The sequence below is a fragment of the Embleya australiensis genome (genome assembly GCF_051903075.1).
Classification (GTDB): domain Bacteria; phylum Actinomycetota; class Actinomycetes; order Streptomycetales; family Streptomycetaceae; genus Embleya.
Genome location: NZ_CP182422.1, coordinates 1,720,152 through 1,835,494, shown reverse-complemented (window position 1 = coordinate 1,835,494; position 115,343 = coordinate 1,720,152). Strand labels below are relative to the sequence as shown.

Annotated in this window: 86 protein-coding genes and 2 pseudogenes (2 of these 88 cut by a window edge); 62 read left to right on the top strand and 26 right to left on the bottom strand. The window is 72.4% G+C overall.

What is annotated here, in order from left to right; translation table 11 throughout:
• From ACMXN5_RS07550 to ACMXN5_RS07530, 5 genes are all read left to right on the top strand, one after another.
• Positions 1 to 1,116: the 3' portion of an ATP-binding protein gene (locus ACMXN5_RS07550; RefSeq protein ID WP_439674606.1), read on the top strand. It extends 483 nt beyond the left edge of the window; only the last 1,116 of its 1,599 coding nucleotides appear in the window; its start codon lies off the left edge, out of view; its stop codon occupies positions 1,114 to 1,116.
• A gap of 92 nt (positions 1,117 to 1,208) precedes the next feature.
• Entirely contained in the window at positions 1,209 to 1,817 is a 609-nt protein-coding gene (locus ACMXN5_RS07545) for a hypothetical protein (protein WP_439674605.1), read from the top strand.
• Positions 1,818 to 2,371: 554 nt separating this feature from the next.
• Entirely contained in the window at positions 2,372 to 3,271 is a 900-nt protein-coding gene (locus ACMXN5_RS07540; protein ID WP_439674604.1) for a peptidoglycan-binding protein, read from the top strand.
• Complete coding sequence (locus ACMXN5_RS07535; RefSeq protein WP_439674603.1) at positions 3,268 to 4,008, top strand: ABC transporter ATP-binding protein; 741 nt, start codon at positions 3,268 to 3,270, stop codon at positions 4,006 to 4,008. Before ACMXN5_RS07540 ends, ACMXN5_RS07535 begins: the two co-directional genes overlap by 4 nt.
• An 86-nt stretch (positions 4,009 to 4,094) precedes the next feature.
• Positions 4,095 to 5,267 (top strand): ABC transporter permease, encoded by a 1,173-nt coding sequence (locus ACMXN5_RS07530; protein ID WP_439674602.1) that lies wholly within the window; start codon positions 4,095 to 4,097, stop codon positions 5,265 to 5,267.
• Between the two features lie 13 nt (positions 5,268 to 5,280).
• Here the strand turns inward: ACMXN5_RS07530 and ACMXN5_RS07525 are convergent, their stop codons facing one another.
• Positions 5,281 to 6,075 (bottom strand): metal-dependent hydrolase, encoded by a 795-nt coding sequence (locus ACMXN5_RS07525; protein ID WP_439674601.1) that lies wholly within the window; start codon positions 6,073 to 6,075, stop codon positions 5,281 to 5,283.
• A 154-nt stretch (positions 6,076 to 6,229) separates the two neighbouring features.
• Entirely contained in the window at positions 6,230 to 7,249 is a 1,020-nt protein-coding gene (locus ACMXN5_RS07520) for a Scr1 family TA system antitoxin-like transcriptional regulator (protein ID WP_439674600.1), read from the bottom strand.
• Positions 7,250 to 8,235: 986 nt separating this feature from the next.
• On the opposite strand from ACMXN5_RS07520, the gene ACMXN5_RS07515 reads away from it, so the two are divergent.
• Positions 8,236 to 8,517 carry a hypothetical protein gene (locus tag ACMXN5_RS07515; protein ID WP_439674599.1) on the top strand — a complete coding sequence of 94 codons (282 nt, stop codon included), beginning with the start codon at positions 8,236 to 8,238 and terminating at the stop codon, positions 8,515 to 8,517.
• A 31-nt stretch (positions 8,518 to 8,548) separates the two neighbouring features.
• Here ACMXN5_RS07515 and ACMXN5_RS07510 read toward each other — a convergent pair whose 3' ends face one another.
• Positions 8,549 to 9,343: an MBL fold metallo-hydrolase gene (locus ACMXN5_RS07510; RefSeq protein ID WP_439674598.1), complete on the bottom strand. Its 795-nt coding sequence runs from the start codon at positions 9,341 to 9,343 to the stop codon at positions 8,549 to 8,551.
• 2,902 nt (positions 9,344 to 12,245) lie between these two features.
• Here ACMXN5_RS07510 and ACMXN5_RS07505 point away from each other — a divergent pair.
• Both ACMXN5_RS07505 and ACMXN5_RS07500 read left to right on the top strand, forming a co-directional pair.
• Positions 12,246 to 12,835: pseudogene (locus ACMXN5_RS07505) on the top strand (RNA polymerase sigma factor).
• Positions 12,832 to 13,584, top strand: a complete 753-nt coding sequence (locus ACMXN5_RS07500; protein ID WP_439674597.1) for a hypothetical protein — start codon at positions 12,832 to 12,834, stop codon at positions 13,582 to 13,584. The pseudogene ACMXN5_RS07505 and the gene ACMXN5_RS07500 overlap by 4 nt, the downstream one beginning before the upstream one ends.
• Positions 13,585 to 13,668: 84 nt before the next feature.
• Here the strand turns inward: ACMXN5_RS07500 and ACMXN5_RS07495 are convergent, their stop codons facing one another.
• Positions 13,669 to 13,917: a hypothetical protein gene (locus ACMXN5_RS07495; protein WP_439674596.1), complete on the bottom strand. Its 249-nt coding sequence runs from the start codon at positions 13,915 to 13,917 to the stop codon at positions 13,669 to 13,671.
• Between the two features lie 279 nt (positions 13,918 to 14,196).
• Between ACMXN5_RS07495 and ACMXN5_RS07490 the strand changes: the two genes are divergently transcribed.
• The gene (locus ACMXN5_RS07490; RefSeq protein WP_439674595.1) at positions 14,197 to 14,859 is read left to right on the top strand and encodes an antibiotic biosynthesis monooxygenase; all 663 of its coding nucleotides are present in this window, start codon (positions 14,197 to 14,199) and stop codon (positions 14,857 to 14,859) included.
• 22 nt (positions 14,860 to 14,881) lie between these two features.
• Here ACMXN5_RS07490 and ACMXN5_RS07485 read toward each other — a convergent pair whose 3' ends face one another.
• Genes ACMXN5_RS07485 through ACMXN5_RS07475 form a run of 3 tightly spaced genes read right to left on the bottom strand, consistent with a single transcriptional unit; the run spans position 14,882 to position 17,915 of the window.
• Positions 14,882 to 15,565, bottom strand: coding sequence for a response regulator (locus ACMXN5_RS07485; protein ID WP_439674594.1), 684 nt, complete (start codon positions 15,563 to 15,565; stop codon positions 14,882 to 14,884).
• Positions 15,562 to 16,806 (bottom strand): sensor histidine kinase, encoded by a 1,245-nt coding sequence (locus ACMXN5_RS07480; protein WP_439674593.1) that lies wholly within the window; start codon positions 16,804 to 16,806, stop codon positions 15,562 to 15,564. Before ACMXN5_RS07480 ends, ACMXN5_RS07485 begins: the two co-directional genes overlap by 4 nt.
• A complete protein-coding gene (locus ACMXN5_RS07475; protein WP_439674592.1) occupies positions 16,806 to 17,915 on the bottom strand; it encodes a hypothetical protein in 1,110 nt (369 codons plus the stop codon). Before ACMXN5_RS07475 ends, ACMXN5_RS07480 begins: the two co-directional genes overlap by 1 nt.
• 1,085 nt (positions 17,916 to 19,000) lie before the next feature.
• On the opposite strand from ACMXN5_RS07475, the gene steA reads away from it, so the two are divergent.
• From steA to ACMXN5_RS07450, 5 genes are all read left to right on the top strand, one after another.
• Positions 19,001 to 20,176, top strand: coding sequence for a putative cytokinetic ring protein SteA (gene steA / locus ACMXN5_RS07470; protein WP_439674591.1), 1,176 nt, complete (start codon positions 19,001 to 19,003; stop codon positions 20,174 to 20,176).
• Positions 20,173 to 21,321 (top strand): copper transporter, encoded by a 1,149-nt coding sequence (locus ACMXN5_RS07465; RefSeq protein WP_439674590.1) that lies wholly within the window; start codon positions 20,173 to 20,175, stop codon positions 21,319 to 21,321. Before steA ends, ACMXN5_RS07465 begins: the two co-directional genes overlap by 4 nt.
• Positions 21,318 to 23,228 carry a hypothetical protein gene (locus tag ACMXN5_RS07460; protein WP_439674589.1) on the top strand — a complete coding sequence of 637 codons (1,911 nt, stop codon included), beginning with the start codon at positions 21,318 to 21,320 and terminating at the stop codon, positions 23,226 to 23,228. The genes ACMXN5_RS07465 and ACMXN5_RS07460 overlap by 4 nt, the downstream gene beginning before the upstream one ends.
• A gap of 79 nt (positions 23,229 to 23,307) precedes the next feature.
• Positions 23,308 to 24,960: a murein biosynthesis integral membrane protein MurJ gene (gene murJ, locus ACMXN5_RS07455; protein WP_439674588.1), complete on the top strand. Its 1,653-nt coding sequence runs from the start codon at positions 23,308 to 23,310 to the stop codon at positions 24,958 to 24,960.
• Positions 24,944 to 26,077: a glycosyltransferase family 4 protein gene (locus tag ACMXN5_RS07450; RefSeq protein WP_395785606.1), complete on the top strand. Its 1,134-nt coding sequence runs from the start codon at positions 24,944 to 24,946 to the stop codon at positions 26,075 to 26,077. Before murJ ends, ACMXN5_RS07450 begins: the two co-directional genes overlap by 17 nt.
• Before the next feature lie 383 nt (positions 26,078 to 26,460).
• Here the strand turns inward: ACMXN5_RS07450 and ACMXN5_RS07445 are convergent, their stop codons facing one another.
• A complete protein-coding gene (locus tag ACMXN5_RS07445) occupies positions 26,461 to 28,284 on the bottom strand; it encodes a glycoside hydrolase family 15 protein (protein ID WP_439674587.1) in 1,824 nt (607 codons plus the stop codon).
• Positions 28,285 to 29,037: 753 nt separating this feature from the next.
• On the opposite strand from ACMXN5_RS07445, the gene ACMXN5_RS07440 reads away from it, so the two are divergent.
• The 19 genes from ACMXN5_RS07440 to ACMXN5_RS07350 all read left to right on the top strand — a co-directional run bounded on the left by ACMXN5_RS07440 (position 29,038) and on the right by ACMXN5_RS07350 (position 60,244).
• Positions 29,038 to 30,714: a CTP synthase gene (locus ACMXN5_RS07440; RefSeq protein WP_439677967.1), complete on the top strand. Its 1,677-nt coding sequence runs from the start codon at positions 29,038 to 29,040 to the stop codon at positions 30,712 to 30,714.
• 252 nt (positions 30,715 to 30,966) lie between these two features.
• Complete coding sequence (locus ACMXN5_RS07435) at positions 30,967 to 31,608, top strand: NUDIX domain-containing protein (RefSeq protein ID WP_439674586.1); 642 nt, start codon at positions 30,967 to 30,969, stop codon at positions 31,606 to 31,608.
• Positions 31,609 to 31,782: 174 nt separating this feature from the next.
• Positions 31,783 to 33,903, top strand: coding sequence for a tetratricopeptide repeat protein (locus ACMXN5_RS07430; RefSeq protein WP_439674585.1), 2,121 nt, complete (start codon positions 31,783 to 31,785; stop codon positions 33,901 to 33,903).
• A gap of 200 nt (positions 33,904 to 34,103) precedes the next feature.
• Positions 34,104 to 35,222, top strand: a complete 1,119-nt coding sequence (gene ald / locus ACMXN5_RS07425; RefSeq protein ID WP_439674584.1) for an alanine dehydrogenase — start codon at positions 34,104 to 34,106, stop codon at positions 35,220 to 35,222.
• A 475-nt stretch (positions 35,223 to 35,697) separates the two neighbouring features.
• Positions 35,698 to 36,579, top strand: a complete 882-nt coding sequence (locus ACMXN5_RS07420; RefSeq protein WP_439674583.1) for a tyrosine-type recombinase/integrase — start codon at positions 35,698 to 35,700, stop codon at positions 36,577 to 36,579.
• 381 nt (positions 36,580 to 36,960) lie between these two features.
• Entirely contained in the window at positions 36,961 to 37,935 is a 975-nt protein-coding gene (locus tag ACMXN5_RS07415) for a ParA family protein (protein ID WP_020555592.1), read from the top strand.
• On the top strand, positions 37,920 to 38,480 hold the full coding sequence (locus ACMXN5_RS07410) for a hypothetical protein (protein WP_439674582.1): 561 nt from the start codon (positions 37,920 to 37,922) through the stop codon (positions 38,478 to 38,480). The genes ACMXN5_RS07415 and ACMXN5_RS07410 overlap by 16 nt, the downstream gene beginning before the upstream one ends.
• A gap of 140 nt (positions 38,481 to 38,620) precedes the next feature.
• Entirely contained in the window at positions 38,621 to 39,661 is a 1,041-nt protein-coding gene (locus ACMXN5_RS07405; protein WP_439674581.1) for a segregation and condensation protein A, read from the top strand.
• A 227-nt stretch (positions 39,662 to 39,888) separates the two neighbouring features.
• Positions 39,889 to 40,512, top strand: coding sequence for an SMC-Scp complex subunit ScpB (scpB, locus tag ACMXN5_RS07400; protein WP_439677966.1), 624 nt, complete (start codon positions 39,889 to 39,891; stop codon positions 40,510 to 40,512).
• Positions 40,512 to 41,498, top strand: a complete 987-nt coding sequence (locus tag ACMXN5_RS07395; RefSeq protein ID WP_380008482.1) for a pseudouridine synthase — start codon at positions 40,512 to 40,514, stop codon at positions 41,496 to 41,498. Before scpB ends, ACMXN5_RS07395 begins: the two co-directional genes overlap by 1 nt.
• Positions 41,499 to 41,898: 400 nt before the next feature.
• Positions 41,899 to 44,235, top strand: coding sequence for a VWA domain-containing protein (locus tag ACMXN5_RS07390; RefSeq protein WP_439674580.1), 2,337 nt, complete (start codon positions 41,899 to 41,901; stop codon positions 44,233 to 44,235).
• A gap of 61 nt (positions 44,236 to 44,296) precedes the next feature.
• Positions 44,297 to 48,391 (top strand): tubulin-like doman-containing protein, encoded by a 4,095-nt coding sequence (locus ACMXN5_RS07385; RefSeq protein ID WP_439674579.1) that lies wholly within the window; start codon positions 44,297 to 44,299, stop codon positions 48,389 to 48,391.
• A complete protein-coding gene (locus ACMXN5_RS07380; protein ID WP_439674578.1) occupies positions 48,388 to 50,967 on the top strand; it encodes a hypothetical protein in 2,580 nt (859 codons plus the stop codon). Before ACMXN5_RS07385 ends, ACMXN5_RS07380 begins: the two co-directional genes overlap by 4 nt.
• Entirely contained in the window at positions 50,964 to 52,043 is a 1,080-nt protein-coding gene (locus ACMXN5_RS07375; RefSeq protein ID WP_439674577.1) for a protein kinase domain-containing protein, read from the top strand. The genes ACMXN5_RS07380 and ACMXN5_RS07375 overlap by 4 nt, the downstream gene beginning before the upstream one ends.
• Before the next feature lie 67 nt (positions 52,044 to 52,110).
• The gene (locus ACMXN5_RS07370) at positions 52,111 to 54,291 is read left to right on the top strand and encodes a TRAFAC clade GTPase domain-containing protein (protein WP_439674576.1); all 2,181 of its coding nucleotides are present in this window, start codon (positions 52,111 to 52,113) and stop codon (positions 54,289 to 54,291) included.
• Position 54,292: 1 nt separating this feature from the next.
• On the top strand, positions 54,293 to 56,365 hold the full coding sequence (locus ACMXN5_RS07365; RefSeq protein WP_439674575.1) for a hypothetical protein: 2,073 nt from the start codon (positions 54,293 to 54,295) through the stop codon (positions 56,363 to 56,365).
• 2 nt (positions 56,366 to 56,367) lie between these two features.
• On the top strand, positions 56,368 to 58,509 hold the full coding sequence (locus tag ACMXN5_RS07360; RefSeq protein WP_439674574.1) for a hypothetical protein: 2,142 nt from the start codon (positions 56,368 to 56,370) through the stop codon (positions 58,507 to 58,509).
• 171 nt (positions 58,510 to 58,680) lie between these two features.
• Positions 58,681 to 59,091: a YciI family protein gene (locus ACMXN5_RS07355; RefSeq protein ID WP_439674573.1), complete on the top strand. Its 411-nt coding sequence runs from the start codon at positions 58,681 to 58,683 to the stop codon at positions 59,089 to 59,091.
• 13 nt (positions 59,092 to 59,104) lie between these two features.
• The gene (locus ACMXN5_RS07350; protein ID WP_439677965.1) at positions 59,105 to 60,244 is read left to right on the top strand and encodes an RNA polymerase sigma factor; all 1,140 of its coding nucleotides are present in this window, start codon (positions 59,105 to 59,107) and stop codon (positions 60,242 to 60,244) included.
• A 492-nt stretch (positions 60,245 to 60,736) separates the two neighbouring features.
• Here ACMXN5_RS07350 and ACMXN5_RS07345 read toward each other — a convergent pair whose 3' ends face one another.
• A complete protein-coding gene (locus ACMXN5_RS07345; RefSeq protein WP_439674572.1) occupies positions 60,737 to 61,822 on the bottom strand; it encodes a prephenate dehydrogenase in 1,086 nt (361 codons plus the stop codon).
• 178 nt (positions 61,823 to 62,000) lie between these two features.
• Between ACMXN5_RS07345 and cmk the strand changes: the two genes are divergently transcribed.
• The 3 genes from cmk to der all read left to right on the top strand — a co-directional run bounded on the left by cmk (position 62,001) and on the right by der (position 64,909).
• Positions 62,001 to 62,687: a (d)CMP kinase gene (gene cmk, locus ACMXN5_RS07340; RefSeq protein WP_395785638.1), complete on the top strand. Its 687-nt coding sequence runs from the start codon at positions 62,001 to 62,003 to the stop codon at positions 62,685 to 62,687.
• Positions 62,684 to 63,379 (top strand): lysophospholipid acyltransferase family protein, encoded by a 696-nt coding sequence (locus ACMXN5_RS07335; RefSeq protein ID WP_439674571.1) that lies wholly within the window; start codon positions 62,684 to 62,686, stop codon positions 63,377 to 63,379. Before cmk ends, ACMXN5_RS07335 begins: the two co-directional genes overlap by 4 nt.
• Before the next feature lie 63 nt (positions 63,380 to 63,442).
• The gene (gene der, locus ACMXN5_RS07330; protein ID WP_439674570.1) at positions 63,443 to 64,909 is read left to right on the top strand and encodes a ribosome biogenesis GTPase Der; all 1,467 of its coding nucleotides are present in this window, start codon (positions 63,443 to 63,445) and stop codon (positions 64,907 to 64,909) included.
• Positions 64,910 to 65,040: 131 nt separating this feature from the next.
• Here der and ACMXN5_RS07325 read toward each other — a convergent pair whose 3' ends face one another.
• From ACMXN5_RS07325 to ACMXN5_RS07315, 3 genes are all read right to left on the bottom strand, one after another.
• Complete coding sequence (locus ACMXN5_RS07325; RefSeq protein WP_439674569.1) at positions 65,041 to 65,403, bottom strand: hypothetical protein; 363 nt, start codon at positions 65,401 to 65,403, stop codon at positions 65,041 to 65,043.
• Positions 65,404 to 65,919: 516 nt separating this feature from the next.
• Complete coding sequence (gene bioA / locus ACMXN5_RS07320; RefSeq protein WP_439674568.1) at positions 65,920 to 67,221, bottom strand: adenosylmethionine--8-amino-7-oxononanoate transaminase; 1,302 nt, start codon at positions 67,219 to 67,221, stop codon at positions 65,920 to 65,922.
• Between the two features lie 93 nt (positions 67,222 to 67,314).
• A complete protein-coding gene (locus ACMXN5_RS07315; RefSeq protein ID WP_380008441.1) occupies positions 67,315 to 68,094 on the bottom strand; it encodes a hypothetical protein in 780 nt (259 codons plus the stop codon).
• A gap of 621 nt (positions 68,095 to 68,715) precedes the next feature.
• On the opposite strand from ACMXN5_RS07315, the gene ACMXN5_RS07310 reads away from it, so the two are divergent.
• Both ACMXN5_RS07310 and ACMXN5_RS07305 read left to right on the top strand, forming a co-directional pair.
• Positions 68,716 to 70,179 (top strand): quaternary amine ABC transporter ATP-binding protein, encoded by a 1,464-nt coding sequence (locus ACMXN5_RS07310; protein ID WP_439674567.1) that lies wholly within the window; start codon positions 68,716 to 68,718, stop codon positions 70,177 to 70,179.
• Complete coding sequence (locus ACMXN5_RS07305; protein WP_439674566.1) at positions 70,172 to 72,076, top strand: ABC transporter permease/substrate binding protein; 1,905 nt, start codon at positions 70,172 to 70,174, stop codon at positions 72,074 to 72,076. The genes ACMXN5_RS07310 and ACMXN5_RS07305 overlap by 8 nt, the downstream gene beginning before the upstream one ends.
• A 106-nt stretch (positions 72,077 to 72,182) precedes the next feature.
• Here the strand turns inward: ACMXN5_RS07305 and ACMXN5_RS07300 are convergent, their stop codons facing one another.
• Together ACMXN5_RS07300 and ACMXN5_RS07295 are read right to left on the bottom strand one after the other, a co-directional pair.
• Positions 72,183 to 73,319: a hypothetical protein gene (locus ACMXN5_RS07300; RefSeq protein WP_439674565.1), complete on the bottom strand. Its 1,137-nt coding sequence runs from the start codon at positions 73,317 to 73,319 to the stop codon at positions 72,183 to 72,185.
• A gap of 22 nt (positions 73,320 to 73,341) precedes the next feature.
• Complete coding sequence (locus tag ACMXN5_RS07295) at positions 73,342 to 73,578, bottom strand: LapA family protein (protein WP_380008432.1); 237 nt, start codon at positions 73,576 to 73,578, stop codon at positions 73,342 to 73,344.
• A 171-nt stretch (positions 73,579 to 73,749) separates the two neighbouring features.
• Between ACMXN5_RS07295 and ACMXN5_RS07290 the strand changes: the two genes are divergently transcribed.
• Positions 73,750 to 75,381 (top strand): MDR family MFS transporter, encoded by a 1,632-nt coding sequence (locus ACMXN5_RS07290; RefSeq protein ID WP_439674564.1) that lies wholly within the window; start codon positions 73,750 to 73,752, stop codon positions 75,379 to 75,381.
• A 67-nt stretch (positions 75,382 to 75,448) separates the two neighbouring features.
• Here ACMXN5_RS07290 and ACMXN5_RS07285 read toward each other — a convergent pair whose 3' ends face one another.
• Both ACMXN5_RS07285 and ACMXN5_RS07280 read right to left on the bottom strand, forming a co-directional pair.
• Positions 75,449 to 76,306: a 3-hydroxybutyryl-CoA dehydrogenase gene (locus ACMXN5_RS07285; protein ID WP_380008426.1), complete on the bottom strand. Its 858-nt coding sequence runs from the start codon at positions 76,304 to 76,306 to the stop codon at positions 75,449 to 75,451.
• 131 nt (positions 76,307 to 76,437) lie between these two features.
• Positions 76,438 to 77,253 (bottom strand): SDR family NAD(P)-dependent oxidoreductase, encoded by an 816-nt coding sequence (locus tag ACMXN5_RS07280; protein ID WP_439674563.1) that lies wholly within the window; start codon positions 77,251 to 77,253, stop codon positions 76,438 to 76,440.
• Between the two features lie 143 nt (positions 77,254 to 77,396).
• On the opposite strand from ACMXN5_RS07280, the gene ACMXN5_RS07275 reads away from it, so the two are divergent.
• From ACMXN5_RS07275 to ACMXN5_RS07255, 5 genes are all read left to right on the top strand, one after another.
• Entirely contained in the window at positions 77,397 to 77,891 is a 495-nt protein-coding gene (locus tag ACMXN5_RS07275) for a pyridoxamine 5'-phosphate oxidase family protein (protein ID WP_395785660.1), read from the top strand.
• Positions 77,892 to 78,022: 131 nt separating this feature from the next.
• Positions 78,023 to 80,236, top strand: a complete 2,214-nt coding sequence (locus tag ACMXN5_RS07270; protein ID WP_439674562.1) for an acyl-CoA dehydrogenase — start codon at positions 78,023 to 78,025, stop codon at positions 80,234 to 80,236.
• Between the two features lie 107 nt (positions 80,237 to 80,343).
• Positions 80,344 to 81,534 (top strand): acyl-CoA dehydrogenase family protein, encoded by a 1,191-nt coding sequence (locus tag ACMXN5_RS07265; protein WP_380040234.1) that lies wholly within the window; start codon positions 80,344 to 80,346, stop codon positions 81,532 to 81,534.
• A 33-nt stretch (positions 81,535 to 81,567) separates the two neighbouring features.
• The gene (locus tag ACMXN5_RS07260) at positions 81,568 to 82,698 is read left to right on the top strand and encodes an acyl-CoA dehydrogenase family protein (RefSeq protein ID WP_439674561.1); all 1,131 of its coding nucleotides are present in this window, start codon (positions 81,568 to 81,570) and stop codon (positions 82,696 to 82,698) included.
• Positions 82,699 to 82,780: 82 nt separating this feature from the next.
• The gene (locus ACMXN5_RS07255; RefSeq protein ID WP_439674560.1) at positions 82,781 to 83,581 is read left to right on the top strand and encodes a crotonase/enoyl-CoA hydratase family protein; all 801 of its coding nucleotides are present in this window, start codon (positions 82,781 to 82,783) and stop codon (positions 83,579 to 83,581) included.
• 92 nt (positions 83,582 to 83,673) lie between these two features.
• Here the strand turns inward: ACMXN5_RS07255 and ACMXN5_RS07250 are convergent, their stop codons facing one another.
• A complete protein-coding gene (locus ACMXN5_RS07250; RefSeq protein ID WP_439674559.1) occupies positions 83,674 to 83,895 on the bottom strand; it encodes a hypothetical protein in 222 nt (73 codons plus the stop codon).
• 76 nt (positions 83,896 to 83,971) lie between these two features.
• Positions 83,972 to 84,526, bottom strand: coding sequence for a protein kinase domain-containing protein (locus tag ACMXN5_RS07245; RefSeq protein ID WP_439674558.1), 555 nt, complete (start codon positions 84,524 to 84,526; stop codon positions 83,972 to 83,974).
• A 611-nt stretch (positions 84,527 to 85,137) separates the two neighbouring features.
• Here ACMXN5_RS07245 and ACMXN5_RS07240 point away from each other — a divergent pair.
• On the top strand, positions 85,138 to 86,760 hold the full coding sequence (locus tag ACMXN5_RS07240) for an acyl-CoA synthetase (RefSeq protein ID WP_439674557.1): 1,623 nt from the start codon (positions 85,138 to 85,140) through the stop codon (positions 86,758 to 86,760).
• A gap of 36 nt (positions 86,761 to 86,796) precedes the next feature.
• Here ACMXN5_RS07240 and ACMXN5_RS07235 read toward each other — a convergent pair whose 3' ends face one another.
• Positions 86,797 to 88,110 (bottom strand): DUF445 domain-containing protein, encoded by a 1,314-nt coding sequence (locus ACMXN5_RS07235; protein WP_439674556.1) that lies wholly within the window; start codon positions 88,108 to 88,110, stop codon positions 86,797 to 86,799.
• A 143-nt stretch (positions 88,111 to 88,253) separates the two neighbouring features.
• Between ACMXN5_RS07235 and ACMXN5_RS07230 the strand changes: the two genes are divergently transcribed.
• A complete protein-coding gene (locus ACMXN5_RS07230; RefSeq protein WP_439674555.1) occupies positions 88,254 to 88,625 on the top strand; it encodes a type II toxin-antitoxin system RelE/ParE family toxin in 372 nt (123 codons plus the stop codon).
• Positions 88,622 to 88,951: a helix-turn-helix domain-containing protein gene (locus tag ACMXN5_RS07225; protein WP_439674554.1), complete on the top strand. Its 330-nt coding sequence runs from the start codon at positions 88,622 to 88,624 to the stop codon at positions 88,949 to 88,951. The genes ACMXN5_RS07230 and ACMXN5_RS07225 overlap by 4 nt, the downstream gene beginning before the upstream one ends.
• Before the next feature lie 34 nt (positions 88,952 to 88,985).
• Here the strand turns inward: ACMXN5_RS07225 and ACMXN5_RS07220 are convergent, their stop codons facing one another.
• Entirely contained in the window at positions 88,986 to 89,735 is a 750-nt protein-coding gene (locus tag ACMXN5_RS07220) for a TetR/AcrR family transcriptional regulator (RefSeq protein WP_439674553.1), read from the bottom strand.
• Between the two features lie 135 nt (positions 89,736 to 89,870).
• Here ACMXN5_RS07220 and ACMXN5_RS07215 point away from each other — a divergent pair, with 135 nt between their 5' ends.
• Together ACMXN5_RS07215 and ACMXN5_RS07210 are read left to right on the top strand one after the other, a co-directional pair.
• On the top strand, positions 89,871 to 90,728 hold the full coding sequence (locus ACMXN5_RS07215) for an NAD(P)H-binding protein (RefSeq protein ID WP_439674552.1): 858 nt from the start codon (positions 89,871 to 89,873) through the stop codon (positions 90,726 to 90,728).
• A 165-nt stretch (positions 90,729 to 90,893) separates the two neighbouring features.
• Entirely contained in the window at positions 90,894 to 91,571 is a 678-nt protein-coding gene (locus ACMXN5_RS07210; RefSeq protein WP_395785675.1) for a hypothetical protein, read from the top strand.
• Between the two features lie 44 nt (positions 91,572 to 91,615).
• On the opposite strand, the gene ACMXN5_RS07205 is transcribed toward ACMXN5_RS07210, so the two are convergent.
• A complete protein-coding gene (locus ACMXN5_RS07205; RefSeq protein WP_439674551.1) occupies positions 91,616 to 92,062 on the bottom strand; it encodes an ArsR family transcriptional regulator in 447 nt (148 codons plus the stop codon).
• Positions 92,063 to 92,123: 61 nt separating this feature from the next.
• Between ACMXN5_RS07205 and ACMXN5_RS07200 the strand changes: the two genes are divergently transcribed.
• The 7 genes from ACMXN5_RS07200 (at position 92,124) to ACMXN5_RS07170 (ending at position 101,762) form a co-directional block, all read left to right on the top strand.
• The gene (locus ACMXN5_RS07200) at positions 92,124 to 93,383 is read left to right on the top strand and encodes an MFS transporter (RefSeq protein WP_439674550.1); all 1,260 of its coding nucleotides are present in this window, start codon (positions 92,124 to 92,126) and stop codon (positions 93,381 to 93,383) included.
• A gap of 281 nt (positions 93,384 to 93,664) precedes the next feature.
• Entirely contained in the window at positions 93,665 to 95,044 is a 1,380-nt protein-coding gene (locus tag ACMXN5_RS07195; protein ID WP_439674549.1) for a hypothetical protein, read from the top strand.
• A gap of 20 nt (positions 95,045 to 95,064) precedes the next feature.
• Positions 95,065 to 95,649, top strand: a complete 585-nt coding sequence (locus ACMXN5_RS07190; protein WP_439674548.1) for an SUKH-4 family immunity protein — start codon at positions 95,065 to 95,067, stop codon at positions 95,647 to 95,649.
• Positions 95,650 to 95,689: 40 nt separating this feature from the next.
• Positions 95,690 to 96,529 (top strand): nucleic acid/nucleotide deaminase domain-containing protein, encoded by an 840-nt coding sequence (locus tag ACMXN5_RS07185; protein WP_439674547.1) that lies wholly within the window; start codon positions 95,690 to 95,692, stop codon positions 96,527 to 96,529.
• A 76-nt stretch (positions 96,530 to 96,605) separates the two neighbouring features.
• Positions 96,606 to 98,864: a hypothetical protein gene (locus ACMXN5_RS07180; RefSeq protein ID WP_439674546.1), complete on the top strand. Its 2,259-nt coding sequence runs from the start codon at positions 96,606 to 96,608 to the stop codon at positions 98,862 to 98,864.
• 131 nt (positions 98,865 to 98,995) lie between these two features.
• A complete protein-coding gene (locus tag ACMXN5_RS07175; RefSeq protein WP_439674545.1) occupies positions 98,996 to 99,682 on the top strand; it encodes a hypothetical protein in 687 nt (228 codons plus the stop codon).
• Positions 99,683 to 99,869: 187 nt separating this feature from the next.
• Entirely contained in the window at positions 99,870 to 101,762 is a 1,893-nt protein-coding gene (locus ACMXN5_RS07170; protein WP_439674544.1) for a propionyl-CoA synthetase, read from the top strand.
• A 21-nt stretch (positions 101,763 to 101,783) separates the two neighbouring features.
• Here the strand turns inward: ACMXN5_RS07170 and ACMXN5_RS07165 are convergent, their stop codons facing one another.
• Entirely contained in the window at positions 101,784 to 102,785 is a 1,002-nt protein-coding gene (locus ACMXN5_RS07165) for a glutamate ABC transporter substrate-binding protein (RefSeq protein WP_439674543.1), read from the bottom strand.
• A 132-nt stretch (positions 102,786 to 102,917) separates the two neighbouring features.
• Here ACMXN5_RS07165 and ACMXN5_RS07160 point away from each other — a divergent pair, with 132 nt between their 5' ends.
• Entirely contained in the window at positions 102,918 to 103,400 is a 483-nt protein-coding gene (locus ACMXN5_RS07160) for a hypothetical protein (RefSeq protein WP_439674542.1), read from the top strand.
• Between the two features lie 81 nt (positions 103,401 to 103,481).
• Positions 103,482 to 104,147 (top strand): TIGR04222 domain-containing membrane protein, encoded by a 666-nt coding sequence (locus tag ACMXN5_RS07155; protein ID WP_439674541.1) that lies wholly within the window; start codon positions 103,482 to 103,484, stop codon positions 104,145 to 104,147.
• A gap of 123 nt (positions 104,148 to 104,270) precedes the next feature.
• Here the strand turns inward: ACMXN5_RS07155 and ACMXN5_RS07150 are convergent, their stop codons facing one another.
• Positions 104,271 to 106,748: a protein kinase domain-containing protein gene (locus ACMXN5_RS07150; protein ID WP_439674540.1), complete on the bottom strand. Its 2,478-nt coding sequence runs from the start codon at positions 106,746 to 106,748 to the stop codon at positions 104,271 to 104,273.
• A gap of 284 nt (positions 106,749 to 107,032) precedes the next feature.
• Here ACMXN5_RS07150 and pucL point away from each other — a divergent pair, with 284 nt between their 5' ends.
• A complete protein-coding gene (gene pucL, locus ACMXN5_RS07145) occupies positions 107,033 to 107,923 on the top strand; it encodes a factor-independent urate hydroxylase (protein WP_439674539.1) in 891 nt (296 codons plus the stop codon).
• A 63-nt stretch (positions 107,924 to 107,986) separates the two neighbouring features.
• Here pucL and ACMXN5_RS07140 read toward each other — a convergent pair.
• Both ACMXN5_RS07140 and ACMXN5_RS07135 read right to left on the bottom strand, forming a co-directional pair.
• Positions 107,987 to 108,540: pseudogene (locus ACMXN5_RS07140) on the bottom strand (ABC transporter ATP-binding protein); the annotation flags it as partial.
• A 20-nt stretch (positions 108,541 to 108,560) separates the two neighbouring features.
• Positions 108,561 to 109,196 carry a TetR/AcrR family transcriptional regulator gene (locus tag ACMXN5_RS07135; protein WP_439674538.1) on the bottom strand — a complete coding sequence of 212 codons (636 nt, stop codon included), beginning with the start codon at positions 109,194 to 109,196 and terminating at the stop codon, positions 108,561 to 108,563.
• A gap of 106 nt (positions 109,197 to 109,302) precedes the next feature.
• On the opposite strand from ACMXN5_RS07135, the gene ACMXN5_RS07130 reads away from it, so the two are divergent.
• A complete protein-coding gene (locus tag ACMXN5_RS07130) occupies positions 109,303 to 110,829 on the top strand; it encodes an MFS transporter (protein WP_439674537.1) in 1,527 nt (508 codons plus the stop codon).
• 389 nt (positions 110,830 to 111,218) lie between these two features.
• Complete coding sequence (locus ACMXN5_RS07125) at positions 111,219 to 113,534, top strand: protein kinase domain-containing protein (protein ID WP_439674536.1); 2,316 nt, start codon at positions 111,219 to 111,221, stop codon at positions 113,532 to 113,534.
• Between the two features lie 132 nt (positions 113,535 to 113,666).
• Here the strand turns inward: ACMXN5_RS07125 and ACMXN5_RS07120 are convergent, their stop codons facing one another.
• A complete protein-coding gene (locus tag ACMXN5_RS07120) occupies positions 113,667 to 114,956 on the bottom strand; it encodes a citrate synthase (protein WP_439674535.1) in 1,290 nt (429 codons plus the stop codon).
• A gap of 305 nt (positions 114,957 to 115,261) precedes the next feature.
• On the opposite strand from ACMXN5_RS07120, the gene ACMXN5_RS07115 reads away from it, so the two are divergent.
• Positions 115,262 to 115,343 carry the start of a protein kinase domain-containing protein gene (locus ACMXN5_RS07115; RefSeq protein ID WP_439674534.1) on the top strand. It continues 1,889 nt past the right edge of the window, so 82 of the gene's 1,971 nt are visible here — the first part of the coding sequence; its start codon is at positions 115,262 to 115,264; its stop codon lies off the right edge, out of view.

The window sequence follows — 115,343 nt, the reverse complement described above, 5'->3', positions numbered from 1 at the left end:
CGGGTACGGGCCGACCGGGACGGTACCCGGCTCATCGTCGCGGCCACGTCGATGGATTCGGTCGAGGCGACTTATCGGCGCATGTTGCGGATCGACCTGGTAGTCACGCTCGGAGCCCTTGCGCTGCTCGGCGTCGCCGCGTGGGCGACGGTACGCGCCGGGCTACGCCCGCTGACCCGGATGGAGGTGGTCGCCGGGCAGATCGCCGGGGGCGACTTCGCCCGACGGGTGCCCGACGCGGACGCGCGTACCGAGCCGGGGCGGCTCGCGCTGGCCATGAACACCATGCTGGATCGTGTGGACAGCGAGATCGCCGCCCGTCGTGAATCCGAACAGCGCCTGCGCCGATTTCTCTCCGACGTCTCGCACGAGTTGCGGACTCCGCTGACCAGCATTCGCGGGTTCGCCGAGTTGGAACGGCGGCAGCGAGGGGATACCGGACATCCCGGCGACGGCCTCGCCCGGATCGAGGCGGAGGCGGCCCGCCTGGGGAGGTTTGTCGACGATCTGCTGAACCTCGCCCGGCTCGACGAACACCCGAGGCTGGATCTCGGTCCCGTCGATCTGCTCGATCTGGCCGCGCAGTTGTTGCCGGAGGTGCGGGTGAGCGCTCCCGACCGTCCGCTCACGCTCGCCGCGTTGGACGAGGACAGCCGGATCCTGGTGCCGGCCGTCGTCGCCGGCGACGAGTCGCGGCTGCGTCGGGCGATCGGAAACCTGCTGGCCAACGCGGTGCGGCACACCCCGGACGGCACGCACATCCGGATCCGGGTGGGCGTCGCGACTCCCCCCGCGCAGGTGGCGGCGGTGTCCGGCGCGGGGTGCGAACTCGCCCCGGACGAGGCCGTCGCGGTCGTCGAAGTCGCCGATACGGGGCCGGGAGTTCCGGCCGAGCACGCCCCCCACGTCTTCGATCGGCTGTATCGCGGCCGGTCCGGGCCTGGTGGTGGCAGTGGCGCCGGCCTTGGCCTGGCCATCGTCGCCGCCGTGGCCGCCGCCCACGGTGGGCGGGTCGAACTGGCTGCCCCGGGGCCGGCGGCGGGTGCGGTGTTCCGTCTTCTGCTCCCCCTCGCGGAGCGGCCGGCCGAGCCTGCGTCGACTGCCGGCTTGCTTTGAGTCGGGGCCGAGGTCCTCCCGAGGCGCGACGTCCAGGATCTCCTGCGTGCCCGGCGACAGCCGCCGGCGGCACCGAACGAGGAGCACCGACGATGCGATCCCTGACGCCCGCACCGGCCGCCCATCCGGTATCGGACCCGACACCGCCGGCGGGGCGGCGCCCACCGCGCGCTCGGCGCTTTCGGGCCGTCGCGGCGGCTGCGGTGGTCGTGGTGCTCCTGCCGGCCACGGCGGCGTGCGGAGGGGGCTCGGAGGGCCGGAAGGTCGCCAGTGCCGACGGCGGAACGAAGCGCTCCGCCGATGTGCCCGGGGCCGGGAACGGGCGGGACGACACGGCCCGCGCCCGGGACTTCGCCAAGTGCATGCGCGACAACGGCGTCCCGGTCCAGGACCCGGATCCGAACACGGGCAAGCTCGACCTCGGCCCCCTGCGCGGCGGCGCGGACGCGCCGACCGTGCGCAAGGCCATGCAGGCGTGCCGGGACCGGGCCCCGCAGTCCGTCACCAACGGCTCGAAGCCGACCGAGAAGCAGTTGGAGGCGATGCGGCAACTGGCCCGGTGCATGCGTGATGCCGGGATCGCGTTCAACGACCCGGGGCCGGACGGGTTCGACAAGAGCTCGTTCCCGACCGGTGCGCCCGGGTTCGCGGCCGCGATGCAGAAGTGCCAGGCCGACGCACCTGCCGGCGGTGCGAAGTGAACCGCCGCCTCCGGGGAGGCATGGTGGCGGCCGCGATCGTGGCCGGGGTCGGCGCGGCGGGTGCGGTGGCAACCGGCGTCATCGGCGCGGCGCCGGCGGATCGCCGCCCTTCCGCCGCCGAGCGGCCCGCGACGGCGACCGTCGACCGGGTGACCCTGGTCCGGTCCCAGACGGTGCCGGGCACGCTGGGCTATGGGGCCGCCACGCCGGTCGAACACCCTTCGGTGAGCGGGCAGTCGGCGGGTGGGCAGACGGGCGGTGGCTCGACGGGCGGTGGGCAGACGGCCGGCGGACAAACAGTCGGGGGGCAGACGGGCGGCAAACAAGCGGCGGGCGGGCAGACGGGGGGCGGGCAGACCGTTGGCGGCCGGACGGTTGGGGGACAAACGACTGGAGGGCAGACGACTGGAGGGCAGACGACTGGAGGGCAGACAGCCGGAGGGCAGGCGACGGGAGGGCAGACGGCCGGCGAGTCGACAGGTGGTGGGCAGACGGCCGGCGGAGAGGCAGGCGGTGGGCAGGCGGGTGGCGGGCGGAGGGTTGATCGGCAGATCGTGGATGGGCAGACGGGCGGTGGACGGCTGACCTGGTTGCCCGCTCCCGGGGCCGTTGTGGAGCGCGGCAAGCCCGTGTACGCGGTCGACGAACAGCCCGTGCCGATGCTGTACGGCTCGACGCCGTTGTATCGGGATTTGTCTGCGGGCATGGATGGTCAGGACGTTCGAGTCGTCGAGGACAACCTCGCCGCTCTCGGCTACACCGGCTTCACCGTCGACGACCACTACACCTCCGGGACGGCCGACGCCGTGCGCAAGTGGCAGCGGGATCTCGGTACCCGCGACACCGGCGTCCTCGGGCCCGGCCGGGCGGTCGTCGCCCCCGGTGCCCGTCGCGTCGCCACGGTCGCCGCGGTTCCCGGTCGCGCCGCGACGGGTCCCGTGTTGACCTGGACCGGCACCGAGCGCACCGTCGCCGTGGACCTGAACGTCCAGTACGAGGACCTCGTGCAAACCGGTACCAAGGCCACGGTCAAACTGCCCGACGGCACCACCGTGGAGGCCCAGGTCACCGACATCGGTACCGCGGCCTCGGCCCCGCCCGGAGCCGGCGGTGCGGGCAATGGCCGCCCCGCCGACGGGGCTTCGGCCCGGCCCCAGGACGCCACCCTCGCCGTTGCCCTCGCCGTCCCGGAGCAGGACAGGCTGGGTCGTTTCCAGGCCGCGCCGGTGGAGGTCACCCTGGTTGCCGAAACCCGGTCCAACGTGCTTGCCGTTCCCATCAATGCGCTGGTGGCCCTGCGTGAGGGTGGCTACGCGATCGAGGTCGTCGGCACCGGACCCCCCGGAAGCCCCGGCGACTATCGTCCGGTGACGCTGGGCATGTTCGTCAACGGTCGCGTCGAAGTGTCCGGTCCCGACATCGCCCAAGGCTTGGCCGTGGTGGTGCCGCGATGACCGCGCCCGTTCCGCTCGTCGAACTCGTCGCCGCCCGTAAGGACTACGGCTCTGTCACCGCCCTGGACGCCACGCACCTCACCGTCGTGCCCGGGGAACTGGTGGCGGTGGTCGGCCCTTCGGGGTCCGGCAAGTCCACGCTCCTGACCATCATGGGTACGCTGAGCCGGCCGAGCCGCGGCCGGGTGCGCATCGCCGGACACGACTTGGACAGCCTCACCGACCGCCGACTGTCGGCCCTCCGCGCCACCACCATCGGCTTCGTCTTCCAGCAATTCCACCTGCCTCCGGGCCCGGTTCTGGACGCCGTCGCCGATGGCCTCCTGTATCGGGGCCTGGCTCGCCGACGCCGCGGTGAACTCGCCGAAAAGGCGCTGAAACGGGTCGGATTGGCCGACCGGGTCGGGCACCACACCCACCAGCTGTCCGGGGGACAGAAGCAGCGGGTGGCCATCGCCCGCGCCGTACTCGGCGATCCTCCCCTGCTGCTCGCGGACGAACCGACCGGCGCCCTGGACTCCCATTCCGGCCGGGTCGTCATGGAACTGCTCCGCGAACTCCACCGCGACGGGACGACCGTGGTGATCATCACCCACAACCAGGACATCGCCGCCGCCGTGCCCCGCCGGATCGCGCTTCGGGACGGCCGAATCGTGCACGACGGGGTGGCGGATGCGGTGGACATTGTGGATGCGGTGGATGCGGTGGATGCGGTGGATGCGGAGAGCCTGCGATGAGCCGAACACGCCTTGCTCGCGTTGCCGGTGCCCAACCGGCAGTGCGGTCGCAGCCGCGACCGCAGTCGCAGCCTCGGCCGACTCGCATGAAAGCCGCGGATGTCCTGCGCGTCGGGGGCGCCGGGCTGCGCAACCGTCCGACCCGAGTCCTGCTGTCGGCGCTCGGCATCGCGCTCGGCGTCGCGGCGCTGATCGCCGTGGTCGGTGTGTCGGCGTCGGGGCGCGAGAACCTCGACCGCCGCCTCGACGCCCTCGGCACCAACCTGCTCACCGCCGCGCCCGGCAAAACCGCCACCGGCGCCGCCGCCGGCCTGCCCCCCGACGCCGTCGCCATGGTCGCGCGCATCGGCCCGGTGGAGGCGGTCTCCGCCATCGGCAAGACCGACGCCAAGGTCTACCGCAACGACCGCATTCCGCCGCAGGAATCCGGCGGCATCGGCGTATACGCCGCTCGCCTCGACCTGCCCGCGACCGTCGGCACATCCCTCGCCCATGGGACCTGGCTCAACCCGGCGAACGAGGGCTACCCCGCGGTCGTGCTGGGGCCGGTCGCCGCCGCGCGACTCGGCGTCCGTGCCCCCGGGCCTGACGTGCAAGTGTGGCTCGGCCGACGGTGGTTCACCGTCATCGGCATCCTCGCCCCGACGCCGCTGGCCGGCGAACTCGACACCGCCGCGCTCGTCGGCTGGCCCGAGGCCCGGCGCGACCTCGGCTTCGACGGCGACCCGACCACCGTCTACACCCGCGCCGACAACGCGTCGATCGCCGATGTCGCCGCCGTTCTGGGTGCCACCGCCAACCCGGCCGACCCGAACGAGGTGGAGGTGTCCCGCCCCTCCGACGCCCTGGCCGCCCGCGAGGCGGCCGACGACGCACTCAACGGCCTTTTGGTCGGGCTGGGTTCGGTCGCGCTGCTCGTCGGCGGTGTCGGTGTGGCTAACACGATGGTGATCTCCGTCCTCGAACGCCGCGCCGAGATCGGCCTGCGCCGCGCGCTCGGTGCCACCCGCGGCCACATCGGCACGCAATTCCTCGCCGAGGCCCTGCTGTTGTCCATCCTCGGCGGCGCCGGCGGTATCCTCTTGGGTTCCGCGGCGACGGTCGGATACAGCACGTACCGGCACTGGCCAGCCGTGGTACCGCCCTGGGCCATGGTCGGCGGCCTCGCCGCGACCCTGGTTGTCGGCGTCTGTGCCGGGCTCTATCCGGCGCTGCGGGCGGCCCACTTGGCGCCCACCGAAGCGCTGGCGGCGGCATGACGTCGGCGCGTCGTCAGCCCAGGTAGCCGAGGGCGCTCACCGCGCCGAGGCCGCCGGCGCCCATGAACAGGGGCATCAGGACCTTGACTTCGACCTTGGCGCCGGCGCGGAAGCGCATGGACTTGGGAGGGCCGAGGGGATACCAGCGTTTGCGGCCGATCGGTATCGGCCACAGGATCGGGCACCCGGACACGGTGAGCGCGTCGCCGACGCAGTGGGTGAGGGCGCCGAGGGCGATGGGGAGGCCGACCCACCAGTACTCCTGGCCTGGTTCGGTGAAGAACCAACTGGCGCCGTTGCCGGGGCGGTTGAGGATCTCGACGAGCATCCAGGTGCTGGTGCCGCCGAGCAGCCAGACCAGGATGTCGCTGTGCAGGCGGGCGGCGCGCCACAGGAGTCCTTCGATGGCCAGGACCATGTGCACGAACAGCACGCCCAGGACGCCCCACCGGCCGCCGTAGGCGCAGATGGCCGAGGCGGCGAGTCCGACGAGTCCGGCCCAGACCCAGGTGTGGGTGAGGGTGCGGTGGCCGCCGTTGCGGCGGGGGTCGCCCTTCATGCGGGTGGCCTTGTACGTGGCGCTCGCGAGGGCGTCGACCACGCCGCAGAGGACCATGGATATCGGCCCGAAGGAGCGGGAGACGGTGGCGGCCTTGTGGTCCAGGTCCGGCCCGAGCGCGGCGCCGGCGCAGATCAGGCCACCGACCACGAGGACGGGCCAGGGCATCGGTTGGCCGTAGGCGTCGGCGGCGGCTCCGACGGCCATCCAGGCGCAGGCTCCGGACAGCGAATGGGCCGGTCCCATCATGCGGTTGGTGCTCCTTTGGTGCCCGGGCGAACCCCGAGCCCGCACAGTGGGGGCAGCTTAGCGGTGGCGATCATGGCGCGTTGCGTGGGCGCACCGAGGAACGCCTGTGGCCCACCTCACGGTTGGAGGTGGGTGGGTGCGGCTCCCGCGAGGGTCAGTTCTGACGTTTTACTGAGTCGAGGAATGCCTTCCACGGGTGGGCACCGAAGAGGAAGGCGCCCCGGGAGGGGTCTTTCGAGTCGCGTATGGCCATTGTTTGGCCGTGCGCCTGGGCAACCTCGACGCACTCGCCTCCTTGGGCGTTGCTGTAGCTGGATTTGAACCAGCCGCTTGTCAGAGCGTTGTGTATGACGGTCATCGGGGTCAAAGCTCCTTGATTGCTCTCTGAATCAGGCCCAGGGACTCTTGCGGCCCCGGAGCAAGCGCGCGGAGATCGGTGAAGGCGTCGACGTAGCGTTCGACGTCGCCCGCGCGTCGACTGACCCATCCGTTGGCCAGGTTTTCCAGGTATCGAGCCGAGGGTGGCCCACTCGGGAAACTGCAGGATGACGAAGGGACCATCCATTGCGGGGTGTGCACCGACGCGGAAAGGCAGAACCTGAACCCGAACGTGGGGGTGTGATGCGGCTACTTCCGCGATGTGCGTGAGTTGATCGCGCATCACGGTGCGGTCACCTACCACCCGACGCAGAACGGCCTCGTTGATGATTGCCGTGAGCTTGAGCGGCGGTTCGCGGCGACGCAGAACCTCCTGCCTGGTCATTCGGGCAGCGACACGTCGATCGAACTCGTTGGCGTCGAGGCCTGGGTTGGCCCCTTGGTAGATGACCCGGACGTAGGCGTCGGTTTGTAGCAACCCGGGCACGTATTCGGACATGTAGACGGACAGCGCGCTCGCAGTGGCCTCAAGTCCCAGGTATGCCTTGAACCCCGGTCGGATGACGGGTCGGTACTCCGCTGACTGCCACCAGTCGCGTTTGGTCTTGGTCACCGCCGCGTACCCGGTCAGGAGAGCGCGTGTTTCCGGATCGACCGCGTAGATCTCACACAGAGCCATGACATCCGCAGGTTCGACGACCGCGTTCTCGCCGGCTTCCAGCCGCGTCATCTTGGACGGGCTCCACAGCAGCCTCTTGACGACTTGGGATGATTTCAGTCCGGCTTCCAACCGCAACCGGCGTAGCTCTCCTCCGAGTTGAAGGCGGCACAGGGCCGGTGACGCAGACTCGCTGTCCCCAGTCATCCGCTTCCTCTCCGTGTGTATCCAGTGTCTCGATGAACGTTCTGCGTGAGCAAGAAACCTTCTGCGGGCCAGCGAGCGGGCTCATTTCGACGCGAATCATCGCTTTTGGCGGCGAGAGATGCCGTAGAAATTTCGTCGCGGAATTCTGATCGGTGAGGTCCATGCATCCGGTTTCTGCTGTCATGCTAGTCGCAGTTGATCACGCAGTGCGCTCGATGTGGGGCAATGCGTGACAGGTGACGCGTGCCGCTTCGCGGCCGGTCACCCCGGCCACCTCACGCGATCGATGCCGAGGATCCATCATGTCTCCCAGTCCGAAGATTTCCGGAGCGCGCGGACAACCGCCGAAAGACCCGTTCGGGTGCCTCTATCCGGCCGACTACGGCCCCGACTCCCACCACGAACCTCCAGGGAGTTGCATCACGTTGGCCGTCTACCGGGTTGAGTCGCGAGGCGTGCGCGTCCTCGTCTCGCGCACACGTCACACGCTGTGTGACGCGGATCCATGGTGGCGGCAGCGCGAACCGCCGTGCGGATGCCCGCTCGTGGACTGCCCGTTGAAGGGGCGCAGCGCCTGAGACTCCTCCTCGCGCCCAGGTGGTCCCGCCGGACCTGCCTCGCGAGGAGCGCCCCGCGATCGGTGACCTCCGTGTCGGTCGCGGTGGGGGAAGGGGCGCCGGGCCGCATCCATGGCCCGTGGCCCGGCGTCCGTCCCGCCCACGAACTGCCCCGGTGTCGACGCTCGTTCACGCGTTCCCTCGACACCGGGGCGCCTATGCCCTGACGGCTCCGCGCAATGGTCGGCGGGGCCCTGCCGGGATCGGAGCCCGTTTGCGGGTTCGGCGATGTCGGCGCGTCGATGCCCAATTGCCTCCGCCGCTCGGTCGGCGGAGCCATGCCCGAAAAGGAATCCAGCCATGACCGGAGACCCCACCATCCGCTTCATCACGCCCGCAGATGGGCCCGTCGAACATGCGGCCCCGCCGCAAGGGGCCGTGGCCGTCCCCTCGTTCGAGGTCGGCTCCCGTGTACGTCGCCCGGAGACCCGCTGGCGCGACAGCGGTGAGGTCATCGGCGTGCGAGTTGCCGAGGAGGGACCGATCCTGACCGTCCGCCGCTGGTCGGACCGCGCTCTCTACGACGCCCCCGTGTCCGAACTCATCGCCGACCCGGTCGTGTTCCCGACTCGGCCCTTCTGACCGGATCGCGCGAACCCTCGGCCTTGCGAATTCAGACCGCCACGAAGCGACGGGGCCCGCCCGCGCGGACGACCCGGCCGAATCGCAGGTCCGGGAAGTGGGCGCCGATCACCAGGTCTTCGGTGTCCGCAACCTCGTCGGCGATGCGGTTGCGCACGACCGTAGCCGCCACCGGATCGACATCGAAGACCACCTGCCAGTCCGGCTCGCCCAGTTGCACCACCGAGTGCACGACATCCCCCAACAACAAGGCGCGTTCCCCGCCGGAGGAGACGACATAGACGGTCGAGCCGGGGGTGTGGCCGGGGACGTACCGGGCGTCCAGGCCCGGCGCGACCGTGAAGTCACCGTCGAACGGCTCCAGTCGGGGTTCGATCGGCGTCAGCTTGTCGATCGCGCCGGCGTTCGCGGTCGGGCCCGTCACGAAGTGTTCCCAGTCGGCGCGATGCAGCCGGTAGGTCGCGTTCGGGAAGACGATCCGCCCGTCGTGGCTCGCCCACCCGACGTGGTCGAAGTGCAGATGGGTGAAGACCACGTCGGTCACATCGGCGGGGGTGATGCCGTGTGCGGCCAGGGAGCCGAGCAGGTTTCCGCCCGCGTACTTCCCGTCATCCATATCCCCCACGCCCGCGTCCACGAGCACGATCCGATCGCCGGTCCGGACGCAGAATCCGCCGAGCGGCAGCTCCAGCGTCCCGCCCGGGCCCAGGTGCTCGGCATGGCACGCCCACGCGTCGGCGACACCGGGCCGACTCAGGATCTCCGCCGCCACCTCCACGCCGACCCCGTCCCGCACGGGGATCACCTCGATGTCCCCGACCTTCACGCGCACCCCCACATAGCCGTCATGGTGAGGCCCAACGAACCGGCTGAGGTGGTTATTCCACCGATGGCCGAACATCCGACGGGCTGCGCCCCCATGCTCCCTGACGCCGACGGCCCGGATCTCACTACCGCCGCACGCCCGGCCTCCCCGGACCAACGCCCGGCCCACACTCCGAGGCGGCCGACGCCGATGCTGGTGCTGGCGCCGCTGACGGTGCCTGGGGTCGACGAGGGCTCCGGGTGATGGGGGCGTGAGGCTGACACCGGGCGAGCGGGTGAGGGCTCGGGCCGAGTCCGTCGGGGCCTTGCCGAGTGGGCTGGGCCTTCCCGGCGCGCGTTGCGCCTTGGGTTGCGGGTGGCTGGTGCGGGGCTGGTCTGAGTCGATAATGGGCCGCCGCCGGCGTGCGGGGCTCCGGGACCCAAAGCTCCCGACGAGACGGGCGCGTTGCTCACCGAAAACCGGCTGGCAGCGGCGGGTAGGGAGGGCCGTGACGTCGGGCGCTCCGGGCAGCCTTCCCGAGAGGGCCGGGCGTTCCCGGCGCGCGTTGCGCTTGTGGTGGCGGGTGGCCGGTGCGGGGCCGGTCAGAGTCGGCGGTGGGCCGCCGCCAGCGTGCGGGGCTCCGAGACTTCGAGGTCCCGACGAGATGGGCGCGTTGCTCATCGAGAACCGGCCTGCAGCGGCGGGCAGGGTGGGTGGTCGGGTCGAGTCCTCCGGGGAGCCTTTCCGGGTGGGTCGGGCGTTCCCGGCGCGCGTTGCGTCTTCGGTTGCGGGTGGCCGGTGCGGGGCCGGTCAGAGTCGGCGGTGGGCCGCCGCCGGCGTGCGGGGCTCCGAGGCTCGAAGTTCCCTACGAGACACGCGTGTTGGTTGGCGAAAAACCGGCCGGCAGCGGCGGGCAGGGTGCGTGGTCGGGTCGGGTTCCCCGGGTGACCTTCCCGAGGGGGCCGGGCGTTCCCGGCGCGCGCTGCGCCTTCGGCTGCGGGTGGCCGGTGCGGGGCCGGTCAGAGTCGGCGGTGGGCCGCCGCCGGCGTGCGGGGCTCCGAGACCTGGGGTTCCCGACGAGGCGGGTGTGTTGGTCGGCGAAAAACCGGCCGGCAGCGGCGGGGCGGGTGGTCGGGTCGGATGCTCCGGGGGCTTTCCAGGGTGGGTTGGGATGTTTCGGGGCGTGTGGAGGGGTTGGCGTTCGAAACCGGATCGCGGGCGATGGTTGTGGGCTTCGATCTTCGGTGACCTGCGGGTTTGTGGTGTCGGGGTGGAAAGTCGGGCGTCGAGTGCCGGTTTCGTGCGCTCCCACCCCTCAATGCCGCCGTGACGACCAAAATTGCCCGATCGCGGCCGACTTCGGATGCTGCGACCTCGCAGAGGCCATCGAGGAGACCGAAAGTGCCCGGCAGGCTCCCAAACCGGATCGCGAGGCACCTCAAATCCTCCCACTTCGCGCTGACCTGGGGTTTTCTCCCACACCGAAGCCACGGCACCCCACGCCGTCCGGTTTCGTGAACTCTCGCCCCCGCACGCCCACCACACCTCGAAATGCCCTGCCCGACCAACCCGGGAGGCCCTCAGCAGGCTCGACCCAACCGCCCTCTCGCCACTGCCGGCCGGTTCTCGCCGAGCAAGGCGCCCGTCTCGTCGAGAACGCCCGGCCCTCTCGGGAACGTTGCCCGGGAAGATCGACCTGAGTGCCCTCCCGGCCCGCCGCTGCAGGCCGGTTTTTCGGTGAGCAAGGCGCCCGTCTCGTCGGGACCTCGAAGTCTTGGAGCCCCGCACGCTGGCGGCGGCCCACCGCCGACTCTGACCGGCCCCGCACCGGCCACCCGCGACCAACAGCGCGACGCCCGCCGAAAACACCCGCGCTCTCGGGAAGGCTGCCCGGGAAGCCGACCCGACCGCCCTGCCTGCCCGCCGCTGCCGACCGGTTCTCGGTAAGCAACGCGCGTGTTTCGTAGTGAACTTCGAGCTTCGGAGCCCCGCACGCCGGCGGCGGCCCACCGCCGACTCTGACCGGCCCCGCACCGGCCACCCGCCACCACAAGCGCAACGCGCGCCGCAAACGCCCGACCCACCCGGAAAGGCTCCCCGGAGGACTCGACCCGACCACCCACCCTGCCCGCCGCTGCCGGCCGGTTTTCGGTGAGCAACATGCCGGTCTCGTCGGGAGCTTCGGGTCTTGGAGTCCCGCACGCTGGCGGCGGCCCATCATCGACTCTGACTGGTCCCGCACCGGCCACCCGCCACCACAAGCGCAACGCGCGCCGGGAACACCCGCGCTCTCGGGAAGGCTGCCCGGGAAGCCGACCCGACCGCCCTGCCTGCCCGCCGCTGCTGGCCGGTTCTCGGTGAGCAACATGCCCGTCTCGTCGGGACTTGGAAGTCTTGGAGCCCCGCACGCCGGCGGCGGCCCATCATCGACTCTGACCGGTCCCGCACCGGCCACCCGCAACCCAAGGCGCAACGCGCGCCGGGAACGCCCGGCCCTCTCGGGAAGGCTGCCCGGAGCACCCGACCCCACGACCTCACGGCCCCACGGCCCTCCCCGCCCGCCGCTGCCGGCCGGTTCTTCGCGACCAGCACACCCGCCGCACCGGACCCCCCCATCTCCGAGCCCCGTACGCTGACGCCGGCCCGTCCCGTGTGCCGGGCGGGGGCCGCGTCGGTTGGCCGTGGCCACTGGGGCAGCGTGTGCCGGGAGTGTTCGGCCCGCTCGGGGGGTGCCTCGGGGGAATCGGCGCGGGGCGATTTCTCGTTGCCGGTCCGGTTTTCGGCAAGTGACGCAGCCGTCTCGTCGGGAGCCTTCGGCCTCGGGGTCGGGTGGGTTGGGCTGTAACGCCTTCTGCGGGGGTGACCACAAGTGGGGGACAGGCAACGGCATCGATGCGGGGAGCCCATCTTGGATGGACCGGATGTGGAAGCAGTCAGGGGGATCGCCGGGGACCCGGCGCTCCTGGAGGCGTTCTATCGCAGACACGTCGACGCGGTGGGGCGGTTCGTGGCGCGGCGCGTCGACGATCCGCAGTCGGCCGCCGATCTGACCGTCGAAGTGTTCATCGCCGCGATGGGTTCGGCGGCGGCCTTTCGGGGTGGACCGGGTGGCGAACTCGCCTGGTTGTACGGGGTCGCCCGCAACGTGGTGGCGAACGAGCGGCGGCGTTCGGCGCGTGAGGCGGACGCGTCGCGGCGGATGGGGGGCGGCGGGTGTTGGACGAGGACGACATTCAGCGGCTGGAGGAGCGGCTCGACGCGGCGGCGGAGGTTCGGCGTGCCTATCGGGCACTCGGGCGGTTGTCCGAGGAGGACCGCGCGGTGCTCGAACTGGTCAGCGTGGACGGGATGTCCGTCGCCGAGGCAGCCGCGGCGCTCGGCATACGGCCGGTCGCCGCTCGGGTGCGGTTGCACCGGGCGCGGCGGCGACTCGCGAAGGAAGTGGGCTCGCCGGTGGCGGAGCCACGGCAGGGGACCCGGACGGGACACGTACAGGCGGAGGCGAAGGCGTGATCGGTTTCGAGGAACGTGCGTTGGAGGAGCTGAAGTCGCTGGCCGCGAAGGGGGGTGTGCCGGCGACGGATCCGTCGCCGCCCGGGAAGCCCGTGACCTCGCGAGGCCGCCGGATCGGGTACGGGCTGGCCGCCTCGGTGGTGCTCGCGGCGGGCATCGGGGTCGGCGTGCCGATGCTCAGTGGTGGTTCGGCCGAGGCGCAGCCGTTCGAGGTGGAGAAGCGGCCGGACGGCGGGATCCTGTTCAAGGTCGACGAGTTCCGCAATCCGAAGGGGCTGGAGCAGCGGCTGCGGGATCTGGGGGTGCGGGTGGTGGTCGACTACGTGCCGTACGGCAAGACGTGTGCTCCGGGGCGCTTTACCGAAAGCGCCGCCTCGAACGACGACTTGAACGCGATCTACCACTGGCTTCCCTGGCCGACCGACCACCGGCTGACGGACGAGGAGACCGACTTCTACACCAAGGGGTGGACCGAGATCCGACCGGAACTGATGCCCCCGGGAGCCACGTTGGTGCTGACGGCGACCCTCACCAAGGTGCGCGCCGAGGACCTCCCCGATCCGGGGTATCGCGACGGCCGCCGTGTCCACAACACGAGCGGCACCGGCAGCAATACGGCGTACCGACTCGCGGGCGGGCCGGTTGCCGCCTGCGCGCTGATCGACGACCCGACGCAGCGGGGTCCGGTGTCCGACAACGGCCCGACGCTCCCGCCGGGTGAGTCCGTTCCGGTACGCCCCGCCCCGTAACGGGAGGCGACTTCGCTTCGGCCGCGCCGGGTCGTGTCGCGATCCGGCGCGGCGTGCGTCGTTCGGCGTCGGGTGTACCTCGGGTCACGCGTCCATTTCGTCGATGTACACCTTGGTGCCGTCCGCGAAGATGCGGTACTCGCGTGCGTTCGGTTCCTCTTCGTCGAGGTACACCCTGGTTCCGTCCGCGTAGTGCTTGTAGACGCGCCCGTTCTCGCCGCCGACCGCGGGCAGGCCCAGTGCGTACAGTTCCTCGACGGCCTTGCGGACGCCCTCTGCCATCGCCGCGTCGAAGCGTTCCGGACCCATCTGGTCCCGCAAGGATTTCGTCATCGAGTCCTCCGTACGCCTGGCGTCCCGGTCGCGTCGGCGCGACGGTCGCTTCCCCAAGATTGCCAGGCCGGCCCCGAGGGTGACAGCCCCGGAGCGCGTCACAGGACGGGGTGGGGAGGGGAGTTGGTGGTCCTCGAGTGGTGTTGACCTCAGGTGTGGTTGAAGTTGCAGGGTGGGAGGTGGTTCGGGTTCGGGCTCGGGGGTTCGGGGGTTCGGGATTCCGGCCCGGGTTTCCGGCTCGGGACTTTTGGTTTGTGTCGTCGGTTCGAAGGAGTATTCATGACCACGTCGTCGCGCCACCGCCGCTGCTCTCTGCCCGAGTTCGGGCGGGTGGATGTCGGGACGATTCTTGTCAGTCCGTGGATCGTGGGTACGCCGGAGCGACAGCGGGCCGCCGCGGAGGCGACGCTCGTCGAGTGGGAGGGGGTGCCCTGGCCGGACGGGTTTCTCACGCTGAGTTGTCTGCTGAGTGTCGATGGCGGGCGGGTTCTCAACTACGCGCAGTGGACGAACGACGACGATCACCGCGCGTTCATGCGGACCACTCGGCCGGGGATGGTGCGGAACATCGACGAGGTGGTGCCCGGGATCGAACGTCCGGGCGTGATCCGCTATCGCCTCACCGGGAGTGCGGCGCGGGGCGAACTCCCGGGTGCGCCCGCGTTGGTGGTGGTCGAGGAGATCGAGGCGGACGCCGCGCCGGCGGCGCGGCGGTGGGCCCGACGAGTGCTCGCGGCGGCGGCCGGCGGCCGGGTTCCGGTGCCGGGTCGGGTTGCCACGCATGTGCATCTCGACGTCGGCGGCACCCGGGGGTTGGCCTACACCGAATGGGTCGACGAGCAGATGTACGAGGCGTTTCGGGCCGCGCCCGCGTCCACGGACGTGCGCTCGCTCGGCACGCGTGCGTACCGTCCGTACGGGAGCCTGCGTCGACCCGTCTGATGCCCGTGTGGCCTCGGTCGACTCACGCCCGCCCGCCCCGGCCCGTCGTCGTGAAGCCGCCTTCGTAGGCCGCGATCACCGCCTGGGTGCGGTCGCGGACGCCTAGCTTGGTGAGGATGCGGGCCACGTGGGTCTTGACCGTTTCCGAGCCCAGTCCGGTGCGTTCGGCGATCTCGGTGTTGGCCAGGCCGGCGGTGATCAGGCGCAGGACCTCCTGCTCGCGCGGGGTGAGCCGGGCGATGAGGGTGCGCAACTCCGCGTTGTGGGTGCGCTCCCGGGTGCGGGCGACGGCCAAGTCGCGGATGGCGGCCGGGAAGAGCAGCGAGTCGCCTCGGGCCACGGTACGGATCGCGTGCACCATGTCGTCGGCGCGGGCCCGCTTCAGGAGGAAGCCGTGGGCGCCCGCGCGGAGCGCGTCGTAGACGTATTCGTCGTTCTCGAACGTGGTGACCACCAGCACCTTCGGCGGATTCGGCGACTCGCGCAGGACGCGGGCGGTGGCCTCGATGCCGTTCAGGTCGGGCATCCGGACGTCCATCAGCACCACGTCGGGCCGCAGTTCGCGGACCCGCTCCACCGCCTCCGCGCCGGTCGCCGCCTCGCCGACCACGGTCAGGTCGGGTTCGGCGTCGACGATGGCGTACAGGCCCGCGCGGACCAGGCTCTCGTCGTCGGCGATCACTACGCGGATCGGGTGGGTGCTCACAGGTGGCCTTCCAGGGGTATTCGGGCACTGAGGTGCCAACGGCCGTCGCGGGCACCGGCGGTGAAGGTGCCGCGCAATACGGCGACGCGCTCGGCGGTGCCGCGCAGGCCGCGTCCGCCGCTGCTTCGGGTGGGTCGGGCGCCGGTGGTGGGGTTGCTCAGGTCGATCGCCAACTCGCCCTGCGTTACCTGGAGATGCAGGCTGACCGGCACTTCTCCCGCGTGCCGCAGGACGTTGCCGAAGCCCTCCTGGACGATCCGGTACGCCTCGCGCGAGACCAGGCGGGGCAGCGCCGCGACGCCGTCGGCCGGGTCGAGGCGGAGGTCGACGTCAGCGCCGGCCGCGCGGGTGCGGGCGACCAGTTCGGCGAGGTTGGCCAACGAGGGTACGGGCGTGGCGGGTTCGGGGGTCTCCTCGCGCAGGAGGCCGAGGACGTGGTCGAGTTCGGCGACGGCGTCGCAGGCGGTGTCCTCGATCGCGGTCAACGCGCGGGCGACGAAGGCCGGATCGCGGTCCAGCAGGCGGCCGGCTGCGGCTGCCTGGATGCCGACCGCGCTGAGCGCGTGGCCGACCGAGTCGTGCAGGTCGCGCGCGATGCGGGCACGTTCGGCGAGGCGTTCGGCGCGCTGCTCGGCGAGGGCGAGGCGGTCGGCGGGGGTGGGGCCGAGCAGGATCGGGGCGATCCGGGCGAGCCAGGCGCCGGCGGCGGCGGATACCGGCAGGGGCAGCAGGATCAGGGCGAGGCCGAGCGGGGTCCACGCCAGGGGGAGCGAGGTCGCCGGTTCGGCCCAGCCGAAGACGTCGGCCAGGTTCGCGAAGAGCGGCAGGAGGAGCAGGACCAGCCCGCCGGGGGGCGCCGCCAGCGAGACACCGGCCACCACGCCGCCCGCGAGCGCGTGCAGGGTGAACCACGCGGCGGCCCGTCGGCGGGCGGCGGCGCTCGTCGCGGGCAGGCTCAGCACCTCGCCGGTCGGCGCGCACAACACCCGCGCGGCGCTGCCTTCGAGGGTGCGCACCAGCGGGACCAGGCCGGTCACCGCGACGAACGGCAACGCCAGGACCAGGGCCAGAAGTTGCGAGGTGAGCGGCTCCGCCGGGGTGTCGCGCAGCAGTCCGGTGGCGGTGAGCACGGTGAGCGCGGCGAGGTGGAACGGGGTCAACAGCGCGCCGCCCAGGACCAGATGTACCCAGCGCAGCCGGGCCCGCCGACCGAGCAGTCGGCGGGTGAGGCGACGGACCATCAGGTCGCCTGCGGGGCAGGGGCAGGGGCAGGGGCAGGGGTGGGGGCGGGGGCGGAGCTGGTGGCGGTCGCGGTCGCGGTCGCGGTCGCGGTGACGCGGGCGGGTTCGGGGGCGGTCGGCTCCGGGAGTGTGGCGCGGCCGGCGTATTCGCTCAGGAAGAACCAGCCGATGGTCAGGACCAGGACGCCGGTGATCATTTCGGCAGTGTAGACAAGGTGTAGAAGCCTGGATGTGCGCTCGGCCATCCGGCTGTCGGGCGCCGCGCCGGTGCTGATCAGGCCCATCCAGCCGCCCCACCCGAACGCGCTGCCCGCACCGAACCAGACCATCGCCAGCGGCCCGCGCACCCGGGCGCCGCCGACCCGGTACACCAGCAGGAGCAGACCCACCGCGCCCACGAGGGCCAGGCCGCCCTGGACGCCGTCCATCCATCGGCCCGACGCGTCGCGGTCCGCGATCCAGGTCTCGCTCACCCCGACGTCGGCGCCCAGCCCCCAGGCCAGGCGCACGACGCCGACGAAGCCGAGCAGCACGGCGGCCGCCGTACCGAGGAAGCGCTGCGCGTCGCGGGTGCCGGCCGGGTCCGGGAGTGCGCGGACCCGGGTGCGCAGGAGGGCGCCCCAGCGCTCGTGGGCGTACAGGGCGAAGGCGGCGAGCAGTACCGCGCCCTCGACGATGAAACCGCCGTAGACCACGCCGTACACCCACGGGCGCAGGAAGTCGTCGCCGGAGAACGGGTTGCCGGTGAGCCCGACCGCCGCACTCAGCAGGTCGGCCGGCACGACCACCATGATCACCACGAGCAGGCCCGACGCGACCCACAGCGGCAACAGGATCAGCCAGGCCCGGACGCGGACCTCGCGGGGCCGGGCGAGGGTGTAGGCGATCCACGCGGCGATGCCGTCCATGGCGAAGGTGAGGGCGTTGGCGGCGATCCACCGGCCCCGGTCGAGGTCGTCGGGGTGGACGACGCCGACGTCGATGCCGAGTACCCAGAGCAGCTTGAGGGTCAGGTAGGGGGAGCAGGCGACGACCGCGAACCAGGCGAGTCGTTTGCGGAGGTCGCGGTGGTGGGGTGGGGCCGGCGGGATGGAGGCGGTGGTTTCCATGGGTGCAACCCTCGGGGTGACGGGGCTCGGGGCGCGTCCGCATGGGCGCTCATGTGGGTCCCTCGGATGGGGGACGGGGGGGTCGTCCGGCGGGGCGGGGGACGGGGCGGCGTGGGTCGGGTGCGGGGCCGGGGGCGGCGTGGGCCGGATGCGGGGCGGGGTGCGGGGCTGGGCTTGCGTTGCACTTGGCTCGGGAGGTTTTACCCACCCGCTCCACCCGTTGCCTTTGGCTCGACGGCTGGGGTTCAGGGGCTTCGGGGTGGCCTGGTTTGGCCCGGTGGCCGGGGGCTCGGTGGTTGGGGTTCGCAGGGTTCGGGTGGGTCGGTCCGGCCCGGTGGCCGAGGGCTCGGGGGTTGGGGTTCAGGGGCTTCGGGGTGGCCTGGTTTGGCCCGGTGGCCGGGGGCTCGGTGGTTGGGGTTCGCAGGGTTCGGGTGGGTCGGTCCGGCCCGGTGGCCGAGGGCTCGGGGGTTGGGGTTCAGGGGTTTCGGGGTGGCCTGGTCTGGCCCCGTGGCCGAAGGCTCGGTGGTTGGGGTTCGCAGGCTTTGGGTGGGTCGGTTCGGCTCTGTGACTGAGGGCTTGGCCGATGGGGGTTGCAGGCTTTGGGGTGGGCTCGGTTTGGCGTTGGGGCCGAGGGCTTGAGGGCTGGGGGCGGGCTGGCTGGTTCGGCTTCGAGGGCTGGGCGGGTGGAGGTTGTGGGCTTCGGGCCGGGGTTGTGGGCTGTGGTGGGGCTGGGGTTCGGAGGTTGCGGGTTGTCTGGAGCGGGCGGTTGGCGTGGTGGGTCGGCTGTGGTGCGGGCTTCGGGGGCTGGTGCTGTGTAACAGCTGCGCTCCGGTTTCATGCCGGGCACGCGCACCGACCCGGGCCGTGCCGCCGGCTCCGGCTTCAGGTCCGGTTCGCCCGGCCCGCCCCGGGGCCGCTTCGGATTCGGCCATCCGTCGGCGCGTCAGCGCCCACGATGTGATCGTCGACCGGGATCGACGAGCGCAGCGAGGAGAGCGGCCGGAGGCCGCCGACCCGGCCCGCAGGGCCGTTTCCACAGCGGCCGGAGGCCGCCTTCAAATACGGCGCATGGCAGGATTGCGCCGGTGAGGATCCCCACGCTTCGTCGTCGACGGCACACCGAGGACACCGGCTCGTTCGCCCGGGTCGATCGGCGTACCAAGGACCTCACCAAGCGGCTCCGCCCCGGCGACATCGCGATCATCAATCACGTCGACCTCGACCGGGTCGCCGCCGAGGCGCTGGTCAAGTGCCGCCCGGCCGCCGTGGTCAACGCCGCCGCCAGCATCAGCGGGCGCTACCCCAACATCGGGCCGCAACTGCTCGTGGAGGCCGGCGTACCGCTCCTGGACGAGGTCGGCGGCAGTGTGCTGGACCGGATTCGCGAGGGCGAGCTGGTTCGGGTGGAGGACAACGTCCTCTATCGCGGCGAGGACCCGATCGCCGTCGGCACGCTGCTCGACGCGGATTCCGTGGCCGCCGCGATGGAGAAGGCCCGGGCCGGGCTGTCCGAGCAGATCGAGGCGTTCGCCGAGAACACCCTCAAGTACATCCGCGAGGAGCGCGAACTCCTCCTCGACGGCGTCGGCGTCCCCGAGATCCGCACCCGGGTCGACGGCCGCCAGGTGCTCATCGTGGTGCGCGGCTACCACTACCGCGAGGACATCGCCGCGCTGCGCCCCTACATCCGCGAGTACCGCCCGGTGATGATCGGCGTCGACGGCGGCGCCGACGCGCTGCTCCAGGCCGGCTACAAGCCGGACATGATCGTCGGCGACATGGACTCGGTCTCCGACCAGGCGCTGCGCTGCGGCGCGGAGATCATCGTGCACGCGTACCGGGACGGCCGCGCCCCCGGGATGGAACGCCTCGACGAACTGGGCGTGGACGGCATCGCCTTCCCCGCCACCGGGACCAGCGAGGACATCGCGATGTTGCTCGCCGACGACGGCGGCGCCAGCCTGATCGTCGCGGTCGGTACGCACCTCACGCTCGTCGAGTTCCTGGACAAGGGCCGGGCCGGCATGGCGAGCACCTTCCTCACCCGGTTGCGGGTCGGCGGCAAGCTCGTGGACGCCAAGGGCGTCAGCCGTCTGTACCGCAGCCGCATCTCCACGACTTCGCTGCTCATGTTGTGCCTCGCCGCGCTGATCACGATCGCGGTGACCGTGCGGGTGACCCCACTCGGGCGCGCGTACTTCCACGTGTTCGGGGCACAGTGGGACGCCTTCGTCTACTGGCTCCAGGGACTGTTCAGTTGATCGACTTCAGATACCACGTCGTCTCCATCATCGCGGTTTTCCTGGCCCTGTCGGTCGGGCTCGTCCTCGGCGCGTCCTTCCTCAAGGAGGCCGCCGTCTCCGGGCTCGACCAGTCGGTTCAGGACCTCGCCCGGAACAACGAAGGGCTGCGTCGCGAAGTCGACCGGGCGAACGCCGGTCAGCGCTACCTCAACGGCATCATGGGCACCGTCGGCCCCGAGCTGACCAAGGGCCGGCTCGCCGGGCACAAGGCGGTCGTGGTCGCGCTGCCGGGCGCGGACACCAAGCTGGCGGACAGCACGGTCAAGCTGCTCGACGGGGCGTCCGCGACGGTCACCGGCCAGGTGTCGGTGAAGGGGCAGTGGACCGACCCCAAGCGGGAGAACGAACTGGTCACGGCGCTGGGCGCGAACGCGCTCACGTTCCCGACCGGGTCGGCGACCGAGCGGGCCGCGAAGGTGTTGGCGGGGGCGATCACCGAGAAGATGCCGCCGATACAGAGCGGGACGTCGGGGAGTACGCCGGGCGGCTCGACCACGCCGCCCGCGTCCGGGGCGTCGTCGACGGGGGCGCCGGCCTCCGGGACGCCCGCGACGGGGACGCCCGGGTCGGGCGCGCCCTCCGGGACCGGGACCTCCTCGGCGCCGCCCGCCGGCGGCGCGAACACGGGCCAGCTGCCCGGGACGGGCACCACCACGCCCGGCACGCACAACACGCAGGCCGCGACCGAGGCGCTGACCCGGCTCAAGGAAGCCGGCTTCATCGACGTCAAGGACAATCCGGCGGTCGGCGCCGACCTGGTCGTGGTGATCGCGCCCTCGGGAGCCACCTCCGGCGACGACCCGGGGCGCACGAACAACGCCTACCTCGCGCTCGCCCGGGCGCTGGACGGCGGCGACAACGGTACGGTCATGGCCGGCACCGCGTCCGCCGCGCAGGAGAACGGCGCGATCTGGGCGCTGCGCCGTAACGATCAAACCGCCAAGGCCGTTTCCACCGTGGACACCGCCGACACGCCCGTGGGTCAGGTCGCGGTCGTGTGGTCCCTGGTGGTCGAGGACAAGCAGGGCACTTCGGGTCAGTACGGGACGACGGGCACCACCGACGGTCCGCTGCCGGAGCTGCCGAAGAAGGAGACGCCGTGACGAAGGCCGCCGTGACGCCGGGCGCTGGTACGGGGGGCGCCGTGTCCCGTCGGGGCCGAGCCGGTCGGCTGGTGACCGGCCTGGCCGCGACCGGCGCGGCCCGGACCGCGTATGCCGCGCTGACCCGCCACGCCCCGGGCGGCGCCGCCGTCTGGGAGCGGCGCAACCACCGGGGCGAGGCGCTGACTCTGCTGGAGGGGCCGGCCGCGGCGATCGGCGCGACCGTGGCCGCCGCGTGCGCTCCCGGCGTGCCGGGGCGGTGGCGGGCGGCCGGTGCGCTGGCGGCGGTCGCGGGGGCCGGGTTCGGGACGTACGACGACCTGGCCGGGTCGACCGACCGGCGCGGCTTCAAGGGCCACCTCGGGGCGCTCGCCAAGGGCGAAGTGACCAGCGGGGGCGTCAAGATCGTGGGGCTGGGCGCGGCGGGGCTGGCGGCGGGCGCGCTGGTGCAGCGGCATCCGGTGGACCGGGTGCTGGCCGCGGTGGTGGTGGCCGGGACGGCGAATCTGATCAACCTGTTCGACCTGCGTCCGGGGCGGGCGGCCAAGGCGGTGCTGATCGCGGGTGCGCCCGGGCTGGTACGGGGCGGCGCGGCGGCGGCTCTGGCGGCGGCGCCGGTGGGCGCGGCGGCGGCGCTGCTGCCCGAGGACCTGGGCGAGCAGGCAATGCTCGGCGACGCGGGCGCGAACGCGCTGGGCGCGGCGCTCGGGGTGGCCCTGGCGGCGGGCGCGTCCCGGACGGGTCTGCTCACGAAGGCGGCGGTGCTGGTCGGCCTGACGGCGGCGAGCGAGCGCGTCAGCTTCACGAAGGTCATCGCGGCCAACCGTGCCCTCAACACGCTCGACATGCTGGGCCGCCGCCCGGCACCGGCCGCGGCCGCAGCCGCGAGCGCGGGGCCGGGTTCGGCCAACGAGGCCGTCTCGGTCGCGGGACCGGGCGCGGACACAGAGGCGGGCGCGGGGCCGGCCACGCAAGCCGGCGCGGACGCGCACGCGGGGTCGAGGTCGGACGCGGAGTCGGAGACGGCCTCGGGGTTGGCTGCGGGCGCCGGGTCTGGGTCGGCTATGAAAGCGGGCGCAGGACTGAACGCGGGCGCGGATCCGGGCGCGGGGTCGAGGTCGGACGCGGGCGCGGAGTCGTCGGAGACGGCCTCGAGGTCGGCTGCGGGCGCCGGGTCGGGTTCGGCCACGGAGACGGTCTTGGGGTCGGCTGCGGGCGCCGGATCTGGGTCGGCCACGGAAGCCGGCGCGGACGCGCACGCGGACGCGGGATCGGGTTCGGCCACAGAGGCGGGCGCCAGGTCCGGGTCGGCCACGGAGGCAGGCGCGGGGTCGGTCACGGAGGCCCGTTTGGGCGCGGAGTCGAGCGCGGACACAGAGGCCGGCGCGGACGCGCACGCGGATGCGGGGTTGGGTTCGGCCACGGAGGCGGACTCTGGGTCGGGTTCGGCCACGCAGGCCGGCGAGGAGTCGGTGCCCGGGTCCGCCGCGGGCACCGGGTCGGCGTCCACCACGGGCGCGGGCGCGGAGGCGGACCCGGACGCGGGGCCGGGGTCGGCTGCGGGTGCATGGTCGGGGCCGGCCACGGACGCCGGCGCGGCCACGGAGGCCGGCGCGGCCACGGACGCCGGCGCGGCCACGGAGGCCGGCGCGGGCGCGGAGCCGAGCGCGGATACGGAGGCCGGCGCGGAGCCGGGTTTGGCCACGGAACCGGGCGCGGGCGCAGAGTCGGGGCCCACCACGGACGCCGGCGCGGAGGTTGGCGCGGGCGCGGATACGGAGGCCGGCGCGGAGCCGGGTTTGGCTGCGGGCGCAGGGTTGGGGTCCACCGCGGACGCCGGCGCGGCTGCCGACGCCCGCGTTGTGCCCGGGCGGTCGAGTGTCGAGGGGTCTGTCGCGTCGGCATGACGATCGGCTGCCCCCACCATCGCCCCCCGACCGGCTCGGTCGGTCGCCGGTGAGCGCCCCTCGCGACGACGTTCCGGTCGTGGGCGGCTCCGGGGCCACTCGGGCCGTTCGGGGGTTGGCGGGGGCCGCCGTGTTGATGGGGCTGGTCACCGTGTTCGCGCGGTTGGCCGGGTTCGGGCGGCAGTTGGTGTTTTCCGGGACCGTGGGTGACACCGCTCTCGGGACCGCCTACAGCACCGTCAACTCCGTTCCCAACATCGTCTTCGAGATCGTCGCCGGCGGGGCGCTCGCGAGTGTCGTCGTGCCGGTGCTGGCCGGACCCGTGGCCCGGGGCGCCCGGGAGGACGCCGGGCGGATCGCGTCCGCGCTGCTGACCTGGGTCGTGCTGGTCCTGACACCGATCGTGCTGATCGGGGCGCTTCTGGCGCGGCCGATCGCCGAGGTGCTGCTGGCCGGCAAGGCCGACGGGCCCGGGGTGGTGGACGTGGCCACGCGGATGCTGCTCGTGTTCGTGCCCCAGGTGCTGCTGTACGGGGTCGCCGTGGTCGCCGGCGGCATCCTCCAGGCGCATCGGCGCTTCCTGGCCGGCACCCTCGCGCCGCTGGTGTCCAGCCTGGTGGTGGCCGGCACCTATCTGCTCTTCGCGAACCGGTACGACGTCGACCTCGACGACCTCGCGAACCTGCCCCGCGGCGCCGAGTTGACGCTGTCCCTGGGGACGACGGCGGGTGTGCTGGCGCTGGCGCTCGTCACCGTCGTGCCGCTGCGCTCGACCGGGCTGCGGCTGCGTCCGACGTTGCGCTTTCCGGACGGGGTGGGCCGCCGGGTACGCACCCTCGCGCTGGCCGGCGTCGCCACGCTGGTCGCCCAGCAGGCCGCGACGATCGCGGTGATCCTGCTCGCCAACGGGCGCGGGACGCACGGGTCGCTCGTGGTGTACCAGACGACCTGGATGGTGTACCTGCTCCCGTACGCGGTCCTGGCCGTGCCGATCGCCACCGCCGCCTTCCCCCGCCTGAGCGCACACGCGCACGACGGTGACCGGGACGCGTTCGCCGACGCCGTGGCCGCGACCACCCGGACCGTGCTGCTGGTCGGCGCGGCGGGCACCACGCTGCTCCTGGCCGCCGCAGCGCCGGTGGGGCGGTTCTTCGCGCTGTTCATGGCCGGATCCACCGAGGCGGACCAGATGGCGTGGGCGCTGGCCGCGTTCGCCCCCGGGCTGATCGGGTACGCGCTGGTCGCGCACCTGAGCCGGGTGCTGAACGCGTCCGGGCACGGGCGGGCCGCCGCCGGGTGTGTGGTGGTCGGCTGGTGTGTGGTGGTGGTCGCCGACGTGATCCTCGCGTACGTATTGCCCGCGCGCTGGACGGTGGCCGCGCTCGGGCTCGGCAACTCGATCGGGATGACCGTGGCGGGCCTGCTGCTGGCGTATCCCGTCGCCAGGACGGCCGGGCCCCGGGCGCTGCCGGTTCGGGCGCTGGGCCGGGCGGCGATCGCCTCGGTGGTCGGTGCGGCGGCCGGCGGCCTGGTCGGATTCGGGGTGTCGCGGGCATTGGGCACCGGGGGCATCGTCTTTACGTTGATCATCGCGACGGTTGCCGCCATCGTGGGCACCCTGGTGTTCGCGGGAGTCGTCCTCGCCACCGTCGGCGAGGCCGTGAAGGCGGCGTTGCCCGGGCGGCGGACGGCCGAAACGGAAGGGGAGCAGCGACGTGGACACGACGACTGAGTCGCGGGAGCGTACCGAGCCGGCCCGGCTGCGGGCCGTCCTGGTGCTGGCCACGTCCACCGGCGGGATCGGCGCGCACGTGCGCTCGCTGGCGGCCGGGCTGGTCGGGCGCGGGGTCGCGGTGACGGTCTGCGGGCCGGCCTCGACCGAGGAGCACTTCGACTTCGCGGGCACCGGCGCGCGGTTTCGGGCGGTGGAGATCCCGGCCGCGCCGCGGCCCTCGGACCGGGGCGCGGCGCGCGAGCTGCGGGCGGCGTGCGCGCACGCGCACGTGGTGCACGCGCACGGGCTGCGCGCCGGGTTGGTGGCGGGCAACGCGCTCGGTCGGCATCGGGTGAGGCGTACGCCGTTGGTGTTGACGCTGCACAACGCGGTGTTGGCGGGCGGCGCGAAGGGTGCGCTGACCCGGGTGCTGGAGGGGCGCGCGGTACGGGCCGCCGACGTGGTCCTGGGGGCGTCGGGCGATCTGGTGGACCGGGCGCGGCAGTTGGGGGCGCGGGACGCGCGGCTCGGCCCGGTGTCGGCGCCGCCGTTGCCGCCGGCGTCGCGGGACCGGGGCGCGGTGCGGGACGAATTCGCGGCGGGGGATCGGCCGTTGGTGGTCGCGGTGGGCCGGTTGGCGGCGCAGAAGGCGTATCCGGTGTTGCTGGACGCGGCGCGGGAGTGGGGCGAGGTCCGGCCGGCGCCGTTGGTGGTGGTCGCCGGGGACGGGCCGTTGCGCGAGACGCTTCAGGAACGTATCGACGCCGAGTCGTTGCCGGTTCGGTTGCTGGGGCATCGGTCGGATGTGGCCGACCTGTTGGGTGCGGCGGACGTGGTGGTGCTGCCCAGCCGGTGGGAGGCGCGGGCGCTGGTCGCCCAGGAGGCGCTGCGCAGCGGGGTGCCGCTGGTGGCGACGGCGGTCGGGGGAGTGCCGGAACTCGTCGGCGAGGCGGCGGTACTCGTGCCGTACGGCGACGCCGAGGCCCTGGCGGCCTCCGTCACCGCGCTGCTCGCCGACCCGGACCGCCGCAGCGAACTCGCGGCCGCGGGCCCGGTCCAGGCCGCCACATGGCCCGGCGAACGCGAAACCATCGCCCAGGTCCTCAGCATCTACGAGGAACTCGGCCCGGTGTAGCCGGCCCCGGCCGTGCCCCCTCGGCCGATCCCTTGTCGGTCCGCCTTCATCCTTCTCTACCCGAAGCGGGGATCCACCGGTCGAGGGCCGGCATCGGCGTGGCCGGGCACCCACCCGGACGCCGGCCCGACCAGCGGCGCGAACCGCAGGCAGTCGGCAGGTGTTCGTGGCACGGCAGCAGCGCCGCCGCGCCGCGGGCAGGAACGGCGATGCCGACGCGGGCGACGAACCGGTCGGCTCGTCGCCCGCGTCGGCGGATCGGGCGGGGGTCACGGTGTCCGGAGGTACCACCCGGAACCGGTACGCACACCTGCACAGCGCGCCCACCGGTCCCCAACGTCACACCCGGTCGGGCCGGACACGACCCCGCGCGACCCGGCCCCCTATTCCGCCGCCGCGACCGCCCCCGCGCGCATCGTCGCGGTCAGCCGCAACGCCGTGTCGATCAGCGGCACGTGGCTGAACGCCTGCGGGAAGTTGCCCACCTGGCGCTGGAGGCGCGGGTCCCACTCCTCGGCGAGCAGGCCCAGGTCGTTGCGCAGCGCGAGCAGGCGTTCGAACAGCTCGCGCGCCTCCTCGACCCGGCCGATCATGGCCAGGTCGTCGGCGAGCCAGAACGAGCAGGCCAGGAACGCGCCTTCGTCGCCGGGCAGGCCGTCCAGGCCGACGCTGGTGCCGTTGGTGGGGTAGCGGCGGACGAAGCCGTCCTCGGTCAGCTCGCGCTGGATGGCCTCGATCGTGCCGATCACCCGCTTGTCCTCCGGCGGCAGGAAGCCCACCTGCGGGATCAGCAGCAGCGAGGCGTCCAGCTCGGTGGAGCCGTAGTACTGGGTGAAGGTGTTGCGCTCGGCGTCGTACCCGTACGCGCACACCTCGCGGTGGATCTCCTCGCGCACACCCTTCAGGTGCTCCAGCATCTTCTCGGTGTCGGAGGCCATCGGCTCCTCGATCAGCATCCGGATGGTGCGGTCCACCGCGACCCACGCCATCACCTTGGAGTGCACGAAGTGCCGGCGCGGCCCGCGCACCTCCCAGATGCCCTCGTCCGGGTCGCGCCAGTGCTGCTCCATGTAGTCCATCAGCTTGAGCTGGAGCGCGTGCGCGTGGTCGTTGCCCTCCATGCCCGAGACCCGGCCCAGGTGGAGCGCGTCGACGACCTCGCCGTAGACGTCGAGCTGGAACTGCTCGGCGGCGGCGTTGCCGATCCGTACCGGGTGCGAGCCCTCGTAGCCGGGCAGCCAGGTCGCCTCGTACTCGGTGAGCCGGCGCTCGCCGCCCACGCCGTACATGATCTGCAGGTTCTCCGGGTCGCCCGCCACCGCCCGCAGCAGCCACTCGCGCCACGCCTTGGCCTCGTCCACGAAGCCGGTCTTGAGCAGCGCGCCCAGCGTCATCGCCGCGTCGCGCAGCCACGTGTAGCGGTAGTCCCAGTTGCGCACGCCGCCCACGTCCTCGGGCAGCGAGGTGGTCGGCGCGGCGACGATGCCGCCGGTGGGGGCGTACGTCAGCGCCTTGAGCGTGATCAGCGAGCGCACCACCGGCTCGCGCCACGGGCCCTGGTAGGTGCAGCGGGTCATCCAGTCGGCCCAGAACGTCTCGGTGTCCGCGAGCGCGGCGAGGGCGTCGGTGCGCAGCGGGCCGTCGACGTGCGAGGGATGCCACGTGAGGGTGAACGTGACCCGGTCGCCCTCCCCGAGGGTGACGTCCGAATAGGTGGTCAGCCCGCGCCCGTAGGTCTCGGTGTCGCCGTCGAACCACACCGCGTCGGGCCCGGCGACCGCGACCGTGCGGCCGTCCGCCTCGCGGCGCACCCAGGGCACGACCTTGCCGTAGTGGAAGCGCATGCGCAGCTCCGAGCGCACCGGCACCTGGCCGGACACGCCCTCCACGATCCGCACCACCACCGGCGCGCCGACCAGGGCGTCGGCCGGCGGCATGAAATCGATCACCCGAACGGTGCCCCGGGGGGTCTCCCACTCCGATTCGAGGATCAGCGAGTCGCCGCGATACCGGCGGCGTGTCGCGGGGCCGCCGGAGAGCGGCGCGACCCGCCACGAGCCGTGTTCCTCGCTGCCGAGCAGGCCGGCGAACACGGCGGGCGAATCGAAGCGGGGGAGGCAGAGCCAATCCATGGAACCGTCGCGGCCCACGAGAGCGGCGGTCTGCATGTCCCCGATGAGGGCGTAGTCCTCGATGCGGCTGGTCACGGGCAGCGCTTTCCGTTCCTGGTCGTCCTGGTGAGGCCGGTGGTCCCGTCGTGCGCGGCGGGGATCGGCCGGGGGGCTGGGCGCGTACGAGGGGTCGGCTCGTACGGGTTGCTGTGTTCGGTGCCGGCGGGTCGTGCTGCGTTCCGGTACCGGTGGGTCGTGCTGCGGGTGCTGCTGCGGGTGGTACGTACCCTGCGCGCCGATGGTCGTGTTCCGATCGGCGATCGATCGATTCGTTGCCTCGGTTGCCTTGATCGATTCATTCCAGGGTGCACCACGCACGCGTGATCGACCGCCGCAAGGGTGGTCGGATCGACCGGTACTCCCGAAATGTCGTCCCGTCGGGATCTGGGGGACGCGCACCCGTCGCGCGCGTGGGTTCCGCTGCGCGCGGGTGTCGGCGAACGGAGAGAGGCTCGCGCGCCGCCTGCGTAGCATAGTGCGCCGTCGGCGCTGAAACGTGCCTGCTTTCGCCGACGCGCTCGTTGACTCTGCGTGGAATCCGACTCGGCCGTTCCGTCGGCATGCGTCCGGATTCTCCCGTGCGTCGTCACTCTGGGCAATCGCCGGGTGGTGTCGCAGTTGTTCCGCCCCGGGTGCGGGACCTCGACCCCCGACGCTGTTAGGCTGGTATCCCGTGGACTTGGTGGGACTGTTCCGGGCCCGCGTCGGCCCAGCAGCGTCCCCTTCGATATCCCTCGGATGTCCCCAGGACATCCCCCTCATCGCAACCACGGGAGCCCTTCCTTGGCAGTGCCTCAGACGCCCAGTCGCACCCGGCAGGCGAAGCACCTCTTCGTCACCGGAGGCGTCGCCTCCTCGCTTGGCAAGGGGCTCACCGCGTCGAGCCTCGGAGCGCTCCTCAAGGCGCGCGGCCTGCGGGTCACCATGCAGAAGCTCGACCCCTACCTCAACGTCGACCCCGGCACGATGAACCCGTTCCAGCACGGCGAGGTGTTCGTCACCAACGACGGCGCCGAGACCGACCTGGACGTCGGCCACTACGAGCGCTTCCTCGACGTCGACCTGCACGGCTCGGCCAATGTGACGACCGGTCAGGTCTACTCGACGGTGATCGCCAAGGAGCGTCGCGGTGAATACCTGGGCGACACCGTCCAGGTCATCCCGCACATCACGAACGAGATCAAGTCGCGGATCCGGGCGATGGCCGCCGCCGACGTCGACATCGTGATCACCGAAGTCGGCGGGACCGTCGGCGACATCGAGTCGCTGCCCTTCCTGGAGTCGATCCGCCAGGTCCGGCACGAGGTCGGCCGGGACAACGTCTTCTTCCTGCACGTCTCGCTGCTCCCGTACATCGGCCCCTCGGGCGAACTGAAGACCAAGCCGACCCAGCACTCGGTCGCCGCGCTGCGCAGCATCGGCATCCAGCCCGACGCGATCGTGCTGCGCGCCGACCGCGCGGTGCCGCAGGACATCAAGCGCAAGATCTCGCTGATGTGCGACGTGGACGAGGAGGCCGTGGTCGCGGCCATCGACGCCCCGTCCATCTACGACATCCCCAAGGTGCTGCACTCGGAGGGCCTGGACGCGTACGTGGTGCGCCGGCTCGGGCTGAACTTCCGGGACGTGGACTGGACCGAGTGGGACGACCTGCTGCGCCGGGTGCACCAGCCCGAGCGCGAGGTCACCGTCGCGCTGGTCGGCAAGTACATCGACCTGCCCGACGCCTACCTCTCGGTCACCGAGGCGATCCGCGCGGGCGGCTTCGCGAACAATGTGCGCACCCGGATCAAGTGGGTGACCTCGGACAACACCGCCACGCCCGAGGGCGCCGCGCGCGAACTCGGCGACTGCGACGCGGTGCTGATCCCCGGCGGCTTCGGCGACCGGGGCGTCGAGGGCAAGGTGCAGGCGATCGCGTACGCCCGCGAGCACCGGATCCCGACCCTGGGCATCTGTCTGGGCCTGCAGTGCATGGTGATCGAGGCCGCGCGCAACCTGGCCGGGCTCGACGGGGCCAACTCGCTGGAGTTCGACTCCGAGGCCGCGCACCCGGTGGTGGCGACCATGGCCGACCAACTCGACATCGTGGCGGGCCAGGGCGACTTGGGCGGCACGATGCGGCTCGGCCTGTACACCGCGGACCTGGCCGAGGGCTCGATCGCGCGTGAGGTGTACGGCGCGGCCCGCTCCGAGGAGCGCCACCGGCACCGCTACGAGGTCAACAACGCCTACCGGACCCGGCTGGAGGAGACCGGCCTGGTCTTCTCCGGGCTCTCCCCCGACGGCCGACTGGTGGAGTACGTCGAACTGCCGCGCGAGCGGCACCCTTACTTCATCGCGACCCAGGCCCACCCGGAGCTGAAGTCGCGCCCGACGCGCCCGCACCCGCTGTTCGCGGGCCTGGTCGCGGCGGCGGTCCGCCGGATCAAGGGCGAGGACCGGGTCGTGGAGACGACCTCCTGACCGATCGCCCGCCGTGGCATCGCTCGACGCGCCCGACCGCTCGACCCGCCCGAGCGCTCGACGACCCGGGAAGCCACCCACCCGCGTATGCGGGCGGGTGGCTTCCCGCGTTTCGCCGGCCGCTCCGATCGACGGCCGGCGGCGTCGGTGCGATCACGGTCCCGCTCGTGGCCGGCGCACGGCCGAAGACCATTAGGCTGGCCGATCGGGGCGGCGGTATTCGGCCGGCGGCCGGGTGAGAGGGAGCGCATCGTGAACGACCCGCGGATTCGGGCGAGGATCGGCGACACCCCCGAGTCGTGGCCGGTCTCGGCGAGTGAGACGCCGTTTCGGGGGCGGGTCTGGTCGATGCGCAGCGACGTGGTCGAGATGCCGGACGGCAGCAGCGCGCGGCGCGACTACCTGGACCATCCCGGCGCGGTGGGCGTGGTGGCGCTGGACGAGCGGGAGCGCATCCTGGTGCTGCGGCAGTACCGGCATCCCGTGCGGCAGAAGTTGTGGGAGATCCCGGCCGGGTTGCTGGACGTGGCCGGCGAACATCCACTGCAGGCGGCCCGGCGGGAATTGTTCGAGGAGGCGCACCACGAGGCCGCCGTCTGGAACGTGCTGGTGGACATCTACACCACACCCGGCTCCTCGGACGAGGCGATCCGGGTGTTCCTCGCGCGCGGGTTGTCCGAGTCCACCGCCGAGCGGTTCGCGGTGGAGCACGAGGAGGTCGGGATGGAGCTCGCCTGGCTGCCGGTGGACGAGGCGATCGAGCTGATCCTGGCGGGCGAGCTGCACAATCCGACACTGGTTTCGGGAGCGTTGGCGCTCGCGGCCGCGCGGGCGGGGGACGGGTTGGACGCGCTGCGGGCCGCGGACGCGCCCTGGCCTGCTCGGCCGTTCTGACCGGCCGCGCTCGGGTCCCGGGGACCCGGGATGTTTGTGCCCGCCCGCTCACCCGTCGCCTCGGGGGCGAAAGGCTGCGGATTTCGTGACTCGGGGTTGGCGAGTCGGGCCCTGTGGGCCCGTGCGTGGTCGTAATCTGCGCGATGGGTGTGGGTGAGACAGGGGGCGTCTGCGGTGGGTGTGACCGGGGAGTCCGAGGTCGCGTGCGCGTCGACCGAGGGGCTGGTTCCCGGAATGCGCGCGCCGGTCCCGGCGTTGCCCGCGATCGTGGATCAACTGCCGCCCGGCGGACCCGACTTCGTCGGGCGTACCGACGAACTCGACACCCTCTATACCTGGGTGACCGGACCCGGCGCGGCGATCCCCGCGCAACTCGCGCCGACCGACCCGGAACACCCCGGCACCACCCGCACGGTGTGGTTGCCCCGGGACCGGGTGGTCGCGATCACCGGACCGGTGGGCGTGGGGCGGACCGAGTTCGCGGTACGGCTCGCCCATCGGCTGGCCCCGCACTTCCCCGACGGGCGGCTCTACGCCCGGCTCACCGGGCCGCGCGGTGAGCTGATCCCGCCGGGCGACGTGCTGGAATCGCTGCTGTATGCGCTCGGCACGGCGAACATCCCCTCCGCGCACGAGGAGCGCATCCGGCTCTTTCGCGAGCACCTGGACGGCAAACGGTTCCTGATCCTGCTTGAGGACGTGACCGGGACGCCGCAGTTGCGACCGCTGCTGCCGGAGAGCCCGACCACGCTCGTGGTGGTCACCTCGGTGGCCCCGCTCACCGGCCTGGGGCGGGCGGCGGCGGTGCGCAGTTGTGCGCTGGACATGCTCGACCCGCGCGCCGCGGCCGAACTGCTCGGGAACCTGGCCGGGCACACCCGGGTCGCGTGCGATCCGCGGGCCGCGGACGAGTTGGCCGCGCTGTGCGACCACCACCCGGCGGCGCTGCGGATGGCGGGCGCGTGGTTGCGGGCCCGGCCGCGCTACGCGATGGCCGACGTCGGGCGGCGGTTGCGGGCCGAGCGGTTGCGGCTGCACGAGCAGGCCGGGGACGACCTGGCGGTGCGGGCGTGCTTCTCGCTGATCCATCGTGAACTGGTGCCGTCGGCCGCCCGGCTGTTGCGGCTGCTCGCGCTGGTGCCGGGGCGCGAGTTCGGCGCGGACGCCGCCGCGGCGCTGGCCGACTGCGGGCCGGACGCGGCGACGCGGTCGTTGATCGAACTGCGCGAGCTGCACCTGTTGGAGCAGGGCTCGGTACCGGGCCGCTTCCGCTTCCACGACCTGGTGCGCGGCTATGTACAAGAGCGCCTGGACGCGGAGGAGCGGCCCGGCGAGCGGCGCAACGCCCGGGTGCGGCTGCTCGACCGGTATGTGCGCCTGGCCCGCTCGGCGGAGCGGATCATCATCGGCACGGGCGGTCCGGACCCGGCCGCCGACGTGCGCTTCGACAGCGCCGACGAGGCCCGCGCGTGGTTGCGCGACGAGCGGCCCGAACTGCTGGCCGCCGCCCGGGTGGCCGCCGCGGCCGGACTGGACGCGGCGACGCGCCGGCTGGTCTCGGTGCTCACCCGGCTCCTGGACCGCCGCGCGCACTGGAGCGACGTCCGCGAACTGCACGAACTCGCGCTGACCACCGCGCGCCGGGCCGGCTCCGGCCGGCAGGAGGCGGTGGCCCTGCTCAACCTGGGCAACCTGCACGTCGCGCGCGCTGAGCTGGAGGAGGCATTGTCCTGCTACCGCGCGGCGCTGGAGGTCTCCCGCGGACTGGGCGACCCGGCCGGCGAGGGCCGGGCGATGGTCAACCTCGGCAATGCCTACGCCGACCTGGGCGACCTGCAACGGGCCGCCGACTGGTACGACCGGTCGCTGCTGCTGCGCCGCACCATCGGCGACGCGGCCGGCCAGGCGCGGGTGCTCTCCCACCTGGGCCGGCTGCACGCGCGGATGGGCCGCTTCGAACAGTCGGTGCGCGACCACCGGGCGGCGCTCGGGGTGCGTCGGCGAATCGGCGACCCCGCCGACATCGGCCGGGTGCTGGCCGACATCGCCGCCGTGCTGGGCGAGGCGGGTCGGGTGCCGGAGGCGCTGACGGTGTACCGCGACGCGATGGAGGCGTTCCGCGCGGCCGGCGACGAGCGGCTGGAGGCGCTGGCGCTGTTGCAGAGCGCCGAACTGGCGCTCGATTCGGGCGACGCCCGGGACGCCCGATCGCGCCGCCGGCAGGCATTGGCCCTGCTCGTGGACGCGGGCGCGCCCGAGGCCGACGAGGTTCGCCGCTTCCTGGGTGACGAGTAGACCCCTTGTGGGTACTCGCTGCTGTCCAAAGTTTTGGGCGCAACCTACGAAATAGACAAGCGGTCCCGTCCTCACTGCCACTTTGTAAGGTTGGCGGGGGGTTCCAACCGCACTAAGCTAGGGACACCACGAGGTACAGCGTGCTTTCGCATGCTCGGGCTCGCTGGTGCCCAACCCTCTGTCGACAGGACTTGATAGCCGTGAAGGTCGGTATCCCCCGCGAGGTCAAGAACCACGAGTACCGCGTGGCGATCACGCCCGCCGGCGTGCACGAGCTCGTGCGCAACGGTCACGAGGTCTTCATCGAGCACGACGCCGGCGTCGGCTCGTCCATCCCCAACGAGGAGTACGTGGCCGCGGGGGCGACCATCCTCGGTACGGCGGACGAGGTCTGGGCGACCGGCGAGCTGATCCTGAAGGTCAAGGAGCCGATCGCCTCCGAGTTCGGCCGGCTCCGCAAGGACCAGACGCTGTTCACCTACCTGCACCTCGCCGCGGGCAAGGAGTGCACCGAGGCCCTGCTCCACGCCGGGACCACGTCCATCGCCTACGAGACGGTGCAGCTGCCCAACGGCGCGCTGCCGCTGCTCGCGCCGATGTCCGAGGTGGCCGGTCGGCTCGCGCCGCAGGTCGGCTCGTACCACCTGATGGCGCAGGGCGGCGGTCGCGGCACCCTCATGGGTGGCGTCTCCGGCGTCTACGCCGCGAAGGTCGTCGTGATCGGCGCCGGTGTCTCGGGGATGAACGCCGCGGCGATCGCGCTCGGCATGCAGGCCGAGGTGCTGCTGCTTGACCGGAACATCCAGGCGCTGCGCGACGCGGACCGGATCTACCAGGGGCATCTGCAGACGGTCGCGTCGAACACGTACGAGATCGAGAAGGCCGTGCTGGACGCGGACCTGGTCATCGGCGCGGTGCTGATTCCGGGCGCGAAGGCGCCGAAGCTGATCACCAACGAGCTGGTGTCGCGGATGAAGCCGGGCTCGGTGCTGGTCGACATCGCGATCGACCAGGGCGGGTGCTTCGAGGACTCGCACGCCACGACGCACGACGACCCGGTGTACAAGGTGCACAACTCGATCTTCTACTGCGTGGCGAACATGCCGGGTGCGGTGCCGCACACGTCGACCTATGCGCTGACGAATGCGACGCTGCCGTACATCGTGCAGTTGGCGAATCGTGGGTGGCGTGAGGCGGCGAAGGCGGATCGGGCGTTGGCGCTTGGTCTGTCGACGCATGAGGGTCGGCTTACGAATGCGGCTGTGGGCGAGGCGCTTGGGATTGACGCCGTTTCGCTCGAAGAGGTCCTGGGTTCCTGACCCCTTTTCGATTGGCCTCATGCGCCGGCCGGGCTGAAGTTGGCTTGGCTGGGGCTTGAGGGCTGCGGGTTGCCTGCTTGGCCTCATGCGCCGGCCGGGCTGGGGTTGGCTTGGCCGGGCTTGGGGGCTGCGGGTTGCCTGCTTGGCCTCATGCGCCGGCCGGGCTGAAGTTGGCTTGGCTGGGGCTTGAGGGCTGCGGTTTACCTGCTTGGCCTCAAACGCCGGCCGGGCTGAGTGGCCTCATGCGCCGGCCGGGCTGAAGTTGGCTTGGCTGGGGCTTGAAGGCTGCGGTTTACCTGCTTGGCCTCAAGCGCCGGCCGGGCTGAGTGGCCTCACGTGGCGGCCGGGCTGAGTGGTCTTGAGTGCCGGCAGGGCTTCGGGTTGGTTGGTCTCTGGTTGAGGCCGTGCGCATGCCGTACACCCCCAATGACGTGGGTGTGCGGCATGTGGTGTTTTGGGCGTCAGAATTGGGGGCGTGGAGACTGTTGTTGAGGAGTATTTGGGGGATTTGGGGCTTCGGCGTGGGTTGGCCCGCAATACGTTGGGTGCTTATCGGCGGGATCTTGGGCGGTACCTCCTCTATTTGCGCGGGCTTGGGATTGAGGGGTTGGGCGGGGTTCGGGCCGCGGATGTGCGGGGGTTTGGTGGGGCCTTGCGGGATGAGGGGTTGGCGCCGGCTTCCGTGGCGCGGGCGCTTGTGGCTGTGCGCGGGGTTCATGCGTTCGCGGTGAGTGTCGGGTTGGTTGCCGTGGATGTGGCGAGTGGGGTTGCGGCGCCGGATCCGGTGGTTTCGGGGCGGCGGCTTGGGGATGTGCTGTCGGTGGAGGCGGTGGAGGCGTTGTTTGCGGCGGCCTCGGCTGCCTCCGGGGTGTTCGGGCTTCGGGATCGGGCCCTGGTCGAGGTGTTGTACGGGTGCGGGGCTCGGGTGTCGGAGGCGGTGGGGGTGGACCTCGGCGATGTCGATTTGGCGGCCGGGACGATCGGGCTTCGCGGTTCGGGTGGGCGGCGGCGGGTCGTGCCGTTGGGGGCGGGCGCCCTGGCGGCGCTCGATGTGTACTTGATGCGGGCGCGCCCGGAGCTGGCCGCTTCGGGATCCGGTGGTGCCGCCGTCTTTCTCAACGCGCGAGGCGGCCGGCTGTCACGGCAGAGCGGATGGGCCGTGCTTGTCGACGCCGCCGGCCGCAGTGCTCCGGAGCGGGGCATCTCCCCACGTACACTTCGGAGTTCGTTCGCCACACATTTGCTCGACGGTGGGGCCGATGTCCGGGTCGTCCAGGAACTCCTGGGTCATTCCTCGGTGTCCACGACCCGAGTCTACGTGCGCCAAACCCCCGACGAACCACGTCAGATGTACTGAGGATCCCACCCTCGGGCGCTTGACTGGATCACCTCACATGTTGCATGCGTCGGGCGGTTCGCCTTGCTGCGACCGTCCGCAACGCCATAGAGTCGCGATCCGTCGGCAAGGACTCAGGCTGACGAAGCAAGAAATGACCTGGTCGGCAAGGAGGTAAGACGACTTGTGAACGAGTCGACATTTGCTCCCGGGGGTGCCCAGCCAGGGGCGGCGCCGGGCCGTGCAGCGCCGACTACCTCTTCCTACGGGCCCGCCGACGGCCCGCAGGACCAGCAGGGGACGCGCACGGACGCCGCCGTCCAGGCGGGCCACACCGCCCCGGCCGGCCAGGCCGGGCCCGACGGGCTCGATGGCCCGGACGCGCACGAGTACGCCTACGATATGTACTACTACGACGACGAGTTGCGCTACGCCGAGGAACTGCGTGGCGGACCGTTCGACCCCGACGCGGACTACGAACCGGATCCGGAATACGCCGCGACCCTCGCTCCCGACGCCGCCACGCAGCGGCGCGAGCGGGTCGGCCCGACCGGCCGCGCCCTTCCCTACTTCCCGATCCCGGCGCCGGTGAGCGAACACGGGCCGGCGAAGATCATCGCGATGTGCAACCAGAAGGGCGGCGTCGGCAAGACCACGTCGACCATCAACCTGGGTGCCGCGCTGGCGGAATACGGCCGCCGGGTCCTGCTCGTGGACTTCGACCCCCAGGGCGCGCTTTCGGTGGGCCTGGGCGTCAACCCCATGGAGCTCGAACTCACGGTCTACAACCTGCTGATGGAAAGTCATCTCAGCGCGGACGACGTGCTGCTGAAGACGATCATCCCCGGCATGGACCTGTTGCCCAGCAACATCGACTTGTCGGCCGCCGAGGTGCAACTGGTCACCGAGGTCGCCCGGGAGACCACACTCTCGCGCGCGATCCGGCCGCTGGTCAACGACTACGACTACATCATCATCGACTGCCAGCCCTCTCTCGGTCTGCTCACGGTCAACGCGCTCACCGCGGCGAACAGCGTCATCGTGCCGCTGGAGTGCGAGTTCTTCGCGCTGCGCGGCGTGGCGCTGCTGACCGAGACGATCGAGAAGGTGCACGAGCGGCTGAACCCCGACCTCGTGCTCGACGGCATCCTGGCGACGATGTACGACGTCCGCACCGTGCACGGCCGCGAGGTCCTGGCCCGGGTCACCGAGGCGTTCGGCGACCAGGTCTTCCACACGGTGATCGGACGCACCGTCAGGTTCCCCGAGACCACCGTCGCGGGCGAACCGATCACCACCTACGCCTCCAACTCGGTGGGCGCCGCCGCCTACCGTCAGCTCGCCAGGGAGGTGCTCGCCCGGTGTCGCGCCGAGTGAGTCTCCCGGGTGCCGACGAGCTGTTCCGCACCACCGGCGGCGCGATGTTGCGACAGCAGCAGAACGCCGGCGGCGACGCGGGAGAGCAGCGCGGCACCGTACCCGCGCAGGTTCCACCGGTCGGGGCCACGCCCGACAGCACCGAGCGACACGAGTCGTCCGGTGCGGACGGCGGATCCGGCGAGGCCGAACAGCACGCCGTACAACATCCCGTGCCCGGTCGCCGCGAGGCGCCCACGCCGTCGGGGGCGTCGTCGATGTCCGCCGCCGCCGCGGGGGTCGACCCGAACGCGCGTCCGGCCCATCGGCGCACCCGTGCGCAGCGCCGCCCGAGCGGGCGCGAGCGACACGACGAGAAGATCACCGTCTACGTCTCCGCCGAGGAACTGATGGACCTCGAACACGCGCGGCTGAGCCTGCGCGGCGACTACGGCCTGGCCGTGGACCGCGGGCGGATAGTGCGCGAGGCGGTCGCGGTGGTCCTGGCCGACCTGGAGGCGCGCGGCGAGGCGAGTATCCTCGTCCGCCGGCTGCGTGGCTCTTAAGCGACAAACCCGATTCGAGCGGTTGCCCGCTCGGTGAAGTCTCGACGGACCCGCCGGTCCCCTGAGTGGCCCAATTCGGACCACCGCCCGGCGGGTCCGTGCCGTTTCCCGCAGTCGCGGCCCGCACCATTGAGCGCACGATGTCCGACACCCACGGTTCCGCCCGCCCCCGACGCGCGCTCGGGCGCGGCCCGGGCCGGCCCGCCGCTCCGGTCGGGCCGGACGGGTCGCCGCCGCCGACGTCCGCCGCCGGGGCCGGATCCGGACCCGGACCCGCCGATCCCGGGGCCGGGCCCGCCCCGGTCCGCGTCCCCGCGCCCGCCCCGCCCGCCGAGGCGCCGGTTCCGGTTCCGGTTCCGGACGACGGCACCGGCTTCCGGGTCAGCCTGGACAACTTCGAGGGCCCGTTCGACCTGCTCCTCGGCCTGATCGCCAAGCACAAGCTGGACGTCACCGAGGTGGCGCTGTCCCGGGTCACCGACGAGTTCATCGCGCACATCCGGGCCCAGGGACCGGACTGGGACCTCGGCCAGGCCACCGAGTTCCTGCTGGTCGCGGCCACCCTGCTCGACCTCAAGACGGCCCGGCTGCTGCCCGCCGCCGAGGTCGAGGACGCGGAGGACCTGGCCCTGCTCGAAGCCCGGGACATCCTGTTCGCCCGGCTGCTCCAATACCGGGCGTACAAGCAGATCGCCGGCATCCTGGCGGACCGGTGGGCCGAGGAGTCCCGCCGGTATCCGCGCGACGTGCCGCTGGAGCCGCGCTACCAGGGGCTGCTGCCCGAGGTGGTGATCACCACCGATCTGGAGCGGTTCGCCCGGATGGCGGCCAAGGCGATGACGCCGAAGGCGCCGAAGGTGGTGTCCATCGAGCACATCCACGCACAGCGGGTGAGCGTGCGCGAGCAGGCGGCGATAGTGGTCGAGCGGCTGCGCCGGATGGGCAGCGCGACCTTCGCCGAACTGGCCGCGGACGCGCCGGACACGCTGCACGTGGTGGCCCGGTTCCTGGTCCTGCTCGAACTCTTCCGCGAGTTGGCCGTGGGGTTCGACCAGGTCGAGGCGCTGGGGGAGCTGACCGTGAAGTGGATCGCGGGCGCCGGCGAGGACGTGGCGGTGAGCGCGGAGTTCGACGAATTCGACACCGTGGTGCGGGACGCGGACGAGGAGGAGGGCACGTGAACGACGACGGCCACCGGCGCGAACCGGGACTCGAACCCGGGGGCGAACCCTTGGTCGACTCCCGGATCGGACCCGGAGTGGAACCCGAGGCCGCCCCCGAGCACGACCCGCCGCCGGCGCCCGTCGAGGCCGCGGTGCCCGCTCCCCGGGCCGCGCGCGCCAAGACCCCGCCCCCCACCCTCCCGGTGTCCGACAGTCCGCTCCCGGCGGCCCTGGAGGCCGTCCTGATGGTGGTCCAGGAGCCGGTGTCCGAACACCTGCTCGCCGAGGTGCTGGAACACCCCCTGCCCGAGGTGGTCGCCACGCTGCGCACGCTGGCCCTGGAGTACACCGCCCAGGGGCGCGGCTTCGACCTGCGCGAGGTGGCCGGCGGCTGGCGCTTCTACAGCCGTCCCGAGCACGCCGCCGCGGTCGAGCGCTTCGTCCTGGACGGGCAGCAGTCCCGGCTCACCCAGGCCGCGCTGGAGACGCTGGCCGTGGTCGCCTACCGCCAGCCGGTCAGCCGCGGCCGGATCGCCGCGGTGCGGGGGGTCAACTGCGACGGGGTGATGCGCACGCTGCTGGCGCGCGGGCTGGTCGAGGAGTACGGGGTCGAGTACGAGACCCAGGCCACGCTGTACCGCACCACCGAATACTTTCTGGAGCGGATGGGCCTGCGGTCGCTGGACGAGTTGCCGGAATTGGCCCCCTTCCTGCCCGAGATCGAGGCCCTGGAGGCCGAGGGCGGGGCCAGTCCGGAGCTGCTGCCGACCCGCGCGTCGTACCCGCTTGCGCGGAGCGGGGATACTGGGAGGGATACCGGGGCGGTGCACACCGATCCCGACGACGGCGAGACGACTACGGAAGATTGATGGCACCCACCAACAGGCAAGGCTCCGGCGGCAACGACCGAGGCAAGGAACGCTCGGTGAACAAGCGCGGGGGCACCGGGCGCGGCAGCAACACTCCGCAGCCCCGGCGGGTCGCCGACGACAACCGTCGCGGCGGCGCGGGTGGGCAGCCGAAGTCGGGCGCCGCGGGCGGCAAGGACCGCCGTCCCTCGGCGAGCACCGGTCGCCCCGACCGCCGGCCCACCACGATGCGCAACACCGAGCGCAACGAGCGGGAGAAGCAGGAGGGCGTGCGGCTGCAGAAGGTGATGGCCGACGCGGGCATCGGCAGCCGCCGGCACTGCGAGAACCTGATCGACGCGGGCCGGGTCCAGGTCAACGACGAGCGGGTCACCGAGCAGGGCATGCGCGTCGACCCGGACACGGTGGAGATCAAGGTCGACGGGATGCGCATCCCGACCCGCCCCGCCGAGACCTACATCGCGTTCAACAAGCCGACCGGCGTGGTCTCCACCATGTACGACCCGGACGGCCGGTTCACCCTCGCCGACTACATCACCGAGTTCGAGCAGCGCCTGTTCCACGTCGGCCGGCTGGACACCGAGACCGAGGGCCTGATCCTGCTCACCAACCACGGCGAGCTGTCCAACCGGCTCACCCACCCCCGCTACGAGGTGCGCAAGACCTACCTCGCCTCGATCCAGGGCCCGATCCCGCGCGACCTGGGCAAGCGGCTCAAGGACGGGGTCGAACTGGAGGACGGCGTCGCGCGCGCCGACAGCTTCCGGATCGTGGACAGCGTCGGCAACAACTACCTCGTCGAGGTGGTCCTGCACGAGGGCCGCAAGCACATCGTCCGGCGCATGCTGGCCGAACTGGGCTTCCCCGTCGAGCGCCTGGTGCGCACGCAGTTCGGCCCGATCCAGCTCGGCGACCAAAAGCCCGGCCGCACCCGCCGGTTGTCCAACGACGAGATCGGGCTGTTGTTCCGCCAGGTCGACCTGTAGCAGGCGCCATCGGCACGGGCAGCCAACTGCCCTGACGGCCGCGGCAGTTCCACTTCCGGGTGGAACCGCTGCGGCCGTTGTTCGTATCTGGCCGATTCGGTTCCGCCGGACGGTGGGATGGTGCATCGTGGAAGCCCGCACGGGGGTCTGGCGCGTGTCCGAAGACACGCGCTGGGGATGGTGGCCGATAACGGTTCGGAACCGGGCGTGTTCCAGTGATCGCGAACGGTGCCCGCGACCCCCCGCACAGCTGCTAGAACGTTGCCGAACACCCGAGGTGTGCCCCGCGCACGGCGGGGCCGACAGCAGGGGGGACGCCACAGTGGTGCTGCCTGTCCGCCGGGGAGCGCCGCGGCCGGCGCCCTCCACACGGCGTTCACGACGGTCGGCCGGAGCGATCGTGCTCGGCGCGCTCGCCCTCGCGCTCCTGCCCGGCGCCGCCCGCGCCGCCGACCCGCCGGGGGGAGATCCCAACCTCAAGGTCGCGCCGATCTCCTACGTGGTCCTGGTCGACGAATCCGGCAGTCTCAAGGGCCCCGACCTCGATCGGGAGAAGGACGCCGCCGGCCTCGCCGCGATCGGCGAACTCTCGCCCGACTCCCGGGTGGGCATGGTCGGCTTCGGCAGCGGCGCCGGATCCAAGCCCGCGGTGGACGTGGTCTGCCCGATGATCCCGGTGTCCGACCCGGCCGCGGCCGGGTGCGCCGGCAAACTGCGCCCGCGCACCGACCAGGAGGGCAACAACACCGACATCCCGGCCGCGATCAAGCAGGGCGTGAGCATGCTCCGCTCCGCGCCGGCCGGGCAGCCCAAGGTCTTGTTCATCACCACCGACGGCGCGATGTCCGTGCAGCCGAACGAGGGCTACGGCGCCGACGCCGCGCGGATCCCGGGCGAGTTGGACAAGGCGCTGACCAGTGCGCTGGCCGAGGCCAAGGCGGCGGGCGTACAGATCTGGCCACTGGGCTTCGGCGCCGGGATCGACACCGCGCAGTTGAACCGGATCGCGGGCGGCGGGGCGCCGTCGTTCTGCTCGGCCCGCCCCGAGGACGCGCCGAAGGCGTCGGTGATCAAGGACTCGGGCGAGGTCGTCCAGACGCTGCGCAAGGCGTTCGGCAGCGCGCGCTGCGCCGGGGTGACCCAGACCGCCTCGACCGACGTCGACGGCGAGGCCGATCTGGAGGTGACGATCCCCGCGATCGCCACCGACGTGGTCATCCAGGTGCAGAAGGCCAACCCGGACATCGACGCCACCTTCTTCGACCCCGACGGCAAGCAGGTCGACGCCGCGCCCGGCACCGAGCGGCGCGGACAGGGTTCGCGGACCGAGACGTTGCGGGTGTCCGACCCGATCGCCGGCAAGTGGCGGATCCACCTCAAGGCGCGCGCCGGCGCGTCCGGGCCGGTCAGCGCGGCGGCGTTGTGGCAGGGCGTGGTCAAGTCCTACGTGCAGCTCAACCCGCCGCAGCCGAGCGTGGGCGAGTCGGTCCGGTTCAGCGTCTTCCTCCAGACCCGGGAGAAGAACCTCACCGATCCCGCCGCGCTCAAGGGCGTCACGGTGGCCGGGCACGTCGAGGGGGCCGGCCTCAAGGCCGACATCCCGCTCAAGGCCGGTGACAAGGGCGAGTTCTACAGCGACTACCGCATCCCCGGCGGCACCACCGGCGATGTGCGCTTCACCGGCACCATCACCGCGCCCGGCGTGACCGGCGCCCAGGAGGTCAAGACGGTCACCCTGGGCCAGGGCCCGGCGGCCGTGGGCGTCGAACTCAAATGGGGCGACACCACCATCGAACCCGGTGGTAGCGTCGCCGGCACCGTGCAGTGGAAGGTCACCGACGGCAAGCCGCACACCCTGCGGGTGGTCGCCGACTTCCCGCCGAACGTCGGCATGCGGATCACCGGCGGCGAGCAGCGGGTGAGCGCCGGCTCCGATTCGTTCGGCTTCAAGCTGACCTTCGGCGACAACATCGCCAAGGGCGACCACACCGGCCGGGTCCGGGTGGTGGACACCAGTGACGGCGACAAGGTCCTCGCCGACACCACGCGCACCATCACGGTCGAGCCGCCGCCCGGCTTTTGGGACCGGTATCTGTGGTTGGTGATCGGGGCCGTCGTGCTGATCGCGCTGCTGCTCGGCCTGCTCGGCTACCTCGCCAAGCGGCGCGGGCGGGCCCGGCGGATCGGGCCGATCGTGCTGCGCCTGTACCGCGACGGGCAGCAGATCGGGGTGGAGACCCGGCCGCTGGACGAGCGCGCCGAGGCGATGTGGTTCAAGCTCGACACCACCGCCTTCCCGCCGCAGTTGATCCCGCTGTACCAGCACGAACCCGGAACCGCGTGGACCGTGCGGCGGACCGCCGCGACCGGCACCCTGGACGTGGAGACCCCGCTCGGCACACGTCTGCAGTTGGACATGGGCCGCCCCACCGAGATCGAACCCGGACTGGCGCTCGGCTTCGCCGACGAGCGGGTTCAGGCCGGGCCGGCCGACGGGGCGGGCGGTCCCGCCGATCCGTACGGCGGCGGGGGTTCCGCCGATCCCTACGGCTACGGCTCGGCCGCGCCCGCGGCCGCGCCGCCGCGACCGTACGGCGGCGAGGGGGCCTACGGCGCGGAACGGCCGTACAACCCCTACGGCCCGTACGGTTCGGGACCGGCCGCGGAGCCCGGCTCGGGTTCCGGGGCGAACCCGGACCCCGACGACACCACGTTCGGCTACGGACCACCGCGTTAGTCCCCGGCGCGGGGTCGAAGGCACCTGAACTCGCACGTCACGCACTTTTCGAGGAGGGCCCGTGGCAGCGCAAGGCCGCAGGGGCATGTCCATCCACCAGTCGATGCTGTTCGTGGGCCTGGGCGGTACCGGATGTCTGATCGGAGCCGAACTCGAGCGACGGCTGCGCGAGGAGTTGTGCGGTGCGGACGGCACGGGGCTGATGCAGCGGCTCGGTGGCCAACTCGCCCCGTACCAACTGCCCAACTGCATCCAGTTCGTCTACGCCGACCTGAACGAGAACGAGTTGCAGCGCCAGCGGTTGCGCGCCGCGCCGCCCGCGCATCGGGCCGCCGCCGACCGCAACGCGCACCTGACCACACAGCTCGTGCCGCCGCTGAACACCTATCCTGAGGTGGCCCGTTCGCTGCGGATCAACGCGGCGGAGGAGACCATCCCCTGGCTGCCCGCCCGCGAGGGCGAGCCCCGGGTGACCCCGCTGCGGCGCGGCGCCGGGCAGTTGCCCACCGTCGGGCGCGCCGCCCTGTTCGAGACCTTCCGGCACGGACTCGCTCCCGCGATGGACCCGTTGCGCCGTGCGGTCGGGCTGATCAGCAACGGCAACGACCACCTGATGGCGCTCAGCGGCAGCCAGAACAACCGCAACACCTGCGACGTGTTCGTCGCCTTCTCCATCGCCGGCGGCACCGGGTGCGGGATCTTCTACGACTACCTGCACCTGATCGGCGAGGCGTTCTCGCAGGGCTACGACGGGATCAAGATCTACCCGCTGGTGCTGATGCCGTCCGCGTTCGACGAGGAGCGCGGGGGCGGGCGGCCCGCCGTGCTCAACGCCGGACGTGCGCTGCTCGACCTGTTCCAGCTCGTCGACGACCAGAACGGGCAGTACGCGCAGGAGGAGTTGGACACCGGCCTGGGCGCGCCGGCGGGCAACCTCGCGGTGCGCTACCCCGGTCTTGAGTCGACCCGGCTCAAGGCCGGCACCGTACAGACCGGCTTCCTGTTCAGCCGCACCAGCGGCATCGAGCGCGAGGACCTGCACCGCTCGGTGGTCTCGCTGGTGATGTCGCTGATCGGGACCGGACTCAACGCCGGCGGCCCGGAGTTGGAGAACGCGGTCGTCCAGGGCGACCTGTACCAGTCGTTCGCGGACAGCTTCATCAACGAGGGTGTGCGGCGCGAGGTGCCCGCGCCCAGCGGGATCGGCGCCTGCGGGGTCTCCACCAGCCTGGTCGCGTCGATGACCGTGCCGGTGGACGAACTCGCCGACATCGTGGCCGGTCGCCTCCTCGCCCAGGCGGTGCGCGATCTGACCTCGGACGTGCGGGTGTCCGCCGAGGCCAACCTGGAGCAGATCAAGTCGTTCATGTCGGTGGCGGGCCTGAGCGAACTGTGGTTGTGCGCACCGCCGCACGTCGCCGACCCCGCGCCGGCCAAGGGCGCCGCGGGCATCATGCAGGCGCTCAACGCCCGAACCCGGGCGATGGAACAGGCGTTGCGTCAGCAGGAGGCGCAACTGCGCACGCATACCGCGCAGTTGGCCGAGGAGTTCAACCACGCTCGCGGAATCCGCCAACTCCTGGCCGAAGGCGACCTGTTCCGGGCCCGCCGGGTGCTCTTCGGCGACCGGCGGCTCTACCACGACGCGGATCGGCCCGGGGTCGCCGGTCTGCTCGCGCACTGCAGTACCGAGCCCACCCCGCCGCCCGGGATCACCGTCAACGCGCCGCACATACCGGCGATCAAGGACCGCGCGGGCGGGGTGGTCAAGGCCAAGTGGGGCGACCCCGAGGTGCAGCGCGCGCTGGCCGCCCAGCAGCGCTGGTTCGAGTGGCGCTCGCGCCGCAACTGGCATGCCCAGTGGGGCGCTCAGGCCGAGGTGTGGGACCGCAAGATGGTCTACCTGCGGCATGTCGTGGACGGTCTCGCCCAGGCGTTCAACGATCACCGCGACACCGAGGAGGCCAACTTCTCCCGGGCCACCCGCGAGTTGTACCGACAGCGCTCCGGCGTGTCCTACCTGCTGCCGCCGCAGGGCAACCTGGAGTCGTTCTACCGCCAGGTGTTGCGCCGCTTCGTGGACCGCGAACGGCTGCCCGAGACGTCCGGCGCCGCGCAGATCGTCGGCAAGCTCCTCGGCACGGGCATCTGGCAACGCGCCTACGAGATGGGCGAGGAGCGCGAGGGCGGCCCGGCCGCGGTCACCTACGTGCGCGACCAGATCAAGCAACAGGTCAAGACCCTGTTCGTACAGGCCGGCGAGCTGAACGCGCAGCCGCTGCTGCCGCCGGTGCGCGACCTGCTCACCCGCGCCGCCACCAAGCGCGGCGCCTCGGTGGGCGAGGGGGACCTGGAACAGTTCGTGCAAAAGCTCGCGGGCATGTTGCCCAACGGCTTCTCGCCCGAGGGCAGCGGCGAACTCAAGGTGCTGATCGCGCACCCCGGCACCGCGCACGACGCGGACGTGCGGCAATACCTGGAACGCTTGCTCAACATCCCCAACGAGCCGTCCCGCAAGATCGAGTTCCGCGCGGTCGAGCAGGAGTCGATCGTGGTGGTGCTCTTCCGCAGCGCGATGAGCCTGACCGAGGTGCCCGAGGTGCGCCAGGTGCTCGCGCAGTGGTCGCGCTCGCTGGACCGGCAGGACCCGGTCGACTTCCTCAAGTGGCGGCAGCGGCTCGGCTTCACCTACGACTGGCTGGCCACCACCGAGGGCCACCGGGCCTACATCCTGCACCGGTTGTTGTGCGCGATGTGGAACGGCCAGGTCGAGGTGGCGCGCGGGGACCGGTCCTCGCCCGAAGTGGTCGACATCCGGCTGCCGCACGGGTCGACGGTGATGAAGCTGCCGCTGCGCCCGTTCGACCGGGCCTCCTCGTGGGGCAGCCTGCTGCGCGCCTACGAGGAGTGGACGCTGACCGACGACGCGTCGGTACGGCGGGAGTTCGCCAAGCAGCTGATGCTCACCTACCCCGAGGGGCTGGGCTCGCGGGTACGCGAACCGGCGCCGCTGTACCGGCACTTCGTGCACGAGGTGGCCCCGCGCCAGGTACGCACGCTGCACGAACTGCGCGACCGGCTGCCCGAGCGCAGCCGGGGCTGGGCGGAGGAGTTGCTGCGGTTGTGGGAGGTCACCCTGCCCGCCGCGCTCGACCTGTCGTTCTCGCACCAGGGCGCCAACCGGGACTCGTTGCGCGAGCTGGAGTATCGGGACGAGGAGGACGGGGGCTACCCGGGCGCGGGGTACGACGACGCGCGCGGGGACGGGTGGGATCGCGCGGCGGACGAGCGCGGCCGGGAGCGGGACCGCCGGCGGGACGAGCGCGACGACGCGTGGGACCGCGAGGCGGACGAGCGGGCTCGGGAGCGGAAACGCGAACGGGACCGGGACCGGGACGAGCGTGGTGCGGAGTGGGAGCGGCGCGGGCCCGAGCGGGTGCGGGACGAGCGGGATTCGTGGGACGAGCGGAACGCGCGGGATGTGCGGGAGGGGCGCGGTCTCCGGGATCGGCGGGACCGGCCGGACGAGCCCGATGCGCGGGACGTGCGTGATGTGGGTCCTCGTGACGAGCGTGATCCGCGCGATGTTCGGGACGTGCGCGAGGCACGCGAGGTGCGGGACGAGCGGGACCGGGTGCGCGAGGACCGGGAGCGGGAGCGGCGCGAGGCGCGTCGACCCCGGGAGGATCGTGCGGACCTGCGGGAGCAGGAGCGCGAGCGGCGGCCCCTTCGGGAGCCGGGTGGGCCGGTGTTCGAGAAGGAGGACCGGGAGCGGCGGGACGTACCGGAGCCGCGCGGCCGGGACGCGTGGCGCGATGTGGACTCGCCCGAGGCGACCCGACCGAGCCTGGACAAGCCGGCGCCGCGGCGCGACGACCGGGACGACCGCGATGCCTCGGAGCGCCGCGCGCGGACCGAGCGGGACGAACCCTACGACCCGTATCCGCCGGCGCTGCCGCGCGCCGATCGGGACGCGCGCGGAGCCCGGGGCGCGTACGACCCGCACGCCGCGCGGGATCCGTACGACCCGCACGACCGGCCCGGCCCGGACGAGCCGGATCCGGACACGATCCGCCTCGACGGCCTCGACCGCACCCGGCGGCTCGACCCGCCCGAGGACCACGACGAGCGCGAACTGCCCGGGGGTGGCTGGTGACCGACACCGCCCTTCCGGGCGCGGGCGTCCCGCGCCCGCTGGTGATCGTGGTCGACCTGCGCACCGAGTACGACACGGTGATGGCGGCCCGGACCTTCGCCGACGTGCAGACCGCCTACGCGCGCACCCGGGTGCCCGCCGGGACTCGCAACGTGGACGCCGACCGGGTGCTCGTGCTCGACTCCGTCGACGAGTTGGTGGCGCACCGGCACGCGTACGAGCGGATCTTCGCCGGCATGTACAGCAAGGTCGTGTGCGTCGCGGTCGGCGCGCCCGTGGACGGCTCGATCGTGCTGCGCCGGCCCGGCCAGCTCGCCGGCAGCGATGCGGCCACGTTGTGGGTCGGCGACGTCCGGGGCACCGAGTGGGCACCGGGGCGGGCACCCGGCGTGGTGCTCACCCCCGACGACGCGGACGCGCTCGCGCCGCTGGTCGACGTGCTGAGCCAGCCCGAGGTGTTCGACCAGGTGCTCGCCGGGGTGACCGAGATGCCCCGCTCGATCGCCGCCCCGGGGATGAACGTGTTCGTGCACCGGATCCGGGACGACGCGGTACGGCGGGCCCGGATCCGCGCCGTGCAGCGGCTGGCCGGCGCCGAGGGCGGGGTCGACGAACCCTGGCCGGAGCCGCTGGCGGCGCTGGCCGACGAGCAGGGCGCCGGGCTGGTCACCACCACCGGCGGGGTGCGCGAGTGTGTGCGTCCGGACGGTGCGCTCGGGGTGCGATGGGCGCATGCCGAGCAGGGGTTCAAGCGGGCCCAGCAGCGGCTGACCGTGCTGGCCGCGCCGGTCGCGCTCTACGGCTCGGCCGGGCGCGGCAGGCGCTCGATCGACGGCGAGATCGCCGACGCGGCGACCGTGCTGCGCGACTACCGGGACCTGGTCCGGCAGACCGTGGGCCGGGGCGCGGCCGGATTCGACGCGGACGGGCGGGCCTGGCTGGACCAGGTCGGCGTGGTCATCCCGGAGCCGCCCGGGCTCGGCGCGAACTCGGTGGCCGCGGCCCTGTACACCCGTACCGCCGCCGCGTTCGACCGCCCCGAGGGACTGCGCGGGCTGGCCGAACGGCTGCGCGAACTCGCCGACCGGATCACCCCCGGGGCCGGCGCCGCCCGGGCCCACGAGGTGGACCAGAGCTGCTCGGACGGCTTTTTGACCCGCTACCTGAGCCCGGCCGCGTTCCCGCTCGGCCCGGCCCATGTCGGCGTGGTCGGCGGCCTGCTGCTCGGCGCGTTCCTGACCGCCCTGTGGCCCGCCTTCGGCGTGGTCGGCGCGGGGCTCGCGGTGGTGCTCGCGCTGCTCGGGTCGATCCTGATCACCGCCCGGCGCCCGGACCGCGAGGGCCGGGCCGTGCTGCCGCCCGAGGCGCTGCCGATGATCGTCGTCACCGGCCTGGTGGCGCTGGTCGGCGCGGTCTGCGGGGTGCTCGCGGGGCGGGCGTGGGATCCGCCGACCGGCGTCGGGCCGCTCGCCGTGGTGCTCGGCCTGGGCGTACTGCTCGTGCTGCCCGGCCTGGACTGGCGGTTGCGGGTGCGGCACTGGGAGCGCGTGCTCGGCCTGGGCGCGGCCACCCGCGCGCTGCACGGGCTGCACGCGCTGCTCGTGCGCACCGTGTGGAACGACTGGGCGCTGGCCGGTCCGCGCCGCGAGGCGGTGGACCGGGCCACCGTGCTGGCCGCGTTGCTGGAGGAGAGCGCCACGCTTTTGACCGACGACGCGGCCGCGCTGGAGCGGCAGTTCGCCGGCGAGCCGGCCGGACCGGATCCGGCCGCGGAGAACTTCGGCACCGGTGGCCACACGATGCCGGGCTTCCCTCCCGCGCCGTCGTATCCCGGCGGGGGAAACGTCGGCACCGGCGGCTACCCGCCGTCGGGTCGTCCGGTACCGCCGTATCCCGGCGCGGAGTCGTTCGGCACCGGCGGCCATCCGACCCCCGGCCGGCCCGCGCCGCCGTCGGGACCGCCGCCGGGCGCGAGCGGGGCGAGCCTGTACGACACCGTGCTCGGCGACCTCGTGGACGCGCTGCACGCCGCGTTCGAGCCGCTGTGGCCGCTCCTGGAGCGCGACCCGGCCGAGGCATCCCGGCGCGGCGCGGCGCCCGAACTGCGGCCCGTGCTGCGCGCGTACACCGACCACCTCGCGCACAACGGAGTGCAGGCCGCGCCGTCGTTCGGCCGGCAGGGCCAGGACCGCCCACACGTCGGCGAGGCGGTCGGCGGCGACGCGGACCGCATCGCCGAACTGCTCGGGCAGCCCGCGGCGCACTCGATGTTGCAGCTGTGCGCGAGCGATCAGCTGGTCCTGCTCGACCACGCGCCGACGCACACCGTCAGCGTGCGCTTCGCCCCGCGCGGGGTGCGTCCCGCCGTGCGCGAGGCGTTGCGCGAGCGCCGCGCCGGGCACGCGATCGAGCACGAACTGGTGTGGACCGGCGGCGGCCGGATGGCCGGTGTGCTGCGCCTGCTGCCGCTGCTGCCCGGCTCGGTGGACGACGCGCGGATCTGGGAGGAGAGCGCCGGCGGCGCCGACCGACCCGGCGCGGGTGACGACCGGTACGACGGCGGATGGGCGCCGTGAGCGGCGGCACGGGGCAGGCGGGCGAGCCGTCGGGCGAGGGCAAGCTCGGCTACACCGACCCCGAGGGCTACTCGGTGGAGCGCCGGGTCGAGTTCGGCCCGGACCGGCCGGCCCCGCCCGGGCAGCCGTTCCGGATCCGCGACGTGCGCGACGTGGAGGACGGCAGCGTCTTCGTGCAGAAGCGGCTCGGGCGGCTGGACCCGCGGCGCCGGGTGGGCGCCGAGGCGAGCCTGGAGACGGAGATCCGGGTGCTGCTGCGGCTGGTGCGCACCTTCGGCGGCGCCGGGTATCCGCGCGAGCTGGTCCGGGTGGCCGGACACGACTTCGACGGGGTCGAGCCGTTCCTGCTCCTGGAGGCGAGTCCCTGCCCGCCCGCCGAGGACGTGGTGGGCAAACTGCTCAGCGAGGAGCAGGACGCGTTTCGCCGGGCGATCTTCCGTACCGTGCGCTACCTCGAGTCGGCCGGCGTCGTGCACGGCGACCTGACCCCGAGCAGCGTGCGCTGGCAGCGCGAGCAACGCCGGCTCCAGGTGCTCGACTTCGGGCACGCGGCGCTGGCCGGCGAGCCGCGCAGCAGCCTGGGCACCGCGATGTGGGCCGCGCCGGGGCCGCTGCGCGGGCCCGGGCCGGCCGATCCGCGCGACGACGTCTGGTCGGCCGCGCAGGTCGCCTACCACGTCACCACCGGACGCCCGATCCGCCAGGGCCGTGTCCCGGTCGGCGTGGAGACCCAGGGGCTGCTGCTCGACCTGTTCCAGGGCGTGTTCGAGGCGGAGGCGGTACGCCGCCCGGGCGCCGCCGAACTGCTGCGCCGACTCGGCGAACCGGACCCGTACGTGGCGGGCCACGCCCAGTACGACCCGCTCGCCGAGGGGCGGCGCGGCTACGAGGCGGCGATGGAGCGCAAACGGCAGCGCATGCCGCTGCCCGGCCAACCGCGGCCGGCGCACCGGGCGGGCACCCCGGACCGACCCCCGCCCGTGCTGCCGCCCAGGCCCCCGGAGCCACCGGGCAGGCCCGCCGAGCCGCCGAGGACCGGCCGGTTTCGGCTCTTCGGGAAGGACCGGATGGGGTGAACGCCACGGGCCGGGTCGGACCGGGCGCATCGGATGAGTCGAACGCGACGGCAGGTGAGGTCGGCTGATGTTGCATCAGATCGTGTACCGCTGGGACCCGGACGGACTGCTCGGGCGCCGCGGCATCGTTCCGGTCGCCACCTCGCTGGGCCGCGACGAGGTGTTCGGTTGGCACACCCGCACCCAGCTGGCCGAGGCGGTCACCATGGACTACGGCGACCCCGCGTGCCCGGCGTCCAGCGTGTGTCTGCTCGACACCCCGCTCGGAGTGGCGCTGATCCGCCGGGAGTTCTCCGCCGACGCGCGCCGCCAGCGGCTGAACAACTCCGCCCACGTGCTGGTCGGTCCCCGGGACTCGATCGCGCCGTTCGACGCGCTCGCGTGGGGCTCGCTGGAGCGGCGCGCGCCCGGCGCGCTGGACCTGGACCGGGTCCCGCCGGGCTACGGCCTCAAACCGCTGCCCGACGAGCGCCTGGCCGCGGCCTTCGAGGTCGCCGCCGGCGACCTGCACGAGCAAGCCCAGCGACTGGCCGACCCGCTCGAAGTGCTCGTCGCCGCCGTGCTGCGCCGCCCCCGGGCCCGGCCGGCCCTGCTGCCGGCCGGCGCCGAGGACGCCACCGTGCTGCTGTGGGGCCTGCAACACCTGCTCACCGCACTGCTCCCGGGACCGTGGACGTTCTCCACCTTCGAGGTCGACGACGCGCTCGACGACCCCAACGGGGCGCCGCGCTTCATCGCGCTGCCCCGGGCCCCGTCCGGTCCGCCCGGCCCGCGCGTGCGGGTCGATCTGACCGGTCACGGCGAGCCGTTCGACCCGCACCGCGAACTGGCCCGGCGGATCGTCCGGCACTACGTGAGCGCCGGCTGGGCGGGCTTCCACCGGCTGCTCAACGTCCCGACCGAGGTGCACACGCTGCCCGAGGCGGACCGGGTGAACGCGATCCGGCAGCGGCTGGACGCGCTCGGCACCCGTCAGGAGGCCCGGACCACCCGACCGCGCGAGGAGCCGCCGGTGGGCCAGGCGCCCGGTCCGGTCGGCGCCCCGCCCGGGACCGCCGACCGGACCGCACCGCGCGACACCCGCGAGCCCACGCGCGGGGCGAGCGAGACCATCACCGTCGTCACCCCGTCCGCCGGCGCCCCGGCGGCCGATCCCATCGACTCGAATCGACCCGTGGTGCGCTGCCCCTTCTGCCTGGACCTGGTCCGCTGGAACGAGAACGACCTCTACGAGCGCGACGCGCGGCTGCGCTACGCACGGGTGGACCTGAGCACGGTCACCGACCCGGTCAAGCGGCACGACCGCATGATCACCACCTTCATGCGTTGCCCCAACCCCACGGGCGACGAGGAGCGCGAGCACTTCCTGCCGACCAACTACATGATCCACGAACCGCCGCTGGTGGTCGGGCTGATCGGTGACGGCCTCTCCGGCAAGACCCACCTGCTGGCCGCGATGATCGCCGAGATCGACGCGGGCGGGCTGCGCCAATACGGGGTGACACACGTGCCGGTGGACGCCGGCCACCACCAGGAATACCTGCGGGACCGGGTCGACCTGTTGCAGCGCGGACAGATGCTCGGGACCACGGTCAACCACCAGGGAAACCTCGTGCAGTTCGCCGACGCGCTGCTGCTGCGCGCCGGCGGGCGGACCCGGCCGATCGCCTTCTTCGACGTCAGTGGCGAGGACCTGGCCCGGGGCGGCCGGGAGATGCAATTCCTGGCCGCCGCCGACGCGTTCGTGTTCGTGGTGGACCCGGTGGTCGCGGTCGACCTGCCGGAGCTGCGCCGGCTGACCCGCGACGGCGAGGACACCGCGGGCCTGCGCCGGGGCGACCGCACCTTCGCCGCGGTGATGGACCGGCTGCCGCGTACGGCCGCGCTGCTCGACCAGCCGGTCGCCGTCGCGGTCACCAAGTCCGACCTGATCCGCTTCGAGCCGCCCGTGGACGCCTGGTTGGGCTCGCAGCCGCCCCGACCCGGGGTGGTGGACCCGGCGCGCACGGACGCGGAGAGCCGCGACGTGTACTCGTTCCTGTACGCGCACGACGCCGGCGCCTGGCTCAGCCCGTTCGAGGAATTCCGGCGCTGCACCATGCACTTCGTCTCGGCGACCGGCGCGCGTGAGCGGGACGGGCACTTCCCCGGCGGCATCCGGCCGCGCCGGGTTCTGGAACCGGTGGTGTCCATCCTCGCGATGTGCGGCATGCTCGATCAGGCCGACATCGAGCGGGTGGGGGTGTGAGATGGCATCGGACGGTGTGGGCGCCACAGAGGATCGACTGGACGAGATCGTCTATCGCTGGAGCTACGACCACCTCCTGGGCGGTCGCGGCATGGGTCCGGTCGCCACGTCCCTGGGTCTGAACGAACTCCGGGACTGGCACGGCGGCTTGGAGCAGCACGTCTCGATGGACCGCTCGCTGCCGGAGACCCCCGCCTGGAGCTTTTGCCGGGTACGCCTGGAGAACCGGCACGCGCTGGTGCTGCGCGAGGCCGCGGTCCACGCCGGCAACCGACCCGGAACCAGCGCACACGTCCTGGTGGACCCCGAACTCAGCGTCGGAGCCCACACGATGCTGGCCACCGCGTGGCTGCACGAGGAGCGCGGCGGCGGGCTCACGGGGTCCAGGACCCCGCTCGCCGAGGTACCCGAGAACGTACCGCTGCGCGGTACCACGATCCGCCCGGAGGCGTTCGACCCGGCCATCCGCGGGCAACTGCGCGAGCGGGCCCGGGCCCGGCCGGAACTCCTCGAGGTCGTACTCGCGGCCGTGCTGCGCGACCACCACCGCACCTTCACCCTCCATCAGCACGACGTCGGCGCGGACATGGTGCCGCTGCTGTGGGGCGTGTTCGACCTGGCGCAGCCGATCGCGCCCGGGATGTGGACCTTCTCCACCTACGAGACCAGCGACGCGGCGCTGAAGCCGCGCTTCGTCCTGGTCCCGCGCTGGCCGAACGCGCCGGAGCCGGCCAACCGGCTGCGGATCGACCCGCGCGCCGAACCGCAGCCGGGGCAGGACGTGTTCCGCGATGCCGCCGGGCTGCTGGTGCAGCTGTACTGCACGCGCCCGTGGGCCGAGGTGGATGGGCTGCTGGCCCGGATCGAGACGGCGGTCGGCGCCGACGGGGCGTCGTATCGGGAGGTCGCCGACCTGGTGCTGGCGCTCGAATCGGACGCGACCCGGCTGACCCCGGCGGTCGCCGTCGCGCCGCGGGAGAGCCGGGCGCCGGAGCCGCCGCGGGCACCGCAGGCACCGCCCGAGCCGTCCGTGCCGCCTGTGCCTCAGGCCGCTGCCGAGCGTTGGGAGAACGGCTACACGGAGACCTGGATCAACGGGAGCGAGGACGACGAGCCGGACTCCGCGGGCGAGCCCGGTGGCTACACCGAGCAGGATCGGTACGGCCGGGGCGCCGCGCCGGGATACGCGCGGCCGGGCCAATCGCCGGCCGGGGCCGGGCAGCCGGGTTCGGCGCCGCCGGGGTTCGGGCGGTCCGGGCAGGCCGACGCGTGGCGGGTGGGCGACGAGGCGAACCGGGCCGGGCCGATGCCGGCGTACCGTCCGACGGTGGGCGGCGACGCGCCGGTCCCGCCCCGCCCGGATCGGCTCGCCCCCGCGCCGGGCGCGTCCCCCCGCCCCGAGTCCGGCTCGGGCAGCCGTCCGGTGTTGCCCCCGACCGGCCCGACGGACCGCCTCGCGCGCGGTACGTGGGACCGGGGGGAGTGGGAACGTCTGGGCGCCTCCCGCAACGGCTACACCGTGCTGGGGGTGGCCGACGGGCTGCTGACCCGGAGCAACGGACACGAGACGAACGAGTTCCGCGACGTACTCACCCAGGTCGACCCCGCCTCGCTCGCGGTCGCGCTGCTGCTCGCCCGGCCGCCGCTGCTGGCCCCGGTGGTGTACCGGCTGGATCGGCTCCTGCATCCCGCCTACGGAGACGGCGGCCGGCCGGAGCGGCAGACCAGGCAGACGTATGCGACGGTGCTCGGCCGGCTGCACGAGGACATCAACACCCTCGACACCTGCGGCGCCCCGAGGGAGACGCTGTGTCGGCTGGTGGAGATGCTGGCCCGGGTCACCGTGGCCGAGGTGAAGCGGCCCAGATTCGGCGCCGACGTGCTGTCCACGCTGGCCGTCGACGTCGCGGGCACGGTCTGGGCCCTTCGGACGTCTTTGCGGGTGTGGGCGGATTATCAGAACGTGCTCGTGGACGTGCTGTGTTCCTCCCGCTATCGCGAGCCGTTTCTGCTCGAGATGGGGCGACTGACCGTGGAGAGCTTCCAGACCATGCCGCACAGGACGGGACCGTAGCCATGACGGCACGCACGGCACGCACGGCGCAGCCGGGAGGGAACCAGCCGCCGACCGGGGCCGAGGCGGACGGGTTCCGCCAGATCGTCTACCGGCGCCAGGACGACAGCCTGCTCGGCGGGCGCGGCCTGGGGCCGATCGCCTCCTCCGTGTCCCGGGACGAACTGCTGGGCTGGCACGACGAGTTGCGCGAGCATGTGGCGGTCGACGCGGAGGACCGGGGGGCGCCGGTGACCAGCGTCGCGCTGGTGCACACCGGTCGCGGCGCGGCGGTGGTCCGGCGCGAGTATGTGGTCGACGGGAACAACGCGCGCGTGTTGCTCGACCCCGGCCGCGACCTGGGCCCGCATGCCGCGCTGGTACTCACCCAGGAGGCCGTGTGGGCGGGGGAGCCCGCCCTGGAGGACATCCCGCGCGGCTACGGACTCGCGCCGCTGGCCCCGGACTTCGTGGCCGCCGCGCTGGACGGGCACGCCGAGCGGCTGCGCGGCCGGGCGCGTGAGCAGGCCTATCTGCTGGAGGTCGCGGTCGCCGCCGTGCTGCGGCATCCGGGCCGGTTCTTCTCGTTTCGGCAGGCGGACGTGGGGATCGATCCGGTGCCGATGTTGTGGGGGTTGTCCGACCTGCTGCTGTGGCTGGTGCCGGTGTCCTTCACGTTCTCCACCTTCGAGACGCTGGACCACTCGGGCAAGCCGAGGTTCGTGGTGCTGCCGCGCCGGCCGCGTGACGCGCAGCCGTGGGCGGGCCGCTACCGGTTGGTGGCGGGGGAGGAGCCCAAGGCCGGTTCGGACGTGCACGCGCACGCGGCGGCGCTGCTGGTGAGCCGGTACACCGACACCGACTGGGCGGGGATCCACCGGCTCCTGGAGGGCATGCGCGACCTGCGGCCGCTGCCGCACGAGCGGGCCGAGGAGCGGTCGCGGGAGATCTGCGCCCGGTTGGGACGGCGGGGCTCCGGTTCCGGGTCCGGGTCGGGTGCGTCGGTGGGCGCGCCGATGCCGCCCGCGCCCGCGCGTGCGCTGTCGTTCGAGCCCGCGCCGGTGTCGGTGCCCGCGCCGACGCGCGCCGCCGCGCCCGCGCCCGCGCCGGTTCGGGATCGGGGGCTGGTGACCGAGAAGGCGCTGGTGGCCGCGGCGGAGCGGGTACGGCGGGACGGCGCGGCGGCGCGGGTCGAGCGGGAGCCCCGGGTGGTGACGGTGTCCACGGCCGAGGAGGAGCCGGCGTTTCCCTACCCGGCGGAGCCGTCGGCCCCCCGGGCCGCGTCGACCGTGTCGCCGCCCCGGCCGTCGCTGCCGTACTCGGCTCCGGCCGCCGCGAGCGCGGAGCCCGCGGATGTGACCTGGTACGCCGACGACGGTGCGGTGTTCGAGGAGATCGAGGACGCCTTCACCGGGCCGTGGCCGGGCTTCGAGGAGGAGCGCGGCGAACTGCCGATACCCGCGCTGCCGCACACCGACGACGACCTCGACGCGGGCCCGGAGGCCGAGCCGCGCGCCGAGCCGGGCGCGGTCGGCGGACCCGAGAGCCCGCCGACCCCGGGCGCGCCGCCGATCAGCGCCGGGAACGCGCCGTGGAGCGTGTGGGCGGAATTCGGCATTCCGGATACCGAGGTGAACAAGATACGGCGCGCGGTCAAGCGCCTTCCGGACAAGCCGACGCTGCGCGAACGGGCACTCGGCGGCGGCGCGGCCAAGACCGAGGTCGCCACGATCGACAACATCGTCACCCTCGCGGTCGCGCTGCGGTTGGCCGACCTGCGGGTGCTGCCGGTGATCGCGGACCGGCTGACCACGCGCCTGGAACAGCGCCGCCGCCAGCTCGCCCCCGAGGCGTGGAACCCGGACGACATGCGGGCGATGCGGGAAACGGTGCTGGACGCCGAACAGTTCGGGGACCGTCTGGAGGCGGCCGGCGCGGGCGAGAAGCGCACCCGCAAGCTGCTCGAACAACTCCTCGTGGTGGTGCTGGCCCCCAAGACCGACACGAAGGGGGTGCTGCGCCAGATCGCGATCTGCGTACTCTCCGACCGCCGGGACCGGTCCCCGAACCCGCTGATCGAGGAAATCCTCCTCAACAGCCAATGGGGCGAAGACTTCCGCACCGAACTCGGCCGCCGCTGGTCCGAACAGAACCCGCCCCGCTGAAGCCTGGCGGTGACGGTGACGGTGACGGTGACGGTGACGGGGGCGGGGGAGGGGCGGCGGGGTGCGGGGTTCGGAAAAAGATTCGGTCGGTGGTGTCGAGATCGTGTGGCCGGCTTCGTCTCCGGGGTGAGCGCGACCACAATGGGCGCACCAGCACCGAGGAGAACGATCATGGCCAAGTACCTGCTGCTCAAGCACTACCGCGGCGCTCCGGCCTCGGTCAACGACGTGCCGATGGACCGTTGGACGCCGGAGGAGATCACGGCGCATGTGGGCTACATGAACGACTTCGCGGACAGTCTGAAGAAGACCGGCGAGTTCGTCGACAGTCAGGCACTGACCCCGCAGGGGGCGTGGGTCCGGTACGACGGCGAGGGGCGCCCGCCGGTCACCGACGGCCCGTTCGCCGAGACCAAGGACCTGATCGCCGGCTGGATGATCATCGACGTCGACACCTATGAGCGTGCCGTCGAGCTGGCCGGAGAACTGTCGGCCGCCCCCGGCGCGGGCGGCAAGCCGATCCACGAGTGGCTGGAGGTACGCCCGTTCATGAGCGCCTCGCAGCACACCATCGCGGAGTGACGTGACCACCGGCATGAACGAGGCGCTTCTTCGCGGCCTCACGCCGAGCGTGCTCGGGATCCTCGTCCGCCGCGGAGCCGACTTCGCGGCGGCCGAGGACGCCGTACAAGACGCGCTGGTCGAGGCGATCCGCGTCTGGCCGACCGATCCGCCGCGGGACCCGAAGGGCTGGCTGGTCACCGCGGCCTGGCGCAAGTTCCTCGACGCGACCCGCGCGGACGCGGCCCGGCGCCGGCGTGAGGACCTCGTCGACGAGGAGCCGGCGCCCGGGCCCACGCCCGCGGCGGACGACACGCTCCGGCTGTACTTCCTGTGCGCCCATCCGTCGCTGACGCCGTCCTCGGCCGTCGCGCTCACGCTGCGCGCCGTCGGCGGGCTGACCACGCGCCAGATCGCCCAGGCATACCTGGTGCCCGAGGCGACCATGGCGCAGCGCATCAGCCGGGCCAAGCGCACGGTCTCCGGCGTGCGGTTCGACCGGCCCGGCGATGTGGCCACCGTGCTGCGGGTGTTGTACCTGGTCTTCAACGAGGGGTACTCCGGCGACGTGGACCTGGCTGCCGAGGCCATCCGGCTCACCCGGCAGCTCGCCGCCGCGATCGACCACCCGGAGGTCGCGGGCCTGCTCGCGCTGATGCTGCTCCACCATGCGCGGCGCGCCGCGCGGACGGCGCCGGACGGCGGCCTGGTGCCGCTCGCCGAGCAGGACCGGGGCCGGTGGGACACCGGGATGATCGCCGAGGGCGTGGTGATCCTGCAGGCGGCGCTGGCCCGGGACCGGCTCGGCGAGTTCCAGGCGCAGGCCGCGATCGCGGCGCTGCACGCCGACGCGCCGACCGCCGAGGAGACCGACTGGGTGCAGATCGTCGAGTGGTACGACGAGCTGGTGCGCCTGACCGACAACCCCGTCGTCCGGCTCAACCGTGCGGTGGCCGTGGGCGAGGCCGACGGGCCGCGGGCCGGGCTGGCGGTCCTCGCGACGCTGGACGACTCGCTGCCGCGCCACACGGCGGTGGCGGCGTACCTCCACGAACGCGACGGTGACGCGACGACGGCGGCCCGCCTGTACGCCGAGGCGGCCCACCAGGCCGGCAACCTCGCCGAACGCAACCACCTGGCCCGCCAGGCCGCGCGCCTCCACGCCGGTCGCTGACCGCGGAGCGGGTGCGGGCGCGGCGCGGCCGGTCCTCAGGCGCCGGACGGGCTGTCGGCTCGCCTGTTGTGCGATGCCGGACCGGTAGCGTGCCGGCCGGCCTGCGGCCCGCCGGTCCTCAAGCGCCGGACGGGCTGGGTTTTGTGGTCCGGGCGTTTTCGGTCCGGCTCCGGCCGGGTTGGGTTGGGTTCGGCCTTCGGCCGGGTGTCCTCAAGCGCCGGACGGGCTGGGGTGTCGGCTCGCCTGTTGTGCGATGCCGGACCGGCAGCGTGCCGGCCGGCCTGCGGCCCGCCGGTCCTCAAGCGCCGGACGGGCTGGGATTTGTGGGCCGAGCGTTCTTGGTTTGGCCCCGGCTGGGTTGGGTTCGGTTCGGGCTTTGGTCGGGTGTCCTCGGGTGTCGGACGGGCTGGGATTTGTGGGCCGGGTGTTTTTGGTTCGGTTCCGGGCGGGTTTGGTTTGTGGGCCGGTTTCGTTGGGGGTGCTTTGGGTGGGTCAGCGTTGTACGGTCCAGCCGCTGTTGCGTAGGGCTTGGGTGAGGGTCTCGGCGTGTTGGGGGGCTACCTGGAGTTCGGCCAGGCCGGCCGGGCGGCCCTGGGCGTGGTCGATGCGGATGTCTTCGATGTTGACCTCTGCGCGGCCGACGTCGGCGAACAGGCGGGCCAGCTCGCCCGGGCGGTCGGGGATTACCACCGGGATCGCCTCGTACACGGCGGCTGGTTCGCCGTGCTTGCCCGGGATTCGTGCGTGGCCGGCGTTGCCGCGCCGCAGCAGGGCCTCGATGCCTCGCGTGCCCGCCTCGCGCTTGGCCGCGTCCTCGGCCGCCAGCGACCGCAACGCGCCCACCACGGCGTCCAGATCCCCGGCGAGGCCCGCCAGCACATCGGCCACCGCGTCGGCGTTGGCGCCCAGGATGTCGATCCACAGCCGCGGGTCGGAGCCCGCGATCCGGGTCACGTCCCGCACTCCCTGCCCCGCGAGCCGGGTGTCGGTGTCCTGCGCGTGTTCCAGCCGCGCCGCCATCAGCGCGGACACCAGGTGCGGCGCGTGCGACACCAGCGCCACCGCGTGGTCGTGGTCGCGCGGCTTCATCACCACCGGCACGCCGCGACACAGCGACACCATCTCCAGCGCCCGGTTGAGCGTCTCGGTGTCGGTCTCCCGCGAGGGCGTGAGCACCCACGGCCGGCCCTCGAACAGGTCGCCGCGCGCCGCCAGCGGCCCGGAGCGCTCCCGCCCGGCGAGCGGATGGCCGCCGATGTAGCGCCCGAGGTCGCAGCCCAGCGCGGCGATCTCGGCCAGCGGCTGCTCCTTCACGCTCGCCACGTCGGTGTAGCTCAGCGCCAGCCGCGACTCCTGTACCTGCCGCAGGGTTTCCGCGATCCGCCCCGGCGGCACCGCGAGCACCGCCAGGTCCACCGGCTCGGCCGGCACAGCGTCCAGGCCCGCGCCCATCGCCGCCGCCGTCTGCACCGCGGTCCTGTCGTGATCGCGCAGATACACCGTGACCCCGCGCGAGGTCAGCGCGAGCGCGACGGATGTGCCGATCAGTCCGGTGCCGACCACGGCGGCGGTACGCACGACGGGAACTCCAAGGGGCGGGTGACGGAATAATGGGGGAACCGATCAAGGCTATCCGTGACGGTACCCTCGGGCGGTGTCCTATCGCCCCGCGGCCTCCGCAGCGCCGCCCGGTTCGGCAATACCCGTGACGGCCCCCGGGCCGGCAAGCAGCCAGACAAGTGAAAGGTCGGCGACCGTGGAAGCCCGTACGCCGCTCGCGACCGCCGTGGTCGCCATCGACGGCCCGTCCGGTTCCGGAAAGTCCAGCGTCTCGCGGGCGGTCGCCGCCCGCTTGGGCCTGCGCTACCTGGACACGGGCGCGATGTACCGGGCGATGACGTGGTGGATGCTCACCAACGGCGTCGACATCCACGACCCGGCTGCGGTGGCCTCGGCCGCCGACAAGCCGCAGATCGTCTCCGGGACCGCGCCGGACGGGCCCACCATCACCGTCGACGGCCGGGACGCGGCCGGCCCGATCCGTACCGACGAGGTGACCAAGGCGGTCAGCGCGGTCAGCGCCGTGCCCGAGGTGCGCACCCGCCTGGTCGACCTCCAGCGGGCGGTGATCGGCGCGGGCGGCATCGTGGTCGAGGGCCGCGACATCGCGAGCGTGGTGGCCCCCGACGCGCCGGTCAAGGTGTACCTGACCGCCTCCGAGGCGGCCCGCGCCGCACGCCGCAACGCCGAGCTGACCGGTACGCAGGCCACCAGCGTCGAGGACACCCGGGCCGACCTGGCCCGCCGGGACGCGCTGGACTCGGGCCGCGCGGTCGCCCCCGCCGGGATGGCCGAGGGCGCGATCCTGGTCGACACCACCGAGCTGAACCGCGAACAGGTGGTCGACCACCTGCTCGCCCTGGTCGCGGAACACGTGCGGTGACCGCGACCCTCGGCGCCACCGCCAAGCCCACGCCCGCCAAGCCCACACCCCCCAGGCCCCCGCTCGCCGGCGCCGCGCACTTCATCGGCGAGCCGCTGCTGCGCAGCTTCTGGAAGGTCCGCGCGCTGGGCACCTGGCACGTACCGACGAGCGGCCCGGTGATCCTGGCGGGCAACCACGCCAACTTCGTCGACGGGCCGATGCTCTTCGCATTCGCCCCGCGACCCACGCAGGTGCTGGTCAAGCGCGAGATGTTCGCCGGCGCGCTCGGCCCGATACTGCGCGGGATCGGCCACATCCCGGTCCAGCGCGGCGTCGCGGACCGCCGGATGATCACCGATTCGCTCGACGTACTGGCCGCCGGCGGCGCGCTCGGGGTCTTCCCCGAGGGCACGCGGGGACAGGCCGACTTCTCGGCAGTGCACAATGGACTTGCATATCTGGCATTGCGCTCCGGGGCACCCATCGTCCCGGTGGCGTGCCTCGGCACCGGTGCGCGGGGATCCTCGATCGGTGCATTGCCGGGTCTGCGCTCCCGGATCGACGTGGTCTACGGCAAGCCCTTCCGGGCCGTCGAGAACGCCGACCGCCGGGCCACCCGCAAGGCCGTCCAGGCCGCGTCCGACCGCATCGTCGAACGGCTCACCGCGCACCTGCGCGAGGCCGAGCGGATGACCGGTCGCGCCGGCTGACCCAGGCTCACGCGAGCCCACCCGAGTCTCACCCGAACCGCTACCCGAACGAGGAACACCCCCATGGAGCAGCACGCCGACGCCACGACCGAGGGCGCCTTCGACCCGGAGGCGTGGGAGGCGGGCTACGACCCCGACGAGTGGGTCGACGTCGAAGGGGACGCCCCCGCCCGCGGCGGGCACGACGGGGAGGCGTCCGGACCGCTGCCGGTGCTGGCCGTCGTCGGGCGACCCAACGTGGGCAAGTCCACGCTGGTCAACCGGATCATCGGGCGCCGCGAGGCGGTCGTGGAGGACACCCCCGGGGTGACCCGCGACCGGGTCTACTACGAGGCCACCTGGAACGGCCGCCGCTTCACCGTCGTGGACACCGGCGGCTGGGAGCGCGACGTGGTCGGCATCGACCTGTCGGTGGCGGTCCAGGCCGAGTACGCGATCGAGTCGGCGGACGCGGTGATGTTCGTGGTCGACGCGATCGTCGGCCCCACCGACAGCGACGAGGCCGTGGTCCGGGTGCTGCGCAAGGCCGGCAAGCCGGTCGTGCTGGCCGCCAACAAGGTCGACAACATGGCCCAGGAGGCGGACGCCGCCGCGCTGTGGTCGCTCGGCCTGGGCCAGCCCTGGCCGGTCTCGGCCGTGCACGGGCGCGGCAGCGGCGACCTGCTCGACGCGGCGCTCGCGATCCTGCCGGAGGCCCCCGCGCAGCGCTTCGGCGTCGCCGAGGGCGGCCCGCGCCGGGTCGCCCTGCTCGGCCGCCCGAACGTGGGCAAGTCGAGCATGCTGAACAAGGTCGCCGGTGAGAACCGGGTGGTCGTGGACAAGATCGCGGGCACCACCCGCGACCCGGTCGACGAGCTGATCCAGCTCGGCGGCAAGACCTGGAAGTTCATCGACACCGCGGGCATCCGCCGCCGGGTGCACCTGACCCAGGGCGCCGACTTCTACGCGTCGCTGCGCACCACGGCCGCGTTGGAGAAGGCCGAGGTCGGGGTGATCCTGATCGACGCCAGCGAGCGGCTGACCGAGCAGGACACCCGGATCATCTCGCTCGCGGTCGAGGCGGGGCGCGCGATCGTGATCGCGTACAACAAGTGGGATCTCATGGACGAGGAGCGCCGCTACTACCTCGAACGCGAGATCGAGCAGGACCTGGTCCAGGTCACCTGGGCGCCCCGGGTGAACGTCTCGGCGCTGACCGGGCGGCACATGGAGAAGCTGGTCCCGGCCATCGAGACGGCGCTGGCCAGCTGGGAGAAGCGCATCCCCACCGGGCAGCTGAACGCGTTCCTGGGCACGCTGGTGGCCTCGCACCCGCACCCGATCCGCGGCGGCAAGCAGCCCCGCATCCTGTTCGGCACCCAGGCGGGCACCAAGCCGCCCCGGTTCGTGCTGTTCACCAGCGGCTTCCTGGAGGCCGGCTACCGTCGCTTCATCGAGCGCCGGCTGCGTGAGGAGTTCGGCTTCCCGGGCACGCCGATCGAGATCCGGATGAAGGTCAGGGAGAAGCGCGGTCGCAAGACCGGTCGCTGACCGCGGCCGACCGTACGAACGACGACGAAGGGCCCGGACGCCGTGTGCGTCCGGGCCCTTCGTTGTTTGCGTTGTTTGCGTCGTCTGCGTCGTCTGCGTCGTCTCGAGATCCTCGCGCGCGCACCCTCGGGCTACAGCGGCAGGTGGCCGTGTGGGCCCGTGGCGCGCGACGGTTGGGCGGGGACCAGGGACGCGCCCCGGTGCCGGCCGTATGTGGTGTAGCCGCCTTGGGTGGGCAGCGAGAAGTTCGGGAACGGGGGGTCCTGCGCGTAGGAGTGGCTGATCGCGGCGGGCGCGCCGTACGAAGGTCGGCTCGCGGCGTAGTCCTCGTTCGTACGCTCGTGCGGGACGGCGCGGAACATCCGCCGCCACTCGGTTTCCAGCGCGTTGTAGATCGGGGTCAGGACGTCGTGAGCGGGCGGGGCGGGGACGCCTACGGAGAGGGCGGGGTGGCCTAGGGCTCGGCTGCTGATGGAGTCGTCGAAAGTGAACACATCGGGTCCAACGATCGAGGGCTGTGGGGGTTGTGGGGGTGGAGGGGAAGTGTCACTGATGGTGGGTGGGTTGTTACTGGGTGTTTCGGGGGTTGTGGTGGGGTGGGGTGCGGGGGGCTGGGGTGCGGGGAGTGGGTCGCGGCGGAGTGGGTCGCGGGCCGGGGGCGCGGGGTGGGCGGGGCGGGGAGGCGGAGGCGCGACGTGAGCGGGGCGGGGGCCGCAGTCGTGTCGGCGGCGTGCTTCTTTTTGGGCGCTTCGCGCCGGCTCGCGAGGGGCCGCTTTTCTGCTCCCCCGCTTCGCTCCTCCGCAGAAAAGCGGCCCCTCGCTCGGGGCTGGGTGTCCCTCCGCTTCGCTCCGGGTCACCCAGCCCAAACTTTGCGGCTCCGCCGCTCTCCGCGCTGCGCGCGTCGATCTCCAGGGTTGGCCCGGGTCGGGGGCGCTGACGCGCCACGGGGGTGTGTGCGTCGGGTGGGCGGGGTGGCCGTGCTCGTGTGTGGGCCGCGTTCTGGGGCGGGGTCAGGTGTGGGTGCGGACTGCCTCGACCATGGCTGTGGTGATTGTGGTCAGGTCGTTCGGGGGTGTGATGTAGGGGGGCATCGTGTAGACGAGGCGGCCGAAGGGGCGGATCCAGACGCCGTGTTCGACGAAGGCGGGTTGGATCTTTGCCATGTCCACCGGGGTGGCGAGTTCGATGACGCCGATTGCGCCGAGGACTCGTACGTCGATGACGCCGGGCAGGGCGCGGGCCGGGGCCAGGCCCGTGCGGAGGCCGTTGCTCAGGGCGGTGATGCGGTCGCGCCAGGGTTCGGAGAGGAGCAGGTCGATGCTGGCTGCGGCGATCGCGGCGGCCAGTGGGTTGGCCATGAAGGTCGGGCCGTGCATGAAGGCGCCGCCCTCGCCGCGTGAGATGGTTCGGGCCACCTCGTCGGTGCATAGCGTCGCGGCCATGGTCAGGTAGCCGCCGGTCAGGGCCTTGCCCAGGCACATGATGTCGGGCGCGATACCCGCGTGGTCGCACGCGAACAGCTCGCCGGTTCGGCCGAATCCGGTGGCGATCTCGTCCGCGATCAGCAACACCTCGTGCCGCGAGCACAGTTCGCGGATCCGGCGCAGGTAGGCGGGGGAGTGGAAGCGCATTCCGCCCGCGCCCTGCACGATCGGTTCGAGGACGACGGCTGCCACCGTCGAGCCGTGTCGCTCCAGCGACTCCTCGATTCCGGCGGTGTCCTCGGCCCGCAGCGGGGTGTCGAAGCCCGCCGGCGGGATCGGCGCGAACAGGTGTGTGGGCAGGACCCCGGAGAAGAGGTGGTGCATCCCGCCGACCGGGTCGCATACCGACATCGCGCCGAACGTGTCGCCGTGATAGCCGCCGCGCACGGTCAACAGCCGGGTGCGCTCGGGCCGGCCGCGTCCGCGCTGGTACTGGAGCGCCATCTTCAGCGCCACCTCGACCGCGACCGAGCCGGAGTCGGCGAAGAACACCTTGGTCAGCGGCTCGGGGGTGATCTCCACCAGGCGCCGGGCCAGCCGTACGGCCGGCGGATGGGTCAGCCCGCCGAACATCACATGGGCCATCGTGTCCACCTGCGCGTGCGCGGCGGCGTTCAGGACCGGGTGGTTGTAGCCGTGGATCGCGGCCCACCAGGACGACATCCCGTCGACCAGCTCGCGCCCGTCGGCGAGCCGGAGCCGGACCCCGTCGGCGCCGACCACGGGGAACAGCGGCGCGTCGCCCTCGGTGCTCGCGTACGGGTGCCAGATGTGCCGCCGGTCCTGGGAAACCAGCTCGTCGCCGTAGGCCGCGTCGTAGTGCTCCATGGCTCGGCACGCTATCGGAGCGTCGGGAGACGACCCGGTACAGGTCGCCTCCCGGCGTGGGCCGCGCGCGGTCGAGGCTGTCGCGCGGCCCGGTCAGATGCCGCTGACCGGGACCGATCCGGCCGCGAGCAGGTTGCGCCGACCCGCCTCGCTCAGCGCGGCGGCCAACTCGTCGTTGCCGGTGTGGATGCCGATGGTGCCGACCGGGGCGGCGAACAGCAGCACGACGCTGTGCGTCTTGGCCGCGTTCAACCACGCCTCGGGCACCTCGGCCGGGGTCTGCGCCTGCCACCACGCCTCGGTACGCCCGCCCGCGCCCGGGAACAGCACCGCGGTCAGGTAGCCGTCGGTCATCTGTACCGACCAGCCGCCGAGCAGCGGCGGCAGCGTCTCCTCGGGGGAGGCGATCGGCGCGAACCCGCGCTCGCCGAGCAGCGACAGGAACTCGTCCTGCGCGCCGGGCGTGCCCGGACGGGCCACGGCCGCCCCGGGCTCGACCACGAGCGCCGCGTAGGTCACGCCCGCGCACACCACCATGCTGCCGGTGATCGAGATCGGCACCGGACCGCCCGGCACCACGGTCTGCACCGCGAGCCCGGGGTTGGCCTGCGCCGCGAGCAGCGGCTCGACGGCGGCCTCGGACACCGGGATCACCTGGGAGGGGATGCAGCGGGTGTGCGCGAACGCGAGTACCGCGGTCTCCTCGGCCAGGTACAACAGCGCGCTGGTCTCCACGGAGGTGGTGTCGCCCTCACCGCGGCACGAGGCGCACGCGTAGGTCTGGGGGCCGGTCTCCCCTGCCACCAGGCGGGCGGCCTCGTCGTCGCCGATCTCGGCGCGGACCTCGGGGCTGACGTCGAGCAAGCGTGACACGGAAGGCTCCATCGGTTGGGGGGTGTGCGACAGTGAGGGATCGCCGCCTGCGTTCTCGCGCCGGGACGTTACCGCCTGGTGACGTTGTGTCACCTGGAGAATGCGGGAACGTCACCCCTATGGGGCATGTGCGCCCCGCCCGCGCCACGGCCATTCGGGCGACGGCGCCGGAGTGCACGCCCGAGCGCGGCGGTTGAGGTGCGGAATGCGCCATCGAGTGGTCATGCGATGACCGAGGGTTATGGATATGGCCATGCCATTACGCCGGGATCACCCGATGATCACTGGGAGATTACGATGAAAGGGGTGGGTCGAATGCGGTAATTAATGGGTGAATTCGGACATATGGCAGCGTGTCAATGAGACGTGAATCTCCATATGTTTCCCGTCGGAATCACTCGGGCAAGTCACGCCCGGTAACAAATGCGGGATACAACTTTTCCGAGGGGACTCGGGAAAGGCGTTCGACCCCGGACGTGCGCCGCTGCCGTGACGTTTCTGCGTCGGCCGTACTCCCGCATCCAGCAGCCCGCGGCGCCGGCGCCCTCATCACGGCGGTGCTCCGGCCCGGAACCGGTATCAACGGTTCCGTTCCTCCGCGGCCCGAACAACGAGGTATCCGTGTCCAGACTCCGGGCCGAAGGCCTGTACAAGATTTTCGGCCGTCGAGCCGACGACGCGCTCGACCGGCTGCGTGCCGGCGCAAGCCGGGACGACGTACGAGGGGGCACCACCGTCCCCGCCGTCATCGACGTCTCCTTCGAGGTCGCCGAAGGCGAGATCTTCGTCGTGATGGGCCTGTCCGGCTCCGGCAAATCGACCCTGCTGAGGATGCTCAACGGTCTCCTGGACGCCACCGCCGGCGCCGTCTACATCGACGACCGGGACCTGACCTCGTTGCCCGCCAGGGAGTTGCGCGACGTGCGCGCCCGGCGCATCAGCATGGTCTTCCAGCACTTCGCGCTGTTCCCGCACCGCACGGTGCTGGAGAACGCCGGCTACGGCCTGTCGGTCCAGGGGGTGCCGGCCGCCGAGCGCGACCGGCGGGCCCGGGAGGCGCTTGCCCTGGTCGGCCTGGCCGGCTGGGAGGAGTCCGCGCCGAGCGAGTTGTCCGGCGGCATGCAGCAGCGGGTCGGCCTGGCCCGCGCGCTCGCCACCGACGCCGACATCCTGCTGATGGACGAGTCGTTCAGCGCGCTCGACCCGCTGATCCGCCGCGAGATGCAGGACCAACTGCTGGAACTCCAGGAGAAGTTGCGCAAGACCATCGTGTTCATCACGCACGACCTCAACGAGGCGATGCGGCTCGGTGATCGCATCGCGGTGATGCGCGACGGCCGGGTGGTGCAGATCGGCACCGCCGAGGACATCCTGACCGACCCTGCCAACGATTACGTGGCGTCCTTCGTCGCGGACGTGGACCGCACCCGGGTGTTGACCGCGGGCTCCATCATGGAGGACTCGCGCGCCACGGTGACCAGCGGAGAAGGGCCCCGCGTCGCGATGCGCACGATGCGCGAGGCGCAGACCACGGCGGCCTTCGTGGTGGACACGCGCGAGAACGGCCGCCGGCTGCTCGGCGCGGTCACCGACGCGGCCGTCACCGAGGCGGCGCGGACCGGTGAGCGCACCGTCCGGCCGGACCCTGGTCTCGACGTGGTCACGGTGACACCGCAGACGCCGGTGGCCGAGTTGTTCGCGCCGTGCGCGGAGAGCAGGCTGCCGCTCGCGGTGGTGGACGAGGGCATGCGACTGGTGGGCGTGGTGCCCCGGGTCAGCCTGTTGGCCGCGCTCGGCAACACCGCCGGGGGGTCGGGCGAGGCCGACGGCGGCACGCTCGGGGTCACCGACACCGGGAGCGTGAAGATGCTGGTGCCCGCGGGCCCGGAGGGGAAGTTGGTGCCGGTCGGATCGGGAGAGAAGTTGCTCCCGACCGGCACGGGCGGTACGGCCGGCGCGGACGGTGTGACCGGTTCCGGCGCGGCGACGCCGGTCGACTCGGTCGAGGTGCGGATACCGGCGCCGGCGGCGGAGTCGGTCGTGGAGCGGCTCGGGGCCGAGGGCGAGGTGCGCGACGATGCCTAGGATCCATCTGGGCGACTGGGCCGAGAGCCTGGTCGACTTCATGCGCGACCACTTCTCCTGGTTGTTCGACTTCATCAGGAGCGTGGTCGGCGGCGCGGTCACCCACCTGGCCGACTGGCTGACGGATTCGCCGCTGCCGGTCGTGGTGGTGCTGTTCGCGCTGATCGGCTGGGCCGTGCGCGGGCCGGTGTTCGCGCTGGTCGCGGCGGCGGGGTTCCTGCTGATCGACGGCCTGGACATGTGGAAGCCGGCCATGTCCACGCTGGCCCTGGTGCTGGTCTCGGCGGCGATCGCACTGCTGGTCGCCATCCCGTTGGGCATCTTGACCGCGCGCAGTCGTGCGGTCGGCGCGGTGTTGCGGCCGGTGCTCGACTTCATGCAGACGATGCCTGCGTTCGTGTACCTGATCCCGGCGATCACGTTCTTCGGCATCGGTGAGGTGCCGGGCGTCGTGGCCACCGTGGTCTTCGCGCTGCCGCCCGGGGTGCGGATGACCGAATTGGGCATCCGCAGCGTCGACGCCGAAATGGTCGAGGCGGCCGAGGCGTTCGGCACGAGCGAGTGGCGGATCCTCAAGGACGTGCAGTTCCCGCTCGCGTTGCCGACCATCATGGCCGGGGTCAACCAGGTCATCATGTTGTCGCTGTCGATGGTGGTCACCGCCGGCATCGTCGGCGCGGGCGGCCTGGGCAGCGAGGTGTTCGGCGCGTTGTCGAACAACAACGTGGGCCTGGGCGTCGAGGCCGGCGTCGCGGTGGTCGTGCTCGCGATCTACCTGGACCGTACGGTCGGTGCGGCCGGACAGCGGGCCGAGGCGCGGGCCAAGCGCGCCAAGGCCGTGCGCGGCGCCGAGGGCTTCACGCCGAAGTGGCTGCTCGACTGGCGTCCGCGCCCGGTCGTGGCGGTCGGCGGCGTGGTGACCGTCGCGCTGGTCGCGGGGCTGCTCGGCGGCTTCGGCCTCGGTGCCTCCGACGGTGGTCGCAAGAAGATCACGGTCGGCTGGATCCCGTGGGAGGAGGATGTCGTGGTCACCAACATGTACAAGCAGCTGTTGGAGAAGCGCGGCTACGACGTCACGATGAAGCAGCTCGACGTGGGCCCGCTGTTCCAGGGCCTGGCGCGCGGCGACATCGACCTGTTCCTGGACGCGTGGTTGCCCACGCTGCACAAGAAGTACCTGGACGAGTACGGGTCCAAGCTCGAGGAGATCGGGCGCTGGTACAACAACGTGGACGTGCAGCTCGCGATCCCGAAGAACCTGCCGTACGAGTCGGTCGAGGATCTCAAGGGCCACGAGCAGGAGTTCGGCGGCCGGATCGTCGGGATCGAGCCGGGCGCGAACATCATGGATCTGACCGAGAAGAAGCTGATCCCGGAGTACGGGCTCGACTTCGACCTGGTCAAGAGCAGCACACCCGCGATGATCGCGGAGCTGGACCGGCAGATGGCGGCCGGCAAGCCGATCGTGGTGACGATGTGGCGTCCGCACTGGGCGTACACGAAGTACGACATCAAGCCGCTGGCCGACCCGAAGCAGTCGTACGGCGCGCCGGGGTGGATCAGCTCGATCGGCCGCAAGGGCTTCGCGAAGGACTTCCCCGACGTCAACACGTGGGTGAAGAACCTGAAGCTGGACGACTCGGTGCTCGGTCCGCTGGAGAAGAAGGTCTTCGTCGACTACGCGGGCAAGCCGAACGCGGCGGCCGAGGGCGTGAAGGCGTACCTGAAGGAAAACCCGGACGTGGAGAAGAAGTTCCTCAGCGAACTGCCGCCTGCGGGCGGCACATCCGGGACGGGTGGCACCGACGAGCCGAAGCGCGACGGCGGCAGTGACGGGCGGAGCGCCCAACCGCAGTCGCTGCCGGCGGCAACGCGGGAGCGGGCGGAGGTGTCCTGACCGCCGGTCACCCACGTGGGTGACGCGGTCGGCTGACGGCACCGCTCGGGGAGGGCGTCGCGCGAGGTTCGCGGCGCCCTCCTTCGCGCTGCCGGCGCGCGTCGGGTCAGGAGCGGAACTCCCAGCTCTCCTCGGGGGGCTTGGGGTGGATCGGATCGCACCGGAGGCCCCACTTCGAGGCGCCGTCGGCGAAAGCGCGGAAGAACTGTTCGGTGGGTTGGCCCAGGGTTCGGCCCGGGGGGTCCTCGCCGTTGTGGCGACTGAGTTGGTAGGCCACCTTGTGACCGTCGCACATGCCGAGGACCTTGCCCTCGACGGTGCCCGCGAGTTGCGCGTCGTTGGCGATGCCGCCGGTGGGCAGCCGCTCGGAGAGGATGGCGCGTTCGCCCGGGGCCTCGGCGCCGGGGGCGAGGTAGCCGTGCACGATCGCGAAGGAGAGCACCCGCCGGTTGTCCAGGAACAGATCGCAGCCCTGGATCGCACCGGGTCCCTCCGGCGTCGCGGCGGCCGTCCAGCGCGCGCGCTGATCGCCGGCCGCCTGGGGACCGAGCGCGGCGGGGTCGAGCATGCCGCAGACGGGGGCGTCGGTGATCGGCTTGGGTTCGCTCGCGGGCTTGATCCTGTCCGGCCGGGGGGCCGGGTCCGACTCGCAGCCGGCCGCCTTGGCCACGCCGTTGGCCAGGTCCACCGCGAGGTCGGCCAACTGCTGTCGCTGGTCCGGCTGGTTCGGCGTGCCGGCCGGGGCGAGGGTGCGGGCCCGGACCAGCATCGGGACCGGGTTCTCGACGTTTTGCACCTTGCAGTTCTGCACCAGCCAGGCGTCGTCCGCACCGGCCATGCCGTACAGCTTGTTGTCGCCGTTGCCCAGCGGCGCCGACCCCGTGGTGGTCAGCCCCGGCAACTGCACCCGCTCGGCGCCGGCCATGTTGAACAGGTACGCCGAGCCGACGAACGAGCGCTCGCCCGCCGTCACCTGGCAGCGCAGCACGGGGTAGTGCGGCAGCGGCTGATGGTCCTTGCCGGTGAACGCGGGCGCCGCCGGGAGCAGCGCGGTGACCGCCGAGGTGGGCAGCAGACCTGCGCAGACCGTGTCGCCGACGGGCGTAGTGGTCTCCGACCCCGTGGGCGTGATCGCGGAGGGTTCGGCGGAGGGGGAGGCGGAGCTCGAACAGCCGGCCACGAGTACGCCGGCGGTCAACAGGCTCGCCACGTGTACGGCCGGACGCAGCCTGGAGCGAAGCATGCGGCCCAGGATATCCGGCGGCTCAGCGCCGGTTGGCCCTCACCCACCACCCGGTCAACATGCCCACGGCGAACGTCCCGACCAGGACGATCCACAGCGGCGCCGCCAGCGTCGGGATCCAGAATCGGATGCTCACCGAGCCGGTGTTGGCCAGCACGAACCAGACGCTCAGGACGACGATGACCGCGATGCCGATCGTGCGGTACGAGACACCGCCGATATTGCCGCCCGAAGTGCCCGATTGAGGGGTCTTTGCCATGGCGCAGATCCTATTCGCGTAGTCGCTCGGTCACTGTGAGGCGCGCCGACTTGACCATCTCTTGAAAGTTGCTTGCAGCAACAAAGATTGCTATGGTTGTACCAAGCAACGAGTGTCGGGGGTGGGGAAGCCGCGTCCGGGCGCAGAGCATCCGCAGTAGAAGGGGTAGGTATGAGCAACGCACCGGCCGCAGCATCGGCCGCGCAGACATCGGCGGAGCCGATGTCCCACCGGCAGATCATGGAGGCCCTGTCGGGGCTGCTCCTGGGCATGTTCGTGGCCATCCTGTCGTCCACGATCGTGTCCAACGCCCTGCCGCGGATCATCTCCGACCTGCACGGCAGCCAGACCTCCTACACCTGGGTGGTCACCGCGACGCTGCTCGCGATGACCGCGACCACCCCGATCTGGGGCAAGCTCGCCGACCTGACCAGCAAGAAGCTGCTGGTCCAGCTCGCGCTGGTGATCTATGTGGCGGGCTCCGCGTTGGCCGGCCTGTCGCAGAACACGAGCATGCTGATCGGCTGTCGGGTCATCCAGGGCGTCGGCGTCGGCGGTCTCACCGCCCTGGCGCAGGTGATCATGGCCGCGATGATCTCGCCGCGCGAGCGGGGCCGCTACAGCGGCTACCTCGGCGCCACCTTCGCGCTGGCCACCGTCGGCGGGCCGCTGATCGGCGGCGTGATCGTGGACACCCCGTGGCTGGGCTGGCGCTGGTGCTTCTACGTCGGCGTGCCGTTCGCGGTGGCCGCGATCGTCATCCTGCAGAAGACCCTGAAGCTGCCGGTGGTCAAGCGTGAGGTCAGCATCGACTACCTGGGTGCGACGCTGATCAGCGCCGGTGTGTCGGTGCTGCTCGTGTGGGTCTCGCTGGCGGGCAAGAACTACGCCTGGGTCTCGTGGCAGACCGCGGCCATGGTGCTCGGCTCGCTGCTGCTGATCGCGCTGGCCATCCGGGTCGAGGGTCGGGCGGCGGAGCCGATCATCCCGCTGTGGTTGTTCAAGCAGCGCACCATCGTGCTGGCCGTGCTCGGAAGCCTCGCGGTGGGTCTGGCGATGATGGGCGCGTCGGTCTTCCTCAGCCAGTACTTCCAGATCGCCCGCGGCAAGTCGCCGACCGTGTCCGGCCTGATGACGCTGCCGATGATCGGCGGCCTGGTGATCGCCTCGACGGTGGTCGGCAAGCTGATCACCGCGACCGGGTTCTGGAAGCGCTACCTGGTGATGGGCGGCGTCTCGCTGACCATCGGGCTGACCCTGATGAGCACCACCCGCGCGGACACGAACCTGTGGGTGCTCGGGGTGTACATGTTCCTGCTCGGCATGGGCATCGGCGCGCTCCAGCAGAACCTGGTGCTCGCGGTGCAGAACGCGGTGCCGGTGCACCAGTTGGGCGCGGCCAGTTCGGTCGTCGCGTTCTTCCGCAGCCTGGGTGGTGCGGTCGGCGTCTCGGCGCTCGGCGCGGTGATGGCGACCAAGGTCACGGGCTACCTCTCCGATGCGGGGCTGAAGTCGGGCGCCGGCGGCGGAGGCGGGATCCCGAACGTGCACCACTTGCGGGAGCCGGCGCGCGGCATCGTGGAGAACTCCTACGGCCACGCGGTGGGCGACATCTTCCTGTTCGCCGCGCCGTTCGGCCTGCTCGCGCTGATCGTGGTGCTGCTGATCAAGGAGGTCCCGCTGCAGACGGGCCAGGCGGTCGTGGTGGCCAAGGCCGATCAGCGGGCGCCGGGGGCGGAGACGGTGCCGGCGCAGGGCCGCGAGCCGGTACGCATCGACAAGGTCGAGGCGCGCACGCCGTAGTCCGACCACACACGACGCGAGGGCGGCCCCGATCGGGACCGCCCTCGTGGTGTGTGTGGGGCCGGGCTCAGTACTGGTAGAAGCCGCGCCCGGTCTTCTTGCCGAGCAGCCCCGCGTCGACCATGCGCAGCAGCAGCGGCGGGGAGCTGTAGAGCTGCTCCTTGAACTCGTCGTAGAGGCTGTCCGCGACCGCCTTGATCGTGTCCAGGCCGATCAGGTCGGTCAGCCGCAGCGGGCCCATCGGGTGCGCGCAGCCGAGCACCATGCCGTTGTCGATGTCCTCGGCCGAGGCGAAGCCGGACTCGAACATCCGGATCGCGGAGAGCAGATACGGCACCAGGAGCGAGTTGACCACGAAGCCGGCGCGGTCCTGCGAGCGGATCACCGTCTTGCCCAGCACCTCGGACGCGAACGCCTCGGCGCGCGCCGCCGTGCTCTCGTCGGTGAGCAGCGAGGGCACCAGCTCGACCAGCTTTTGCACCGGCACGGGGTTGAAGAAGTGGATCCCGACGACCTGCTGCGGCCGGGACGTGGCCATGCCCAGCTTCATGATCGGGATCGAGGACGTATTGGACGCCAGGATCGCGTCCTCGCGCGTCACGACCTTGTCCAAGGTGGCGAAGATCTGCGTCTTGACCTCCTCGATCTCGGCCACCGCCTCGATCACCAGGTCCCGATCGGCGAACTCGCCCAGATCGGTGGTGTAGGTCACCCGCGCCAGCGCGGCGTCACGATCGGCCTCGGCGAGCTTGCCCGCCTTCACCCCACGATCGATCGACTTGGTCACCCGCGCGCGCCCGGCCTCGGCCGCCGCCGCGTTGGTCTCCGCCACCAGCACGTCGAGCCCGGCCTTCGCACACACCTCGACGATCCCGGACCCCATCAGCCCGGCCCCGACCACCCCTACGCGCCGTACATCGCTCACCACGTACTCCTCGCTCCACGACTCACTACCGTCTTCACCTCCCCGCATCCTCTCAGGTGCCGTTCGGCGCGCGTCGACGCGCCGCACGCGAGGTCCGGTGGGTGCGGCGACGGTTCGGTTCGGGCGGTCGGTCAGTGCGGGGCGGCGTCCATGTCGGGCAATGGGTAGGGGAATTTGGCGCTTACCGCGCCGTCGACGGTGAGGACCTGGCCGCTGAGGTAGCGGGACAGGTCGGTGGTGAGGAAGAGCAGGGGGCCGGCTATGTCGGCGGGGAGGGCCACGTCGTTGAGGGGGGCGTTGGCGGTGTTGGCCTTGCGGCCCGGTTCGCCCAGGTAGGCGGAGACCCTTGGGGTCCAGACGACGCCTGGGGCCACCGCGTTGACGCGGACGCCGTGTGGGCCCAGTTCGACGGCGGCGGAGCGGACCAGGGAGATCAGGCCCGCCTTGGCGGCGCCGTAGGCCGCGTGCATCGGGGCGCCGGTGAGGCCGGACACCGAGGCGACGAAGGTGATCGCGCCGCCGCCGTGCGCGGCCAGGTGCGCGCCGCCCAGTTGCAGGGCGAGCAGGGCGTGGCGCAGCACCACGTCCTGGTGCCAGGTCCAGTCCTCGTCGGTGATCGAGAGCAGGTCGGCGTAGCGGCTCATGCCGATGATGTCGACGATCGCGTGGGCCCGGCCCAGGCGCGCCTCGACGTCGGCCCACAGGCGCGTGGCGTCGGCGCGGGAGGTCGCGTCGCCGGACCAGGCGATGCCGTCGATCTCGCCGGCGATGTCGTCGGCCAGGTCCGGGTCGCGGTCCACGGCGAACACCCGGGCCCCGCACTGGGCGAGCGCGTGTGCGGTCTGCCGGCCGATGCCCTGGCCCGCTCCGAGCAGCACGACGCCGCGCCCGTCGAGCCGGAGTCGGGCCGGGTAGTCGGGGACCTCGGAGTCGTCGGTTCGGGTCATGGCGCCGACGCTAGGCAGGACCTGACGCAGTGTCAATCATCGTTCCGGGCCTGCGTGATGCCAAAACTGACGGTCTGTCAATCGAGCTCCGGGCGTGGCAGTGTACAAATGGTTGACCCAGGCAATCAAAAGGGGAGTGCGGTATGGGCGAGCACATGGGCCACGGCGTCAAGCAGCGGGACCGGGTCCGGATGACGGACGAGGAGGTCGCCGCGTTCCTGGCGGGGCGGCACTCGATGACGATGTCCACGCTCAACGCCGACGGCAGCATCCACTCGATCGGCATGTGGTACGGCTTCCTGGAGGGCGACGTCGCCCTGGAGAGCAAGGCCCGCGCGCAGAAGGTGCTGAACGTGCGCCGCAATCCGACGATCACCTGCCTGGTCGAGGCCGGCGAGTACTACGAGGAGCTGCGCGGCGTGTCCATCGTCGGCAGGGCCGAGGTGGTCGAGGAGCCGGAGCGGATCTGGGAGCTGGGGGTGAGCGTGTTCAGTCGCTACGCGGCGCCGTACACCGAGGAACTGCGCCCGGCCGTGGAGATGATGCTGAACAAGCGGGTGGTGATCAAGGTCGTCCCGGACCGGATCGTCTCCTGGGACCACCGCAAGCTGGGCCTGCCGTCCACCCGCCCGAGCTGAACCCCGGCGCACCCGCGCCCACCCGCCACGCACCGCCGGCCGGCCGGCCGCGCGGATCTGGCCACCCAGGATCCGGTCAGGTAGCCTGTCTGCTTACTTGATCGAGACAAGTATTGGTGAGGGAGTACACAGTGCCGATCGGATTCGCCACCGAGCATCAGGCGTTCGCGGAATCGGTAGCCGGTTTCGTCGCTCGCCACGCCTCGATCGAGAGCACCCGCCGCGCCGCCGAGCACCTGTCCGCCGGCGCGCTGCCGGACTGCTGGACCGCGCTGGTCGGCCAGGGCCTGACCGCCGTGCACCTGCCCGAGGAGTACGGCGGCGCGGGCGCCGGGCTGCTCGAACTGGCCGTCGCCGTCGAGGAGACCGGCCGCGGCCTGCTGCCCGGCCCGTACCTGCCCAGCGTGCTCACCAGCGCCGTGCTGACCCGCCACGCCGGCCCCGAACCGGCCAAGGCGCTGCTGCCCGCGTTCGCCGAGGGCGCCCGCGGCGCGGTCGCCGTCGTACCGGGCCTGACCGCGCGCGCCACCAAGGTCGGCTGGGAGATCCACGGCGCCGTCGAGCCGGTCCCGGGCGCGATCGGCGCGACCTACCTGCTGCTCGGCGCCCGCACCGACGCCGACCCGGCGCGGGCCGAGGAGATCTGGTTCGTGGCCGAGCCCGGCGCGGCCGTCGAGGTCACCGCGCTCGGCCCGCTCGACCTGGCCCGCGGCGTGGCCCGGGTGCGCGCGAACGGCCTGGAGATCACCGCGTCCCGGGTCCTGCCCGGCGTCACCACCGCCCGGGTGCGCGAACTCGCCGCCGTGCTGGCCGCCGCCGAGGCCGTCGGGGTGGCCCGCTGGTGCTTCGAGACCGCGCTGGCCTACGTCAAGATCCGCGAGCAGTTCGGCGTCGCGGTCGGTTCGTTCCAGGCGATCAAGCACAAGGCCGCCACCGTGTTCACCCGGCTCGAACTCGCGGGCGCCGCCGCCTGGGACGCGGCCCGGGCCGCCGACGACACCGCCCCGGACGCCGACGAACAACTGGCCCTGGCCGCCGCCGAGGCCGCCGTGCTCTGCCTGCCCCTCGCCCGCGAGGTGGCGCTCGACTGCATCACCATGCTCGGCGGCATCGGCTTCACCTGGGAACACGACATCCACCTGTACTGGCGCCGGGCGATCTTCCTCGGCCAGTGGCTCGGCCCGGCGGGGGAGTGGACCGCACGGCTCGGCCGCGCCGCGCTCGCGGGCGGCCCCACCCGGCGCTTCGACCTCGAACTCGACGAGGGCGACACGGGCGCCTTCCGGGCCGAGGTGGCGGCGAACCTGGCGGCGGCGCACGTGCTGCCCGAGCCCGCCCGCCGGCAGCGCCTCGCCGAACTCGGCTACGTCTCGCCGCACTACCCCAGGCCCTACGGGATCGCCGCCGACCCGGCCCAACAGGTGGTCATCCAGCAGGAGTTCGCCCGCATCGGGCTGACCCCGCCGAGCACCATCATCGGCGAGTTCGCGCTGCCCACGATCATGGCGCACGGCACCGAGGCGCAGCGCGACGCGTACGTGCCGGCCACCCTGCGCGGCGACATCGTCTGGTGCCAGCTGTTCAGCGAACCGGGCGCCGGCTCCGATCTCGCGGCGCTGGCCACCCGCGCCACCAAGGTCGACGGCGGCTGGCGGCTGAACGGCCAGAAGGTGTGGAACTCCAAGGCGCACGAGGCGCACTTCGGCATCTGCCTGGCCCGGACCGACCCGGACGCGGCCAAGCACAAGGGCATCACGTACTTCGTGGTGGACATGGCCACGCCCGGGATCGACGTGCGGCCGCTCAAACAGGCCAACGGCCGGTCCGAGTTCAACGAGGTCTACCTGGACGACGTGTTCGTCCCCGACGACCAGGTGGTCGGCGAGGTGAACGGCGGCTGGCGGATCGCCCGCACGACGCTGGCCAACGAGCGGGTGATGATCGCCGGCGGTCCGGGCATGCAGGCCTTCGGCAAGCTGGTCGCCGACCTCGCGGGACAAGCCCCCGCCGCCGACGACCCCGCGCTGCTCGCCCGGCTCGGCGCCTTCGCGGCGGAGAACTTCGCGCTGCGCGCCCTCACCCTGCGCTCGACCCTCCAGCGCCTGTCCGGGCTCAACCCGGGCGCCGCCTCCAGCGTGCTCAAGCTCGCGGTCACCGAGCACCAGCGGGCCGTGGTCACCGCGCGCCTGGAGCGGTTCGGCCCCGGCGGCACACACTTTGACGGCCCCGCCGGCGAACCGCTCACCGACTACCTCTCGCTGCCTGCGGTCCTGCTCGGCGGCGGCACCCGGGAGATCCAGCTCAACGTCGTCGCCGAACGCATCCTGGGCCTGCCCCGGGGGTGAACCCGGCGACCGCCCGGGTCCTCGACCCCGCGTCCCGCGACGACAGACAGCGTCCACGGCCGGCAAGGTCCACGGCCAACCAGGTTCACGGCTATCAGGGAGACCACGTGCACATCGCCTACACACCCGAGCAGGAGGACCTGCGACGGGAACTGCGCGAATACTTCGCGCGGATCATGACGCCCGAGATCCGGGCCGAGCAGGCCGCGGGCGAGACCAGCCTGATGGGCAAGGACGGCGCGTACTGCCGCGTCGTCAAGCGCATGGGCGAGGACGGCTGGCTGGGCATCGGCTGGCCCAAGGAGTACGGCGGTCAGGACCGCACCATGCTCGAACAGTTGATCTTCACCGACGAGGCGACCCTGGCCGGCGCCGCGGTGCCGTTCCTGACCATCAACACGGTCGGCCCGACCCTGATGGAGTACGGCACGCAGGAGCAGCGCGACTTCTTCCTGCCGAAGATCCTCGCCGGCGACATGCACTTCTCGATCGGCTACTCCGAGCCGGGCGCCGGCACCGACCTCGCCGCGCTGACCACCAAGGCGGTCCGCGACGGCGACGACTGGATCATCAACGGGCAGAAGATGTGGACCTCGCTGATCCACGTCGCCGACTACGTGTGGCTGGCCGCGCGTACCGACCCGGACGCGCCCCGGCACAAGGGGCTGACCATGTTCCTGGTGCCCACCGACGCCGAGGGTTTCTCCTGGACCCCGATCAAGACCATGGGCGGCCAGACCACCTCGCAGACCTTCTACGAGAACGTCCGGGTGCCCGCGTCGGCCATGGTCGGCGAACTCAACGGCGGCTGGAAGCTGATCACCGGGCAGCTCAACCGCGAGCGGGTGGCGCTGTGTTCGGCCGCGGGCATCCAGCTCGCGCTGCACGAGACCCGGCGCTGGGCCGAGCGGGCGGTGTTGCCGGACGGCTCGCGCGTGATCGACCGGGAGCACGTCCAGGCCAACCTCGGCCGGGTGCACGCCAAGGTGGAGTTCCTCAAGCTGGTCAACTGGAAGATCGCCTGGGCGGTCGACCACGGTGCCAAGGTCGGCCCGTCGGATGCCTCGGCGACCAAGATCTTCGGTACCGAATTCGCCACCGAGGCCTACCGGTTGCTGATGGAGTGCCTGGGCGAGGACGCCTACCTCCAGCAGGACTCGCCGGGCGCGGTGTTGCGCGGCCGGCTGGAGAAGATGCACCGCACGGCGCTCATCCTCACCTTCGGTGGCGGCACCAACGAGGTACAGCGCGACATGATCGCGATGCTGGGCCTCGGGCTGCCCCGGCCGCCGCGCTGACCCGCCGTCACCACGCTGACAAGGACAGGTGAAATGGACTTCGGTTACACGGAAGAACAGCAGGACCTGGTGGGCCTGGCGGGGCGAATCCTCGGCGAGCGGGTCACCCACGAGGCGCTGACCGCGCTGGACAAGCGGGTCGAGCAGGACGGCGCGCCGCGCCTGGACCGCGAGTTGTGGGCGGAGCTGGCCAAGGCCAACCTGCTCGGGATCGGCCTGCCGGAGGAGTTCGGCGGCTCCGGCTACGGCGTGTTCGAGCAGTGTCTGATCCTGGAACAGATCGGCCGCACGCTCGCACCGGTGCCGTTCGGGCCCTCGATCATGGTCGCCGCGTCGCTGCTGAGTCGGATGGGCACCGACGAGCAGAAGGCGGCCTGGCTGCCGGGCGCGGTGGACGGTTCGCGGATCCTGACCTACGCGCTCGCCGAGCCGTACGGCCGGGACGGCGCCGCGCCCGCGACGAAGGCGGTGTGCACGGACGGGGTCTGGCACCTCGACGGGGTCAAGACCGGGGTGCCGGCGGCGACCGTCGCCGACCTGATCCTGGTGTCCGCGGACCTCGGCGACGGCCACGCGGGGGTGTTCCTGGTCGACCCGAAGGCGCCCGGCGTGCGGATCGAGGCCCAGCTGACCACGGCCAAGGAGATCGCGGGCCTGGTCACCCTGGAGCGGGCCGTCGGCACCGTGCTCGGCGGCCCCGACGCGGCGGTGAACCTGCGCGAGCTGGCCACACTCGCGTTGTGCGCGACGCAGCTCGGGGTGACCGAGAAGGCGATGCGCGAAACCGCGAAGTACGCGAGCGAGCGGGTCCAGTTCAAGCGGCCGATCGGCTCCTTCCAGGCGGTGGGGCACCGGCTCGCCGACGCGTACATCGACGTCGAGGCGATCCGGCTGACCACGTGGCAGGCGGCCTGGCAGGTGGCCGAGGGCCTGGATCCCGCCGAGGCGATCGCGACCGCGAAGTTCTGGGCGGCCGACGGCGGCCACCGCGTCGCGCACGCCGCGGTGCATGTGCACGGCGGGATGGGCGTGGCCGAGGAGCACTTCGTGCACCGCTACTTCAACCACGCCAAGCAGCTCGAACTCTCCCTCGGCGGCGCCACCGAGCAGGCGCTGCGGATCGGCGCCGGCTTCGCGGCCACGCCGGCGGGGGAGTTCGCCTGACCGGCTCGACCGAGTCCACCCCAGGTGCGGTCGCGCCGGCGCCGCACCCCGTGATTCCCGGATCTTCTGGAGACGAACAGACATGAGCGAACCGCACGCCCTGGTCGAGCGGGACGGCCCCGTCCTGGTCATCACGATGAACCGCCCCGAGGCCCGCAACGCGGTCACCGGCGAGATGGTCGAGATCCTGGAGGCCGCCTGGGACGAGGTGAACGACAACCCCGAGATCCGGGTGGCCATCCTCACCGGCGCCGGCGGCGCGTTCTGCGCGGGCGCCGACCTGAAGGCGATGAGCCGGCGTGCGCCCGGCGACGCGTTCAAGGGCGGCGAGGGCAGGCCGGCCATGGACATGTCCGTGATGAAGTGGTGTCTCAAGGGCTTCACCCTCACCAAGCCGTTGATCGCCGCCATCGAGGGCCCGGCCATCGCGGGCGGCACCGAGATCCTCCAGGCCACGGACATCCGGGTGGCCGGCGAGTCGGCCCGCTTCGGGGTTTCCGAGGTGCGCTGGGGTCTTTTCCCGCTCGGTGGGTCGGCGGTGCGCCTGCGCCGGCAGATTCCGTACACTGTCGCCGCCGACCTGCTGTTGACGGGCCGCCACATCAAGGCGCCCGAAGCCAAGGAGCTCGGTCTGATCGGGCATGTCGTACCCGATGGCGGCGCGTTGGAGAAGGCGAAGGAGATCGCCCACCAGATCGCCGCCAACGGTCCGCTCGCCGTTCAGGCGGTCCTGCGCGTTCTGCGTGAAACCGACCAGTTGACCGAGGAAGATGCGTTCAAGCTGGAGTCGCAGATCGGAATGCGGGTATTCATGAGCGACGACGCCAAGATCGGTCCGCGAGCCTTCGCGGAGAAGAAGACCCCGGAGTTCAAGGGCACGTGATGTGCCATCGGAAAACTTCGGTATGAAACGGGCCCGCCGGGTCAGGGACGGCAATCCCCCGGCGGGTCCTCATCATCTCGACGCGTGTGCGGTCACGCGGGTTGCGTCGATCGATCGGAAAATTTCGGCGATGTCGCGGCCGGACGCCGCGAGCGCACCTCGCGGGCAAGTTCGATCGAGGCCGGCAGGGCGAGCACGACCCAGAGGGTGATCATCAGCGTGCCGGTGGTCAGCGACGCGCACGACCAGCCGGTCAGGGCCGCGAACAGCCAGAACGCCGCGATACCAGTACCACCGCCAGCCGCGCCGACCACAGCAGCGCGACCGCGGCGAGCACCGCCGAGGCCGGACGCAGGTAGTTGAACCCCTTGAAGCCGTCCGGTCGGGCGCTCAGCCACGCGGCCGCGAGCATCGCCCCGCCCGCGACGGCGAGCAGGCCGTCGGCGCCGAGCCGGAAGCGGACCGCCCAGGGGCCGCCGGAGCGTTGCGGTGCGGAGCCGACGGACGGCGGGAGACCGGGCCGCCACGGCGGCGGGCCGAAGTCGTACGGGGGTGGCGGGCCCGGGTCGGGCGGCCGGACCCGAGTCGGCGACGGCGGCGACACCGGGACCGGCGGCGGGTGGCCCGTGCCGGTGGTCGCGACCGGATCGGGGGTTCGACCGGGCTGCCGGTCGGCGTTCGGGGCTTGGACAGGTGCTGGTGCATCACCGCGAACGGCGAATCGGCCAGGAACGGCGGCCGGCCGGTGAGCAGTTCGTAGACGAGCGCGCCGAGCGAGTACAGGTCGGTGCGGGCGTCGACGTCGCGCCCCTCGATCTGCTCCGGGGACAGGTACGCGGGAGTGCCCACGGTCATCCCGGTCGCGGTCAGCCGGGTGGTGGTCTCGGCGAGCACCTTGGCGATGCCGAAGTCGAGCACCTTCACCCCGCCCGTCGAGGTGAGCATGATGTTGGCGGGTCAGGTCGCGGTGCACCACGCCGTGGCCGTGACTGTGCACGAGCGCGTCGGCGACGTCGTGTGCGATCGAGACGGTGCGGCCGATCGGCAGCGGGCCCTCGCGCAGGGCCTCGGCCGGCGTGCGACCGTCGACGAACTCCATCACCAGGAAGGGGATCGGCTCGGCGCCGGTGGTGTCCTCGCCGACGTCGTACAGCGTCGCGACGCCCGGGTGGGACAACCCGGCGACGGTGCGGCCCAGTTCGCGGTCCACGCCGCGCCAGACCACGCCCATCCCGCCGTGCCCGACCGACTCCAGCAATTCGTATCTGCCACCCAGAACGCGCATGTCTCCCCCCGGAGTTCGGTCGTGGGTCGGGCGTGGCCGCGCAAGTGTGGAGCAACCGGCTGTTCGGGGACATACGCCGGGCCTTCGTGGCGGGAAAGTACCGCCGTGCGGGCAGGTTCCGACAGTGCTTTGCCGGATGATGGCGCGGCTATTCTTTTGATCGAGTCAAGGGTAAGTTGGCCCGACCCTGCTTCCGACCGGATGGGATCCCTGCCTCGGCCCCGGATCCCCGGCGTCGGGAGCATCCGTACATCCGCCGTGGGAGCCGACCATGACGCCCGTCAGCCCGTCGTTCAACCTCGCCGACCTGTTCGAGATCGTGGTGGACGCAATCCCCGACCGCACCGCGATGATCGCGGGCGAGGTACGCCTGACATACCGTCAACTGGACGAGCGGGCCAACCGGGTCGCGCACCACCTGCTCGGGGCCGGGATCGAGCCCGGGGACTTCGTCGGGATCCACGCGTGGAACCGCGCGGAGTGGGTCGAGGCGATGATCGGCTGCCACAAGGCGCGGGCGGTGCCGATCAACATCAACTACCGCTACGTCGAGGCCGAGCTGCGCTACCTGTACGAGAACTCGGGCATGGTCGCGGTGATCGCCGAGCGCTCGTTCGCCGGCGCGACCGCGGCGATCCGGGCCGACTTCCCGACGCTGCGGCACGTGGTGATCCTGGAGGACGGCTCGACCGAGCCGGCCGAGGACACCGTGGGCTACGAGGACGCGCTCGCCGCGGCCTCGCCCGCGCGTGGCTTCGGCGCGCGCAGCGACGACGACCTGTACGGGCTGTACACCGGCGGCACCACCGGGATGCCCAAGTGTGTGTTGTGGCGCGGCGAGGACATCTTCTTCGCCGCCCTCCAGGCCGGACGCGGCGCCCGGCCGAAGCTGCGCACGCCGGGCGAACTCGCGGAGACGGTGCGCGAGTCGGCCGGTATGACCACGCTCGGCCTGGCGCCGATGATGCACGGCGGCGGGCAGTGGTCGATGTGGAACACCTTCTACATGGGCAACACGTTCCTGATGTGGACCGGGCGCGCCTTCGAGGCGGACGCGGTGATGGCGCTGGCGTCGCGGGAGAAGGCGCTGTCGATGGCCGTGGTCGGTGACGGCATGGGCCGGCCCCTCGCGGACTGGCTGGCGGCCAACCCCGACACCTACGACCTGTCCGCGCTCAAGGCGATCAGCAACGGCGGGGCGCCGATGAGCGCGGCGGTGCGGAACGCGCTCGAACAGGCCGGGATGTTCGTGATCGACAGCTTCGGCGCGTCGGAGACCGGCGCCGCCATGCGGCAGACCGGCGCGCCGGGCGCGGCCACCCGGTTCGCCTCCTCGGAGACCACGACGGTCCTGGACGATCGCCTGGTGCCGGTCGAGCCGGGCTCGGGCGACGTGGGCCGACTGGCCGTCGGCGGGCACATCCCGCTCGGGTATCACGGCGACGACGAGAAGACGCGCGCCACGTTCGTGCGGGACGCGAACGGGCGGCGGTGGGTGTTGCCTGGCGACTACGCGCAGTTGGACAAGGACGGCAGCATCCTGCTGCTCGGGCGGGGCAGCGCGACCATCAACACCGGTGGCGAGAAGGTGTACCCGGACGAGGTCGAGGACGCGCTGAAGTCGCACGCGGACGTGTTCGACGCGGTCGTGGTCGGTGTCCCCGACCCGCGCTTCGGCCAGGCGGTCACCGCGCTCGTGGTGCTGCGCGAGGGCGCCGACCCGGGGGCGGAGGCGATCACCGCGCACGCCCGGACCCGGATCGCGGGCTACAAGACGCCCAAGCGCATCCACTTCGTCGAGTCGATCCCGCGCACGGCGGCGGGCAAGGTGGACCTGCGGGCGGCCAAGGCGCGGGCGGAGGAGCTGTCGGAGTCGGCGCGGCCGAGCAGCTGAGGGCGGCGGCGTCGTCGGGGTCGGGGTCGGGTCGGTTCAGCCGAGCACCTGGGTGAGGGTGTGGATCAGCAGGCCGACCAGCGCGCCGACGACGGTGCCGTTGATCCGGATGAACTGGAGGTCGCGGCCGACGTTGATCTCGATCTTGCGGCTGGTCTCCTGGGGATCCCAGGCGCCGACGGTGTCGGTGATCAGCGCGGTGATCTCGTCGCGGTAGGTGGTCACCACGTAGGCGGCGGCCTGCTCGATCCAGCGGTCGGCCTTGCCGCGCACGCGCGGGTCCTCGGCGAGCCGGGTCGCCAGCGAGCGGATCGCGTCGGTGGCCCGGTTGCGCAGCGCGCTGTCGGGGTCCTCGGTGGCCTCGACGAGCATCGCGCGCGCGGCGCCCCACACCGACGCGATCAGGTCCTGCACGGCCGGGTGCGCGATGGTGCGGTCGCGCAGGCGCTCTATCTGGGCGATCATCGCCGGGTCGTGCTGGAGGTCGCGGGCCACGTCGGCGAGGAAGGTGTCCACGGCGAGTCGGGCCGTGTGCTCCGGGTCGTCGCGCACCGCGCCCGCGAAGCGCACGAGTTCGCGGTGCACCTTGTTGGCGATCTGCCGGTCCAGGAAACGCGGGGACCAGCCGGGGGACTCCTCGCTGACCACGCGCAGTACGGCCTCGCGATGCGTCTCCAGCCAGTCGTGCGCCTTGGTCGCCACCAGGTCGACCAGGCCGTGGTGGGCGCCGTCGCGCACGAGCCGGTCGAGCAGTTCGCCGATCGGCTGGGCGACGGCCTGGGCGGAGATCCGACGGGTGATCGCCTGGCCGAACACGTTCTGCACGTCCTCGTCGCGCAGCACGGTCAGCGCGGCGCGGGCCAGCGCGCCCAGCTGCTCGGTGACCCGTTCGGCGTGCCCGGGGGCGGCCAGCCAGGTGCCGGCGCGTCGGGAGACGTCCATGCGGGCCAGGCGTTGCCGCACCACCGCGTCGGAGAGGAAGTTCTCGCCGACGAACTCGCCGAGGTTGCGCCCGAGGGCGTCCTTGCGGGTCGGGATGATCGCGGTGTGCGGGATCGGCAACCCGAGCGGGCGCCGAAACAGCGCGGTCACCGCGAACCAGTCGGCCATCGCGCCGACCATCCCGGCCTCCGCCGCCGCCTGGACGTACCCGGCCCACGCCCCGGCTCCCCGAGCCTCGGCCCACCGCGCCAGCACGAACAACACCACGGCGAACACCAAAAAGCCGGTGGCGATCACCTTCATCCGCCGCACCCCACGCAACTTCTCCACCTCGGCGGCGGTGCGACCGGCGCCACCGACGGGTCGAGAACGTGGGGCAGGGGCCACGGGTTCGGCCAGATCTTCCATAAGGGTCATTGTGATGATCTGCCCACCCGAAAAGCCGCCACGACACCACCCAGCCAGGTGGCCCTCCTCACGCCCCCCGACAAGATCCCCACCCGACGAACGTGTCACTCCGGCACATATAAGCCACATGTTATATTCGACGCGTGTCATGGGAGATTCGCCTTCTCGAACCTGTGGAGAGCTGGTTCCTGAAGCTGTGCGAGACCGATGCGGATTCGGCGGCCCTCATCGTGGAGGCCATCGACCTGTTGGCGCAGCGTGGGCCGACGCTGGGCCGTCCGCTCGTAGACACGTTGCGGGGCAGTCGTCTGCCGAACCTCAAGGAGTTGCGCCCGGCTTCCCGGCGGCGCACCGAGATTCGCATACTGTTTGTTTTCGATCCCGATCGGCAGGCGATCTTCCTCGTGGCCGGCGACAAGGCCGGTCAGTGGTCACGGTGGTACGAGGAAGCGATTCCGCTCGCGGAGGCTCGGTATCAGGAGTACCGCGAGGAGCAGAAGGAGCAGCGATCATGAGTCCCGCACGGCGCTGGCAGGACATCAAGGCCGATGCCCACCGTGTCAATCCGGAGTTGGCCGACCCCGGGGCGCAGTCGCGGGCCCGAGCGGAACTGGACGCCTATGTCGTCGGCTTCCACCTGAAGGAGCTCCGCAAGTCCCTGGGGCGGACGCAGGCCGAGGTGGCGGCGATCCTCGGGGTTTCCCAGGCGCGCGTGTCCCAGATCGAGACCGGTGATCTCGACGCCATGGAACTGGAGACGTTGCGCTCGTACGCGGCCGCGTTGGGCGGGCGGCTCGACGTCACCGTCAGCATCGGCGACATGTCGTTTCGAGTGGCCTGAATGACGACGACAGCCCTGTCGGGATCGGTCGGTCTCAGGGGGTTCGGGGTGGGCGGGCGGGGGTGGTGAGGATGCCGTTGAGGAGGACTTGCACCGCCCAGGCGTCGCGTTCGTCGCCGGAGCCTTCGGTGAGGGTGGGGCGCATGGCGACCAGGTGGGGGTATTCGGTCGCGGACAGGCGGGCGAAGGTTTCGTTCATCTCGGCCACCGCGCTCTCCTCGGTTTGGCCCTGTTCGCCCTTGGCGGCGTAGGCGGACTCTTCCGTCGCGGCGGCGGTGATGTACAGGTTGATCAGGTCCAGGGCGAGCGAGCGGGTGAGGTCGTCGATCTCCGCGCCGGCCAGCAGGGCCAGGATCGTGTCGGCGAGGGCCAGTGCGTTGGGGCCGGTCGGGACGTCGCCCAGGGCCACCGACGCGATGCCGCGCCGGTTGCCGAGGACGGTGACGGCGTTGCCGATCAGCGCGGTCAGCTCCGCCCGCCAGTGCGGCACCGGCGCGCCGACCGGACCGACGGCGGGCAGCGGGATCTCGCCCACCACCCGGTCGTAGACCAGCGCCAGTAGTTCGTCCCGGTTCGCCACATAGACGTACAGCGACGCCGCGCCCGTGTCGAGCGCCTGGGCGACCCGCCGCATGGTCACCGCCTCCAGCCCGTCCGCGTCCAGGATCGCGAGCGCGGCGGACACGAGCGCGTCGGCGCTGAGCGCGGCCTTGGCCGGGCGGGTGCGGCGGCTGACCGGGGCGGCGGGGGCGGACCGTCGAGGTGCGCCGGGAGGGTTCGACATGGTCCGAGCATAACGCCTTGACGGAACACTGTTCGGAACGTACGTTGTTCGTGACGAACACCGTTCGTTCGCAGTGCGCGGCCCTCGGCCGATGCGCCACAGCGGCCCCACGCATACGCAAGGACATCGATCACCATGACCACCCTCGTCACCGGCGCTCGCGGCAGTGTTGCCCGCGGCGTCGTCACCCGCCTCCTCGCCGCCGGCCGCGACGTGCGGATCGCGAGCAGCGACCCGACCGCCCTCGATCCGCTCCCCGGCGTCCAAGCCGTCCGGCTGTCGCTGCGCGAGCCCGGCGCCGACGCCGCCGCCGCGCTGCGCGACGTGCACAACGTCTTCCTCTACGCCGAGGCCGCCGGCATCGCCGACTTCCTGGCGGCCGCGCGCACCGCAGGGGTCCGGCACATCGTGCTGCTGTCCTCGGCCGCCGCCGCCGCACCCGACCCCGCCGTCAACCCGCTCGCCGCGAGCCACCACGCGGTCGAGGTCGCCGTCGCCGAATCCGGCCTCCCGTACACGGTGTTGCGCCCCGGCGCGTTCGCCGGCAACACGATCGGCTGGAAGTACCAGATCCTCGGCGCCGGCAGCATCCAACTCCCGTACCCCGGCGCCCAGCTGGCCCCGATCCACGAGGACGACATCGCCGACGTCGCCGCCGCCGTGCTGCTCGCCGGCGACCGCCTCGGCGAGACGATCGACCTCAACGGCCCCGAATCGATGTCCTTCGCCGAGCAGATCGCGATCCTGTCCGATGTCCTCGGCCACACGCTCCCGTTCGCCGAGGTGAGCCGCGAGGAGGCGCTGGCGGGCCTGACCCGGCACATGAACGAGGGCTACGCCAACGCCCTTCTCGACCTGTGGCAGCACGCCGTCGACCCCGAGCCCGTCTCCGGCGCCACCGAGGCGATCACCGGCCGGCCCGGGCGCAGCTTCCGCACCTGGGTGCTGGACCACCGCGAGGACTTCGCCGAACTGGCCGCCCCACGCGGGTAAGTCGCCTGCGCAGAGCCCGACATGGGTACAAACCCACCGGTCGGACGGACATTCCGCCCGACCGGTGCACGCTTTGGTGGGGTTCTCGCTCCCACGTTCCCCACAGGGCCTCCGCGCTGTCTACCCTGCTGTCCAGACCGGCCGTTTACCGAACTCTGGACGCACATGACCGTCGCGCTTCACACCGGCGCGGGTGCCGCAATCGAGGTACGCCGCGCACTCCAGGCTGATGAAGCCAGGGACGTGCCCGCCCATACGTGGGTCGGCCCGATCGTCCGGGTCCGCCCGCAGGGCGAACGGCACTACGAGGACGTCGCGTACATCGACGCGGCGCCCACCGACGGCATGGGCAGTTCCCCCTCGCGGCATCTGGTCCTGTGGGCCGACCGCGCCCGCCGACAGCGGATCGCCGCGGTGGGCACCTACTCCGCCGCATCCGACTACGCGGTCTACAGCATCACCGGACCGGCCGGGGAGCACCTGGCGACGGTGCATCGCGAGCAGGGCAGCATCCGCCGACTGCGCCGCACGTCCTGGACGATCCGCCCGGCCGAGGGGCCGACGTTGCACGCGGCCAAGGGCACCACGTTCGGCTGGATCGCGTGGTGGGCCCTGTCCCCGTTGTGGGGGCTGATGATGGCGGTGGCCGTACTGGGCGGCAAGGCGCCGAGGTTGCCGCTGCGTACCATCTGGCGTCACGACGGCAGGCGCGTCTTCGAATACCTGGGCAGCGTCGGTACCACCGACTCCTACGAGTTGCCGCCGGGCCACGTCGACTGCCGGATACTCCTGGCCCTCGCGGCCCTGCACAACAGCCACCCGGGCTGGTACGACCGCCTGTAGGCCGTGGCGGTACGGTCGCCGCCGGCCCGGTCCGGCAACCACACTCAGGCGTCGGTCGATTCGGGGGCGGGGGTCCACGCGGCGACCAGGTCCAGCAGGCCCGGGAAGCGGCGGTCCAGGTCGTCGACGCGGACGTGGCTGCGGCGTTCCAGGCCGTACTGCCGCTGCCGGATCAGGCCGGCCTCGCGCAGGGCGCGGAAGTGGTGGGTGAGCGAGGACTTGGGTTGGGCGAGGCCGAACCAGCCGCACGTGTGGTCGAACTCGGTCGAGTCCAGGAGCAGCGTGCGCACGATGCCCATCCGGAGCGGGGTGCTCAGCGCGCCCATGACCACTTCGAGGCGCAATTCCCCGACCGCGGGCTCCGGCAGCGGCTCGGGGGCGTCGTCGGGGACCGGGCGGACGACCGCGTCGTGGGCCACTGGGCATCTCTCCTCACCGGGGGCGGCCGGCGCCGGCCGCTGCTGTACGAGTTGCATCGTACTGCACTTCATGTTCGAATCCACTCGTACAGTCAGTACGACTCGATTCGTACAGCCGTGTCCTGGGGGTTCCATGTCACCGACCGACGTCCGACCTGCGCCCGTGCCCGCCGTGCCCACCTCCGCCCCGCCCGCGCCTCTTCCGCCCGCGCCCGTGTCGCCCGCCCGGATCCGGCTCGCCGCCTGGCCGGTGACCGCCGTGTTCGTGCTCTCCAACGCGGCGACCCCGCTCTATGTCGTCTGGCGGCGCGAACTCGGCTTCTCCTCCGGCACGTCGACGGTGATCTTCGCGGCCTACATCGTCGGCCTGCTCGGCGCGCTCACCGTCGCCGGCGCGCTCTCCGACCGGATCGGCCGCAAGCCGGTACTGCTGCCCGCCCTCGGTCTGGCCGCGCTCGCCTGCCTCGTCTTCGCCACCGCCGCCTCGGTGCCCGCGCTCGTCGTCGCGCGCCTGCTCACCGGCGTCGCCGTCGGTGCGACCGTGTCGGCCGGGATGGCCGCGGTCGCCGATGTCGCCGGGTCGACGCACCGGCGGCTCGGGGCGTTGGCGGCCTCGTCCGCGATGGTGCTCGGCGCCGGGCTCGGGCCGATGCTCGCGGGCGTGTTGTCCGAGACCGTGCCCGGGCCGACCACCACCGTGTTCGTGGTCGAGGCGGTGCTGCTCGCCACGGCGTTCGTGGTCGTGTACCGGCTGCCGCTCGCCCGACCGGCCGCCGCACCCACCGCCGCCCGGTGGTTCCGCGTGCCGTCCGTGCCCGCCGCGAATCGCGGCCAACTGCTCCTGGGTATCGCGGTGTTCGCCCCCGGGATCACGGCCACCTCGTTCGTGCTCTCGCTCGGCCCCGCCCTCCTGGCCGACCTCCTCGACACGTCGAGCCGGATCGTCGCGGGCTCCACGGCGTTCGTGATGTTCGCCGCCGCGACCGGCGTGCAGTTCGCGGTGCGCCGGTGGGCGGTTCGCACAGTGCTGCTCGCCGGGGCCGCCGCGATCGCCGCCGGCATGATCGTGTTGATCGCCGCCGTATACCTCGCGTCCGCGCCCCTGTTGATCACGGCCGCGATCCTCGCCGGCGCCGGTCAGGGCCTCGGCCAACTCGGCGGCCTCACCCTCCTCGGCGCGCATGTCCCGCGCGAGCGCGCCGCCGAGGCCAACGCGGCGCTGAGCGTGGGCGGTTACCTGCCCGCCGGCCTGCTCCCGGTCGCCGTCGGCTACCTGAGCGACGCGGTGGGCCTGCGTACCGCAACCACGGCGTTCGCGATCACCCTGATCGGCGCGGCCACCGTCGCGGCGGCCCTGGTGCGGACGAACCGCGCGGCAGGAGAACGCGGTTGACGCCGCGACCCGGCTCGGTCGACCGACACGTCCGTGCGGGAACACCCTCGACTGCCCCAGGATTTCCATTACTTGACCCGAATCCGGTTGGTTCCCACGCGCATCGAACGTAGGTTGGTCGGCGTCGTTCGATCACTACGGGGGCAGTGGCGCGCGGCGGCCGCGCGCGGGCCGCCCCGCATCGAACGGGCGGGCGCGCCTCGAGTCCACCTCGGCGGCATCGGTTCGCCGTCTCCCGGAACGTCGTACGCACACGACGTCCTACGGGGAGGCGATCGGGGATGGGCAAGACGAAGACCGGCCCGAAAGGCGGCGATTCGGGCGCCTCGGGTACCGGCCACGACACCACCAAGCCGAGCGGCGGGGCACCGACCGCGACCGTACCCAAGGCCCCCAAACGTCCCGGCAGCGACACCGGCGGCGCCCCCGGCGGCCCGCCGGCGACCACCACCGCCAAGACCGGCGCGCCCGCCGGACCGCCGCCCAGGGGCGGCAACGGCTTCAGCCACAAGCCGGAACACGTCGAGTCCGGCGCTCGGGGCATCGACGCCTCCGCCGCCCGGATCGAGGCCGCGCACACGAAGTTGAGCGGCGTACTCCAGGCCAAGGGTTCGTTCTGGAACAAGGACAGCCTGGGCCAGACCTTCGGCAAGGTCTTCGAGCCGCTGTCCACCGGCCATTCCCGGGCCGGCGGTGCGCTCCAGCAGGCGGTCGCCAAGACCGCCGGGAACGTGCGGGTCAGTGCCAAGAAGACGGCCGCCACCGAGGAGGCCAACCTCAAGAAGTTCGGGCAGCGCATCGACGGCGACCCGAAGAAGATCGGCGACGCCGAGCGCGACGGCAAGGGCCCGTCGGGCAACGCCGCGCAAAAGCCCGGCTCGAACCGCACCCCGGTGTACTTCGTCGACGAGAATGGCCGGGTCCATCAATTGGCGAACGGCCAACTCGTGCCCGTCACCCCCGGAGGCACGAACAGCGGCATCGACCGGGTGCTCAATCCGGACGGCACGATCAAGGTCAAGATCAAGACCGACGACGACGGCAATCCCGAGCTCACCCCCAAGGGCAAACCGAAACGGGTCCCGGTGCCGGGCGGCAAGGGGAGATACAAACGGTTCTCGAAGGAGCAGGCGGACAACGACGGCGCCGGTCCGCGCACTCCCGTGCAATCGCAGCGTCTGGAACACCCCACGGATCTGTCCCAGGCGGTGGAGGACGTGCGTCGGGCGGGCAACGACTACGGCGGGAACAACTATGCGTCGCTGTACTATCGGGACCCTTCCGGACAAGCCGCCGGCGACTTCATCCTGGTGGGCAGCAGCGGCCAGAACAGCGGTCACTCGGAACGAGCGATCGGGTTGCCGATGGTGCACAACGGCATGCAGAACGACGTGACCCGGCTGTATACCGAACGTGCGCCCTGCCAGGTCTTCCCGCAGACCGGCGGGGCCGGCTGCGACCTGTGGGTCGACATGCATCTCAACGGTCCGGGTCGCAGCTCCCCGCTGGACGTCAGCCACGTCGCGGACTTCGATTCGAGTCGGCTCGACGGGGCGGACCGCAACGGTCCGTTCAACCTGTACATGTTCGACCTGGAGCAGCAGCACCGGGCCGGCAACACGAGTCCGCTCGCCGGTGTATACACGTACCGGTATCCCTGAGCCCGACGCTGGAGTAGTGGATGATCTTCGACATCGACCGGGGCCGGCTCCTGGAGGCGTTTCCCGAGCGACGGGTCGTGCGTGCCTCGCGCGCCGCGCTCGCCGAGGTGGAGGCTCGGGCCGAGGATCTGGACTTCCTGTGCGACGTGGGCCTGCCGCAGGGGCTGTTCCGGATCGCCCCCGCGCTGGCCGGCGAGGAGGGCGCGCAGCCGTCGCGGCTGCTGGATCTCGGCGATCCGGACGAGGGTGTGGACCTGCCCGAGCTGGACGGCGTCGGCCCGGTACTCCTGCTGGGCGGAATCCAGTACTGGTACGTCTTCCTGCACCTGGAAACCGGCCGGATCCACGCGTTCCCGGAGGGCGGGGCGGACTACTGCACGATCAACGGGGATCTGTCCTCGCTGTGCACCATGTTGTGCCTGCTGGAGCGGGAGACCCCGCGCACGACACCGGGAACCCGGGGCCCGAGCAACGACGAATACGCGCACGTGGCCGACTCCGTCCGGGCCCGGATCGAGCCGCGCGACCCGCTTCCCTGGCAGGGGGAGAGCCTGTGGGTCTTCTATTTCGGCTCGTACGTCGACGGCCTGTATCCACTGAGCTGAGCGATCGAGCCGAGCGATCGGGAAGGAAACCCGCACCACCATGAACGTCGACCTCTCCGCCGCCCTCCACCAGCGCTTCGGCCGGGACGGGCTGCGCACGTACGCGTCGCCGGACCTCGACGGCCTGCCGCTGCCCGTGCAGGTCGGCGCGTACTTCATCGCCGCGGAGAACGAACACCCGCTCACGTTGGGGGCGTTCGCCGACGCGGTCGGTGAGGTGCTGCCCGATGCCGGGCTTCGGGACCGGGTTCGGCTCGGGACCGACCAGGGGGCGGAGCTGTACGTCGCCGGCGACGGGTCGGTGCGGGCCCTGTTCCTCGGCGTCGACCTGCCCGCGATGGCCGTGGCGAGCAGTGTGGAGGCGTTCGCCGACGGGTTGTTGACGCTCGATCAGATGTTGCCCCGGATCGCCGCCGTGGACGAGCCGATGGAGGGGTTCCCGCTGTACAGGGAGCTGCGCGAGGCGTTGACGGCGGCCGATCCCGCCGCGTTCGTCGAGCGCGAGGCATGGTGGCCCAGGGTCCTGGACGACGTGCGACTCCCGCTGAACATCGGCAGTTCGGCCGCCTTCGAGATCGTGGACGCCGGCGGCGAATCGAAGATCGTGACCGAGTCGTCGCGCCCGGGGCTGCCGCATCCGGAGGAACTGCTGTGGTACCGGCTGGCGGCCGCGGGAGTGGACGCCGAGGACGTTCGGCGGGTCTACTGCGAACTTGAACCCTGCCTGATGCCCGGCCACTACTGCGCGCTGTGGATGGGCCGCCTGTTCCCCGACGCCGAGTTCACCCACGGCTTCGGCTACGGGGAGACCGCGCAGTCCCGAGAGGACGGCGTACGGGCGCTGATGACGCACATCGCCGAGCAGGCGGGCAACCGCTGACGGAGCGCCACACCGACCGGGCACGGTACGAGCGGCACACAGCGGTACGAGCGGCGGGAATCGGGGGACGGAGACCGTGGTCGACCAGGGCGGGCATCGGCTGCCGCACATGACGGGTGGGCGGCACCTCGCCGCCCGCGCGCTGCTCGGGTGGCTCGACGATCCGCGCTCGCCCCGGTTGTGCCTGGTCGGCGGCTCGCCGGGGGTGGGCAAGTCGCACCTGCTGGCGTGGCTGTACGCGGCCACCGCAGGGGAGGACACGCCGCCCGCGCGGCGACTGCACGCGTTCGTCCCGGCCGGCGGATCGACCCTGCACGGGATCACCGTCGAACTGGCGCGGCATCTGGGGGTCGCGGCCCGGACGCCCCGCCACCTCGTCGCCGGGGCGGCCCTGGACCCCCGGCGCACGGTGATCACGATCGCCGATCTCGACCACGCCGGCGTGCCGGGCCGCCCAGGGGAGGGCGCCCGGATCGTCACCGAGCTGCTCGACCCGCTGCTCGACCTGCCGCACGTACGGCTGCTCGTGGAGTGCGCGGACGCCGCGACCCGGGCCGCGTTCACCCGGGTCGCGGGGCCGGCCGCGCTGGATCTGGACGAACCCAGGTGGACCCATCCGGGCCGGTTCGCCCGCTGGTACGCCGAACTGCTCGCCGCCGCACCGGGCACGGCGCCGCTCGACGCCGAGGTCGCCTACCCGCACCCCGGCCTGGCCCGGCTCGCCGCGCGGGTGGACGGGGCCTCGGCGTCGCCCGCCTCTGCGGTTTCGGCGGTCTCGGCGGTCGACCCGGGCGGCGCGGCGGAGCGGTTCACCCGGATCCACCGGGCGTGGTGGGCGGGCCTGGGCGAGGACGTGCGCTCGGCCGTGGCCGCCCTGTACGGCCTCGACCTGCCGCTGACCGCCCGGCAGTGGGCGATCGCCTGTTCGACCCTGTATCCGGGCCCGGCGCCGGGCCCCGGCGGCGCCGCGACGGATGCGCCGATCGCGGCGGCGACCCGCGCGCTGCCCCCGCTGCTCGACGGCGGCGACACCTGGGCGCTGCCGGCCGGGCCGCTCGCCGACTTCGTGGCGGGGCAGCGCCGGGAATGCCGCGATCCCGGCCGGGCGGCCCGGGTGCACACGGCACTGCGGCGGGACGCGGACGCGGGCATCGTGGACCTGGCCGGACTCTACGACGCGGGCGAGGAGCGGCTGTCGGCGATCCTGGAGCACAGTGTGCGGATCGGGGACGCGGCGGCGCTGGCGGTCGACCCGGTCGTGCAGGCGCTGGCCCGGCCGCACGTGATGGCCGGCGCGCTGGTGGCCACCGGGCAGTGGGCGGACCCGGCGCAGGCGGCGTTTCGCGGCGCGTACGGCACGCTGGTCACGGAGCCCGCGCCGGGGATGCGGGCGGCCCTGCTCGCGATGCACCGACTCGGCCGCGACGACGACGCCGCGCGCCGCCTCGCGGACCGGGCCGCGGCGCCGGGCTGGCGGGCCGAGTGGGCCCGGTGGGGCGAGGGCGACCCGCAGCGGCCCGACCGGTGGCCGGGACCGGTGCTCGCCGCCGCATCGGGCCGCGGCGCGCTGGCGGGACAGGCACTCCTCGTGGACGACACCGGCACGATCCGCACCGTGCGCGGCGCCGACGGCGGCATCGTCGGCCGGGTCGGCGCCTCCTTCGGGCCGATTCCGCTGCGCGCGCTCGCGAGCACCTACGGCGGCCGGGTCGCCACGCTGAACCGATGGGGCGGCGTGGACGTCCTGGACGCCGCCTATCACGGCCCGCGCGGCGCCCTGGAGGCCGGATTCCAGCGCCTGGTCAACACCTGCGGTGCCGAGCCGACCGTGCTGTGCGCGCACCCGCTGCCCGCGCTCGGCGACGCCGAGGGCGCCGTGTGGTGCTACGCCCCGGCGCCGACCCCGGCCTCCGCCCCGGCCGGTGACGAGCCGCCGCCGCGCGGCGTGTTCTCCGCGCCGCTGCACACCGGCCCGGTCACCGCGCTGGGCGCGGTCCGCACCGGCACCGCCGGAGCGCCGACGCTGGTGATCAGCGGCGGGCGCGACGGCCGGGTGCGGATGTGGAGCCCGGGCGCCGAGCCGGGCCCGGACGCGCTGGACGCGCGCGCCGCCCCGGTGACCGCGCTCGCCTGCGAACAGACCACCGATGGCCTGCTGATCGCGGTGGCGTGGGCGGACGGCCGGGTCCGACTGCGCCGACCGGGCGACGACACGACGGTGGACCTGAACCCGGGTCTGCCGGTGACCGGGATCGCGGTGTCGGTGGAGGGCCACATCGTGCTGGGCACGGCCGCGGGGGTGATCGGACTGCGCCTCGAACGAGCCGCCAGATGACGGTTGTTCGGCGCGGGCGTGGGACGGACCGACCTGGCCCGAAAAGCATGTACAAGGCCGGAATCGGTGCGTAGCGTCGACAGGACGCGCCCCGCCGGTTCGGGCGTGGGCGACGACGACGGGGGTCGACTGTGGGCATCACCGTACCGGGCTATCTGGACACGGCACTGGACGTCATCGGGATCGACTGGCCCAACCTCGACGAGGACGAGTTCAAGGAACTGGCGGTCGCCTACCGCGAGTTCGCGGACGAGATCGACGAGGCGCGGGCGGACGGCAAGAACGGCGCGGCGTGGATCCTCTCCGGCACCAGCGGGATGGCCGCCGAGGCGTTCGAGGCGCACTACGGCAAGCTGAACAACGAACATCTGCACGATCTGGCCGAGGGCGCCAGGATGTTGGCCAAGGCGCTGGACGCGGCGGCGGTGGTGATCGAGGTGGCCAAGGGCAGAGCCATCGCCCAACTGATCATCCTGGCCGATGCGATCGCCGCCGCCGCGGCGGCGGCCACCTTCACCTTGGGCCTGTCCGCGATCGCCGGCCTGGCCGAGGTCGGCATCGTGCGCACGGCGGTCAAACGCATCTTCAAGGAACTCGAGGAAGAGCTGATGGCCCGGGTGATCGAGATCGCCACCGCACCCGCCGTGGCCGCCCTCGAAGGCACCGCCAACGAACTGCTGTCCCAACTGGTGGAGAACGAACTCGGCGCGCGCAACGGCTACGACCTGGACGCCGCGATCGACGCCGGCAAGCAGAGCGGCCGGGACGCCATGCCGACCGCGTCCGGCATCGTCACCACGCTGAACCCGGTGGCCTGAGCCGGGCGGCCCGAACCGGCTCGCGTCGGCGGCCCGCACGGGCGACCCGAACCGGTCGCCCCGACCCGCCGAGGCGCGTCCGAACGCCCGTTCGCGCGTCTTGACTTCGTGCCGCTCCGTCGGGATCCTGCCGGCGGGGCGGCATCGTCACACCGCGCCCTGCCGCAACCACCGAGAGGAACCGCGGATGAGTCGCGACCAGGGCGGGGCGTACGCGTCGGCGTACCGGCGAAGCCTCGACGACCCGGACGGATTCTGGCTGGCGGCGGCCGAGGCGATCGACTGGATCACCCCGCCCACCCGGGCCCTGGACGACTTTGCCGCGCCGCTGTACCGCTGGTTCCCCGACGGTGTGCTGAACACCTGCTTCAACGCCCTGGACCGGCACGTGGCGGCCGGCCGCGGCGACCAGGCGGCCATCGTGTACGACTCGCCCGTCACCGATACCCGGCGCCGGTTGAGCTACGCCGAACTCCTCGACCTGACCGCGAGGTTCGCCGGCGTGTTGCGCGGCCTCGGGGTCGGCAGGGGCGATCGGGTCGTGCTCTACCTGCCGATGGTGCCCGAGGCGGTGGTGGCGATGCTCGCCTGCGCCCGGCTCGGCGCGGTGCACTCCGTGGTGTTCGGCGGCTTCGCCGCCCACGAGTTGGCGGTGCGGATCGACGACGCCCGGCCCACCGTGGTGGTGGCCGCGTCCTGCGGCATCGAGCCGACCCGCACCATCGCCTACAAACCGCTCGTGGACGCCGCCCTGGCCGAGGCCACACACCGTCCGGACCACGTGGTGATCCTGCAGCGCCCGCAGCTCACCGCCGAGTTGACGGACACCGACCTCGACTGGGACACCGCGATGGCGAGCGCCGAGCCGGTCGCGTGTGTGCCGGTGGCGGCCACCGACCCGCTCTACATCCTCTACACCTCCGGCACCACCGGCCCGCCCAAGGGCATCGTCCGGGACAACGGCGGGCACGCGGTGGCGCTGCGCTGGTCGATGGAGAACATCTACGGCGTGCGGCCGGGCGAGGTGAGCTGGACCGCCTCCGACGTGGGCTGGGTGGTCGGCCACTCGTACATCGTCTACGCGCCGCTGCTCACCGGCTGCACCTCCGTGCTGTACGAGGGCAAACCGGTCGGTACCCCCGACGCGGGCGCGTTCTGGCGGGTGGCCGCCGAGCACCGGACCACCATGCTGTTCACCGCGCCGACGGCGTTCCGCGCGATCCGCAAGGCGGATCCGGAGGGGAAACTGCTCGCCGGACACGATCTGTCCGCCCTGCGCGCCCTGTTCCTGGCCGGCGAACGCCTCGACCCGGAAACCTACCGCTGGGCCGGCGACCTGCTCGGCGTGCCCGTGGTGGACAACTGGTGGCAGACCGAGACCGGATGGCCGATCGTGGCCGACCCGATCGGCCTGGAGCCGCAGCCGACCCGGCCCGGCTCGCCGACCCTGCCGGTGCCCGGCTACGACGTGCGGATCCTGGACCCGGACGGCGTCGAGGTGCCGCCCGGCACGGACGGGTCCGTGGTGCTCAAACTGCCCATGCCGCCGGGCACGTTGACCGGCCTGTGGGGCGACGACGCGCGTTATGTCGCCTCCTACCTGACCGCCTTCCCCGGCCACTACCTGACCGGCGACGGGGGGCGCAAGGACGCCGACGGCTACGTCTACGTGATGGGCCGCACCGACGACGTGATCAACGTGGCCGGACACCGCCTGTCCACCGGCTCGATGGAGGAGGTCCTGGCGGCCCATCCGGACGTGGCGGAGTGCGCGGTGATCGGGGTGGCCGACGAACTCAAGGGCCAGGTGCCGCGCGGCCTGGTCGTGCTCAAGGCCGGCGTGGACCGGGAACCGGCCGCGGTGGCCGAGGAGTTGGTCCGCCGGGTCCGGGACACGATCGGCGCGGTGGCCGCGCTGCGCCGGGTGGACGTGGTGCCCGCGCTGCCCAAGACCCGGTCCGGCAAGATCCTGCGCCGCACGATGCGCGACATCGCCGACGGCAAACGACCCGAACCGCCGTCCACGATCGAGGATCCCGCCGTGCTCGACGCCCTGCGGCCGACGCTCGTCGACGAGTAGCAGCGGCGGATCGCGGCGCGATCAGTTCGCGTAGGACGCGCGCGGCGGCGACTGCGGGCCCAGCGGCCCGGCCAGCCAGGTGTCGTACAACCGCTGCCACGACCCGTCGCGCTTCATCCGCTCCAGCAGCCCGTTGGCGAAGCGCACGAAGTCCTCGTGCGCCAACGGGAAGGCCATGCCGTGCGGTTCGTCGCTGAACGCCGGCCCGACCACGACGGTGTCCGAGTCCTGCGCACGAAGTCCGTGCAGCAGCGCGGAGGTCGTCGAGACCGCGTCCACCTCGCCCTGCTGCAACGCGACCAGGCAGTCCGTCCAGTTCTCCACCGCGTAGGGCACCACGCCCGCCGGATCGTCGCGCAGGAACACGATCGAGGTGGTCGCCCGCACCGTACACACCCGCCTGCCGCGCAGATCGGCGAGCGTACGCACATCGGAGTCGCTGCGGACCAGCACCCGCTGGCCGTCGGTGTAGTAGTCGCTGCTGAACGCCACCTCGTGCTTGCGCTCGCACGTGATCGTCATCGTGTCGATCACCACGTCGACCACCCCGGACCGGAGCACCTCGGGCCGCTGGGCCTGGGTGATCACCTTGTACCGGATGTGCGCGGGGTCGTCGGGGCCGCCGAAGATCGCCTGCGCGAGGGTCTTGGCCATCTCGATGTCGAAGCCCTGGATCCGGCCGCTGCGCCGATCCAACTCGGCGAAGTAGCGGGTGTTCTGGTCCACCCCGACGATCAGGTAGCCGCGCCGCAGGATGGTCTCCATCGTCGACCCGGCCGGCATGCGACCGCCGGCGGGCAGCGGGTCGGGCGGGGTCAGGCTCCGGCGCGGGTCGCACGGCGCGGCGGTGGAGGGTTTCGGGTAGTCGTCCGGGCCGGCCGGATGTGCTCCCGAGACGACCGGGTCGGCGGCGGTACGGACCTCCGCCGGCGGCGCGCCCGGCGAGCCGGTACAGGCGGCCAGCGTGGCGGCCAGGGCAACGGCTGCCGCCGCGGTCGCCGTGCGGCGGGCTCCCCAGTGCATGCCACTCCCCGTGGGCCGGTGTTCGCGAGTGCCGGTGCGGTCCGATTATCGATCGGATCCGCCGGAAATCGGGACCGGTTGCCCAAATAATGGGGGGTTCCCTCGGTGTGATCGATCAACTTTGGAGCGCGTGTGACCAGCTATGGCATCACCGGGCACATCAACCTCGCGGCGGGAACGGCGCCGTTGGTCGACCGTGCGCTCCGGGACCTGCTCGCCGGTGTCGCGCCGGACGAACTGGTCGGCTACAGCTGCCTGGCGGCCGGCGCGGATGCGATCTTCGCCCGGGCCGTGCTCGACCTGGGCGGCCGGCTGGTGGTGTTGCTGCCGTCGGCCGACTACGGCGAGTCCAGGGTCGGCGCGGCCTATCGCCCGACCTTCGACCACCTGCTGGCGGAGGCCGACGAGGTTCGGGTGATGCCGTACCCCCACGCCTCGCGGGACGCCTACGCGGCGGCCAACGAGAACCTGATCGCGGCGGCCGACGTGCTCTGCGCCGTCTGGGACGGCCGGCCCGACGACAACCGGGGCAGCACCGCCGAAGCGGTGACCCGGGCCCGCGCGGCCGGCAAGCAGGTCCACGTGGTGTGGCCCACGGGCGCGGCCCGCGCCTGAACGGGCGCGGGCGGTGAGGGAGTTGCCCACGATGGCCGTCCGGATGTTCGAGCATGGCGGGTGGGGCGGTACACCTGATCCATGAAGACTTCCGGGTCGGCTCCCGTCTCCGCCGGCATCCACGAACTCGCCTTCCTGGCCGGTGGCCCCGGTCGGGTGGTGGACACCACGATCGTCGGCCTGCGGGTCCGCGGACTGCTGCTCGTGGCCCGGGAGGGCCGGTTGACCGCGACGGCGCGCGTGGGGGAGGGGCCGATCGAGGACACGATCCTGGACCTGGTGCCGGCCGAGAGCGGAGCCGATCTCACCGAGGTACGGCTGGCCGCGGCCGGAGCTCCGGCGATCCTCGCGATGCGGGACGAGCTGGTGGCGGCCGGACTGCTGCGGCGGGCGTCTCGACCGTTCGGCCGGCGGGCGGCGACGGTGACGCCGGCCGGTGTGCGGTGCCTGGGGGCGGCGCGCAGGGAGTGGGGCCGGGCCGACTGGGCGGCGGAGGGCCCGCCCGACGTGGTCGGGGGAGCGGCGCTGTTCGGGCGGCGCGGGCTGCACGACGCCGAAACGGGCGCCGCCTTCCGTTTGTCCGACACGCGGATCCGGCGGCTGCGGGAGGGGAAGCGCCGCAAGCGCCCGGCGGACGAGGGTGGGCGGGAGATGTACGACCCGAGCAGCGGCTACAGCTCCACGTTCCGGAACTACAACATCGGCAGCTTCCCGGACACGTCGGGCAGTTGCGCCGGCTCGTACTGAGCCCGCAACCGGGTCCGCCGGTAGTCGGGTGGACGACCGGCGGACCGCGGGTGGCGCGTGATGGGACCTAGTCGTGTCTTCAATCTCCCGCCGGGCTCCACGACGGGAGATTGAAGTCACGCCCTAGCGGGGTGAGTTCGCCTCGGTGGGGTGGTGGTGGGGGGTGGTGGCGAGCGGGGGTACGCCCTGGGGGGTGCGCTTGCGGGCGTCGATGACGGCGAGGACCAGCGTGCCCAGGCCGGCGAGGCCGGCCAGTACCGAGATGCCGGGGAGCACCATGCCCAGGATCGTGTTCTGGGCGTCGCGCCATGCGGAGTCGGTGAGCCGGAACAGCCCTATTCCGACGGCGGTCACCCCGAGCAGCGCGATCACCGCGTGCCAGAGCAGCGGATTGGCCGGACGCTGCTCGGGAGTGGGGCGCTGCTCGGTCAGGCCGAGCGGGAAGGGCAGACCGGAGCCCGGTTGCGAGGCCGACGTCGCGGCGGCTGCGGGAGTCGCGGTCGGGAGCGGCGGTGCGGCGACCGGTGGCGCGGGGGCGGGCAGCACCGTGGTCGCGCCGACCGGGCTCGCGGCCGGATGCTCCACCTTGACCGTCTCGGCGCCGGCCCCCGCCGGTGCGGGGCCGTCGGGCTTGCGCGGGACCTTGACCGTCTCGGCGTTGTTGCCGCGCCGGACGACCGGCACCTTGACCGGCTCGCCGCCGTCGTAGCTCCCCTTCGGCTTGTCCGACTCGGGCGCGGGCGGCGCGGGATCGGCGGCCGGCGCGTCGTCCTCGTCCTTGCCGATGCGGACGGCGGGCACCGCCACGGGGGTGGTCGCGTCGTCGTCCGCGGCCTTCGCTCCGGCCTTGCCCTTCGGCTTGTCGTCGCGGGCGGCGGGTACGGGCGTGGTCGCGTCGTCCTCGGCGTCGTCCGCGTCCGAACTCGCCTCGGTGGCGGCCTTGGTGGGTTTGGACTTGCCGCTTCGCGCCGCCGGAGTGGCGACGGGCGTGGCGTCGCCTTCGGCGTCGTCCGCGTCCGAACTCGCCTCGGTGGGATTGGCCTTGCCGTCCCGGACCGCCGGTGTGGCAACGGGGGGCGCGTCGTCCTCGGCGTCGTCCGTATCCGAACTCGCGTCGGTGGCGGCCTTGGTGGGTTTGGCCTTGCCGCTTCGCGCCGCCGGGGTGGCAACCGGGGTTGCGTCGGCCTCGGGGGCCTCCGTGTCGGAAGCCACGTCGGTGGCGGGCTTGGCCTTGCCGACCTTGTTGCCTCGTGCCGCCGGGGTGGTGACGGGCGTTGCGTCGTCCTCGGGAGCGTCCGCGGCGGAACTCGCGGCTGCCGTGGGCCTGCCGGGCTTGCCGCTGCGGATTGCCGGGGCGGTTACGGGAGTTGCGTCGTCCGCGTCGTCATCGTTGTCGGCCGCCGAGTTGCCCGGCTTCGTCTTCGTGGCCTTGGCCGCCGGTCGAGCGGGCTTCGCCTCGGTGTCGTCGGCCGCCGCATCGGGCCGATCCGCCTCGTCGTCCGTCTTCCGAGCCGCCCCCGCGCCGGTGCGCGGCTTGGTCTTTTCGGTCGCCTTGGCCCCCGTGGCCGGCGGCGCCGCAGGTGCCGCGAGCGCGGCCGATGCCGCGACCTCGGCCGTCTCCGGCTCCTCCGCCGGGTCCGAGCCGTCCGAGTCGTCCGCGTCCAAGCCCTCCGCGTCGCCCGGTTCCACCGTGTCCGCCTCGTCGGCGTCCGGTATCTCCACCCGCTTGGCCGAGGCCGCTGCCGCCTCCGCCGCGTGGGTCGCGAGCAGGGCCGCCGTCGCCTTCGGCAGCCAGTCCGTCGCCGGATCGGCCGCCGCGAAACGTGCCACCAGGTCGGCCGCGGTGGGTCGCGCGGTGGGCCGCTTCTTCAGGCAGTCGGTGACGATCTCGCGCAGCCAGTCCGGGAGTTCGGTCAGGTCCGGCGTCTCCCGGACCACCCGCTGGGCGAGTTCGGCGGCCGACCCCGTACCGAACGGCGCCACGCCCGCCGCATGGCAGAGCACACCGCCGAGGGCGAACACGTCGATCGCCGGACCGATGGACCCGCCGGTGACCTGCTCCGGCGCCGGCAACCCCGGTGTCTCCACCACGCCGGTCCGGTTCAGCCCGGCCGCACCCAGCGCCCGGGCCAGCGCGTAGTCCGCCACCCGGGGCCCGTCGGCGGCCAGCAGGACGTTCGCCGGCTTCAGGTCACGGTGCGTCAGACCCGCCTCGTGCACGGCCGCCAGGCCCTCGGCCAACCCGGCACCCAGCGCCCGCAACGTCCGCTCCGGAAACGCCCCGTGCGCCTCGACGGCCGCTTCCAGGGACGGGCCCGCGACATGCTCGACCACCAGCCACGGGGGCGTGGCGTCGGCGTCGGCGTCCAGAACGTGGGCGACATGCGTGCCGCCGACCTCGCGCGCGGCCGCCATGTCCGTACGGAACCGTTCGAGGAACTTCTTGTCGGCCGCCAGGTCCGACCGCACCAGTTTGACCGCGACCTGCTCACCACCGGGCGCTCGACCGAGGAACACGGTCCCCAGGCCGGCCCGACCGAGTCGGGCCGACAGTCGGTACCGCCCGACAACCCCGGGATCGCCCGGCTTCAGCGGATCCATGACTGCCGCCCCCTCCACGTACGTACGTTCTGTGCCAAGGCGGGGAGTGGCCCCAGGGCATGCCGACGGCCCTGTCGGTCTCGCCTCCCCGCGGACTTCGCCGCAGCCTACCCCTCGGGTCGGGGTGTCACCGAGGACCCGGACCGCCCCGTCGATCTCCTGTTACCGACTCCGGACGGGTGCCGGAACAACGGCACATGTCCGGATTCCGACGTTCTGCCGGACCGTGTGGGCACACTGGCTTCGCGGCAACCACACCCCGATATGACGAGGGAGTCGGACCGATGGCGATCGTTCTGGGGCCGAATCGATATGGCAAGGCGGAGGTGCGCCTGGCCCGGGTGACCCGGACCACCGCGACCGATCACGAACTGTGCGATCTCGACGTCTCGGTGTCCCTGTCCGGCGACCTCGCCGACACCCATCTGCGCGGCGACAACGCCCGGGTGGTGCCCACGGACACGATGCGCGCCGTGGTGTACGCCTTCGCCCGGGACCGACCGCTGCCCCCGATCGAGGAGTTCGGCCTGCGCCTGGCCGGACACTTCGTCGACGCGCATGCCTCGATCGACACCGCCCGGGTGCGCCTGCTCGAATACCCCTGGGTCCGGATCGCCGGCACGCACGGTCCGCACCCGCACGCGTGGACCCGGGCGGCGGGGGCGCGCTGCGCCGGGGTCGTGCACGGGCCGGAGGGCGTCGAGGTCTGCTCCGGCCTGGCGGACGTGGCCGTGCTCAAGTCCACCGGATCCGAGTTCCACGGCTTCCCGACGGACCGTTACACGACACTCGCGCCGACCCGGGATCGCATCCTGGCCACCACCGTGCGGGCGCGTTGGCGCCATCGCCGCGACGGCGACGCACCGGCCGACTGGGACGCCTCGTTCCGCGCCGCCCGGGACACCCTGCTGCGCACCTTCGCCGAGACGCACAGCCTCTCGCTCCAGCACACCCTGTACACGATGGGCGAGGCGGTCCTGGCGGAGCAGGAACACCTGGCCGAGGTACGCCTGACCCTGCCCAACCGCCACCACGTCGAGGTCGACCTGAGCCCGTTCGGCCAAACCAACCCGGGGGAGGTGTACCAGGTCACGGACCGGCCGTACGGCCTGATCGAGGGCACGGTCCTGCGCGACGACGCCGCCCCGGCCCTGGCCGACCTGCCCTGGGAGTAGCAACCACGGGCCGCGACAGCGAGTGGCCCGGCCGGCCCCGCCACGCCTTGCCCGCCGCTCGGCGACCTGGTAGGCGAGGTCGAGGTAGGTCGTGGGCTCGTCGAGCAGCAGCACCTCGGTGTCCTGGGCGAGCGCCATCGCGATCCACACGCGCTGCCGCCGGCCGCCGGAGAGTTCGTCGATGGAACGATCGGCGAGGGCGGCGGCGCCGGTGACCTGGAGGGCACGGTCGACCACGGCTTCGTCGGCCGAGGACCACTGCCGCCGCCAGCGCTGGTGGGGCGTCCGGCCGCGGGCCACGAGGCCGCGCACGGCGATCCCGTCGGGCGCGCTCGGCGTCCGCGGCAACAGGGCGCAGGGCGAGTTCGCGCCCGGGCAGGTCGGCGATGTCGCCCCCGTCCAGGTGCACGACGCCGGCGGCCGGTTTGAGCAGGCGGGCCCAGGGCGCGCAGCGCGGTGGACTTGCCGCACGCGTTGGGGCCGACGAGCGCGGTGACCTTGCCGGCGGGAATGTGCGGGTCGAGGTCGTCGGCGACGACGCGGTCGCCGTAGCCCAGCCGCAGGCCGCGGCCGGGAGCGGGGGAGGCGTCGACCGTCGCCTTCCCCGCTTTCGGCATGCGTCGGAGCGAGCCCGCCCTCAGTCGCGGAAGGCCAGCATCGGGATCAGCGCGTTGTCCACCAGGGACTCGATCTCGGCGCCGGTCATCGGCACGCCCGAGACGGTGAAGCGCTGGCACAGGAACGTGGGTCCGGCCAGCACACATTCCTGGGCCAGGGCACCCTGGCGGGCCTCGCCGCGGGCGATGGCGTCGGCGATCACGTCGGTCAGCAGCGCCGTCCACGGGCCGACCACCCGCTGCTCCCACATCTCGGCGAACTCGTGGTGTCGGCTCAGTTCGCCGCACAACATCCGCGTGCCCAGGCCCAGTGGGCCGAGCATGCCGCGCGCGATGGCCTCCAGGTAGACGATCAGGTCGCCGCGCAATGTGCCCGGGAAGGACAGGGATTCCGGGTCGGGCAGCGTGGCGGAGAGCGCGTCGGCGACCATGCCCACCTTGTCCGGCCAGCGCCGGTACAGCGCCGACTTGCCGGTGCCGGCCCTCGCCGCGACGCCCTCGAAGGTGACCCCGGCGTAGCCGCGTTCGCCCAGCTCGGCGACCACGGCCTCGGTGATCGCCCGCTCCAGCGTGACGCCGCGCTTGCGGGGGCGCTGTCGGTAGTCGGTGACCAGCAGGGCTGTCTCGACGTGACCGGCGCGTACTCCTGTGCTCACTGTCACCTCCGACTGCCATGCTACAGAAAACGTTTGCGTTCTCTAAGGCATAACCTCTAGATTCACGTAGAGAACGCTCACGTCCACTAGCAATGCGAGGCAATCCATGACGACGGCACCTCCCGAGGTGGCCGGTTCGACCGGATCCCCGTCCGCCGAGGCGCCGCACGCGCGTCGCGGACTGGCCCTGGCCCTGCTCGCAGGGGCTCAGTTGATGATCGTGCTCGACGCGACCATCGTGAACATCGCCCTTCCCGACATGGGCAAGGCGCTCGAAATCAGCGAAACATCGCTCTCCTGGGTGATGAACGCCTACATGCTGACCTTCGGCGGCCTGCTGCTGCTCGGTGGTCGACTCGGTGACCTCTTCGGCCGACGCCGGCTCCTGGCGCTCGGCCTGATCGTGTTCACGGTCGCGAGCCTGCTCGGCGGGTTCGCCGGAAACGAGGCCATGCTGCTCGCCTCGCGCGCCCTCCAGGGCGTGGGCGGCGCGATGGTGGCCCCCGCGGTCCTGTCGTTGGTGACCACCACCTTCGAGGAAGGGCCGGAACGCAACAAGGCGTTCGGCGTCTACGCCGCGGTGTCGGGCATGGGTTCGGCGGTCGGCCTGCTCATGGGCGGCCTGCTCGTGGAGTACCTGTCCTGGCGCTGGGTCATGTTCGTCAACGTGCCGATCGGCATCGCCCTGGTGGCCGCGCTCCCGCTGGCCATCCCGGACGACGCGAAGACCGGCGAGAAGGCCGTCTGGCGCGGCCGGTTGGACATCCCCGGCGCGCTCACCTCGACCCTCGGTGTCACCGCGCTGGTCTACGGCGTGATCCGGGCCGCGGACAAGAGTTGGGGCGACGGGCTGACCATCGGCTCGCTGGCCCTGTCCGCGGTGCTGATCGCCGCCTTCATCGTGATCGAATTCAAGGTCGAGCGACCGCTCATGCCGATGCGGTTGTTCCGCAACCGCAACCGCTCCGCCAGCTACGTGGTGATGGCGCTCGCCGCCGGCGGCATGATGGGTTCGTTCTTCTTCATCACCCTCTACATGCAGCTCGTCGCGGGCTACTCGCCGATCAGGTCCGGTCTCGCCTATCTCCCGCTGTGCGCGGGCGTGATGGTCTCGGCCCAGTTCACCAGCGTGATGTTGCCGAAGATCGGCCCGCGGGTGCTGCTGACCGTGGGTCCGATCCTGGCCGCGATCGGCCTGTTCTACTACGCGATGCTCGACGTCGACTCGAGCTACGTCGCCGGCCTGCTGCCCGCGATGATCATCTTCGGTCTGGGCATGGGCCTGATCTTCGTCGCGATCATGGCCACCGCGGTGGCCGGCATCGCCCCGGAGGACGCGGGCATCGGCTCCGCGATGCTCAACGTCACCCAGCAGGTGGGCGGCGCCGTGGCGATCGCGGTGCTGACCACGATCTACTCCAGCGCCAAGGACGACAAGCTGCGGGACGAGGTGGCCAAGCTCGGCGGCAAGGCCCCGGACCTGCACGCGATCAAGGTCGCCCTGACCGAGGGCTACACGGCGGGCTTCATGACCGCCGGCATCCTGCTCGCCGTCGCCGCGGTGATCGCGGTCGCGGTGCTGCGGGTGGACAAGTCGGAGCTGCCCGCCGAGACCACCGGCGGTCTGCACTAGAACGGCATCGGCCGTCGTCGCCGGGTGGTCCTCCGCTCGCCCGTCGACACCTCGTCACCCGGACCGGTTCCCGCGAACCGGTCCGGGTGTTCGCGGTCCGGAGGTGCGACACGTCCGAAAAACACCGATCAGTGGAGTAATTTCCGCTTCGGCGGCCACTCTTCGTGATCGACGCCTGGGGGATTCCCCCGTGTTTCGGTCCAAGCGGGACGCGGCGTGGGCGGCAGAGCGAGCAGGCGGGTACCCTGCGACAGGCAGCGGGTGCTCCGCCCCGGGGCACCTCTATCGCGACGACGGGACGACCGGCGCCGTGGCACTCCTCCCGCCTGTTCCTGTCGAAACAGCCGCTCGGCGGGGATGATGGGCGGTGGAGCGACTTCGGGGGGATTGTGACGGAACACGGATGGCCGGGTGAGCCACCGGCCAAGGGGGATCCGGAACGGATCGGCCCCTACGCGGTGCTCGGCCGACTCGGTGCCGGCGGCATGGGCCGTATCTATCTGGGGCGTTCGCCCTTCGGGCGACTGGTCGCGATCAAGACCATCCGCTCGGAGCTGGGCGGCGACCCGGGCTTTCGGGCGCGCTTCGCCCAGGAGGTGGCCGCGGCCCGCCGGGTCAGCGGCGTGTTCACCGCCGCCGTGGTCAACGCCGATCCCGACGCCGCGGTGCCGTGGCTGGCCACCGCGTACGTGCCCGCGCCCTCGCTGGAGTCGCTGGTCCGCGCCTGCGGCCCGCTGCCACCGCGCGCCGTGCGCTGGATGGCCGCCGGCATCGCCGAGGCGCTGGAGTCCGTACACGCCGCCGGCCTGGTACACCGCGACCTGAAGCCGTCCAACGTGCTGGTCGCCAGCGACGGCCCCAAGGTGATCGACTTCGGCATCTCGCGCGCCGCCGACTTCGGCTCGCTCACCATGACCGGCGTCGCCGTCGGCACCCCGGCGTACATGTCGCCCGAACAGGCGCAGGGCGTGCGCGACATCACCCCCGCCAGCGACATGTTCTCGCTCGGCGCCACGCTGGTGTACGCGGCGACCGGGCACTCGCCCTACCCCGACCGCAAGCCCGCCGAGGCGCTGCTGCGCCTGGTCACCGGCTCGCCGGATCTGGAGGGGCTGCCGACCGAGCTGACCGGCCTGGTCAACCTGTGCATGCAGCGCGCCGCCGAACACCGGCCGAGCCCCACCCAGTTGCTCAACCAGCTCGCCCCGCTCCTTGACGACAGCGACGCGGACAGCCAACTGCCCGACAACGCGTCGGCGATGGTGCAACGGTTCGAGAGCCAGTACCGGCCGACGATGGGCCCGCGCACGCCGCCGGTCCGCGAACTCGTCGAGCCCGACGGCGAGCAGCGGCCCGAACTGCCGGAGAACGTGCGCCCGGACCCGAACAACATGGGCAAACTGCCCAACCAGGTCCGCCAGGAGCCGCGCCCGGAGACCCACCGGCCGCCACCGCCGCAGCGCCCGCCGACGAACCCGACCCGCAAGCCGCCGCCCCGGCCGCCGGCCCCGCCGACGAACTCGCCGACGGGCGGCCCGCCGGGCGGCTCGCGACCGGTCTCGGGACGACCGGTGTCCACGTCCTCCCCCTCGCCGGCGTTGCCGACCGAGCGGGTGGCCCGACCGCCCGCCCCGATACCCAACTCTCCGGTCACGTGGCCGGAGAGCGGTCCCGACGTGCCCCGCCAGCACCCCACGCCACCGCGCACCCCCACCGGGGGCATGGAGGCCGCGCCGGTGTGGCGGTTCGCCGCGACCGGCGAGATCCTGACCCCGCCGGTGCGCGCGGGCTCCGGGCGGACCGCCCGCGTACACGTGCACAGCAACGACAACGGGCTGCACACCCTGCATCTGGCCACGCGGGAGTGGCGGTTCGACTCCTCGGGCTGGTCGCACCCGCCGGCCGTGGACGGCGAGCTGATGTACCTCAGCAGCCAGGACAACCACGTCTACGCCCTGGAGCTGACCTCGCGGCAGTGGCGCTGGAGCTTCCCCACCGGCGGCGAGGTCGTGGCCGCCCCCGTGGTCGCCGACGGCACCGTCTACTTCGGGTCCAGCGACAACGCGCTCTACGCCGTGGACGCGGCCACCGGGCGCTGTCGCTGGCGGTTCCCCACCGGCGGCTGGGCCACCTCGCCCACCGTCGTGGACGGCACGGTCTACTTCGGCTCCAGCGACCGCTGCGTCTACGCGCTGGACGCGGCCACCGGCTGGTGCCGCTGGCGCTTCCCCACCGGCGGCTGGGTGTCCTCCCCGACGGTGGCCAACGGGATCGTGCACGTCGGCAGCACCGACCAGTACCTGTACCTGCTCAACGCCGGCGACGGCGCGATGCGCGGCTGGTTCGGCGCGGGCGGCCCGGTCGCCCAACCGGCCACCTCGGGCAACCTGTCCTTCTTCGGCAGCGGCGACGGCGGCCTGTACGCGGTCGACGTCAACACCACGCGTTGCGTGTGGCGTTACGGCGCCGAGGGCTGGGTGACCTCGCCCGTGGTCGCCGAGGACATGGTGTACGCGGGCAGCAGCAACGGCTCGGTGCTCGCGGTCGGCATGGGCGGCGAGCCCCGCTGGCGGTTCACCACCGGCGGTCGGGTGACCTCCCCGATCGTGGCCGACGGCCTGCTCTTCGTGGGCAGCGCCGACCGCCACCTGTACGTCCTGGACGCGGTCACCGGCAAGGGCCCGTCGGCCGGGACCAACGGCTGAGCGCGGGGCGGGCGAACGCGCCCGCCCCGACACCCCCGACACCCTCGACACGCAACGATCCCGGAGCCGTCGCTCGCGAACCGCGGTTCGCGACCTTCGACTCCGGGATCGTCGTCGGGTGTTCGATCCGGGTCAGCGGGCACCGATGGGGGTGTAGTCGCGCAGCGCGACGCCCGTGTACACCTGGCGCGGACGGCCGATCTTGGCCCTCGGGTCCGCGATCATCTCCTGCCAGTGCGCGATCCAGCCCGGCAGCCGGCCGATCGCGAACAGCACCGTGAACATCTCGGTGGGGAAGCCCATCGCCCGGTAGATCAGCCCGGTGTAGAAGTCCACGTTCGGGTAGAGCTTGCGCTCGACGAAGTAGTCGTCGGCCAGCGCGCGCTCCTCCAACTGCATCGCGAGGTCCAGCAGTTCGTCCTTCTTGCCCATCCGGGACAGGACGTCGTCGGCGGCCTTCTTGATGATCGTGGCGCGCGGGTCGCGGCTCTTGTACACCCGGTGGCCGAAGCCCATCAGGCGGACGCCGTCCTCCTTGTTCTTCACCTTGTTCACGAAGGCGTCGATGTCGCCGCCGTCGTTCTTGATCTGCTCCAGCATCTCGAGGACCTGCTGGTTGGCGCCGCCGTGCAGCGGGCCCCACAACGCGTTGATCCCGGCCGAGATGGACGCGAACATGTTCGCCTGGCTGGAGCCGACGAGGCGCACCGTCGAGGTCGAGCAGTTCTGCTCGTGGTCGCCGTGCAGGATGAGCAGCTTGTCCAGCGCGTCCACCACGACCGGGTCCGCCTTGTAGGACTCGGCCGGGACGGCGAAGGTCATCCGCAGGAAATTCTCGACGTAGCCGAGCGAGTTGTCCGGGTACAGCATCGGCTGGCCGACCGACTTCTTGAACGCGTAGGCCGCGATCGTCGGCAGCTTGGCCAGCAGCCTTATCGCCGAGAGCCGGACCTGCTCCTCGTCGAACGGGTTGTGGCTGTCCTGGTAGAACGTCGACAGCGCGGACACCACGGACGACAACATCGCCATCGGGTGCGCGTCGCGCGGGAAGCCGTCGTAGAACCGCTTGACGTCCTCGTGCAGCAGCGTGTGCTGGGTTATCTCGTCGCGGAAGTTGTCCAGCGCGCTCACCGACGGCAACTCGCCGTAGATCAGCAGATACGCCGTCTCCAGGAAGGTCCCCTGCTCCGCGATCTGCTCGATCGGGTAGCCGCGGTAGCGGAGGATGCCCTCCTCGCCGTCGATGAAGGTGATCGCCGATTTACACGCGGCGGTGTTGACGAACCCTCCGTCGTAGGTCACCAGCCCCGTCTTTGCGCGCAGCGTCGAGATGTCCATGGCGGTGTCGCCGATGGTGCCCTCGATCAGCGGGAAGGTGTGCTCGTTTCCTTGGTGGCGCAGTACTACCGAGTCCTCGCTCATGGGGGTCCCCTACTTCTCGGCTCAGGCTCCGGCAGCCACCCGGATCGTGTCCGTGCGGTTCCGGTCTTTGTGACATGTGTGCATCAGTACGAATAGCAGGCGCACGAGGCGGCCTCGCAGCCACCTCCCACCTGGGCGACAAACCGTGAGCCGCGTCACCTGACCCAGGGTGCCGGGTCGCCACGCCCTTGGTCACCGCCGGCTCGGGTCGCGACGGTGCCCTGTGTTTCGGCTTCCCGCTTCGAGGGTCACCCATGCGGCGTCATGATGAGGGGCACACGATCGGGCAGCCGGGGGGACGTTGCGTGACCGACGACGGACGACGGGGGCCGGCGCCCCTCGACGCCTACGATCCGCGCCGGATCGGGCCCTACCGGGTGTTGTCCC

What these genes read in the sequence shown, in the direction of transcription:
- ACMXN5_RS07475 (WP_439674592.1), bottom strand. Translation starts at nt 17,915, where the DNA reads ATGGAAACCACCGCCTCCATCCCGCCGGCCCCACCCCACCACCGCGAC.
- ACMXN5_RS07305 (WP_439674566.1), top strand. Translation starts at nt 70,172, where the DNA reads ATGCCTAGGATCCATCTGGGCGACTGGGCCGAGAGCCTGGTCGACTTC.
- ACMXN5_RS07295 (WP_380008432.1), bottom strand. Translation starts at nt 73,578, where the DNA reads ATGGCAAAGACCCCTCAATCGGGCACTTCGGGCGGCAATATCGGCGGT.
- ACMXN5_RS07545 (WP_439674605.1), top strand. Translation starts at nt 1,209, where the DNA reads ATGCGATCCCTGACGCCCGCACCGGCCGCCCATCCGGTATCGGACCCG.
- ACMXN5_RS07530 (WP_439674602.1), top strand. Translation starts at nt 4,095, where the DNA reads ATGAAAGCCGCGGATGTCCTGCGCGTCGGGGGCGCCGGGCTGCGCAAC.
- ACMXN5_RS07370 (WP_439674576.1), top strand. Translation starts at nt 52,111, where the DNA reads ATGTTGCATCAGATCGTGTACCGCTGGGACCCGGACGGACTGCTCGGG.
- ACMXN5_RS07275 (WP_395785660.1), top strand. Translation starts at nt 77,397, where the DNA reads ATGGGCGAGCACATGGGCCACGGCGTCAAGCAGCGGGACCGGGTCCGG.
- ACMXN5_RS07255 (WP_439674560.1), top strand. Translation starts at nt 82,781, where the DNA reads ATGAGCGAACCGCACGCCCTGGTCGAGCGGGACGGCCCCGTCCTGGTC.
- ACMXN5_RS07225 (WP_439674554.1), top strand. Translation starts at nt 88,622, where the DNA reads ATGAGTCCCGCACGGCGCTGGCAGGACATCAAGGCCGATGCCCACCGT.
- ACMXN5_RS07365 (WP_439674575.1), top strand. Translation starts at nt 54,293, where the DNA reads ATGGCATCGGACGGTGTGGGCGCCACAGAGGATCGACTGGACGAGATC.
- ACMXN5_RS07120 (WP_439674535.1), bottom strand. Translation starts at nt 114,956, where the DNA reads ATGAGCGAGGACTCGGTAGTACTGCGCCACCAAGGAAACGAGCACACC.
- ACMXN5_RS07415 (WP_020555592.1), top strand. Translation starts at nt 36,961, where the DNA reads ATGTACTACTACGACGACGAGTTGCGCTACGCCGAGGAACTGCGTGGC.
- ACMXN5_RS07210 (WP_395785675.1), top strand. Translation starts at nt 90,894, where the DNA reads ATGACCGTCGCGCTTCACACCGGCGCGGGTGCCGCAATCGAGGTACGC.
- ACMXN5_RS07515 (WP_439674599.1), top strand. Translation starts at nt 8,236, where the DNA reads ATGACCGGAGACCCCACCATCCGCTTCATCACGCCCGCAGATGGGCCC.
- ACMXN5_RS07185 (WP_439674547.1), top strand. Translation starts at nt 95,690, where the DNA reads ATGAACGTCGACCTCTCCGCCGCCCTCCACCAGCGCTTCGGCCGGGAC.
- ACMXN5_RS07155 (WP_439674541.1), top strand. Translation starts at nt 103,482, where the DNA reads ATGAAGACTTCCGGGTCGGCTCCCGTCTCCGCCGGCATCCACGAACTC.
- ACMXN5_RS07300 (WP_439674565.1), bottom strand. Translation starts at nt 73,319, where the DNA reads ATGCTTCGCTCCAGGCTGCGTCCGGCCGTACACGTGGCGAGCCTGTTG.
- der (WP_439674570.1), top strand. Translation starts at nt 63,443, where the DNA reads ATGGAGCAGCACGCCGACGCCACGACCGAGGGCGCCTTCGACCCGGAG.
- ACMXN5_RS07280 (WP_439674563.1), bottom strand. Translation starts at nt 77,253, where the DNA reads ATGACCCGAACCGACGACTCCGAGGTCCCCGACTACCCGGCCCGACTC.
- ACMXN5_RS07150 (WP_439674540.1), bottom strand. Translation starts at nt 106,748, where the DNA reads ATGGATCCGCTGAAGCCGGGCGATCCCGGGGTTGTCGGGCGGTACCGA.
- ACMXN5_RS07220 (WP_439674553.1), bottom strand. Translation starts at nt 89,735, where the DNA reads ATGTCGAACCCTCCCGGCGCACCTCGACGGTCCGCCCCCGCCGCCCCG.
- ACMXN5_RS07355 (WP_439674573.1), top strand. Translation starts at nt 58,681, where the DNA reads ATGGCCAAGTACCTGCTGCTCAAGCACTACCGCGGCGCTCCGGCCTCG.
- ACMXN5_RS07360 (WP_439674574.1), top strand. Translation starts at nt 56,368, where the DNA reads ATGACGGCACGCACGGCACGCACGGCGCAGCCGGGAGGGAACCAGCCG.
- ACMXN5_RS07165 (WP_439674543.1), bottom strand. Translation starts at nt 102,785, where the DNA reads ATGCACTGGGGAGCCCGCCGCACGGCGACCGCGGCGGCAGCCGTTGCC.
- ACMXN5_RS07200 (WP_439674550.1), top strand. Translation starts at nt 92,124, where the DNA reads ATGTCACCGACCGACGTCCGACCTGCGCCCGTGCCCGCCGTGCCCACC.
- ACMXN5_RS07205 (WP_439674551.1), bottom strand. Translation starts at nt 92,062, where the DNA reads ATGAAGTGCAGTACGATGCAACTCGTACAGCAGCGGCCGGCGCCGGCC.
- ACMXN5_RS07395 (WP_380008482.1), top strand. Translation starts at nt 40,512, where the DNA reads ATGGCACCCACCAACAGGCAAGGCTCCGGCGGCAACGACCGAGGCAAG.
- ACMXN5_RS07245 (WP_439674558.1), bottom strand. Translation starts at nt 84,526, where the DNA reads ATGCTCACCTCGACGGGCGGGGTGAAGGTGCTCGACTTCGGCATCGCC.
- ACMXN5_RS07215 (WP_439674552.1), top strand. Translation starts at nt 89,871, where the DNA reads ATGACCACCCTCGTCACCGGCGCTCGCGGCAGTGTTGCCCGCGGCGTC.
- ACMXN5_RS07490 (WP_439674595.1), top strand. Translation starts at nt 14,197, where the DNA reads ATGACCACGTCGTCGCGCCACCGCCGCTGCTCTCTGCCCGAGTTCGGG.
- ACMXN5_RS07240 (WP_439674557.1), top strand. Translation starts at nt 85,138, where the DNA reads ATGACGCCCGTCAGCCCGTCGTTCAACCTCGCCGACCTGTTCGAGATC.
- ACMXN5_RS07130 (WP_439674537.1), top strand. Translation starts at nt 109,303, where the DNA reads ATGACGACGGCACCTCCCGAGGTGGCCGGTTCGACCGGATCCCCGTCC.
- ACMXN5_RS07195 (WP_439674549.1), top strand. Translation starts at nt 93,665, where the DNA reads ATGGGCAAGACGAAGACCGGCCCGAAAGGCGGCGATTCGGGCGCCTCG.
- ACMXN5_RS07495 (WP_439674596.1), bottom strand. Translation starts at nt 13,917, where the DNA reads ATGACGAAATCCTTGCGGGACCAGATGGGTCCGGAACGCTTCGACGCG.
- ACMXN5_RS07405 (WP_439674581.1), top strand. Translation starts at nt 38,621, where the DNA reads ATGTCCGACACCCACGGTTCCGCCCGCCCCCGACGCGCGCTCGGGCGC.
- bioA (WP_439674568.1), bottom strand. Translation starts at nt 67,221, where the DNA reads ATGGAGCACTACGACGCGGCCTACGGCGACGAGCTGGTTTCCCAGGAC.
- ACMXN5_RS07290 (WP_439674564.1), top strand. Translation starts at nt 73,750, where the DNA reads ATGAGCAACGCACCGGCCGCAGCATCGGCCGCGCAGACATCGGCGGAG.
- ACMXN5_RS07480 (WP_439674593.1), bottom strand. Translation starts at nt 16,806, where the DNA reads ATGGTCCGTCGCCTCACCCGCCGACTGCTCGGTCGGCGGGCCCGGCTG.
- ACMXN5_RS07235 (WP_439674556.1), bottom strand. Translation starts at nt 88,110, where the DNA reads ATGGAAGATCTGGCCGAACCCGTGGCCCCTGCCCCACGTTCTCGACCC.
- ACMXN5_RS07350 (WP_439677965.1), top strand. Translation starts at nt 59,105, where the DNA reads ATGAACGAGGCGCTTCTTCGCGGCCTCACGCCGAGCGTGCTCGGGATC.
- ACMXN5_RS07260 (WP_439674561.1), top strand. Translation starts at nt 81,568, where the DNA reads ATGGACTTCGGTTACACGGAAGAACAGCAGGACCTGGTGGGCCTGGCG.
- ACMXN5_RS07525 (WP_439674601.1), bottom strand. Translation starts at nt 6,075, where the DNA reads ATGATGGGACCGGCCCATTCGCTGTCCGGAGCCTGCGCCTGGATGGCC.
- pucL (WP_439674539.1), top strand. Translation starts at nt 107,033, where the DNA reads ATGGCGATCGTTCTGGGGCCGAATCGATATGGCAAGGCGGAGGTGCGC.
- ACMXN5_RS07190 (WP_439674548.1), top strand. Translation starts at nt 95,065, where the DNA reads ATGATCTTCGACATCGACCGGGGCCGGCTCCTGGAGGCGTTTCCCGAG.
- ACMXN5_RS07170 (WP_439674544.1), top strand. Translation starts at nt 99,870, where the DNA reads ATGAGTCGCGACCAGGGCGGGGCGTACGCGTCGGCGTACCGGCGAAGC.
- ACMXN5_RS07535 (WP_439674603.1), top strand. Translation starts at nt 3,268, where the DNA reads ATGACCGCGCCCGTTCCGCTCGTCGAACTCGTCGCCGCCCGTAAGGAC.
- scpB (WP_439677966.1), top strand. Translation starts at nt 39,889, where the DNA reads ATGGTGGTCCAGGAGCCGGTGTCCGAACACCTGCTCGCCGAGGTGCTG.